The organism is Methylobacterium sp. EM32, assembly GCF_040593685.1.
Classification (GTDB): Bacteria; Pseudomonadota; Alphaproteobacteria; order Rhizobiales; family Beijerinckiaceae; genus Methylobacterium.
Map to the genome: position 1 here is coordinate 1 of NZ_JBEXZS010000008.1, position 112,479 is coordinate 112,479.

The following is a 112,479-nucleotide window of genomic DNA, read 5'->3' on the forward strand; positions in this document are numbered from 1 at the left end:
AATCTAAGGTTGAAATCAGTACCCGCAGAGGCGTGGTTTTGAGGCTTGATTTCAACCTTTGGTACGCACGAATCAAATCCGTTAAGGCCGTAGCCCCTCTGCGGGGGAGGGTGGCCCCTGCGTCAGCAGGGGTCGGGAGAGGGGACGGCGCTTCCGAAAAGGACTGAACCGTTCTGACGGGCGCCGACCTGGATCGGCGTCGCGCTGCCCCTCTCCCAGCCTGCCTTCGCAGGCCGCCCTCCCCCGCGGAGGGGGAGGGTTCAGGAGGGGTCGCGCCTCAGGCGTACATCGCCTTGAGATCCAGCGTGCTCTCGCGCCCGATCGCGTCGTAATTCTCCGCCAGCCACGCCTTAGCGGCATCCCGCCCGGCATCGCGCAGGTGAAGGAAGAACGGCCACTGCGCCCGCAGGCGCGAGGAGGCCGAGGCGTCGTCGAGGGCCGAGCCGCTGCCGTCGATGCGGTGGAGCAGGACCTGCTTGTAGGCGTTCGAGCGCCCGAGCACGCCGTCGCTGATTAGGTCGTCGACGAAGTCGATCGCCCGCAATTCGCGCAGCAGGTTGGCGTTGAAGGTGATCTCGTTCAGCCGGTCGCGGATCTCGGCCGGGCTGCGCGGCGTCTCGCGGCGCTCGACCGGGTTGATCTGGACGAGCAGGATGTCGGGCGAGCGGGCGCCGTGGTAGAGGGGATAGAGCGGCGGGTTGCCGAGATAGCCGCCGTCCCAGTGCGGCACGCCGTCGATCTCCACCGCCTGGAACACCGTCGGTAGGCAGGCCGAGGCCATCACGTGGTCGACCGTGAGGTCGGGCCGCTCGAACACCGCGAGCTTGCCGGTCCAGACGTTGGTGGCCGAGATGAACAGGTCGGCCGGCCCGTCCCGGCGCAGAGCCTCGAAATCCACCGTGTCGGAGAGCGCCCGCTTCAGCGGATTGATGTTGAGCGGATTGGTCGCGTAGGGGCTGGCGACGGCGTTCCAGAACGCCCCGACGGGGGTCTTCTTCCAGAAGCTCATCACCCCGTCGACGAAGGTCTGCTGCGCCTGCGGCAGGTCGGCATCGAGGCTGACCTCGCGCCAGAACGCCTCCAGGCGCTCGCGTGCGCCGTCGGGGCCGCCGCGCAGCCAGCCGTCGACCATCACGACGGCGTTCATGGCGCCGGCGCTCGCCCCGGTGATCGCCTCGAAGGCGAGGCGGCCGTCCTCGATCAGGGCGTCGAGCACGCCCCAGGTGAAGGCGCCGTGGGCGCCGCCGCCCTGGAGCGCGAGCGCGATCGGCTTCTCGGCCCGGGGCCCGACGAGGCCGCGCCCGAGCGGTCCGGAGGCTGCCTGACGCGAGCCGGGGGCCTCGTGGAGCGTGCCGCAGGCGGCGAGGCCGGCGATGTCGCGAGCCGCGTCGGGGACTGTCGCCCCGCGGGACTCCGCTTGCTGGGATAGGGTCGTGTCCGTCATGTCCCGGGATGTGGTGTGCTGCATTGCAAAAGCAAATGGTGCGCCGCAACGTCGCGCCGGGTGGCCCGGCGTCACGCGCTTGACGCGTGCGATCGTCATCCTCAGCTAAGACGGTGCCCCGGGTCGGGAATGCCCGGCGGGAGTTCCCGACGGCCGGCGCGGCCGGGAAGGGTTTGGCAAGGATGTCGCAGCATTCCGGGATCCGCCGGTCCGGGCCGCCGATCGCGGCCCCCGTCTCGAGCGGAACGAAGCGATTTCCACCGCGCCCGGAAATGCTCTAGACGGTTGTCACGCCGCGACTGAAGCGACCCTAAAAGACTCTAGCGAACGACCCCCGAAGGTATCCGATGGAAGCCATGGAAGCCCTCGCCGCGACCGCCCCGGCGGACGCCGCTCCCGAGATCGCCGGCCCGAGCCCCCGGCACCGCACCGTCGGCGTCCGGATCGGCGAGGGCGAGGGCGCGGTGGTGATGGGCGGCGGCGCCCCGATCGTCGTGCAGTCGATGACCAACACCGACACCGCCGACATCGACGCCACGGTGGCGCAGGTCGCGGCGCTGGCGCGCGCCGGCTCCGAGGTCGTGCGCATCACCGTCGACCGCGACGAGGCGGCGTCCGCCGTGCCGAGGATCCGCGAGCGGCTCGACCGCATCGGCGTCCACGTGCCCCTCGTCGGCGACTTCCACTATATCGGCCACAAGCTCCTCACCGACCATCCGGCCTGCGCCGAGGCGCTGGCGAAGTACCGGATCAACCCGGGCAATGTCGGCTTCAAGGAGAAGAAGGACCTTCAGTTCGGCACCATCGTCGAGCAGGCCGCCCGCTACGGCAAGGCCGTGCGCATCGGCGCCAACTGGGGCTCCCTCGACGAGGCGCTCCTCACCCACATGATGGACGAGAACGCCAACTCGGCCCGTCCGCGCGACGCCCGCGCGGTGATGCGCGAGGCAATGGTGCAATCCGCCCTCCTGTCGGCCGACCGGGCGGTGGAGATCGGCCTGCCGAAGGAGCGCATCGTGCTCTCGGCCAAGGTCTCGGCGGTGCAGGACCTGATCGCGGTCTACCGCGAGGTGGCGCGCCGCTCGGACTACGCCATCCATCTCGGCCTGACCGAGGCCGGCATGGGCACCAAGGGCATCGTGGCGGCCTCCGCGGCGATCGGCGTGCTGCTTCAGGAGGGCATCGGCGACACGATCCGCTACTCCCTCACCCCGGAGCCGGGCGGCGACCGCACCGTCGAGGTGAAGGTGGCCCAGGAGCTGCTCCAGACGATGGGCTTCCGCACCTTCGTGCCGCTCGTCGCCGCCTGCCCGGGCTGCGGCCGCACCACCTCGACGGTGTTCCAGGAGCTCGCCCGCGACATCCAGAACTGGATCACCACCTCGATGCCCGAGTGGCGCAAGACCTATCCGGGCGTGGAAGGGCTGAACGTCGCGGTGATGGGCTGCATCGTCAACGGCCCAGGCGAGTCGAAGCACGCCGATATCGGCATCTCGCTGCCCGGCACCGGCGAGACCCCGACCGCTCCAGTCTTCATCGACGGCAAAAAGGCGATGACCCTGCGCGGCCCGACGCTCGCCAAGGACTTCGAGGGCATCGTCATCGACTACATCGAGCGCCGCTTCGGTCAAGGACGTCGCACCGCCGCCGAGTGAGCGAGCCGCAAGGTCAAGACCCGGTTACCGGAGGGGCAGGCGCGCACCGCCTTGCGCCCCTCCGGGCCCGTGCTACAATCCTGCCACAATCGGGCCCGGCGGACGCGCCGGGCCGCTGACTCTGAATTGCCGCATTTTCTGCGACGAACCGATGCCCACTTCGTCGGAAGATGCCCAAGGATCAGGCCCGCCACCCGGCCCATCAGCGCGCTCGGCGGCCATCCCGGCCGCTCGCGGGCACATCCCCGAACAGACATGACACAGTCAGCCGCACCCACGGGCGGACCCGTCGCGCCGCCCGAATCCCTCACCCCGCCGAGCGGCGGCCCGCCGACCAAGGCCGGCAGCGTCGACGAGGCCGAGGGCCACGGCCACGCCCAGGCGAGCTTCTGGACCCTGTTTCTCGGCTCCGTCGGCGTCGTCTACGGCGATATCGGCACGAGCCCGCTCTACGCCTTCCGCGAGGCGCTCGGCCCCGGCCGGGCCGACGGGGTGCTGACCGGCGAGGAGGTGCTCGGCACCGTCTCGCTGCTGCTCTGGGCGCTCGTGCTGATCGTCACCATCAAGTACGTCATCCTGCTGCTGCAGATGGACAACAAGGGCGAGGGCGGCATCCTCTCGCTGATGGCGCTCGCCCGCAAGGCGCTCGGCGGCTCGCACATCGTGTTCATGCTGGGCCTGTTCGGCGCCGCCCTGTTCTACGGCGACGCGATCATCACCCCGGCGATTTCGGTCCTGTCGGCGGTGGAGGGCCTGAAGCTCGTCACCCCCGCCCTCGACCACTACGTCCTGCCAATCACCATCGCGATCATCCTGCCGCTGTTCCTGGTCCAGAGCCGGGGCACCGCCAAGATGGCGACGTTCTTCGGCCCGATCATGCTGGTGTGGTTCTCGGTGCTGATGCTGGCGGCTCTGCCGCACATCGCCCGCACGCCGCAGGTGCTGTGGGCGCTCAATCCCTGGCACGCGGTGCATTACCTGCTCGGCCACGGCACCGGGGCGCTGGTGGCCCTCGGCGCGGTGTTCCTGGCGGTGACCGGGGCCGAGGCCCTGTTCGCCGATCTCGGCCATTTCGGCCGCCGGCCGATCCAGACCGCCTGGATCGCCCTCGTCGGCCCGGCCCTCGCGGTCAACTATCTCGGCCAGGCCGCCCTGGTGCTGGCCAATCCCGAGGTCACCGACCCGTTCTACCAGCTCGTCCCCGAATGGGGCCTGCTGCCGATGGTGCTGCTCGCCACCGCGGCGACGGTCATCGCCAGCCAGGCGGTGATCACCGGTGCCTTCTCGCTCTCGCGCCAGGCGGTGCAGCTCGGCCTTCTGCCGCGGCTCGAGATCCGCCATACCTCGGAATCGCATTCGGGCCAGATCTACCTGCCGCAGATCAACACGCTCTTGATGGTCGGCGTGGTGATCCTGGTGGTGCTGTTCCGCTCCTCCTCGGCGCTGGCCTCGGCCTACGGCATCGCCGTCACCGGCACGATGCTGATCACCGCCGGCCTCGCCTTCCTGGTGCTGTGGCGGGTGTGGAAGTGGTCGCCGCTCGCCGCCGGCGCCGCGATGGTGCCGTTCATCGCCGTCGAATTGCTGTTCCTGGTCTCGAACCTGCTCAAGGTGTTCGAGGGCGGCTACATGCCCCTGCTCCTCGCCGGCGCCCTGGTGGTGCTGATGTGGACCTGGGTGCGCGGCGTCACCATCCTGTTCAACAAGACCCGCAAGACCGACGTGCCGCTGACCGAGCTCGTCGCGATGCTGGAGAAGAGCCCGCCGCACCACGTCCGCGGCACCGCGGTGTTCCTCACCAGCGACCCCGAGACCGCCCCGGCGGCGCTGCTGCACAACCTGAAGCACAACAAGGTGCTGCACGAGAAGAACGTCGTGCTCACCGTCAAGACCATCGACCTGCCGCGCCTCAACGATTCCGACCGGGTCCGGATCGAGCCGATGGGGCCGCATTTCTGGAAGGTCGTGATGAAGTTCGGCTACATGGAATCGCCGAACATCCCGAAGGGTCTGGCGCTCCTGCGCAAGCAGGGCTTCAAGTTCGACATCATGGCGACGTCGTTCTTCCTGTCGCGGCGCTCGATCCGCCCGGCGGCGCAATCCGGCATGCCGCTCTGGCAGGACCGGGTGTTCATCACGCTCGCCCGCAACGCCAACGACGCGACGGACTTCTTCCAGATCCCGACCGGGCGCGTGGTCGAGGTCGGCACCCAGGTGACGGTGTAGACGGATGGGCGCCCTCGACGGCAGACGGATCCTTCTCGTCATCGGGGGCGGCATCGCGGCCTACAAGTCGCTCGACCTGATCCGGCGCCTGCGCGAGCGCGGCGCGTCCGTCCGCTGCGTGCTGACGAAGGGCGCGCAGGAATTCGTTACCCCGCTCGCCGCGGCGTCCCTATCCGGCCAGCGCGCCCATACCGACCTGTTCGACCGGGCCGACGAGGCCGATATCGGCCATATCAAGCTCGCCCGCGACGCCGATGCCGTGGTGGTGGCACCGGCCACCGCCAACACGCTCGCCCGCATGGCCGGCGGCCACGCGCCGGACCTCGCCTCGACGGTTTTGCTCGCCACCACCCTGCCGATCCTGATCGCCCCGGCGATGAACGTGCGGATGTGGCTGCACCCGGCGACGCAACGCAACCTCGCGCTGCTGAAGGGCGACGGCGTCGCGGTGGTGGGGCCGAATGTGGGCCGGATGGCCGAGGCCGAGACCGGTCCCGGGCGGATGGCCGAGCCGGACGAGATCGCCGACGCGGTGGAGGCCCTGCTCGGCGCTCCATCAGCGAACGGGATTCAGGGATCGTTGCCCCTCTCGGGCCGTCACCTGCTGGTGACCTCGGGGCCGACCCACGAGCCGGTCGACCCGGTGCGCTACCTCGCCAACCGCTCCTCCGGCAAGCAGGGCCACGCCATCGCTGCGGCCGCTGCCGCCGCCGGCGCCCGGGTGACCCTGGTCTCGGGGCCCGTCACCCTGCCCGATCCCCCCGGCGTGACGGTGGTGCGGATCGAGACCGCCCGCGAGATGCTGGCCGCCGTCGAGGCGGCCTTGCCCGCCGACATCGCGGTCTTCGCCGCCGCCGTCGCCGACTGGCGTCCGGCCCGCCTCGGCGAGGAGAAGATCAAGAAGGGGCCGGAGGGGCCCCCTCCCCTCGCGCTCACCGAGAATCCCGACATCCTGGCGACGGTCGCCCGGCGGACAGAGGGACGTCCACCCCTGGTGGTGGGCTTTGCTGCCGAGACCACCGACGTGATCGCCCATGCCCGGGCCAAGATCGCCCGCAAGGGCTGCGACCTCATCGTCGCCAACGACGTCTCGGCGGCGACCGGCGTGATGGGGGGCGACCGCAACGCGGTCCGCCTGATCGGCCGCGACGGTAGCGTCGAGACCTGGCCGAGCCTGCCCAAGGACGAGGTGGCCCGCCGCCTCGTCGCGCGGCTCGCCACGCTGGCGCCCTCACCTGAGGCAAGATAGCGCCGCTCGCGCAGTGGGCGCCCGCCGATCCGGCCTTATCTCTCCGCCTCCCGCACCCGGGAGGTCCGCCTTGCCCACCATCCTCGTCGTCACGCTGATCTGCGCCTCCTCCCTGGCGGCCCAGGATTGCACCCGCGACACCGCCCAGGATGTCATCACCCACCCGGCCCACTCGCCGCAGGAATGCATGCTGCTCGGCCCCGCCATCGCCGCCGGCTCGGGCCGCGGCACCGAGCCGGGGACCTACGTCAAGACCCTGTGCGAGCGGCGGCGCTAGGCCGCACGGCGCCGGTTCTCCCACGCCTCTCCCTGGCACGCCCGTTGCCAATCGTGACCAGCCCGGGTCGCGGCCGGCCAGGGCTTAGCCGGCAAGGGAGAGAGCCCATGAAGCGCGAAGACCTCACGGAAAAGCTCCTCGACATCAAGCGCGAGAAGGGCTGGACTTGGAAGCATATCCAGGACGAGATCGGCGGGATCTCGCCGATCCTGATCACCGCCGCCTGCCTGGGCCAGATGAAGCTGCCGAAGGCGCAAGCCGCGAAGGCCGCCGCCCTGTTCGGCCTCTCGGCCGCCGAGGAGCGGATGCTCAACGAGGCGCCCTACCGCGGCTCGATCCCGCACATGCCGCCGACCGACCCGCTGATCTATCGCTTCTACGAGCTGGTGATGGTCTACGGCACGACCTGGAAGGAGCTGATCCAGGAAGAGTTCGGCGACGGCATCATGTCAGCCATCGACTTCAACATGACGATGGAGCGTGAGCCGAACAACAAGGGCGATCGGGTGAAGATGCAGATGTCGGGAAAATTTTTGCCGTACAAGTATTACGGCAGCGAGGAGGGCGTGCCGGAGTACGGGTTCAAGGAGCCGTGACCAAGGAGCCGTGACGCGGATCGCCGGCTCGTACATCCGCGAGCCCGCACGCGAAGCCGGATGGTCTCGGCCTGTCGAATCGGCGTCGACACGAGCCAAGCCTTGAGACGAAAGATCGGACAGCAGGCCCCATCCTATCTATAGAGATGAAACAGCGCACCGGACGGCGACCGCGCGTCTCCTGCACGCCCCGTGGCGGAGAGATCCGGTGATCCCCTTCCGACGCGAGGCTCCCGCTATGCCGGCCGCACAACCGCTGTCAATCTCCGGGTTTGCACATCGGGGATCAGCGCGCTATCGCCTCCACGGCACTGGATTTTGACGCGCACGGGCATCCGCCACGGATCGCCCGACACATTGCAGCGGAGCAACCATGGACTTCGAGTTCGCAACCCGCCGCTATTTGGCGCAGTTTATCGAACGATACAACTGGAATATTGGCGAGCATACTTATGGCAATCCGGTCGTCATGGAACCGGAATGGGGTAATCTGACGATCGGCCGTTTCTGCTCGATCGCACACAATACGACTTTTATCCTGGGAAACCACCGCATCGATCTGGCAAGCACCTACCCGTTTCGCTCGCTCTTTGGGTTGTGGCCCGGTGCAGAGCACGGCGTGCCAGACCACGTCACGCGCGGCAGCGGGGTTCGCATCGGGAACGACGTCTGGTTCGGTGCCAATTCCTGCGTACTGCCAGGCGTGACGATCGGCGATGGAGCGATAGTGGCGGCGAACGCCGTCGTCACCAAGGATGTTCCCGACTACGCGATCGTGGCCGGCAACCCGGCGCGCGTGAAGCGCTACCGCTTCGACGACGAACTCATCCGCCGAATGAAGGCGATCGCCTGGTGGGACTGGCCCAACGACAAGATCCGTCGCTTCATTCCAGCCATGACCCAGCTGGAGGCGCACGATTTCGCCAAGCACATCGAGCGCACCGCACTCCTCGAAGCTGCGAGCGGGATCGACAACCTGTCGGGCCTCTCGCGCTGCCACGTGCTCTGGGGCGAGGCCAAGATCCTGCGCGACGGGCCGCATGAGGCAGAGCACCACGACATCCTGTATCTGCCGTTCGACCCTAACGGCCGATGGGGCGTCTACGACGCGCAGGGACGTCCCATACCCGATTCCATCGATTTTCGCGGCCCTGAAAAGCATACCAACAATCAGGATGTCGCGCCGATCAACAGGAAATCGTTCGATGTCACATCGCTGCCGGATGACAACTATCTCTACGTCGGACGCATAAATCCCCATTTCGGCCATTTCATCATCAATACGCTCCCGAGATTCTGGGCAGTCCTTGACAATACCGGCATTAGGCCCAAGCTCGTCTACCACGGGCATCACGATCCGAGAGACTGGTTTCATCTCGACTTCTTCGCGACGGTGATGAAAGGCCTGGATCTGCAGGCCGGCGATTTCGTTCCCCTTCAACAGCCGACCGTCATCCCGCGGCTGACCGTTCCGCAGACCGCGCTCATGGAGCAGCAATACGCGCATCCGAAGTTTCGCGAGATGTGCTTGCACATCTCGCGCACGCTCGGCATCGGGGCCACGATCGAGGATTCGGGACCGATCTACTACTCCAAGAGCAAGCTGACCAGCGGCGTTGGACGGATCGTCAACGAGTACGAGATCGACGAGGTCATGACGCAGCACGGCGTCCGCGTCATCCATCCCGAGACCATGTCCTATGACGACCAGGTTCGTGCCCTTGCCTCATCATCGATCGTCATGGGCACGGCCGGTTCCTTCCTTCACAATATTATCTTCGTCGAAAAGCCGCAGAGGATCATTGTGCTGAACCCGGCGCGAGAGATCAACAGCAACTTCGTTCTCCTCGACAAGCTGTCGAACTCGGATGTTGACTACCTCCACCCGGACGGCATCCGCGTGATAGATTCCCCGGACAGTCGGTTTCTCACGTCCCGCGAGATCCCGAATGCCCGCGAGGCGGCGCTCTCCATGCTGGCGTTCGCCAAACTTGACAGCACCCCTAAAAAGTCCATACGGATTGAAAATCGGAGATCTGGTCAAATCATGCCCAGCAAAACTGAAATTGTTGTTGCCGCGCATAAGATTTTCCCATTTCCGGATGATGCCGGATACGTCCCTATGCACGTCGGGAAGGCTCTCTCGCGGGCAGAGCTGGGCATTGCGGGAGACGATACAGGAAACAATATCTCCAGCATGAACCCTTATTATTGCGAGCTAACAGCCTTATATTGGTTGTGGAAGAACAGCAACGCAGACATCAAGGGACTGATGCATTACCGCCGTTATCTAGCAGCAAAAAGCAAGAACGTCATGATCGGCTCGACGCCTGTCGCGGCCTCGGACGATTTCACGGAATTCGCGGACGGCTTTGATCTTATCATACCGACACCGATTAAGTTCATAAATCATAAAACCGATATGCCGATCTCCAACGAGCAGCAGTATAGCGACTGCACGGTCGGCCTTGATCTCGCCTTGACGCGCGAAGCGATCCAAGAGTGCACTCCGGAATACGTTCCCTACTGGGACTTCGTGATGCGGAGCAATGTCTGCTCGATCTGCAACATCATGATCGGCAGGTCGCATGTCATCGACGACTATTGCACGTGGCTTTTCAAGATCCTGTTCCATGTCGAGAAGTGGGTACCCTACAAGGACTACAACACTCAGGAGGCACGCGTCTTCGGCTTCCTCGCCGAGCGCCTGATGAATGTTTGGGTCGCGATGAACAGGAAGTCCGTGCGCGTCGCGATGCGCCACATCGTCATGCCGGAGTAGAACGATGAACACCAAACCCATTCTCGTAGTGGGCGCCGGCTTCGCCGGCGCCTGCTATGCCCGGACGCTCGCTGAGGCGGGCTACGCCGTCACAGTCATCGACAGCCGCTCGCATATCGGCGGCAACGCGTATGACGAGATCGACCACAACGGCAATCGCGTCCACCGTTACGGCCCGCACCTCTTCCACACCAGCAATGAGCAGGTCGTCGACTGGGTCAAGCGATTCGGCGAATGGACGCCGTACGAACATCGGGTCGACGCCCAGCTAGCCGACGGCCGGCTGGTCCCGCTGCCGGTCAACCGCACGACAATCAACACCGTGTTCGGCGCAGCCCTGTCGAACGACAGCGAGGTCGAGGCCTTTCTGCGGCGGCTCGCCGTTCCGTGCGAAAGCCCGCGCAATGCCGCGGAGCACCTGTACTCGAAAATCGGCATCGAGCTGACCGATCTCTTCTTCAGGCCGTACACCAAGAAAATGTGGCTGATGGACCTCGAAGAGGTCGACATATCCGTCGTCAGCCGGGTTTCGATCCGTCATGATACCGAGGATCGCTACTTTCCCAACGATAAATTCCAGATCATGCCAAAGCATGGTTATACAGCAATTTTCTCAAATATTTTTGACCATCCGAATATTACAGTTCGGCTGAGCGAGAATTTTAACAAAGCGATGCATGAAGATTATCTTCACTGCTTCAATTCAATGCCGATCGACGCGTATTTCGACAATGTGCTCGGCGAACTGCCGTATCGGTCGATCAAGTTCCACCACCGGACTCAGGAATCGGCGGCGGATTGGAAGTGCTCGGTCATCAATTTCACCGACGCGCGGGCATTCACCCGCGAAACCGCCTGGTACTTGCTGCCTCATCATCGCCAGCCCGACGGCACGGGTTACTCGCACACCCTGGAGGAGCCCTGCGACTACCGGGACAACGGCCTCGAACGTTACTACCCCGTCAAGACTGCCGACATGCGCTACCAGAAAATATACAAGAAGTATGCAGAACTCGCGGACGAGCTGCCGTACATCACGTTCATCGGACGATGCGGAACCTACCAGTATCTGGACATGCACCAGGTCATCAATCAGTCGTTGATGGGTGCCGAGAAGTGGCTGCAGCGGCGGTAGGATGCGCGCGCCGGGATCGGCGCCACCTTGCCATCCCACCCCCGATCGGATAAAGGCCCGCCCATCCCACACGCGGAGCCGGCCTCATGCCTGAATGAGGCGTTTCCGGTGGCCGGCCGCCTCGCGGCGATGTCTCTCGAAGGCATTCGCCTCTGGCACCGGTCGCTCCTTCGCGGCGGATGAACCGGAGAGAACAAAGACCATGGCCCTTCCCGACTTCACCATGCGCCAGCTGCTCGAGGCCGGCTCGCATTTCGGCCACCAGGCGCACCGCTGGAACCCGAAGATGCAGTCGTACATCTTCGGCACCCGCAACAACATCCACATCATCGACCTCGCCCAGACCGTTCCGGCCCTCGCCCAGGCGCTGCAGGCGGTGAGCGACACCGTCGCCAAGGGCGGCCGGGTGCTGTTCGTCGGCACCAAGCGCCAGGCGGCCGACACCATCGCGGACGCGGCCAAGCGCTCGGCCCAGTACTACGTGAACTCGCGCTGGCTCGGCGGCACGCTGACCAACTGGAAGACCATCTCGGGCTCGATCCAGCGCCTGCGCAAGGTCGACGAGACCCTCGCCGGCGGCGGCCAGGGCCTCACCAAGAAGGAGCGCCTGATGCTGTCCCGCGAGAAGGACAAGCTCGAGAAGGCGCTCGGCGGCATCAAGGACATGGGCGGCGTGCCCGACCTGCTGTTCGTGATCGACACCAACAAGGAGCAGCTGGCGATCAAGGAGGCGAACCGCCTCAAGATCCCGGTGGCGGCCATCGTCGACACCAACTGCAACCCGGACGGCATCACCTACGTGGTCCCGGCCAACGACGACGCCGGCCGCGCCATCGCGCTCTACTGCGACCTCGTCGCCCGCGCGGCGATCGACGGCATCTCGCGCGGCCAGGGTGCGCTCGGCATCGACCTCGGCGAGTCCGAGGAGCCGATGGCCGAGGAGCTGCCGGTGCTCGCCAACGAGCCCGAGGTGGTGCCGGTCGACGTCACCGAGCCGTATGTCGGCGAGCCCTTCGAGCTGCTGGCCGCCCCCCGCGGCGCGCCGGACGACCTGACCAAGCTCACGGGCGTCGGCCCGCAGCTGGTGCAGAAGCTCAACGACGCCGGCATCTACCATTACTGGCAGATCGCCGCGATGAGCCCCGAGGACGTCGCCAAGGTCGACGGCGACCTGAAGCTCAACGGCCGCTTCGAGCGCGACGGCTGGGTGAACCAGGCCCGCGGCTTCGTCGAGGCCGCCGCCGCCGCGTGATCCCGGCACGGATCGCACGCGGGGCGCGTTAGCACCCTGCGGACCTGACGTCTTTCAAAAGCCCGGCGCCGCCACGGCGCCGGGTTCCCTTTATCCGCCGACCGGCGCCGCTCCCTAAAGGTGGCACCGCCCGTCAAGGGGCGCCGGGGCGCCAATCGAGAGGATCCCACGATGGCCAACATCACGGCAGCGATGGTCAAGGAGCTGCGCGAGAAGACCGGCGCGGGCATGATGGACTGCAAGTCGGCCCTCAACGAGACCGCCGGGGACCTTGAGGCGGCCGTGGACTGGCTGCGCAAGAAGGGCCTCGCCAAGGCCGCCAAGAAGGCCGGCCGCGTCGCCGCCGAGGGCCTGGTCGCGGTCGAGTCCGCCGGCCACCACGCCGCGGTGCTCGAGGTGAATTCCGAGACCGACTTCGTCGCCCGCAACGACGGCTTCCAGGCCTTCGTCCGCGAGGCCGCCAAGCTGGCGCTCTCCGCCGGCGACAGCATCGAGACCCTCGAGGCCGCCCGCTTCCCGGGCGCCGAGACGACCGTGAAGGACAAGCTGCAGGAGCTGATCGCCACCATCGGCGAGAACATGACCCTGCGCCGCGTCGCCAGGCTCCAGGTCGAGAAGGGCGTCATCGCGTCCTACGTGCACGGGCAGGTCTCCGAGGGTCTCGGCAAGATCGGCGTGCTCGTCGCCCTCGAGTCGGCCGGCGACGTGACCGTCCTGAGCCAGCTCGGCCGCCAGATCGCCATGCACGTCGCGGCGACCAACCCGGTGGCGCTCGACGCCTCGGGCGTCGATGCCGCCACGGTCGAGCGCGAGAGCAACATCCTGCGCGAGAAGAACGCCGGCAAGCCCGACCACGTGATGGCCAAGATCGTCGAGAGCGGCCTGAAGAGCTACTACAAGGAGGTCACCCTCCTCGAGCAGCCCTTCGTGCACGACTCGTCGAAGACCGTCTCGCAGGTGCTCAAGGAGGCCGAGGGCAAGGCCGGTTCTCCGGTCAAGCTCACCGGCTTCGTCCGCTACGCGCTGGGCGACGGCATCGAGAAGGAAGAGGCCCCGGACTTCGCCGCCGAGGTCGCGGCCGCGGCCAAGGGCTGATCGGCGATCGTCCCCGCATCGCGCGAGGGTTGAGGACGGGGGCCCGCTAAGGCGGGTCCCCTTTTTCGTACCCGGATCCCGCGCGTCCGGCCGCGGATTCCGGTCCGGCGGCGCCTCGACGGGCCGGGATCGACAGGCTAGAACCCGGCCGACCCGTCACGATACTCGACGCCGACCGCCGTCGCGCCCTGCGGGCGGCCAGAGGAGCGCCCATGCCCGAACACGCCCTGCCGGAGCCAGGCTCGACCCCCTTCCGCCGCGTGCTGGTGAAGCTCTCCGGCGAGGCGCTGGCGGCGCCCGACGGCTACTGGCTGCACCCGCCGACCCTGGCGGCGCTCGCCGACGACATCGTCCGGGCGGTGGGCGCGGGCTTCCAGATCGCCCTCGTGGTCGGGGGCGGCAACGTGATCCGCGGCGCCCGCGTCTCGGCCGCCGGCTGGATCGACCGCGCCACGGGTGATTCGCTCGGCATGATGGCGACGGTGATGAACTCGCTGGCGCTCGAGACCGCGCTCAACGCCGCCGGCGTCACCGCCCGCACCATGTCGGCGGTGTCGATGCCGACGATCTGCGAGACCTACGCACGCCAGCCCGCCCTGCACCACCTCGACAAGGGCCAGGTCGTGGTGCTGGCCGGCGGCACCGGCAACCCGTACTTCACCACCGACACCGCCGCGGTGTTGCGCGCCGCCGAGCTGAAATGCGACGCGGTGCTGAAGGCCACGCAGGTCGACGGCGTCTATTCCGCCGATCCGAAGACCAATCCCGACGCGGTGCGCTACGAGCGCCTGAGCCACGACGAGGCAATCGCCCGCGACCTCAAGGTCATGGATACCGCGGCCTTCGCGCTCGCCCGCGACGGCGGCCTGCCGCTGATCGTCGGCTCGGTCCACGCGCCGAGCTCGGTGACGGCGATCCTCACCGGCGCCGCGCCCTCGACCCTGGTGGCGCCTTAAAGAGGCGCCGCACCCGGACCGCTGCCGCGCTGACGATTTGCGGCAGGTCGGGTTTTGGTTCATTGAAGCCGGATCAGGGCCGACCCGGCAAGGGCGCGCCCTCCTTCCCATTCTCCTCCAGATGCCTCGGGACGCGCAGGAATGGCCACTCCTCCCCCTTTCGATCTCAATGACATCAAGCGGCGCATGCAGGGCGCGCTGAATTCCCTGAAGCACGACCTCGGCTCGCTGCGCACCGGCCGGGCCACCCCTTCGCTCCTCGACCCGATCCAGGTCGACGCCTACGGCGCCGCGATGTCGATGGCGCAGGTCGCCACCATCAGCGTGCCAGAGCCGCGCCTGCTCAGCGTCTCGGTGTGGGATCGCGGCATGGTGGCGGCGGTCGAGAAGGCGATCCGCGAATCCGATCTCGGCCTCAACCCGATGACGGAAGGCCAGACCATCCGCCTGCGCATCCCCGAGATGAACGAGCAGCGCCGCAAGGAGATGGTGAAGGTCGCGCACAAATACGCCGAGGAGGCCCGCGTCGCGGTCCGCCACGTCCGCCGCGACGGTCTCGATCACCTGAAGAAGCTCGAGAAGGACGGCGCCATCAGCCAGGACGACGAGAAGCGCCAGGCCGACCAGGTGCAGAAGGCGACCGACCAGCACATCGCCGAGGTCGACCAAACCCTGGCGGCCAAGGAGAAGGAGATCATGCAGGTCTGACGTGGAACCGGCATGACGAAGACGAGCGCGTGGGGAGCGCGGAGCCGGGAGACGGCTCCGCCGGGGTCGGGGCCAGCATGGCAGGCGACAGCGAGACGGTGACCCTGCTGGAGGCAGGCCGGGACGAGTCCCAGGACCACGGCCGCCCGGCGGCCTGCCCCGACCCGGCGGGCGGGTCCTCCTCCGGCGGGACGATGCCGAAACACGTCGCCATCATCATGGATGGCAACGGCCGCTGGGCCGCCCGCCGCGGGCTGCCGCGGGTCGAGGGCCATCGCCGCGGCGTCGAGGCGGTGCGCCGCGCCGTGCGCTCGGCGATCGACCTGCGCATCCCCTACCTCACCATCTACAGCTTCTCGTCCGAGAACTGGCGCCGGCCCGCCGCCGAGGTGGCGGACCTGATGGGGCTGCTCAAGCTGTTCGTCCGCCGCGACCTCGCCGACCTGCACGCCAACGGCGTCCGGGTGCGGATCATCGGCGAGCGCGACGGCCTACCGGGCGACATCGCCGGCCTCCTGCGCGAGGCCGAGGAGCGCACCGCCCGTAACACGAAGCTGACCCTCGTGGTGGCGTTCAACTACGGCGGGCGCCAGGAGATCCTGCGCGCGGTCCGCACGCTCGCCGGGGCGGTCGCCGAGGGGCGCCTGGCGCCCGACGCGATCGACGCCGCGGCGCTGACGGGCGCCCTCGACACCGACGGCATCCCCGATCCCGACCTCGTCATCCGCACCTCCGGCGAGCAGCGGGTGTCGAACTTCCTGACTTGGCAGACCGCCTATTCCGAGTTCGTGTTCGTGCCGGATTTCTGGCCCGACTTCGACCACGCCACCTTCCAGGCGGCGATCGGCGAGTTCCAGAACCGCGACCGCCGCTTCGGCGGCCTCAGCGCCCGGGCGGGGTGATGGCGGGCGACGGTACGAAAATGCCCGGGACGGGCCGCCCGGCCTGGCCCGCGACGGAGCTCGGCGCCCGCACGGTCTCCGGGATCGTGCTCGGCCTGCTCGTCCTCGGCGCGACGCTGAACGGCGGCTGGATCTTCGCGGTGGTCTGGTTCCTCGCCGGCCTCGCGGTGGTCGGCGAGTGGATGGCCATCACCCGCACGAGCCCGCACCGGCCGCTGCTCGCGGTCGCGGGCCTCGTCCTCCTCGGGGTCGTGACGGGCGCGCGGCTCGCCGCGCCCCTGCCCTGGCTCATCGGCGCCGTGATCGCTGGTCTCGGGCTGCTCGCCGTCCTCGCCCGGCCGGCCTCGGGGCGGATCTGGGCGCCGGCGAGCCTCGCCTGCGCCCTCGTCGTCGCCCTGGTGCCGGTGCTCTTGCGCGACGATCCGCGCATCGGGCTCGCCGGCCCGCTCTGGCTGTTCGGGGTGGTCTGGACCACCGACATCGCCGCCTACTTCACCGGCCGCACCCTCGGCGGGCCGAAGCTGTGGCCGGCGGTGAGCCCGAAGAAGACCTGGTCGGGCTTCTGCGGCGGCCTCGTCGCCGCGACGCTCGTTGGCGGCGCGGTGGCCGCCGGCGCGCGCCATCTCGGCGCCACCGAGGCGCTGTCGATCCCCCTCGCGGCCGGCCTCTCGGCCCTTGGCTCGGTGATGAGCCAGGGCGGCGACCTCGCCGAATCGGCCCTCAAGCGCGCCTACGGCGCCAAGGATTCCGGCCGCCTGATCCCGGGCCATGGCGGCGTGATGGACCGCCTCGACGGCTTCTTCGCCGCGGCCCTCCTCGCCGGCCTCCTGCTCGCCGGCCTCACTCTCACGGGATCGTCATGACCCTCACCGTTTCCGTCCTGGGTGCGACCGGCTCGATCGGACGCTCCACCGCCGACCTGCTCGACCAGCACCGCGACCGCTTCCGGGTCGGCGCCGTGGCGGGCGGGCGCGACGCGGCGGCGCTCGCCCGCGTCGCCCGGGAGCTGAACGCCGAATTCGCGGCGATCGCCGACGCGGATGCCGGTCCGGCCCTGCGCGACGCCCTGTCGGGCTCCGGCATCGCCTGCGGCGCCGGCCCCTCGGCGGTGATCGAGGCGGCGACCCGGGAGGCCGACCTCGTGGTGGCGGCGGTGAGCGGGGCGGCGGGCCTGAGCCCCACCTGCGCGGCGATTCGCCAGGGCCGCACCGTGGCGCTCGCCAACAAGGAGAGCTTGGTCTGCGCCGGCGACGCCTTCTTGCGCGACGCGAAAAAGTACGGCGCCCGCATCCTGCCGATGGATTCCGAGCACAACGCGCTCGAGCAGTCGATCGGCACCGGCCGGGTCGACGACATCACCCGCATGACCATCACCGCCTCGGGCGGCCCGTTCCGGACCGCGACCCGCGAGCGGATCGCGGCGGCGAGCGCGGCGGACGCCGCCGCCCATCCGACCTGGTCGATGGGCATGAAGATCAACATCGATTCGGCCACCCTGATGAACAAGGGGCTGGAGCTGATCGAGGCCCACCACCTGTTCGGCATCGAGGCCGAGCGCCTCGACGCCGTGGTGCATCCGCAATCGATCGTCCACGCCCTCGTCACCTGGCGCGACGGCGCGGTGACGGCGGGGCTCTACGTCCCCGACATGCGGGTGCCGATCGCCCATTGCCTCGGCCTGGGCGACCGCCTGTCGATTGCCCGGGGCAAACCCCTCGACCTCGCGAGCGTCGGCAGCCTCACCTTCGAGCGCCCGGACGAGGAGCGCTTCCCCTGCCTGCGGATCGCCAAGGCCGCGCTCGCCGCAGGCGGCGCCCAGCCGACGGTGATGAACGCGGCGAACGAGATCGCGGTCGCGGCTTTCATCGCCGGACAAATCGGGTTCTACGACATCGCCGCCCTGGTCGAGCGGGCCTGCGAGCACTTCGCGGCGCGCTTCCCCGCCGCTCCCGCCGACGTCGAGGAGGCGCTCGCCATCGACGCCGAGGTACGCGGCTGGAGCCGGGAGGCCCTGGCCGCCCGACCGGGCGCCTAACCTTCCGTTAAGTTAACCCTCGGCTGTTTCGCGCTCTGTTCGCCGTCCCCGGGACTCTGTATGAAGGGGGATCGGCAAGGCGGCCGCGCCGGGCCAGGGAGGGCCCGCCGCGCCGCATCGAGGTGACCATGGATCTGCTCAACGTCGTTGGCGGCGCGACGACGAACCTGCTCGGCTACATCGTGCCGTTCCTGTTCGTCCTCACCGTCGTGGTGTTCATCCACGAGATGGGCCATTTCCTGGTCGGGCGGTGGTGCGGCGTCGGAGTGACGAGCTTCTCGATCGGCTTCGGGCCGGAGATCGTCGGCTTCAACGATCGCCGCGGCACGCGCTGGAAGCTTTCGGCGATCCCACTCGGCGGCTACGTCAAGTTCGTCGGCGACATGAACGGCGCCAGCGTGCCGGATTCGGACGCGATGGCGCGCATGAACCCGGCCGACCACGCGATCAGCTTCCACGCCCAGAACGTCTGGAAGCGGGTCGCCATCGTGGCGGCGGGGCCGATCGCGAACTTCCTCCTCGCGATCGCGGTCTTCGCCGGCGCCGTCTACGCCACCGGGCGCTACGAGGTGGCGCCCCGGGTCTCGGCGGTGCAGGCGGGCAGCGCGGCCGACCGGGCCGGCTTCCAGGCCGGCGACGTGGTGCTGACGATCAACGGCAGCCCGATCGCCAACTTCGCCGACATGCAGCGCACCGTCTCGGGCGCCGCCGGCGACCGGCTCGAATTCACGGTGGAGCGCGGCGGGGTCACCACCCCACTCACCGCGACGCCGGACGTCTACGAGGACAAGACCCCGTTCGGCACCCAGCGCATCGGGCGGCTAGGCATCCAGGGCCCGCGCGACGCCGCCGACGTCAAGCTGGTGCGCTACGGCGCGCTCGATTCGCTGAAGATCGGCGTCTTCGAGACCTACTTCGTCGTCGACCGCACCTTCAGCTACATCGGCAAGCTGGTCACGGGGCGCGAATCCGCCGACCAGCTCTCGGGGCCGATGGGCATCGCCCGGGTCTCGGGGCAGGCTGCCAAGGTCGGCGGCATTGGCGCGCTCGTCGGGCTGATCGCGGTCCTGTCGGTGTCGATCGGGCTCATCAACCTCTTCCCGGTGCCGATGCTCGATGGCGGCCACCTGATGTTCTACGCCGTCGAGATCGTGCGCGGCCGCCCCTTGAGCGAGCGGGCGCAGGAGATCGGCTTCCGCATCGGCCTCGCCCTGGTGCTGATGCTGATGCTGTTCGCGACCTGGAACGACATCCTGCACATCGGCGCCGCGTTCAACCGCGGCACCTGACACCCCCCTCCCCTCCGGAAGCCCGCTTCCACAGGACGAAAAGAGCCGCCCGCACCGCGCGGGCGGCTCTTTTCGTGGATGCCGACAATTTTCTTAGAATGCGTGCCATTCCGGGTCGTTGGCCCGGCTGGGCCGTTCATCGCGCGCTGACTCTGACGGGCGAAAAGCGTGGATGGCGCCCGTGACCGGAAGGCAACGTGTGGGCAAAATCCCTGTCGGCCGGGAGCGTGGCGTTTGCTTCGCCGGGGATTCCCGATAGAAGCGAGGCTAGGACCAGGGGCCTTCGCACTCGCGAGAGGGTGATCGTCTGCGGGTGTAAACCCGTGCCGCCAAAAAATGAGACGGGCCATTTGATGATGTCGATGACGGGTAAGCGCCGGCGTGCGTCGGCGAGAGGCGCCATTGTCATGGCCGCCACCATCGCCGCCAGCGGCAGCGCCTTCGCGCAGCAGATTGTCGTTCAGGGCAACACCCGGATCGACGCAGAGACGGTCCGTTCCTACGTGGTCGGCGTGTCGCCCGAGGAGGGCCGCCGCAACCTGATCGCCAGCGGGATGTTCTCCGACGTGCGCGTGGCGCACAACGGCGGTCGCATCGTCGTGTCGGTGCGCGAGAACAACACGATCAACCGCGTCTTCTTCGAAGGCAACAAGAAGGTCGAGAAGGGGACGCTCGAGAGCATCGTCGAGTCGAAGTCGCGCGGGCCCTACAGCCAGGCGACGGTCAATTCCGATCTCGAGCGCATCCGCGAGGTCTACCGCCGGGCCGGTCGCGGCCTCGCCAAGGTGTCGGTCCGCACCGTCGACCTGCCGAACGGCCGCGTCGACGTCGTCTACGCGATCGACGAGGGCGACAAGACCGGCGTCAAGGAAATCCGTTTCGTCGGCAACCAGGTCTACTCGGATGGCCGTCTGAAGGACCTGATGACGCTGTCGGAGATGAACCTCCTCAGCTTCGTCAAGACCTCGGACGTCTACGATCCCGACCGGCTCGCCAACGACCTCGACCTGATCCGGCGCTACTACCTGAAGAACGGCTACGCCGACTTCCGGGTCGCCTCGGCGGATTCGCGCTTCGACGACGCCGCCGGCGGCTGGATCATCACCATCACGGTCGAGGAAGGCCAGCAGTACCGCGTCGGCGCGGTCTCGGTCGATTCCCGCATCCCGGGCGTCGACGGCACGGTGCTGCGCGACGAGCTGCGCACCGGCGTCGGCGACGTCTACAATGCCGAGGACGTCGAGAAGACGCTCACCGGCGTCACCACCTCGGTCGCCCGCTCCGGCCACCCCTTCGCGCAGGTCCGCCCGACCGGCGAGCGCGACCGCGCCACCGGCACCGTCGCCCTCGGCTACATCGTCGAGGACGGCCCGAAGGTCTACATCGAGCGCATCAACGTGCGCGGCAACACCCGCACCCGCGACTACGTCGTGCGGCGCGAGCTCGACCTCACCGAGGGCGACGCCTACAACCGCGTGCTGGTCGACCGGGCCGAGCGCCGCCTGAACGGCCTCGGCTTCTTCAAGAAGGTGCGGTTCTCCAACGAGCCCGGCTCCGCCCCCGACCGCGTCGTCGTCAACATCGACGTCGAGGATCAACCGACCGGCTCGTTCTCGGTCGCCGGCGGCTACTCGACGGCGGACGGGATCATCGGCGAGGTCTCGGTCTCGGAGTCGAACTTCCTCGGCCGTGGCCAGTATGTCCGCCTCGCCGGCACTGCCGGCCAGTATACCCGCGGCGTCGACTTCTCGTTCACCGAGCCGTACTTCCTCGGCTACCGCCTGGCGGCCGGCTTCGACGTCTTCAACAAGTACAGCGACCAGACCCGCTACTCGCGCTACATCACCGACGTGGTCGGCGGCCAGCTCCGCCTCGGCCTGCCGATCACCGAGGAGTTCGGCATCACGCTGCGCTACTCGATCTACAACACCGACCTGAAGATCCCGAACACGCTCAAGCGGCCGTACAACGACTGCTCGTTCCCGATCCCGGGCTACACCAAGACCTGGGATCCGGGCACGATCATCAACGGCCAGAATGTCGGCGGCCTGGCGCAGTACCCGAACTGCGCCTACGACGGCGAGGCCTCGATCGCGCTGAAGGAGGCGGTCGGTTCGACGCTGACCTCGCTCGCCGGCGTGACGCTCGCCTACTCGACCCTCGACAACCTGCAGCTGCCGCGCAACGGCTTCTACGGCGAGTTGAAGCCCGAATATGCCGGCATCGGCGGCGACTCGAAGTTCTTCCGCGTCACCGGCGAGGCCCGGTACTACAAGGAGCTGTACGAGGACGTCGTCGGCTTCGTGAAGGTGCAGGGCGGCCACGTCCTGCCGACCGAGGGCAATGCCCTGCGCGTCACCGACCAGTTCTTCCTCGGCCCGTCGCTGGTGCGCGGCTTCGCGCCGAACGGCATCGGCCCGCGCGACGTCGGCTCCGCCGATGCCCGCTCGAACGCGATTGGCGGCACGACCTATGTCGGCGCCTCGGTCGAGGTGCAGTTCCCGATCTGGGGTCTGCCCCGCGATCTCGGCCTGAAGGGCGCGGTCTTCGCCGATGCCGGTACGCTGTTCGGCTACAAGGGCAGCCGCGCCTTCGACGTGAACCGCGACGGCTTCATCAACGGCACCGCCCCCGGCGGTGCCTGCAACTTCAACGCGCTCACCATCGGCGTCGAGCCGGAATGCGTGAACGTCCGCGACAAGGCCACGATCCGCTCGTCGGTCGGCGCCTCGATCCTGTGGAACTCGCCGCTGGGCCCGATCCGCTTCGACTACGCCTACGCCCTCTCGAAGGACGAGGGCCAGAAGGTGTTCGGCGCCGACGGCACCTATTACGGCAAGGTCGGCAAGGACCAGACGCAGGCCTTCCGCTTCTCGGGCGGCTCGCGCTTCTGACCCTATCCGGGGGCGCCGCCGGCGCCCCCGCTTCGATCGACGGCCGCGGAGCGCGCAGCTTCCGCGGCCGTTTTCGTTTGTGCCCTCCGTCCCGACCGGTTAGTCCGGGCGCCCTCCCCTCGACGGGAGGATGGCGGTCCGGCCCGATCCGGCCGCCGGGCCAAGGCGGATGCAGGCGATGTCGGAACCGGTCTTCTTCCCCCTCGCGGGGCCCGTCCCCTTGCGCGAGGTCGCGTCGCTCTCGGGCGCCGCCCTGCCGCCGGGCGCCGACGGCGAGGCGGTGATCCGGGCAGCCAGCCCCCTCGAGAGCGCCGGTCCCGACGACCTCGCCTACATGGACAACGCGAAATACGCCGACGCGCTCGGCGCCACGCGGGCACGGGCCTGCCTCGTCACCCCGCGCTTCGCCGCTCGGGTACCGGAGGGCACGATCGCTCTCGTGACGCCGCAGGCCTACCGGGGTTTCGCGACGGTGCTGGCCCGGCTGTTCCCGAGCGCCGCCCGCCCGGTCTCGCTGTTCGGCGCCACCGGCGTGTCCCCGGGCTCCTTCGTCCACCCGACCGCCCGGCTGGAACCCGGCGTGGTGGTCGATCCCGGCGTGGTGATCGGGCCCGAGGCCGAGATCGGCGCCGAGACGGTGCTGGCGGCGGGCTGCGTCGTCGGCCCGCGGGTGCGGATCGGCCGGGGTTGCGCCATCGGGCCCAACGCCTCGGTGCTGCACGCCTTCCTGGGCAACCGGGTGATCGTCCATGGCGGCGCCCGCATCGGCCAGGACGGGTTCGGCTTCGCCATGGGGCCGGGCGGCCACCTCAAGGTGCCGCAGGTCGGCCGGGTCATCATCCAGGATGACGTCGAGATCGGCGCCAACACCACCATCGACCGGGGTGCCAGCCGCGACACGGTGGTGGGCGAGGGCACGAAGATCGACAACTTGGTGCAGATCGCCCACAACGTCGTCATCGGCCGCCACTGCGTCATCGTCGCCCAGGTCGGCATCTCGGGCTCGACCACGCTCGAGGATTACGTCGTGCTCGGCGGCCAGGTCGGGGTGGTGGGCCATCTGCGCATCGGCATGGGCGCCCAGATCGCCGGATCGAGCAACATCAACAAGGACGTGCCGGCGGGCGCCCGCTGGGGCGGCACGCCGGCCAAGCCAGTGCGCGAGTGGTTCCGCGAGATGACGACGCTCAAGAACCTCGCGGCGCGCTCCCGCGACGAGGGCGGCGAGGGCTGAACCCGAGTTCCGCGCGGTCGAATGCGTTCGGCCTCGCGGGCCAGCCCGCAAGGCCCCCTTCTGCCGGCGCCGATGTGCCGGACGTCCCGGCCTCGAGCCGGGACGCCACGGAGGAAGCCGGCCGCCGCGCTCCCGCCGCAAATCGCTTGCATCCGCGCCGCTTCTCGCCAAAGACGGCGCACCGACGACCGGATCACGTCCGGGGCAGCCATGAGGGAGCCTGACACCATGACCGAGATGCCTGCCGAATTGGGTACGGCCGACATCCTGCGGGTGATGGAGCTGCTGCCCCACCGCTACCCGTTCCTGATGATCGACAAGATCGTGCAGATCGACCGGGACGAGAGCTGCATCGGCATCAAGAACGTCACGATCAACGAGCCGCACTTCACCGGCCACTTCCCGGCCGCCCCGGTCTTCCCCGGCGTGCTCCTGATCGAGGGCATGGCCCAGACCGCGGGCGCGATCTGCTGCGCCCACAAGCTCAAGGGCGACGCCAAGCCGAGCAAGGTCTTCTTCATGACCATCGACAAGGCGAAGTTCCGCAAGCCGGTCGTGCCCGGCGACGTGGTCGAGTACCACATGCGCAAGACCAGCAACCGCCGCTTCATGTGGTGGTTCAAGGGCGAGGCCAAGGTGAACGGCGTGCTGGTGGCCGAGGCCGAGATCGGCGCGATGCTGGTGACGGAATGAGCGACATCCTCGAGACCCGCATCCACCCGAGCGCGGTGGTGGAGGACGGTGCGGTGATCGGCGCCGGCGTCGAGATCGGGCCGTTCTGCCATGTCGGGCCGCAGGCCGTGCTCGGGGACGGGGTGCGGCTGGTGAGCCACGTCGCGGTGGCGGGCCGCACCACGGTCGGGCCGCGCACCCGGATCTACCCCTTCGCGTCGATCGGCCATCCGCCGCAGGACCTGAAGTTCCGCGGCGAGGACTCGACCCTGACGATCGGCGCCGATTGCCAGATCCGCGAGGGCGTGACGATGAACCCCGGCACCGCCGGCGGCGGGCTGACCACGGTGGTGGGCGACGGCTGCGCCTTCCTCGCCAACAGCCATGTCGGCCACGATTGCCGGGTCGGCAACCACGTCGTGTTCTCCAACAACGTCATGCTGGCCGGCCATTGCCAGGTCGGCGACTACGCGATCCTCGGCGGCGGCGCGGCGGTGATCCAGTTCGCCCGGGTCGGTGCGCACGCCTTCGTCGGCGGCCTGTCGGGGCTGGAGAACGACCTGATCCCCTACGGCATGGCGGTGGGCAACCGCGCCCACCTGTCGGGGCTCAACATCATCGGGCTGCAGCGCCGCGGCTTCTCCCGCGAGGAGATCCACGCGCTCCGCAAGGCCTACCGCCTGCTCTTCGCCCTCGAAGGCACGCTGATGGAGCGGGTCGAGGACGTGGCGACGGAGTTCGACCAGCACCCGATCGTGCAGGAGATCCTCGCCTTCATCCGCGAGGGCGGCAAGCGCTCGGTCTGCACGCCGCGCGAGGCCCCGGGCCCTGCGTGACGAGCCCCGTGTAATGGCCGCCGCGGCGGTGCGGCCTTCGACCGCGACGGGCCCGGTCGCGATCGTGGCTGGGGCCGGCCGGCTGCCGCTCCTCATCGCCGCCTCCCTCGACCGGGCCGGGCGCTCCTGCCGCGTGCTGGCGATCCGGGGCTTCGCCGATCCGGCGACGCGGCGGCGGGCCGACGCCACGGTCGACCTCCTCGACGTGCGCGGCGCCCTCGACACCTTGAGCGCCTGGGCGCCCGCCGGAGTGACGCTGGCCGGCGCCGTGGCGCGGCCGAGCCCCGCGGCTCTCCTCAACACGCTCGCCGCCTACCGCAACCGCGACACCCTGCGCTCGCTGGCGTCGGGCGGCGACGACCACCTGCTGCGCGGCGTGCTGGCGCTCCTGGAGGAGCACGGCTTGCAGGTGCTCGGCGTGCGCGATCTCGCGCCGAACCTGATGGCGCCGCAAGGCCGCCTCGGGGCCCTCGGGCCGGACGAGGCGGCGGAGGCCTCGGTCGCGGCCGGCCGGGCGCTGCTCGCCAGCCTGTCGCCGCACGATGTCGGCCAGGCCGCCGTGGTGGCGAGCCGGCGGGTGCTGGCGGTCGAGGGGCCCGAAGGCACCGACCGGATGCTGGCCCGGGCCCGGGCGCTCGCCCGCCGCCCCTTCGGCCTCGGGCGTCCGCCCGCCGGGATGGTGCTGGTCAAGCGCGCGAAGGACGGCCAGGACCTGCGCGTCGACCTGCCGGCGATCGGCCCGCGCACGGTCCAGCGCGCGGCGGAGGCGGGCTGCCTCGGCATCGCGGTCGGGGCCGGCGACACCCTGGTGCTCGACCGGGCGGAGACGGTGGCGCTCGCCGACCGGCTCGGCCTCTTCCTCCTCGGCTTGCCCCCCGACCCCTCTCCCCCCGATTCCCTGCCGCCCGATCCGGAGCCCGCCCGTTGAGCGCGCATCCCGACCTTGAGCGTCCTCTCACCGTGTGGCTGGTGGCCGGCGAGGAATCCGGCGACCAGCTCGGCGCCAAGCTGATCCGCTCGCTGCGTGCCCTCTCCGACCGGCCCCTCGTCCTCGCCGGCGTCGGCGGCGACGCGATGGCGGCGGAGGGGATGGACTCGCTGTTCCCGCTCGAGGACGTGGCGGTGATCGGCTACCTCGCAGTGGCGGCGCGGATCCGCCTCCTGATGCGCCGCATCCGCCAGACCGTGCGGGCCTGCGTGGCGGCCCGTCCCGACGTGCTCGTCATCATCGACAGCCCGGGCTTCACCCACGCGGTGGCGAGCCGGGTCCGCCGGCAGGTGCCGGACCTGCCCGTGGTCGATTACGTCAGCCCGAGCGTCTGGGCCTGGCGCCCGTGGCGGGCGAAGACCATGCGCGGCTACATCGACCACGTGCTCGCCCTGCTGCCGTTCGAGCCCGACGCCCATCGCCGCCTCGGCGGGCCCACCTGCACCTATGTCGGCCACCCGCTGATCGAGCGCTTGGGGGACTTGCGGCCGGGCCCGGCCGAGGCCGCGTCCCGCCAAGGCCCCTCCCCGGTGCTGGCGGTGCTGCCCGGCTCGCGCCGCTCCGAGATCGAGCGGCTGATGCCGATCTTCGGCGCGGCGCTGGCGCGCGTACAGGCGCAAGGCCACGCCTTCACGGTCGAGCTGCCGGCGGTGACGCGCCACCGCGCCCTGATCGAACGCCTCTCCGCCTCCTGGCCCGTGCGCCCGCGCCTGATCGACGGCGAGGCCGACAAGCTCGCGACCTTCCGGCGGGCCCGCGCGGCGCTCGCCGCCTCCGGCACGGTGACGCTCGAACTGGCGCTTTCCGGCGTGCCGATGGTGGTGGCCTACCAGGTGCCGAAGATCGAGGAGGTGATCGTGCGCCGCCTGATCCAGGTGCCGACGATCGTGCTGCCGAACCTGATCCTGGGCGAGAACGCGATCCCCGAGCTGATTCAGGCCGAGTGCACCCCGGAGCGGCTGGCGGCGGCTTTAGCCCTGCTCCTGCCCGAGGGCCCGGCCCGGGCGGCACAGGAGGCGGCGCTCGCCCGCCTCGACGCCACGATGCGGCTGCCCGACGGCGACGACCCGAGCCGCAGCGCGGCGCGAATCGTGCTGGCGGCGGCCCGTCGGCGGTCCTCTACCGGCTCTTGAGGTAATCGAGCATCGTCCCGGCATCCGAAACCGCGAGGCCGACGCCCGGCGGGTCGTCGCGAAAGCCGGGCTCAACAAACATCTTCCGGATCGTGCCGTCCTCGACATGCATGGAGTAGCGCCAGCTGCGCATCCCCATGCCCTGGCGGCCGCGCTTGACCAGCATGCCCATCTGGCGCGTGAAGTCGGCATTGCCGTCGGGCAGCATGAACACCTTCTCGATTCCCTTGGACCTGGCCCACTGGAACATCACGAAGGCGTCGTTGACCGACAGGCAGACCACCTGGTCGATGCCGAGGGTGGAAAAATCGTCGGCGTGCTGCTCGTAGCCCGGCAGGTGGTCGTCGGAGCAGGCCGGCGTGAAGGCGCCGGGGAGCGCGAACAGCACGATGTTGCGGCCGCCGAACACCTCGGCGGAGGTGAGGTCCTTCCACTCGAACGGGTTGGGGCCGCCGAGGGCCTCGTTCCTGACGCGGATGTGGAAGGTCACGTCCGGCACGGTGGCGGGCTGCATCGAAACCTCGCGGGCAAGCGAAACGGGCGCCACGAGCCTAACCCCGCGGCCGGTTCGCCGCCACGGCAAACATCGTCCGGGACGCGGAGCGGGGGCGAGGCCGGATCATCCGCCCTCCGGCTCTGTTCGATCGCCGAGAATGGGTTTGTCCGGGACTAAGCCGAAGCCTTTGTTCCAGACGAGATCGCTTCTCCCTGCCGTCACTTCTCGGATCATTTCGTTCCGGAATCAAACCGCGGCAAAGTCGCGCTGCTGAAAATCGTGCGCTATCCTTTGGGGTCGGTTGATCTTCGCGGTCGGTGCCTATCTGATCGCGGGTGACTGAGGCCGGACCGCGTGCCGCGTGGCTCAGAAACGGCATGGGGGTAACGGATGGTGGACATAGCGGAGAAGCCGGATCTCGGCGGCCTGGGGCCCGCCGTCACCGTGCGCGGCCCGCGCGCCGTTCACGACACCCATTCGGATATCTTCTTCGCCGCCGTCGAGACGACGCGGATGCCGATGATCGTGACCGATCCGCACCAGCCGGACAACCCGATCGTCTTCGCCAACCAGGCCTTCCTGCGCATGACCGGCTACCGGCCGGAGGATCTGGTCGGCAGCAATTGCCGCTTCCTGCAAGGTCCCGAGACCGACCGCGAGACGGTGGCGGAGGTCCGCCGCGCCATCGCCGAGCGGAAGGAGATCGCGACCGAGATCCTGAACTACCGCAAGGACGGCTCGACCTTCTGGAACGCGCTGTTCATCTCGCCGGTCTACGACAAGAAGGGCGAGCTGGTTTATTTCTTCGGCTCGCAGCTCGATGTGTCGCGCCGGCGCGACGCCGAGCAGGCCCTGCACCAGGCCCAGAAGATGGAGGCGCTGGGGCAGCTCACCGGCGGCATCGCGCACGACTTCAACAACCTGCTCCAGGTCATCAGCGGCTACACCGACGTGGTGCTGGCGCTCGCCGAGCATCCGCGGATCGATGCGAGCCGGCTGACGGGCGCGGGTGAAGCCATCCGCGCCGCGACCGACCGGGCGGCGCGCCTCACGCACCAGCTCCTCGCCTTCGCCCGCAAGCAGCGCCTCGACGGCCGGGCGCTCAACCTCAACACCCTCGTGCGCGGCATGAACGAGATCACCGGGCGCACGCTGGGCGACCACGTCGTGGTGAAGACCGAGCTCGCGCCGGATCTCTGGAACTGCCGCATCGACCCGACCCAGGCCGAGGTGGCGCTGCTCAACGTGCTGCTCAACGCCCGCGACGCGATGCCGGGCGGCGGCACGGTGACGATCAGGACCGAGAACCTGACCATCGACGACGAGATGGCCCTGCTGCTGCTGGTGCGGCCGGGCCCCTACGCGGTGGTGCAGATGCAGGATACCGGCCTCGGCATGCCGCCCGAGATCCTGGCACGGGTGATGGAGCCGTTCTTCACCACCAAGGAGGAGGGGCGCGGCACGGGCCTCGGCCTCGCCATGGTCTACGGCTTCGCCAAGCAGTCCGGCGGCACGGTGCGGATCACCTCCGAGATCGGCCAGGGCACGACCGTACGCCTGCTCTTCCCGGCGACCGACCAGGCCGTCGCGACCGAGCGCCGCCCGGCCTCGCGGGCGGCCGACCGCACCGGCACCGAGACAATCCTGGTGGTCGACGACCGCCCGGACGTCGCCGCGACGGCAAAGGTGATCCTGGACGATTTCGGCTACACGGTGCTCGTCGCCCACGGCGCCGAGGAGGCGCTCGACCTCCTCGACAGCAGCGGCAAGGTCGACCTGCTGTTCTCCGACCTGATCATGCCCGGCGGCATGAACGGCGTGCTGCTGGCCCGCGCCGCCCGCGAGCGCCAGCCGCGGATCAAGGTGCTGCTGACCACCGGCTACGCCGAGGCCTCGATCGAGCGCACGGATGCCGGCGGCAGCGAGTTCGAGATCATCAACAAGCCGTACCGGCGGATGGAGCTGGCGCGGCGGGTGCGGCTGACCCTGGATGGGCCGACGGGGGTGGGTTGATCGCTGCTCTGGAGCACTTCGCGATCGCGCTGCCATCGCGAAGTTCTTCAGATCTTCGAGTTTGTCCCATTTTCTCCGACGAACCGGAATCCGCTTCGTCGAAAGATGCTCTAGACCAGCGCCATCACGCGACTGGGACCGCCGGTCGCGCCCTTCACCTTGGGGCCGCCCAGGACGAGATGGGCGCCCTTCGCCGGCAGGGTGTCGAGATTGGCGAGGCATTCCACGCCCCATCGTCCGCTCGGCAGCCAGGAATAGTGTACCGGGAACGAGCCGGTCTCGATGCCGAGGTCGAGGGACAGCGTGTCGACGCCGAGCCCCTTCACCTTGCGCTCGGTCAGGAGCATGTGGGCCGTCTCGCCGTGGAAGCCAGGCGTGTGGTTCTTGCCCTGCGCATCGCGGCCGACGAAGCGCGGCGAGGCGAGGAGCCGCCCCCAGCCCGAATGCATGGCGACGCAGCACCCTTCGGGCAGCGGACCGTGCTTGGTCTCCCAGGCCTTGATGTCGTCGGGCGTGACGGCGCTGTCTGGGTTGTCCTGCGCCCTGGCGGCGATGTCGATGACCGCGAGCGGCACGACGAGGTCCGTCACCGGGAGCAGGTCGACGCTCATCCCGTCGGCGGAGAAGTGGAGCGGCGCATCCATGTGGGTCCCCGTATGCTCCATCAGGGTCCAGCGATTGATGTTCAGCTTCTCCTTGGCGTAGGTGAAGACGGGCTCCATCGTGAACCACTTGGACCCGTCGAACGTCGGAAATCCCTCATAGAGGGCGTGCGTCAGGTCGACGACGTCGGTGAAGCTACGCGTTACGGCCGGCGCGGCCGGTGCGGCTCCCGCGTCCGGCGGAAATCCGGCCGATGCGACGGCGACGGCCGCGAAGCCGGTCTTCAGCAGGCCGCGGCGGGTGGCTTTGCGGCAGATGGCGTTGAAACATCCCGTCGGGCACATGGTCGTTTCCTCGATGACCTTGTCGTTGGCGGCAGCGGGCATGACCCGCCACGGACCGCGACGGGACATCCGACCTCTGCCTCCATCAATGTACCATACGGTTCGTTCACGTCCACGTCGCGTCAGCTTCCCCGATAGTCTTGACCGGGAGATCTCGTCATGTTTCCGCAGGGTTCGCCCCGGAACAGGCCGCTCCGCCAATCCGGATCGGAGACATTTGGCCGCCTCGCCGGCACTCAGAAATTGTAGCCGACGCGCAGGCGCATCTGGTGCCGGTCGAAGCTCGACAGGTCGAGGGGGCCCGGCTCGTCCGCCGCCCGGCCGGCGACCTGGAAGCTCCAGGTGAACGAGGCCCAGGCCTGCGGCGAGAGGGTCGTGTAGAGCGTCGGCCCGAGATAGAGCGCCTCCCCGGCGAGCCGGCCGAGCGCCAGGCCCTCGTAGGTCCGGGCGTAGCGCGCCTCGGCCCCGGCGAAGAGGCCGGGCCGGATCTGGTAGGACAGGGCGGCGGCGGCCTCGATGCCCGATCCGCGGACTTGTTCGCTCGAGGCGCCGAGCCGCGTCGACGCGAAGGCGAAGCCGAGATTCACCGCCGCGACCAGCTTGCCGGGAATCAGCTCGCGGTCGGCCAAGAGACCGATATCCGTCCCGAAGCTGCGCACGGGCGCGCCCGAACCACCATCGACGGTGCCGTAGGCCGGCACGATGCTGAGCGTGAGGCCGAACGGCGCGGCGCGGCGGTCGAGCAGGCGCAGGCGGGTCTCGAGGAAGCCGCCGTTGACGCCGCCCGTGGTGCGGGCCGGGCCGCCGGCGGTGCCGATGTCGTAGGCGTTGAAGGTGACGCCCGGCGCCAGGCGAAAATCGTTCGATAGAGGCATCTTCAGGGCGAGGCCGCTGTCGACGGCGAGGAAGCGGCCCAGGCGCTTGCCGAGCCGTCCGCTCGTCTCCCATTCCAGCTCCGCCTCACCAGGCACGCCGAGGTCGCTGCCCTCGACGAAGCCGAACAGGTGCTCGCTGTCGATGTCGCCGGGGGTCAGGTTCTCGGCGGCGGTTGGAAGGGATTGGGCACCGGCGCGATGGACGCCCTGCCCGATCGCCAGACAGGCCAGGATGATGGCGGCAGCGCCGGGCGGGACAGGGGAACGGGCTTGGCGCATCGCAAGGGCTCATCATTATAGCTAATGCTATAACTGATAGAGCTGGCCATTTCGTGCGTCAACGGCGTCGATCCGACCGAGGCCGTGGGCGGATCGGTGGGCGGCCGCGAGGGCATTCGATCAGCCAAACGCGCCCGCCGGCCATGGCTCGACAGCAAGATCCGTCCAGTCCCCTGCGACACCGTACGCGCACCGGCGGAATGTCGCGCTCGTCTCTGCACAGTCGTGCGATTCGCCCAGGAACCCGCCATCCGCTCATATGTTATCGAAACACTCACGGCGGCACGCCGCAGATCACGGGAGATACGAAAATGGCGGACAAGAAGCAGCAGTCTCAGTCGCACAATACTGACGACAACACCCGCCACAACCACAAGAATCCGGATGCGCCGAACCAGGGCACCGTCCAGCACTCGGATGACGGCCGCCTGAAGGAGAACCGCGACAAGGGCATCCATCGCGGCGACAAGGAGTAAGGGTTTTCCCCGATCGGGGCTGGAGGGCCGCCGCGAGGCGGCCCTTTCGTTTTGGATTCAGGCCTTTCCCACTCACGACCTCATCCTGAGGTGCTGCTGCGCGCAGCAGCGCCTCAGGATGAGGTTGCGGGTGGGACGGAAGAGAAAGTCTCTGCTTCGAACCGCTTTCAAGCCGCCGGCCGGCCGTCGCGCCAGGGTCGCAGCGGGCCGGGAATGCGGAAGTCCCGCGGCACCGCGAAGTCGCGGGCGGCGCCGTGGGCGGCAGCGAGGCCGCGGGGGAAGCCGCTGCGGTTGTGGTACTCGTAAGCACCCCGATTCGCCGGGCGCTTGTCGGCGGCGAGACCCTGGACGCAGACGATGTCGGCGAGCGTCACGCCAGCCACCGCCGCGGTGGCGAGCGCCAGGGTGCCGGCGCGGGGGTTGTCGCCCTCGAAGCCGGTCGCCAGGGTGGCAAGGTCGAGGGCGTCGCCCGCGACCCGGCCCCAGATCCACGGGGTGGGGTCGTGGCTCATCAGGATCGCGGCGCCGGTGGCGACCTCGCGGGCGCCGTAGGCCTGGATCAGGGCTTCCCGGCCCTCCAGGCCGAGCGCCCGGCACAGGGCCCGGGGCGCCAGGATCTCGGCGACGCCGAGGCCGATCGAGAACCAGCCGAGGCCGCGGGCCAGCGCGTCATGCGCGGAGCGGGAGCGGGGATCGACGGTGCGCTTCATGGCTGAGCTCGTCATGGCTGACTCTCTCATGGCCGGATCATCACCTTGATGCAGCCGTCCTGCTTGTCCCGGAACGTCCGGTACATCTCCGGCCCCTGCTCCAGCCCCACCGTATGGGTGATGACGAAGGACGGGTCGATCTGCCCCTCCTCGATCCGCCGCAGCAGGTCGTCGGTCCAGCGGTTGACGTGGGTCTGCCCCATCCGGAAGGTCAGGCCCTTGTTCATCGCCGCGCCGAACGGCACCTTGTCGATCAGGCCGCCATAGACGCCGGGGATCGACAGCACGCCGGCCGGGCGGCAGGCCATGATCATCTGGCGCAGCACGTGCGGCCGGTCGCTCTCCAGCATCACCGCCTGCTTGGCACGGTCGTAGATCGCGTCGAGCGAGGAGGTGGCGTGCGCCTCCATCCCGACCGAATCGATGCACTTCTCCGGCCCCTTGCCGTCGGTCATGTCGTTGAGCTTGGCGACGACGTTGGATTCTTGCGTGAGGTCGATCGTCTCGGCGCCGCCGGCCCGGGCCATGGTCAGGCGCTCCGGCACCCGGTCGATGGCGATGACGCGCCTTGCGCCGAGCAGGATCGCCGAACGGATCGCCATCTGGCCGACCGGGCCGCAGCCCCAGATCGCCACGGTATCCTCCGGCTGGATGTCGCACTGCACCGCAGCCTGCCAGCCGGTCGGGAAGATGTCGGAGAGAAAGAGGAGCTTCTCGTCCGGGATGCCGTTGGGCACCTTGATGTGGGTGGCGTCGGCGAAGGGTACCCGCAGGTACTCGGCCTGGCCGCCGGCATAGCCGCCGGTGAGGTGGGTGTAGCCGAACAGGCCCGCGGTGGTGTGGCCGAAGGCGGTCTCGGCGAGCTTGGCGTTGCGGTTGGTGCGCTCGCAGACCGAGAAGTTGCCGCGCTTGCACTGCTCGCACTGGCCGCAGATGATGGTGAACGGCACCACGATCCGGTCGCCGACCTTGAGCGACCTGTTGTCCCGGCCGACCTCGACCACCTCGCCCATGGTCTCATGGCCCATGATGTCGCCCGACTTCATGCCCGGCATGAAGTGGTCGTAGAGGTGCAGGTCGGAGCCGCAGATGGCGCAGGAGGTCACCTTGATGATCGCGTCGCGCCCGTCCTCAATCGTCGGATCGGGGACCGTGTCGCAGCGGATATCCGCAGTGCCGTGCCAGACGAGGGCCTTCATCGCTGATCGGTCTCCGGGGCTCGTGCCGCGGAGACCGGGATTGGCTGTCCGCGCGCACGGACCGCTCGCCGGCCGGGATGCTCATACTCCCTACCGGTAGGCGGCGATGCCCGGACAACCGATCAGCGTTGGGCCTGTTCCTTGATGCTTGCCGTCAGCGCGGAGTCTCCCAAGAAGGGCTCGCGCCTCAGCGCGGCCGGGACGCGGCGCCGCCGCGGCGCAGCTCCAGGGTGGCCCAGCCTTCGATCACGCGGCGCCGGCGCAGGCGGAAGCCTTGCGCGGCATAGGCCGAGAGTACGCCCGGCACGTCGCGGGGGATCAGGCCGGAGAGCACTAGGGTGCCGTCGGTCGCCACCGCGCGGGCGAGGCTCGGCGCCAGCCGGGTCAGCGGCCGGGCCAGGATGTTGGCGAAGACGAGGTCGAAGGCGCGGGTGTGGCGGGCGAGCGGGTGGCGCAGGCCCGGCGCCTCGTAGAAGGCCATCAGGTTGGCGAGGCCATTGAAGGCGGCGTTGGTCCGCGCGGTCGCCACCGCCTCCGGGTCGAGGTCGCCGGCGACCACCGTCGTGTGCAGCAGGCGCGCGGCGGCGAGCCCCAGGATGCCGGTGCCGGTGCCGACGTCGAGGATGCGGTGGGGACGGCGGCGCTTCACCTCGTCGACGAGGGCCAGCAGGCAGCCGAGGGTGGTGCCGTGATGCCCGGTGCCGAAGGCGAGCGCCGCCTCAATCTCGATCGGCAGGTCGTTCGGCTGCACCCGCCCGCGGTCGTGCGAGCCGTGGACCAGGATGCGCCCGGCCCGCACCGGCTTCAGCCCTTCCAGCGAGGCGCGGACCCAGTCCTGCTGGTCGATCGCCGCGAAGGTGGCCTCGTCGGCGGCGTCGCCGAGGATCGGGCGGATCAGCTCGCGCACCGCCTCCTCGTCCGGCTCCTCGGAGAAGTAGGCCTCCAGGTGCCAGGACTTGCCGTCCTCGGCCTCGAAGGCCGCGACCGCGGTCTCGGTCGGGTCGAACACCTCGCCGATCAGGTCGGTCATGGCGCGGGCCGCGCGCTCGTTCGTGTCGAGACGCAGCACGTGGGTCGGGCGGTGGGGCGGCAGGCCTTCGAGCATGCCTGGCGCCATAGCATCCGCGCCGCCCGCCGTCACCGCCCCGTCACGCCCGCGCGGCATCTCTCTCGCCAACCGAATCGCCCTGCCGCCCTCCAGCCGACGTGGCAGCGGCGACACAGTCGGCCTGCCGCTGGGGAATCATCCTCCGCCCCTGCGGAACCGGCGCACCGGATCGGCGTTCTTAGCGGCGCCGGTCGCCAGAAACCGGCCGTTGAAGGATCGTACGATGCGTACCCGAGTTCGCGAGCAGGTTCGGCCGGATGCGTCCGCCGCCCCGGCTCAGACTCCCGTGCGGGATCTTCCCGTCCTGCGGGACACCGCCACTTCGCGCGAGGCCGCACCCTGGCGCCGCGCGGCGCCGCTCACCGCCGAGGATACGGCCCTGCCGGGCCGCATGCTCATGCTGCTCAGCCGGCTGCACCGGAACGAGATGCAGCGAATGACCGACGCGGAGGCCGCCGGCGCCGCCCCGTCGCGGGGCGCTTGAGAGCGGCCCGCATCCCATGCGACTTCGGGCGATCGCGCAGGCGGTCTCCCGAAGCCGTCGATCGGGCCTGACGCGTCTGAAAATCAGAGCCCGTTCGAGATATCGGACAATCTTCACACCATCCTCGTCATTCCGGGGCTCGCCGAAGGCGAGAGCCCGGAATCCGGAAACTCAGGTGATGCCGAACGAGGCGAATTGCGCTCCGCTTTATCCTGAACATCCTGCGGCTCTGGATTCTGGGCTCCGCTGCGCGGCCCCGGAATGACGTGCAGGGTGTCAACGCCGCGGGATCCGGGCGAACAGGCTCCGGCGCATCCGAGCCTTACGCTCCCAGGCGCGAGCCCAGGCGGGCATCCGGCACGTAGCCGCGGTTCCAGGTCGGGCTGATCACCACCTCGTTCAGGCAGACATGCTTCGGGCGCGTGGCGACGAACAGGATCAGCGCCGCCATGTCGTCGGGCTGCAGCATGCGGGCGCGGTCCTCGGGCGTCACCGGCACCGGGCGCTTGTCGAGGATCGGGGTCGCGACCTCGGCCGGGCACAGGACCGTCGAGCGGATGCCGTTGACGCATTCCTCCATGTTGATGCTGTGGCTCATCGCCACGACCGCGTGTTTGGCCGCCGTGTAGGCCGGCCCGCTCACCGGGCTGACGAAGCGCCCGGCCCAGGAGGCGGTGTGGATCAGGACGCCGTCGCCCTGGGCCCGCATCAACGGCAGCACCGCGAGGGAGGCGTAGAACGCGCTCGACAGGTTGGCCTGGATCACCTCCTGCGCGCCCTGCGGCGACAGGGCGTCCCAGCGCCGCTCGCGCACGTTGCTGCCGGCATTGCTCACCAGCACGTCGAGCCGGCCGAACCGCGACGCGATGCCCTCCACGATGGCCGTGATGCGGGCCGCATCGGTGACGTCGCCGGGCTCGACCACGGCCTCGCCCCCGGCTTCCGCGATGCGCGCGGCGAGCGCCCGCAGCGGCTCCTCCCGGCGCCCGGTCAGCACCACCCGGGCGCCCGCTCCCGCGAGGGCCAGCGCCGCCGCCTCGCCGATGCCGCTGCCCGCGCCCGTCACCCAGGCGACCTTGCCGGCAAGATTCGTCGCCGTGTCCTGCGCCATGTTCTGGGCCATGTCCCGTCTCTTCCCGTTCGGCGGCACCCTTGCGCCCGTTCAGCGGGGCGGGCCGTCCATCCGGCTTGTCTGCCAAGGTACGACGGCGTCGCGCAAGAGCGATGATCGGGCGGGCGGGCGCCGATCGTCCGGAAGGGCCGCTTTCGGGAGGGGGTTGGGGCTCGGAGCCGTTTGATGGGCCGCTACCGACTTATCACCCTCCGCGTCATTCCGGGGCCGCGTAGCGGAGCCCGGAATGATCCGAAGAGCGTCGAGACTGTCAAGACAGGCCTCAGAACCTGTTTGACTGCTGAGTAGATTTTATCCTACCTACAACCTCATCCTGAGGTGTTAGTCGATTGAAAATCGACTGACCTCGAAGGAGGCCTCCAGTTCCCGCCGAGATCTCTGGAGGCCTCCTTCGAGGCTCACTTCGTTCGCACCTCAGGATGAGGTCGTGGGTGGGAGACGAAAGTGTCTCTCGGTGCCGGAATCGCAAGCCAAACAGGCCCTCAGCCGCCCGACTTGGCGCTCGCCGTCAGGTCGACATCCACCCCGACCTGCAGGGCGACCATCGAGTCGTTGGCCCAGGAGCCCTGGCCGACGCCGTAATCGGTGCGCACGAGGTCGAGATGGCCGACCGCGTGGGCGGTGCCGCCCGAGACGGTGAGGCGGAACGGCAGGGTCACGTCCTTGCGCATCCCGCGGATCGTCAGCGTGCCGACGGCGTCGTAGGCGTCGCCGCCCTTCGCGACGAAGCGGGTCGCCTCGAAGCGGGCCTGCTTGTCCTTGGCGGCGTTGAACCAGTCGGCCTGCGGCAGGGCCTCGTCGCGCTGCTTGTCGCCGGTCTCGGCGCTGGTCAGGTCGATCAGCACCACGGCCTTGCCGGCCTCGGGCTTCTGCGGATCGAAGCTGATCTGCGCGTCGTAGCGGGTGAAGCGGCCCTTGAACGGCGCACCGACCTGGGTGCCGGAGAAGCCGATGCGGCTCTTGGCCGGATCGACGGTCCAGTCGGCGGCCTGCGCGGCGACCGGCACCGCGAGAAGGCCGAGGGCGAGGACGAGAGACTTCATCGCGAGGAACCTCAAGGCTTCGGGCTGGGCCGCGGCACCAGGGGCAGCATCCGCCACAGGGTGTCGTCGCGCAGCGCGAGGTGGTGGCGCAGGGCCGCGCCGACGTGCAGGACCAGCAGAGCCATCAGCAGCCAGGCGCCGTAGCTGTGCACGAGCTTCAGCGCGCCCTCGACCGCCGCCTTGTTCGGCAATTCGGGCAGGACCGGCAGGTGCGGCCACGGGATCGTCCCGTAGAGCACCGTCGGGATGTTGTAAGGCGAGGCCGAGACCATCGCCCAGCCGACGAGCGGCATGGCGAGAAGCAGGCCGTAGAGCGCGAGATGCGCCAGGTGCGCCGCCCGCCGTTCGGCCCGCGGCATCGCCTCGGGCAGGGGCGGCGGCCGGTGGAAGAGCCGCCAGACGACGCGGACGACCATCAGCATCAGCACCGTGAGCCCGATGGACTTGTGCCACTGGTAGAAGGCGAAGCGATCCATCGGCGGGAGTGAGCCCCGCGTCATCGCGAGGCCCAGGGCCAAGAGGGCCAGGATGCCGAGGGCGATCAGCCAGTGCAGCACGATCGCGACGAGGGTGTAGCGACGGGGCGTCGCGACCGTGCGCATGGACATTGGGACCTTGGGAGCGGGACCTTCGGCTTCCGGGAGGTTAGTCCTTGCGCTCGAAGGCGCCGTTGAGGACGAGGTGGACCTCGTCGCTGACCGCCGGCACGAAGGCCTTCACGCCGAAATCCGAGCGCTTGAGCGTGCCCTTGGCCTCGAAGCCGACGGTCTGCTTCTTGTTCATCGGGTTGGCGCCGGCGCCGACCAGCGTCACCTCGAGGGTGACGGGCTTGGTCACGCCGTGCAGGGTCAGGTCGCCGACGACCTTGGCCTTGTCCTTGCCCTCGGGCGTCACCTTGGTGGAGGTGAAGGTCATCTCCGGGAACTGGGCGACGTCGAGGAACTTGTCGCTCTTCAGCGAGTCCAGCATGTGCTGGCTCGGGGTGTAGAGCGACTTCACCGGGATGGTGACCTTCAGGCGGCTCTCGGCGGGCTTCGCCGGCTGCAGCTCCAGGGTGCCGGAGACGTCCGAGAAGAGGCCAGTATACTGCGAGAAGCCGAAATGGTTGACGGTGAACACCGCCTGGGTGTGGCCGGGATCGACCACGTAGGTGCCCGCCGGGATCTGGGCGGGGTCACGGGTCGCCGCCCCTTGAGCGCCGGCCGGAGCAGCGAGGGCGAGGCCGGCGACGAGGCCGAGGGCGAGGACGGACAGCTTCACGTGAACAACTCCGTGTCGGCGGGACGGGCGCGGCCCGGGACCCGGGCTCGCGGCACCGCGCTCCGCGGGCGGCGCTTCGATTAAGCCGGTTCCGTCGCGGGCGTAAGACAGCTAAACCGGGACGCATGGTTGCTGGATCGGAAACCTTCCGGGGTGCGCTCTCCGATGTGCGGGCGTTCTGCGCCGTCGTCGATCACGGAACTGTGACCCAGGCGGCGGAAGTTCTGGGGGAGACCAAGGGCAGCATCTCGCGCCGCGTCTCGCGGCTGGAGCAGGAACTCGGCGTCACCCTGCTCGCGCGCACGCCGCGGGCGGTCTCGCCGACGGTGGAAGGGCTGGCCTTCCACGCCAAGGCGCAGGAGAGCCTCGGCCTCCTCGACGGGGCGCTGGAGACCGCACGCAACGCCCGCACCCTGCCGCGGGGCCACCTGCGGGTCACCACCTCGATCGATTTCGGCATCGAGGTGATGCCGGACCTCGTCGCGAGCTTCCGGGGGCTCTACCCGCAGGTCACGATCGACCTCCTCATCACCGATGCACGGCTCGACCTCGCGGCCAACCGCATCGACCTGGCGCTCCGCCTCGGCAGCGGCGAGGGGCAGGATAGCGGCTACCGCGCGCCGGTCCTGGCGAGCCTGATGATCGGCCTCTACGCGGCGCCCTCCTACCTCGCCGCCCGCGGCGCACCGGGCAGCCTCGACGATCTCGGCGCCCACGACCTGATCCTGTCGCGCGAGCGCCTGGGGTCGGCGCAGGTGCGGCTCTCCGACGGCCAGGGCCGCGAGGGCCACGTCACCGCCCAGCCGGCGATCCGCGCCACCGACTACGCCACGGTGCTGCGCCTGACCCGGGCCGGCGCCGGCATCGGCCACATCCCGAGCCTGGTGGCCGCCCGGGCGCTGAAGGAGGGCGCCCTGGTGCCGGTGCTGCCCGACTGGGCGAGCCGCGGCGGCGTGCTGCGCGCCGTCAGCCTCGCCGGCCGGGAATTGCCGGCCCGGGTGCGGCTGTTTCGCGACCACGTCCGCCTCGGCCTCGCGGCGATGCGGGAGGAGGCGGGGCCGGGGTGAGCCCCCTGCCCTCCCGGGCGTCCCTACGCCGCGATCCGGATCGTCGAGGCGATCTCGTCGACCTCGCTCGACAGCCCACCATCTGCCGCCCGCACGACGAGCCCTAGTTCGGCCAGGGCGACCACGTCGGCGTGCACGCGCCGGACATCCCGCCCGAGGGCCCGGGCCAGGGGGCGGATGCCGCTCTCGGGCGAGCGCCGGAGATGCCGCAGGAGATCGAGGCGCTTCGGCGTCAGCACCGCGCACAGAGTTTCCCAGTCCCGGAACACAAGGCGGTCGTCGGCCGCGACGGGCTGACCGGCCTCCGCCGCCTTCCAGGCCGCCGCGACCTCCTTCGCCACCTCGCGCAGGCTCTGGCCGACCGTGATCTCAGTCCTTGCCATGACTCTTCCTCCAGACCTCGACGGCTTCGACGAAGTCACCAAGCAATCGATCGATGCCGACAAAATGATACGGCGTTTCCCGGTCATCGTCATGCCGGTGATCGCCTTTGCCGCGCTCATTGTCGAAGCCGATTATGCGAGCGCCATCCACTATGTAGACGAGGCGATACTTGAACCCATGCTCCGTTGGTGGGACCGGCGTCGGGACCCGCCAGACCACCAACTCGGCGAAATCATGTTCGCTGAATGCGATACGACGGCGAATGAGGAGTGTCGCCCCCATGTTGTCATAGTATGACAACATGCGTTGTCGTCAATGGACAACGCGCCGATGTGGAAAGAAGCGTAGCCACCCCGATCTCCGCCTTTGCCATGTTCGGTTCTCCAGTCCCGGACGGCTTCGACCTGCTCACTCCGCCCCAGCCAACGCCTCCGGCCCGGCGATGAACGCCCGCATCGCGCCGAACACCCGCTCCGGGTCGTCGCCGTGGATCTGGTGGCTGCATCCGTCCAACCGCCTGAACTGCTGCAGGTGCGCGGGGATCGCCGCGGCGGTCTCCTCGACGAGGGACATCGGCACGATCGGGTCGTGCTCGCCCGCCATCAGCAGCACCGGGCAGCGCAGGCGGCAGAGATCGGCACGGAAATCGAAGCGGCCGTGCTCGTTGCGCGGACCGTTGAAGTGCAGCGCCACCTCCGTGCGCATGATCACCCGCGAGAGGTCCGCCGGCGGCCGGTCCCGGCGGTGGCGGTAGAAGGGCACGCAGCGCTGGAAGTAGAGCGCCCGCCCCTCGGCGGTCGGGTTCGTCCAGTAGCTCTCGGCGATGGCGCCGACCTCCGGGCCGCCGATGCGGGCGAAGGCGGCGAAGACGGTCGAAAAATCGATCCGGGCCACCGTGCTGAGCAGGATAAGCCTGGCCGGATGGTCGGGATAGCGGGTGGCGTAGGCCTGCGCGACGAAGCCGCCGAAGGACAGGCCGCAGACGATGGGGCGCACGAAGCCGAGGGCGTCGCACAGGCCCTTCACGTCGTCGGCCCATTGCGCGAGATTCCAGGTCGCGGGGTCGTCGCCCTCGCTGCGGCCGTTGCCGCGATGGTCGTAGAACACGACCTGGGCGACGTCGGCGAGGCTCGCGAAGGACTCCTTGAGGGCGACATGGTCGAAGCCCGGCCCGCCATGCAGGACCAGGAGAACCGGCTTCTCGCGCATCCCCTCCGGACCCGGCACAAGGCCGGCATTCGCCACGTCGACGAAGAGGCGCACGCCGTTCACCAGGATATGCATGCGAGCGTCTCCCGAGCCGGGAGGCAGCGCCCGGTTCTCTCTACGGCAGGATTGCACGACCACGGTCGTCCTGCACCAATCCCTTCTCGTGCGTCGTCCGGACCGGCGCCGCGACCCGCGGGGACCATCGACGCTGCCGCAGGGGCGCATTAATCAGGGGCTCTACGCCGGGCGCCTCCGCCCGCCGCCAGTCGGAGCGACGACCATGAGCGCAGACCGCGATCCCGTGCCCCTCCGCCGCGCCACGCTGGCCGCCCTCTCGCCGAGCGTGCGGGTGCCCGCCTACGACGTGGCGCAGGTGCGCGCCGGCATCGTCCATCTCGGCCTCGGAGGGTTTCACCGGGCGCACATGGCCCGCTACACCCACGACCTAATGGAGCGGGATCCGGACGCGCTCGCCTTCGGCATCCTCGGGGTCGGGCTGATGCCGGGCGACCAGCGGATGATCGACGCGCTGGCGCCGCAGGACGCGCTCTACACCCTCGTCGAGCGTGAGGGCGCGGAGGAGACCGTGACGGTGATCGGGTCGCTCGCCGGCGTCGCCTTCGCGGGCGAGACCAGTGCGGCCGTGCTCGACGCCATCGACGACCTGGCGATCCGCATCGTCAGCCTGACGGTGACCGAGAACGGCTACTGCCTCGACCCGGCGACGAAGCGGCTCAACCTCGACCACCCGCTGATCCGCGCGGATCTCGCCGCCCCCGAGCGGCCGAAGAGCGCGATAGGCGTCATCGTCGAGGCCCTGCGGCGCCGGCGCGCCGCTGGTCGTCCTGCCTTCACCCCGCTGACCTGCGACAACATCCAGCACAACGGCGACGTCCTGCGCGACGCGGTGACGGCGCTGGCGCGCGAGCGCGACCCGTCCCTCGCCGACTGGATCACGACGGAGGTCGTCTTCCCCTCGACCATGGTCGACCGCATCACCCCGGTGACCGCCCCGGCCGACGTCGCAGGCCTCGCCGAGCGCCATGGCCTCGCCGATGCCTGGCCGGTCTTCAGCGAGACCTTCACCCAATGGGTGATCGAGGACCGCTTCCCCGCCGGGCGGCCGGCCTGGGAAAAGGTCGGCGCGCAGTTCGTGGAGGACGTCGCGCCCTACGAGTTCATGAAGCTGCGGCTCCTCAACGGCAGCCACCTCGCGGTCTCGGGGCTGGGGCGGCTCGCCGGCTACGTCACGATCGACGAATCGATGGCCGATCCGCGCATTGCGGCGGTCATGACGGCGCTGATGGACCGGGAGACCGGCCCGACCGTGCCGCCGGTGCCCGGGATCGATCTCGCCGCGTACAAGCGCACGCTGGTGGCGCGCTTCGCCAACCCGGCGATCCGCGACACGGTGGAGCGGGTCAACACCGACGCGCCGCTCAACGTGCTGGTCGATCCGATCCGCAGCCGGCTGGCGCAGGGCGGCAGCGTCGCGTTCCTCGCCCTGGCGCTCGCCGCCTGGCTGCGCCGGGTCCGCGGCGTGGACGAGCGCGGCGGCGCGATCGAGGTGCGCCACCCGATGGCGGCGCTCCTGCGCGAGAAAGCCATCGAGGGCGGCGCCGATCCGCGCCCGCTGCTCGGCATCCGCCCGCTCTTCGGCGAGCTCGGCGACGACCCGCGCCTCGTGGAGCCGGTGGCGGAGTGGCTCGGCATGCTCGACGGGAAGGGTATTCAGGCAACGCTCGACGAGGCAGCGCGGCGGGCGGCGTGAAGCGACCGGGGCGGTCCTTCAGGCCGCCCCAGTCCCGGTCGTGACGACCGGCGCGACGATCAGCTTCACCCCCCGAACCGCGTGGACGACGATGCCGCAGCGGCACCGCCCTCCGCCCTCCCCGCTTGACGCCGTCCCGCTGGACGCTCACCAATTGTGCGCAACGGCGCCCCCCACCCGGTGAGAGCGGCGCGACGGGAGGATACGACGTGAGACGGACGCACATTCTGCTGCTCGCTGGGGCCCTCCTCGCCGGCACGCCGGCCCTGGCCGAGTCGACCCTGACCATCGCCACCGTCAACAACGGCGACATGGTGGTGATGCAGAAGCTGTCCTCGGCCTTCGAGAAGGCGCATCCGGACATCAAGCTGCGCTGGGTGGTGCTGGAGGAGAACGTGCTGCGCCAGCGCGTCACCACCGACATCGCCACCAAGGCCGGCCAGTTCGACGTGCTCACCATCGGCAATTACGAGGTGCCGATCTGGGCCAAGCAAAATTGGCTCGAGCCGATGGACGGCCTGCCGGCCGATTACGACGCCAACGACCTGCTCAAGACCGTCCGCGAAGGCGTGAGCCGGGACGGCAAGCTCTACGCGCTGCCGTTCTACGCCGAGAGCGCGATGACCTATTACCGCAAGGACCTGTTCGACAAGGCCGGCCTGACCATGCCGGAGGCGCCGACCTACGACGAGATCAAGGGCTTCGCCGCCAAGCTCACCGACAAGGCCAGCCAGACCTACGGCATCTGCCTGCGCGGCAAGCCGGGCTGGGGCGAGAACATGGCCTACGTCACGACCCTCGTCGACACCTTCGGCGGCCAGTGGTTCGGCGACGGCTGGAAGACAACGATCGACACGCCGGAATGGAAGAACGCGCTGACCTACTACACCGACGTCTTGAAGAATTACGGCCCGCCCGGCGCGACCTCGAACGGCTTCAACGAGAATCTGGCGCTGTTCGCCAGCGGCCGCTGCGCGATGTGGATCGACTCGACCGTCGCGGCCGGCCTGCTCTACGACCCGAAGCAGTCGCAGGTCGCCGACAAGGTCGCCTTCGCGCCGATGCCGGTCGGCACCTTCAAGGGCGGGCCGACCTGGCTGTGGAGCTGGAACCTCGGCATCCCGGCCTCCTCCAAGCAGAAGGAGGCCGCCAAGACCTTCGTCGCCTGGGCGACCAGCAAGGCGTATGTCGAGATGGTCGCCAAGGAGAATGGGTGGGTCGCGGTGCCGCCGGGCACCCGCGAATCGACCTACACGTCGCCCGACTACCAGAAGGCCGCGCCCTTCGCGGGCTTCGTGCTGAAGGCGATCGACAGCGCCAACCCGAGCGGCCAGACCCGGAACCCGCGGCCCTATACGGGGGCGCAATTCGTGGCGATCCCGGAGTTCCAGGGCATCGGCACCCAGGTCGGCCAGACCGTGGCGGCGACGCTGACCGGCCAGCAGACGATCGACGCGGCCCTCAAGGCCGCGCAATCGGCGACCGAGCGGACGATGCGCCAGGCGGGGTATCCGAAGTAGCGCCGAGTTGCGGGGCCAACCCCGGGACAAGAAGAGGCGCACTCCCCTCTCCCGTGTGGGAGAGGGGCCGGGGGTGAGGGTGGCGACGGTTCCGAACTGATCTCCCAGCGTCGAGCTGCGCAGCTCGGCGGTTCAGGATTATGGCGGCACCCGAGCCACCCTCACCCCTACCCCTCTCCCACACGGGAGAGGGGATCCCGCGAATTCTTCTTCCCGGTACGGTCCTGTCAGGTCCGAGATCACTGCGACGACACCGGGGCCGCAAGCGGCCCCGCCCCGACCCCCGCCGCGCGAGGCGACGACCGGCATGTCCACACCGATCACGGTTCCCACCAAGGGCCGCCGCTTCAACGGCCTGCCGCTCATCGGCCCCTCGGTCACCGTGCTGCTGATCTGGATGATCGTGCCGCTGGTGATGACCGTGTGGTTCTCGTTCCAGCGCTACAACCTGCTCGACCCGACGGTGACGGGCTTCGCGGGCATCGACAATTACGAGTTCCTGGTCACCGATCCGGATTTCTGGGCCTCGCTCACCAACACGCTGCTCCTCGTCGGCTCGGTGCTGGTGATCACGGTGGTCGGCGGCACGCTGCTGGCGGTGCTGTTCGACCAGCCGTTCCCCGGCCGCGACGTCGCCCGGCTGTTCGCGATCGCGCCGTTCTTCGTCATGCCCACGGTCGCGGCGCTGATCTGGAAGAACCTGATGATGCATCCGATCTACGGCGTCTTCGGCGCCGTGGCTCGCGCCCTGGGCCTTCCCGCCATCGACTGGTTCGCCGATTATCCCCTCCTCTCCGTCATCCTGATCGTGTCATGGGAGTGGCTGCCCTTCGCGCTCCTGATCCTGCTCACCGCCGTCCAGTCCCTCGACCGCGAGCAGCTGGAGGCCGCCCGCATGGACGGCGCCGGCGCGATGGCGCAATTCTTCTACATCGTGCTGCCGCACCTCTCCCGGGCGATCAGCGTGGTGGTGATGATCGAGACGATTTTTCTGCTGACCGTCTTCGCCGAGATCTACGTCACCACCGCGGGCGGGCCCGGCAACGCCACCACCAACCTCGCCTTCCTGATCTACGCCCGGGCGCTGCTGCAATACGATGTAGGCGGCGCCTCGGCCGGCGGCGTTGTGGCGATCATCCTCGCCAACATCGTGGCGTTCTTCCTCGTGCGCACCATCGCGCGCCGGCTGGAGGTGTGAGGTGGCGAAACAATCCCCCCTGAAGCGCGCCGGCATCGCATTCCTCGGCTGGGGCGCGGCCTTCGTGCTGTTCTTCCCCCTCCTGTGGATGCTGCTCACCAGCCTGAAGAGCGAGCCGGAGGCGGTGACGCCCTCGCTCACCTTTACGCCGACGCTCCAGAGCTACGGCGACGTGCTGGCCCGGGCCGACTACCTCTCCTTCGCGCTCAACTCGGTGCTGATCTCGGTCGGCGGCACGGTGCTGGCGCTGGCGCTCGCCATCCCGGCGGCCTACGTCATGGCCTTCCACCCGACGAAGCGCACCCGCTCGACGCTGTTGTGGATGCTCTCGACCAAGATGCTGCCCTCCGTCGGCGTGCTGGTGCCGATCTACCTCCTGTTCCGCACCCTCGGCCTCCTCGACAGCCGCATCGGCCTCATCCTCGTCTACACGCTGATGAACCTGCCGATCGTGGTCTGGATGCTGTTCACCTTCTTCAAGGAGGTGCCGAACGACATCCTGGAGGCCGGGCGGATGGATGGCGCCCGCACGGGGGCGGAGGTCTGGCACCTGCTCCTGCCGCTGACCCTGCCGGGCGTCGCCTCGACGGGGCTGCTCTCGCTGATCCTGTGCTGGAACGAGGCGTTCTGGAGCCTCAACCTCACCTCGTCAGCGGCGGCACCGCTCACCGCCTTCATCGCCTCGTTCTCGAGCCCGCAAGGCCTGTTCTTCGCCAAGCTGTCCGCCGCCTCGACGGTGGCGGTGGCGCCGATCCTGGTCTTCGGCTGGCTGTCGCAGCGCCAGCTGGTGCGCGGCCTCACCTTCGGCGCCGTCAAGTAGGAGTCATCGCCATGGCTACCCTTCGCCTCCGCGGATTGCGCAAGAGCTACGGCGACGCCGAGATCATCAAGGGCGTCGACCTCGACATCGCCGACCGCGAATTCGCGGTCTTCGTCGGCCCCTCGGGTTGCGGAAAGTCGACGCTTCTCCGGATGATCGCCGGCCTGGAAGAGATCACCGGCGGCGACCTCTTCATCGACGGCAAGCGCATCAACGACGTCGGCCCGGCCGACCGCGGCCTCGCCATGGTGTTCCAGTCCTACGCGCTCTATCCGCACATGAGCGTGCGCGACAACATGGCCTTCGCCCTCAAGCTCGCCGGCGCCTCGAAGGCGGAGCGCGCCGCCAAGGTGGCGGAGGCCTCGCGCATCCTCCAGCTCGACGCCTATCTCGACCGCAAGCCGAAGGACCTGTCGGGCGGCCAGCGCCAGCGCGTCGCGATCGGGCGGGCGATCGTGCGCCACCCCAAAATCTTCCTGTTCGACGAACCGCTCTCGAACCTCGATGCGGCGCTCCGCGGCCAGATGCGGATCGAGCTGGCGCGGCTCCACCGCGACCTCAACGCCACGATGATCTACGTCACCCACGACCAGGTCGAGGCGATGACGATGGCCGACAAGATCGTGGTGCTCCAGGCCGGGCGGATCGAGCAGGTCGGCTCGCCGCTCGAACTCTACCACCACCCGGCGAACCTGTTCGTCGCCGGCTTCATCGGCAGCCCGCGGATGAACCTGCTGCCGGTACAGGTGAGCGCCGCCGATCCGGCCGGCGTGCGGGTGGCCTTGCCCGGCGGCGGCGAGGTGGTGGTGCCGGTGGAGGCCGGCCGCGCCGCGCCCGGCACGCGCGTGACCCTCGGCATCCGCCCGGAGGCGCTGAAGCCCGGCGCCGACGGGGCGCTCGCCGGCGAGGTGAGCCACGTCGAGCGGCTCGGCGGCCTGACGCTCGCCCATGTGGCGGTCGCCGACGGTGCCACGGTTGTGGCGCAGATCGAGGGCAGCGCGGCCGTGCGGACCGGCGAGGCGGTCCGCCTGACGATCGACCCCGCGGCGACGCACCTGTTCGACGGCGAGGGCCGGGCCCTGCCGCACCGGGCGCGCCATCCGCTGGCGGCGTGACCTATAAGAGGCGCACGTCATCCATTAAGACGCTGGTTTATCCTCTTCCCGCGGGCGGGGAGAGGGCTGCGTCTCCGTTCAGGAGATGCAGCAAGCCCGAAGGGCGAGGGGGTGTTGCCGGAAGAGCCACATCCGGCAACGCCCCCTCACCCTCGGGTCGATCCCTCCGGGATCGATGCGCCGCCTCGCTTTGGTGACGACTAGGTCACCAAAGCCCTCTCCCCGCCCGCGGGGAGAGGGGGGCGCACAACCGGTTGCGCGAACTCACCTGCCGCCTGGAGAACCTTCCATGATCCTGGTCTGCGGCGAAGCCCTGATCGACCTCTTCGTCGAATCCGGACGCCCGGCGCCGGAGCGCGGCGGCTTGCCGGCTTTGGCGGTGGCGGGGGGCTCGCCGTTCAACCTGGCGATCGGCATCCGCCGGCTCGGGGCCGACAGCGCCTTCCTGGCCGGACTGTCCGCCGACGCGTTCGGGCGGATGCTGGCCGACCGGCTGGCGGCGGAGGGCGTCGATCTCGCCTTCGCCAAGGAGAGCCAGCGGCCGACGCCGCTCGCCATCGTCTCGACCGGCGCCGACGGCCACCCCGCCTACACCTTCCACGCCGAAGCCTGCGCGCATGCCGATCTCGGCCCCGCCGAGCTGCCGGCGGCTCTGCCCGAGCGCGTCCGGGCGATCGCCATGGGATCGTTCTCGCTGGTGGCCGAGCCGGTCGGCACGGCCTACGCGGCCCTTGCCGCGCGCGAGGCGCGGCGGCGGGTGATCAGCCTCGATCCCAACCTGCGCCTCGGCCTGATCCCGAATCTCGACCGCTGGCATGCGCGGTTCGGCGAACTTGTGGCCAACGCCGACATCGTCAAGCTCTCCGACGAGGACCTGCGAGCGGCCTACGGGACGCGAGCCGACGAGGCATCCATCGCGCGGGGCTGGCTCGACGTAGGCGTGGCGCTCGTCGTCGTCACCGCCGGGCCGGACGGGGCGCGGGCCTACCACGCCGCCGGACGGGTCGCCGTCCCGGGCCGCCCCGTCACGGTGATCGACACGGTCGGCGCCGGCGACACCTTCCACGCCGCTCTGCTGGCCCGCCTCGACCAGGACGGGCGGCTGACCCGTGACGCGCTGCTAGGCCTCGACGCCGAGGCCCTGCAGGACATCCTGTCCGAGGCGGTGGCGGCGGCCGGCATCACCTGCACCCGGCTCGGCGCCGACCTGCCGACCCGCGGCGACCTCCTGTCGGTGCTCTCCGGAAAAGTGTCCGCCTGATGTATCTCGGTCTCGATCTCGGCACCTCCGGCCTCAAGGCCGTCCTGGTCGACGACGCGCAAGCCGTCGTCGGCAGCGCCACCGCGCCGCTGACCGTCAGCCGTCCGCATCCGGGCTGGAGCGAGCAGGATCCGGCGCAGTGGTGGAGCGCCCTGGAGCAGGTCCTCGACACCCTGAAGACGCGCCACCCGGCGGAGCTCGCGGCGGTCCGGGGTATCGGCCTGTCGGGCCAGCAGCACGGCGCGGTGCTCCTCGACGCGGACGATCGCGTGCTGCGTCCCTGCATCCTGTGGAACGACACCCGGGCCAGCGCAGAATGCGCCGCCCTGGAAGCGGCCTGGCCGGACCTGCGCCGGGTCGCCGGCAACATCGCCATGCCGGGCTTCACCGCCCCGAAGCTGCTCTGGGTGCGCCGCCACGAGCCGGAGATTTTTTCGAGAACCGCCCGAATCCTGCTGCCGAAGGCCTGGCTGCGTCTCGCGCTCACCGGTGAGGCGATCGAGGAGATGTCAGACGCCTCCGGCACCCTCTGGCTCGACGTCGCGGCCCGGACCTGGTCGGGCGAGGCGCTGGCGGCGACCGGGCTCTTGCCCGCCGCAATGCCGCGCCTCGTCGAGGGCTCGCAGGAAGCGGGTCGGCTGCGCCCGGACCTCGCCCGGCTCTGGGGCATGGCGAGCCCGCCGCTCCTCGCCGGGGGCGCGGGCGACAACGCCGCCGGCGCGGTCGGGCTCGGGGCGATCCGGCCCGGCGACGCCTTCGTGTCGCTCGGCACCTCCGGCGTGCTGTTCGCCAATACCGACGGGGCGCGGCCCTATCCGGAGGGCGCGGTCCACGCCTTCTGCCACGCCCTGCCGGGCCGCTGGCACCAGATGGGCGTGACCCTCTCGGCCGCCGCCTCGCTCGCCTGGTGGGCCGGCATCGCGGGCATGGACGAGGCGCGCCTGGTGGCGGAAATCGGCCCGGTGGAGCGCCCGAGCGAGGCCCTGTTCCTGCCCTACCTCGCCGGCGAGCGCACGCCGCACAACGACGGCGCGGTGCGCGGCGCCTTCGCGGGCCTGTCGGCGGGCACCGAGCGGGCGGCCCTGACGCAGGCGGTGATGGAGGGGGTTGCGTTCTCGCTGCGCGACAGCCTCGACGCGGTGCGGGCCTCCGGCACGCGGATCGAGGCGGCGGACGTCATCGGTGGCGGCTCGCGATCGGGCGAGTGGATCCGCATCCTGGCGAGCGTCCTCGACCTGCCCCTGCGCCCGCTCGCCGAGGGCGAGCATGGCGGCGCCTTCGGGGCGGCCCGCCTCGCCCGCCTGGCGGTGACCGGCGAAGCGCCGGAGGCGGTCTGCACGCCGCCGGAGCGCGGCGCGATGGTGCTGCCGGAGCCGGGCCTGGCCGAGGCCTATGCCGAGCGGCTCGTGCGCTATCGCGCGCTGTACCCGGCCTTGAAAGCGCTCGCCGGCTGAAGCCCGCGGACGGCCGGACCCCACGGTCCGGCCGTCCGCGTGATCGCCTCACTCCGCCGGCGCCGCCTTGCGGGCCGTCGCGTCCTCCAGGTCGCGGCTGACCTTGAGGGTCATCGCCACGAGGCCGCCCGCGAGGGTGACGGCGCCGAGCACGAGCAGGCCGGCGGTGAAGGTGCCGGTCAGGTCCTTGAGGTAGCCCATGACGTAGGGCCCCGCGAAGCCGGACAGGTTGCCGATCGAGTTGATCGCCGCGATGCCGGCCGCGGCCGAGCTGCCGGTGAGGAAGGCGCTCGGGATCGGCCAGAGCAGCGGCGGCGTCGCCGAGACGCCGATCTGGCTCAGGCAGAGCAGCCCGAGGATCAGGACCGGGCTCGAGACCAGCCCCGCCCCGGCGACGCCGACCGCCGCGACGATCATGGCGAAGCAGACGTGCTCCCGGCGCTTCAGCGTGCGGTCCGAGCTGCGACCCAGCAGCACCATCCCGACCGCCCCGAACACGAAGGGCAGCGCGGAGAGCAGGCCGGTCTGGAAGTTGCTGACCCCGAACCCCTTGACGATGGTCGGCAGGAAGAACGCCACGCCGTAGCTCGCCGCGTTCAGGCAGAAATACACGAACGAGCAGGCCAGCACCCGCGGATCCGAGAGCGCCTTGCCGATGCTCATGTGCTCGACGGCGACCTTCTGCTTGCGCTCGGTCTCGAGACGCGCCTCGAGCCAGGTCTTCTCGTCGGCCTGCAGCCAGTTCGCCTGGGCCGGGCGATCGGTGAGGTAGAGGATGACGACGACCGACATCACGATCGACGGCAGCGCCTCGAGGATGAAGAGCCACTGCCAGCCGTCGAGCCCACCCCCGGTGATGTTCAGGAGGGCGCCCGAGACCGGCGCGCCGACGATCGACGAGAACGGGATCGCCAGCATGAACATCGCCACGACGCGGGCGCGGTAGACCGACGGGAACCACAGCGTCAGGTAGAAGATGATGCCCGGGAAGAAGCCCGCCTCGGCGATGCCGAGCAGGAAGCGCAGGATGTAGAACACGTACTCGTTCGAGATCCCGGTCGCCCGCGAGATCGGCGAGATGAAGGCGAACAGGGCCGAGATGAGGCCCCAGCTGAACATGATGCGGGCGATCCAGAGCCGGGCGCCGAACTTGTCGAGCGCCAGGTTCGACGGCACTTCGAGCAGGAAGTAGGCGATGAAGAACAGCCCGGCGCCGAAGCCATAGGCGGCTTCCGACAGCCCGAGGGCCGCGTTCATCTGCAGCTTGGCGAAGCCGACATTGACCCGGTCGAGGTAGGCAACGAAGTAGCAAACGACCAGAAACGGCATCAGCCGCCACATGACCTTGCGGATCGTCCTGGTTTCGATCTCTTCCACGGTGAGTTTCCTGCCCTGAGGGTATTGTTGCCGAGCCGCGGCTCTGGACGCTCTCTAGAGCATCACCCGATCGCGTTGCAATCGGCGATGCCTTAGCTGTTTGATTGTACCGTACTTTTCGCGACGAGGCGGCCTCCGCCTCCCCGGACGGAACCCGGGCCGAGACGGGGAGCCCGACGCCGGACCGACCGGTGGAACAAGGGCGCGCCGGGCAGAACCGCGGGCGCTTCCGCGTGTTGCCCCGGCATGACCGACACCCAAGCCCCCTCCGACCCGACCATCCAGGCCCGCCGGCGCGAGATCGTCGCCGAGCACCTGCTGTTCACAACCCTCCGCTTCCTCGCCGGGCGGCACCCGGACCTGCTCGACGCCCTCGACGGCAGCATCGACCATCTCGGCGATCCGGGCGGCGGCGCGACGCAGGACGACGAGGCCGTGCGCGAGATCGCGCGCCGGTTCGTCGCCAGCCTCCGGGCCGAAGCGCGGCCGTGACGACCGTCGCGGGCTTCACGGAGACCCTCGACCGGTTCGGCGCCGGCACGCCGGTGGTTTTGTGCCACGACGATGCCGACGGCCTGTCGGCCGGCGCGATCCTCGCCCGGGCCTTCGCGGTCACGTCGCATGGCCCGGCGCGGGTGCGGGTGATCGGGCGCGGCGAGAGCGCCTGGTCCGATGCGGTCCGGGCCGAGCTCGCCGCCGGTCCGCCGGTCGCTGGCATGATTGTCACCGATCTCGGCGTGCAGGCGGAGCCGATCCTACCCGGGGTGCCGACGATCCTCGTCGATCACCACGTGCCGCGCAGCGAGCCCGGCCCGGAGGTCGCGACCGTCATCAGCGGCTACGGCGCGGAGCCGACGCCGACCTCGAGCCTCCTCGCCCAGGCCTGCGCGGCCGCGCTCATCGGCGAGGCGGAGGCCGAGGCGCTGGTCTGGCTCGCCGCCCTCGGGGCCGTGGGCGATCTCGGCGAGCGCGCGAGCGCGGCGCAGTTCCCCGCCGTGATGGCGGGTGCGCGGCGATTCGGCACCCTCAAGGCGCTGCGCGAGGCCGTGAGCCTGGTGAACGCCCCGCGCCGCTCCAGCCGCGGAGACGCCGCGCCCGCCCTGCGCCTGCTGCTGCGGGCGGACGGGCCGGACGCCGTCGTCTCCGACGCCTCGCCCGACGGCGAGGCGCTGCGGCAGGCCCGCGCCGAAGTGAAAGCGGCGCTCGACGCCGCCCGCACGGTGCCGCCGCTCTTCGCCGGCCCGGTCGCGCTGATCCGCTGCGACTCGCCCTGCCAGATTCACCCGCTCGTGGCCCAGTCCTGGACCCATCGCCTGCACCGGCAGGTGGTGATCGGCGCCAATGCGGGGTTTCGCGCGGGCTTCGTCCACTTCGCCGCCCGCAGCGCGACTGAACCCGACCTGATCACCTTCCTGCAGGAACGCGCCCCGCCGCTGGGCCCCGACGACCAGTTCGCGCAAGGCCACCGGCGCGCCACGGGCGGGCAGGTGACGCGGGAAACCTGGAACTGCTTCGTCGCCGGGCTCGGCTTCGGGCCCGACGCCGCGGCGTGAGGCGGGCGCACCCACCGCCCCTTTCCCTGTTGCGCTCCGGGCGGAGCCGGGCTACAGAGGCTTCGCGGTCAGCACCCGTAGCTCAGCTGGATAGAGCGTTGCCCTCCGAAGGCAAAGGTCACACGTTCGAATCGTGTCGGGTGCGCCATTTCCCTTGATGATTTAGCTGGTTTGCGACCCCGATTTTGATTGGGTCGTGGAAGCGCTGCGGAAGCAGCGAGCGCCACACTGCGCCTCGGTGTGGTTGGATAACGCACCTTGCCTCGCCTCTGAGGATGGGCGCCCCGCCCCAGCGGCCGGGCAGACCTTCGAGAGGACGACTCGCACGATGCCGATCAAGGCGCTCAACGACCGCAAGAAGCTCTCGTCCGACTTCAACGAGGCCAACGACGCTTTCATCGACGCGGTGCTGGGCGCGCTCCAGGCCGGCGAGATCCCGCTCGATCTGGCGCGGGCCTATCTCGCCCATCCCGTCGCGATGATGCATGCGAGCGGCGCTCAGGCAGTGGCGGATTACTTCGAGCGGATCCTGTCGCAGAAGCCCACGATCGACTGGACGCCGGGCGGCTGAGTCGACCAATCTCCAGCCCTCCTCTGCGCGCAGGGTGCGTCTGGGGAGGTGTCGGCGCAGCACCTTGAGCGAAGGGCGGCCTGTCATGAAAGTGGTGTCCTTCGCGACTTGCTTGCTGATTGCAAGCACGGGGACCGCCTTGACACAGGCTGCATCGGCCAAGCGCCCGATCCTCGACTGCGCCGACTTCTCGAAGAGGACGGACGAGGCCGCGCTCATCGAGCGCTTCGGCAAGGAGAACGTCGTCCGCGGCAAGCTCGACGGCGCCGAGGGCGAAACCGTGCCGGGCACGATCGTCTATCCGAAGGACCCGGCCCGTCGTCTCGAGATCAGCTGGTGGGATACGGGCAAGCGACGGGGCTTGACCGGCATCACCGTGAAGGACCGGTCGGCGTGGCTGGTGCGCACGCCCGGCGCGGCGCGCGCGGCGATCGGACTGGGGGCGGGCCTCGACGAGGTCGAGGCCGCCAACGAGAAGCCGTTCCAGATCAACGGCTTCGGTTGGGATTACGGCGGCTACGGAATGGGCTGGAAGGGCGGCAGGCTCGATCGCTTGGCCGGCGGGTGCAGCCTGTCCGCTCGCTTCAATCCGGATCCCAATGTGAAGGGCCGGGCAATCGACAAGGTCTCCGGCGAGAAGGAATTCGGTTCGTCCGACCCTGCGTTGCGGGCCGTCAAGCCGTCCCTGTCATCGATCACGATCGGGTGGCCGGAGAAGTAGACGCGCCGGATCGGCCGTTCCTCACCGCCGCCGGCGCTTCGTCTGCCCGGTGTCGCATTGCCGCTTGATGCACCGGTCGTAGGCCGGCTGGCGCAGGCCGGTGGCGTCGCCGCAGCGCCAGATGCAGCGTTGGGCCTCCATCGCATCGGCCGAGGCAGCTTCCGCTGCCGTGGTCGGCAGAAGAGTCAGAAACACCGGAACCAGAAGTCCCAGGATCGCGCGCCGCATCGTCCGCTCCCGCCTCGTCAGACGAGCGTAGCGCAAAGCCGGCGCCGGACCACCTTCTCCGATGGGTCGACCTCCGGGGAGGCGGCGTCGCCGAACGGGGGAGGCGCGTCACCTGCCCGGACGCGAGGACCGTCCGCGCACCACCCTCACCCGCCGCACCGCACCCCCACCACCGCTCCGGCGAAGCGTCCGGCGATCGCGCCGGCGGTGAGCGGCGGGGCGTCGCCGGCGGGGGCCGTCCGGGCGTCGGGGCCGAGGAGGGCCTTGAGCGCCGGCAGGCCGACGAGGGGATGGGTGAGCGGGGGCAGCACGCCGGCGATGAGGCGGGGCTGCGCCGGCAGGCGGGCGACGAGGCCGAGGAGGCGGCCGGCGCGGTCGAGGACCGGGGCGCCGGCGGCGCCGGGCTGGAGCGGGGCGAGGAGGCCGGCCGCCGCGACCTCGCCGGTGGTCACGGTCGGGCCGTCGGGACCGGTCGCGAGCACGAGCGCGGCCTCGCCCGGGGCGGCCGGGGCCGGTGCGAGGGCGGGCGAGGCCGTGCCTGCGGCCGGCGGGGTGGCGCCGTCGAGGAGCGCGAGACCGGTGGCGTCGTCGCGCCGCAGCACCCGGACCGGAGTGCCGGCGACGAGGGGCCCCGGGCAGGAGCCGGGCAGCACCGAGACGATCCGACGGGGCGCGACGACGAGGCCGGTGGCGGTCGCGGGTGCTGTCGCCGGAGCGACCGGCTCCGCCACCGCCGCGACCGGGCGCGGGGCCGCCGCCGGGGCCTCGCCCGGGAAGGGCACGAAGCTGTTGGCGATGGCGATCACCAGCCGGTCCATCTCCCGGGCCGAGGCCTTGTCGTAGGAGAGGGTGAAGCCGCGCAGGCCCGCCGGGCCGGCGGCGTGGCGGATGTAGAACTTGCCGCCCGCGGTCTCGCCGGTGACGACCGTGAAGTCGGGGCGCTTGAGGGTGTAGGTCACCTTGCGCTCAGGGCTGGACGCGGCGCCCTGCGCGAACAGAGCGTCGAGGTCGGTCTCGCCGGGGGCATAGGCCCGGGTGTCGAGGGTGACGCGCCCGTCCGGGCTCTGCCAGCGGGTGCCGCCGGCCACCCGGCTGCGCTTCGACATGAGCCTTTCCGGCACGCCGATCACGAGGCCGGTGGCGGGATCCGCCGCCACGGTGAAGCGGGCCGCCCGGCGCGCCGCCTCGCCGGCGGTGAGCAGCGCGGCGCGGGCGGGCTCGTCCAAAATCCCGGCAGTCCCGGTGGCGGGGGCGCCCGCCTTCGCCTGCCAGGCGCCGATCGCCTCGTAGGTGCGCCGGCCGAAGGCGCCGGTGACGACGCTGTTGTAGCTGCCGGCCCAGACCAGGGCGTCCTGCACCGCCCGGCGCTCCGCCTCGGGCCGGGCTTCGAAGGCGACGCGGGCCGCTTCGAAAGCGGGATCGGGCGTGGCCGCGGGACGCGGGGCCGGCGCCTTCGCGGCGGGCAATTGCCCGGCGGGTGCTTGCGGAGCGGGCATCTGGGCGACGGCCGCCGGGGCGAGGCCGGCGCAGGCGAGGAGCGGCACGAGGCCGGCGGCGAGCAGGCGGGCGGGGCGCGGCATCGGGCTCTCCGAAGACGAGGCGCCAGACCTTGGCAGAGACGGGGCCGGACTTCCAGCTGCCCTGAGCGTCGTTCCGGCCTCCGGGCCGGATCGTTCCACGACGGGACGAAGTGGAAGCTGCAACGACCCAAGACCGGGCGAAATCGATCGCTTCGGAGCGACATCGGATTGCACCGCGCTCGGGCGCTGCTTAGGCTCCGCCCGCGCTGGGAATCGCTTGCGAGGCCGGACATGTCGCTCATCACCCGAGTCGGTCGCGTCGCCATCGGTCTGGCCGGCCTTCTGGCAGGGCACGCGAGCGCGCAAGGCCAGCAGCCCCCGAACCCGGCGCCCCGCCGCGCCGCCCTGGTGCAGCCAGCACAGAAACCAAAGAGCTTCGTGCGCCCGTCCCTCGCCAGCGAGGCGGTGCGGCTCGAGGCGCGGGTGAAGGAGGAAGGCGGCGCGGGCGGCCGATCCGCCGCGCAGTGGCGCCGCGAGGCCGAGGCCCTCAAGGCCAAGGACGAGACCGACGGGGCGCTCGCCGCCTACCGCCGCGCCGCCGCGGCCGAACCGGCCGACTGGCGCAGCTGGTACGCCCTGGCCGAGACTGCGAACGACGCCGAGAACGACGATTACGACACCAACCGGAAGCTGAAGGCGGAGGCCCGGGCCGGCGCCTACCTCGCCTACCAGCGGGCCGGCGCCCCGGCCGAGGAAGCTCGGGCGCTCGCGCTCCTCGGCGCGGTGCTCGCCAAGCAGGAGACCTGGCGCCCGGCGCTCGAGGCCTACGCGGCGAGCCTGGCGCTCGCGGGCGATCCGGACACCGCCAAGACCTACGAGGCCTTGCGCGACGCGCACGGCTTCCGGGTGCTCGACTACAAGGTCGATTCCGACGCCGCCGCCCCGCGGGCCTGCTTCACCCTGTCGGAAGCCATCGACCCGAAGGCGGACGTGGCGCCCTACGTGGCGGTCTCCGGTGCCCCCGACACCGCCGTGACCGCGCAGGGGCAGCAGGTCTGCGTCGACGGCCTGCGCCACGGCGAGCGCTACGGCGTAGTCCTGCGCCAGGGCCTGCCTTCCAGCGTGGGCGAGGCTCTGCGCAAGGCGGCCGATTACGAGATCTACGTCCGCGACCGCAGCCCGCAGGTGCGCTTCACCGGCCGCAACTACGTGCTGCCCCGCACCGGCCAGGCCGGCGTGCCGCTGGTCTCGGTCAATGCGGCCAAGGTCGATATCGAGGTGGTGCGCATCGGCGACCGCGGATTGCTGCCGGCCCTGCGCGGCGACGAGTTCCTGTCGCAGCTCTCCGGCTCCGGCCTGCGCACCATCGCCCGCGAGCGGGGCGTGCAGGTCTGGAAGGGCACGCTCGACACCGCACCCGTCGAGATCAACCGCGAAGCTGTCACCGCCTTCCCGGTGCTCCAGGCGGTCGGCAAGGGCGAGCCCGGGCTCTACGTGATGACGGCGCGGCCGAGCGGCAGCACCTCGCTCGCCGACGAGGAGGGCGGCTACGAGAGCGAGGCGACGCAATGGTTCGTCGTCTCGGATCTCGGGCTCACCGCCTTCAAGGGCCGGGACGGGATCCAGGTTCTCGCCCGCTCCCTCGCCTCGGCCGGCGTCGTGAAGGGGGCGGAGATCCGTCTCGTCGCCCGCAACAACGAGGTGCTGGCGACCCGCAACACCGACGGCCAGGGCCTCGCCGCCTTCGATCCGGGGCTCGCCCGCGGCGAGGGCGGGGCGGCACCGAGTCTCGTCGTGGCGCGGCTCGGCGACGATTACGGCTTCCTCGACCTGAATCTGAGCGCCTTCGACCTCGCCGACCGCGGCGTGAAGGGCCGGCCGGCGCCCGGCGCGGCGGAGGCCTACCTGTTTCCCGAGCGCGGGGTCTACCGCTCGGGCGAGACGGTGCAGCTGACCGCGCTCCTGCGCGATGCCAAGGGTGCGGCGATCCCGACCCTGCCGCTCACCCTGGTGGCGAAGCGCCCGGACGGGGTCGAGTATCGCCGGGCGCAGGTGGCGGATGCGGGCCTCGGCGGGCGCGCCTTCTCGCTGCCCCTGCTGCCGGGCGCGCAGGCCGGCACCTGGCGGGTCGCCGCCTATACCGACCCGAAGGCGCCGCCGGTCGGCGAGGCGACGTTCCTCGTCGAGGATTACGTGCCCGAGCGCCTCGACGTGACCCTGACGCCGCCTGAAGCCGCCCTCAAGCCGGGCGAGCCCGCGACGGTCGCGGTCGCGGCACGCTACCTCTACGGCGCGCCGGGCGCGGGCTTGAGCGTCGGCGGCGCGGTGGCGGTGCAGCCGGCCGCCCGCAGCGGCATCAAGGGCTTCGAGGAGTTCTCCACCGGCCTCGACGACGAGCGCGTCGAGCCGGTGACGGCGGAGCTGGAGGCCCCCGTCACCACCGACGCGCAGGGGCGCGCCACAGTCCGGGCGCCGGTACCGGCGTCGAGCGGGCCGCGGCCCTTCGAGGCCAAGGTCTCGCTCCAGGTCGGCGAGCCCGGCGGCCGGGCGGTGCAGCGCAGCCTGACCCTACCGATCCTGCCCGCCGGCCCGGTGATCGGCATCAAAAAGACCTTCGGCGAGCTGCGCGAGGGCGCGACCGCGACGTTCGAGGTGGCGGCCGCGCGGCCCGACGGCACGCGGCTCTCGGCCGAGGCGACCTGGACCCTGCTGCGGGTCGACCGGCGCTACCAATGGTACCGCGCCGACGGGCGCTGGTCCTACGAGCCGGTCAAGACCACCGCCAAGGTCGCCAACGGCCGCGTCGCCCTGGCGGCCGAGGCGCCGGCGAAGCTGGCGATGCCGGCCGGGCTCGGCCAGTACCGCCTGGAGGTGCGCGGCCCCGGCCTCGAGGCGGCGAGCCTGTCGTTCAGCGTCGGCTGGAGCGGGTCCGAGACGGCGGATGCGCCCGACCTCCTCGACCTGACCCTCGACCGCGACGCCTACGCCTCGGGCGAGACGCTGAAGGCGAATGTGCGTCCGCGCTTCGCCGGCACCGCCACCGTCGCGGTGGTGAGCGACAAGGTCCACGAGATCCGCACCCTCGACCTGCCGGCGGGCGGCGCCACCGTCGAGATCCCGGTGAAGCCGGATTGGGGTGCGGGCGCCTACCTCGTCGCCACCGCCTACCGGCCCCTCGACCAGGCGGCCAAGCGCCTGCCCGGCCGGGCGATGGGGCTGGCCTGGTTCGGGATCGACCGCGATGCCCGCAGCCTCGGCGTCACGGTGGAGGCTCCGGCCAAGGTCCGGCCGCGGGGCGAGTTGCGCCTGCCGATCCGCCTCGCGGGGCTGAAACCCGGCGAGGAGGCGCGGGTGACCGTGGCGGCGGTCGATGTCGGCATCCTCAACCTCACCCGCTACGCCAACCCGGATCCGTTCGGGTTCTTCTTCGGCCAGAAGGCGCTCTCGGCCGAGATCCGCGACCTCTACGGCTACCTGATCGACGGCATGCAGGGCACGCTCGGCGCCATCCGCTCCGGCGGCGACGCCGGCGGCGCGGAGCTGGAGGGCGCGCCCCCGGCGCAAGCGCCGCTCGCGCGGTACTCGGGCGTCGTCACGGTCGGGCCGGACGGCCGGGCCGAGGTAAGTTTTTCCCTGCCCGCCTTCAACGGCACCGCCCGGGTGATGGTGACGGCCTGGAGCGCGGCGCGGGTCGGGGCGGCCTCGGCCGACGTGGTGATCCGCGATCCGGTCGTGGCGAGCGGCACCCTGCCGCGCTTCCTCGATGTCGGCGACCGCTCGCGCCTGCACGTCGCCCTCGACAACGTCGAGGGGCAGGCCGGCGACTACGCGGTCGATGTCGACCTCGCCGGGCCGGTGGTGGTCCCGGCGGGCTCCCTCAGCCGCTCGCTCCGCCTGGAGCCGGGCGGGCGCGGCTCGGTCGAGATCCCGCTCACCGCGGCGGGCCCGGGCCTCGCCCGGATCGACCTGCGGCTGATCGGCCCGGGGCTGCCCGAGCCCGCCGGCCAGAGCTTTTCCCTCGGCATCCAGCCCGGCACTGGGGCGCTGCTGCGCCGCGAGGTCCGCACCCTCGCGCCCGGCGCGAGCCTGACCGTGTCGGGCGATCTCCTCGCCGAGGTGATCCCGGGCACCGGTTCCGTCACGCTCGCGGCCTCGCCCTTCGGCGGGATCGACGTGCCGGCCCTGCTCCAGGCCCTCGACCGTTATCCCTACGGCTGCACCGAGCAGGTGGTGAGCCGGGCCCTGCCGCTCCTCTCGGTCAACCGGCTGGCGGCGCTCGCCCAGCTCGGCCTCGACGGCAGCGCCGACGAGCGGGTGCGGGGGGCCATCGACCGGGTGCTGTCGCGCCAGGATGCGAGCGGCGCCTTCGGGCTGTGGTCGGCGGGCCAGGCCGAGGATCTGTGGCTCACCGCCTACGCCACCGACTTCCTGACCCGGGCGAAGGAGCGCGGCTTCGCCGTGCCGCCGACCGCGCTCACCCTCGCCCTCGACCGGCTGCGCAACAGCGTGGCGAATGCCAACGAGGTGACGGAGGGCGGCCTCGACCTCGCCTACGCGGCCTACGTGCTCGCCCGCAACGGCCGGCCGGTGATGGGCGACCTGCGCTACCTCGCCGACACCAAGCTCGCCTCCTTCGCGACACCCCTCGCCCGCGGCCAGATCGCGGCGGCGCTCGCTCTGCTCGGCGACCGGGCGCGGGCCCGCACCGCCTTCGAGGCCGCCGTGGCGGCGCTCCGGGCCGAGCGCGACGGCGGCGCCTACCGGGCCGATTACGGCTCGCGCCTGCGCGACGGCGCCGGGCTGATCGCGCTCGCCGCCGAGACCGGCGTGGGGCGGGACGCGCTCGGTCCGCTCGGCACCGTGGTGGGCGAGGAGCGCGACTCCGGCCGCCCGACCAGCACCCAGGAACAGGCCTGGATGGTGCTGGCGGCGGCCGAGCTCGCCAAAGATTCGGCAAAGGATGCGGGGAAGGACGGGCCCTCCCTCGCCCTCGACGGCAATCCGATCTCGGGCGCGCTCTACCGCACGTTCCCCGGCGCCGCCCTGGAGGCGAAGCCGGTGACGGTGACCAATCGCGGCACCGCCCCGGTGCAGCTCGCCCTCGGCGTCTCGGGCAACCCGGCGGTGCCGGAGCCGGCGGAGGCGAAGGGCTACACGATCGAGCGCAGCTACCACCGCCTCGACGGCAGCCCGGCCGACCTCGCGGCGTTGCGCCAGAACGACCGCCTGGTGGTGGTGCTGAAGGTGACCGAGGCCAAGGCTAGCGCCGGCCGCCTGCTCCTCGTCGACCGCCTGCCGGCGGGCCTCGAGATCGACAACCCGAAGCTCCTCGACGCGGACGCGACCGCCGGCCTCGCCTGGGCGAAGTCCGACGTGAAGCCCACCCACACCGAGTTCCGCGACGACCGCTTCGTGGCGGCCTACGACCGCGACCCGAGCCAGTCCGCCTTCTTCAGCGTCGCCTACACTTTGCGGGCGGTGACGCCCGGCCGCTACGTCCACCCGGCGGCGACGATCGAGGACATGTACCGGCCCGAGCGCTACGGGCGCACGGCGTTCGGGACGCTGGAGGTGGGGGCGACGCGGTAGGCATTCGAGACAGCGGTGCCGCTGTTCGTCCCCTCTCCCCTTCCCCAAGGGCTGTCCGGGGAGAAGAGGTGGCGCGTCTCCCCTCTCCCGAGTGGGCTAGCGTATTCACACAACGCGGTTTGAGCGGCGTTTCCTCTCGAAGAAAGCGCGCCTCTCCTCCCCGGGCGATCTCGGGCTTGCCCGAGATCGCTCAAGCTTGTGGGGAGGAGTTGGAGGTGGGGGTGGTGCCGGATGAGGCTCGGTGCTCTACGCGGCACCACCCCCACCCCTAACCCCTCCCCACAAGGGGGAGGGGAAGCGCCTGTCCTCACAATGGGTTAGCTCTCAAAGGGAGAAGTGTGAATCCGCTAGCCCGAGTGGGAGAGGGGATCCCGTGCCTGATTCTAAAAGGGGTTTCCCGCGGACAACCCTACCCTTTCCGGGCCCGGTACGGGCCTGCACGACTGGAACAAAGTGGAAGGAGATCCGGGATCCAGGAGAGAAGTGCCGCGAAGTGGCTCCGAGTGCTGCAACGTTGCAGACAAGCAGACCCTTCGCGATTTTTCGTGCTGGATCCCGGATCTCCTTTCGCTGACGCTCCAGTCGTCCGGGAAAGGGGCGGAGGGAAACGTGTGCAACGGCTCGTCTCGACTCCGCCGGATCGGCAGCCCGCGCCATCCATCGGGACCCACCACAGCCATCCCAGCGGCCCGCGCCGGCCCCGTCAGCCGTTCGCCGCCAGCCGGCCCGCCGCCTCGGCGAAAACCCCCTCCCCGGCCATCACCGTCGCGAGCTGCGCGACGGGCTGCGGCTTGCCGAACAGGTAACCCTGCATCTCGGTGCAGCCCTCGCCGAGCAGGACGCGCATCTGCGCCTCGGTCTCGACGCCCTCGGCCACCACCCGGATGCCGAGGCTGGCGCCTAAGCCGAGCACGGCGCGCACGATCACGGCCGCGGCCGGGCGCCGCTCGAGCTGGCTGACGAAGGAGCGGTCGATCTTGATCGTGTCGAACGGGAAGGCCTGCAGCGTCGCCAGCGACGAGTAGCCGGTGCCGAAATCGTCCATCGCGATCCGGACCCCGAGCGACTTCAGCCGGCGCAGGACCGACAGGGCGCGGGGCATGTCGTTGATGATGACCGTCTCGGTGACCTCGATCTCGAGCCGCTCCGGCGGCAGGCCGGTCTCGGTCAGGATCGCCAGGACGCGCTCGGGCAGGTCGACCTGCTGGAACTGGCGCGGCGACAGGTTGACCGCGACCTTGAGCGGGCGGGCCCAGCCCGCCGCCTCGCGGCACGCCGCGCGCAGGACCCACTCGCCGAGGGGGACGACGAGGCCGGTCTCTTCGGCGAGGGGGATGAAGGCGCCCGGCGGCACCAGGCCGCGCGACGGGTGCTGCCAGCGCACGAGCGCCTCGAAGCCGACGAGCTGCCCCCCGAAGGCCGGACCGGGGGAGCGCCGGCCCTGGCCGGGCCGCACCTGCGGCTGGTAGTGCAGCACCAGCTCGTCCCGTGCGATCGCCCGGCGCAGGTCGGTCTCCCGCTGCCGCCGCTCGGCGAGCGCCAGATCCATCGCCGGGTCGAAGGCGCGGGCCGCGTTCCGCCCCTCCGCCTTTGCCTTGTAGAGGGCGAGGTCGGCGCGCCGCATGAGGGTCTCCTCGTCGGTCCCGTCCGCCGGCGAGGCGGCGATGCCGATGCTGGCGCCGATCTCGACCGACTGGTCGCCGAGCCGGACCGGCCGGCCGATCGCCCGCACGAGGGCTTGCGCCCGAGCCATCGCGTCGCCCGGGCCGTCGATGGCGGCGAGCAGCACCGCGAACTCGTCGCCGCCGAGCCGCGCCGCGATGTCCTGGCCCGAGAGGCCTGCCCGCAGGCGGTGCGCGACCTCGCGCAAGAGCGCGTCGCCGGCGAGGTGGCCGAGGGCGTCGTTGACCTCCTTGAACCGGTCGAGATCGACGCACAGGACCGCGCAGGCACCCTCGCCGCGCCCGGTCTCCGAGAGCCGCCGCCGCAGCCGCTCGCGGAACAGGGTGCGGTTGGGCAGGTCGGTGAGGGCGTCGTGGGCCGCCATGTGGGCGATCCGGCTCTCCGCCTCCTTGCGCACGCCGATATCGACGTGGGTGCCCACGACCCGGCCCGCCCGCCCGTCGGCCCCGCGCGCGACGACCTTCGAGCGCGTGAGGAACCAGCCCCAGGTGCCGTCCTTGCGCCGCAGCCGGTGCTCGCACTCGAAGACCGGCGTCGCCCCCGCGAGATGCGCCGCGAGCCTGGCGAGGGCCTCGGCCCGGTCGTCGGGGTGGAGGAGCGCGCGCCAGGTGCTGCTGTGGGACGCCAGCTCGCCCGGGGCGTAGCCGAGCATGTGCCACCAGCGGTCCGAGGTCCAGGCCGCGCCGGTGGCGAGGTCGCAATCCCACAGGCCGTCGCTGCTCGCGTCGAGCGCCAGCGCCAGGCGCTCCTCGCTCGCCTGCAGCGCCTCGCGGGCCCGGACCATGTCGTCGATGTCGAGCGCCGTGCCGATCCACTCGACGACGCCCCCCTGCTGCAGGGCCGGGGCGATGACGACCTTGTGCCAGCGATACGCGCCCGAGGGATCGCGCCAGCGCAGCTCCGTCGCGAAGGCCCGCCGCTCCGCCCGCGCCCGCAGCCACGTGGCCGCGGCCTCGTCGCGGTCGTCGGGGTGCTGGAGCTCGATGCGCAGCGCGTAGGCCGCGGCACGCGCGCCGAAGAACGCCCGGAACGGCCGGTTGGAGTAGAGGGTCGTGCCGTCGTCCCTGATGACCCAGACCATCTGCGGAAGCGCGTCGGTGAGCGCCCGCATGCGCTCCTCGCTGGCGAGCAGGGCCGCCTTCTGCCCGCTCAGCACGCCGTTCATCCGCCGCAGGCGGTCGGCGACCAGCGCCAGGGCCGAGCAGGCGAGTACCGCGAGGGTGACCGCGGCGATGCCGGCGGCGAGCACGGCCCGCGGCAGGCTGTCGGCCCCGTCTCCGGCCCGGGGATCGGGCACGACCTCCGCCGCCGCCATGGCGAGGAGGTGCAGCAGCACGATCCCGCCGGCCAGCAGGGTCGCCGCGGGGATCAGGCTGCGGCGCTCGCCCCGGCGCCGGAACATCAGGAACGCGGCGCAGGACAGGGCGGCCCCCACGACGAGGGCCGCGACGGCCAGGCCCGGATGCCAGACGAAGGTGCCCGGCACGTGCACGCCCTGCATGCCGGTGGCGTGCATGGCGGCGACGCCGAGGCTCAGGAGGAGGCCGGCGGCGAGGCGGCCGGGCGTGCCGCGGGCCCGGCGCAACAGGCCCAGGGCCGCGAGCGCGCCGGCCACGCCGACGAGGAGCGAGGCGAGGGTCGCCGCCGGATCGTAGCCGACGCCCACCCCCGGATCGTAGCCCAGCATGGCGATGAAGTGGGTGCTCCAGGTTCCGGCCCCGGCCGAGAAGGCTGCCCCGAGGAGCCAGCCGACGGAGCGCCCGCCGCGCGCGGCGCGCGCCTGCCCGAAGAGCTGCAGGGCTGTATGGCAGGAGAACCACGCGACCAAGGCCGCCAGCGGAAGGGCCCAGACCGTATGCTCGGCAGTCAGGCAGACGAACGCACGATACATGGCATCCCGTGACGGCTGCGGCGCGGATTTACAGTGTGCGGCAGAGAGATTGAACAATCATTACAGAATCCGCGACACGGCGATGCAGATCCTCAGCTCGAACACACGAAGAACTATATCTTTTAAGATGAAATCGAGATATTCAGTAAATTTGTAAGATCCTGATCAACTCGCCCCGGCGATTCCGGCGCCCCGGCAGCCTTGTTCCGGGCCGCGCGACGGCTCACCCGTGGAGCGCCGCGCCCGCGCCGCGTAGAACGGATCCGTGCCAGCCGCCGGGTCCGCGATGCTCCCCCTCCTCCGCCGCACCCCGCCCGAGCCCCCGGCCCCGCCCGCCGCGCCGGAGGCGCGCCTCGCCGCCCTCGACCGGCTGCGGGGCGCCCTCGTCGGGCTCGTCGTCCTGCACCACGCCGTCCTCGCCTACTGCACCTTCGGGCATGTCGACCGCGCCCACTACGCCCTGTCGACGGCACCGATCGTCGATCCGGAGCGCTGGCGCGGCTTCGACAGCCTCGTGCTGCTCGACGACGCCTTCTTCATGCCGCTGCTGTTCGGGCTGTCGGGCCTGTTCGTCCGGGATGGGCTCGCGCGGAAGGGGGCCGACGCCTACCTGCGCGGCCGGGCGCGGCGCCTCGGCCTGCCCTTCGCCGTCGCCGTGACGACCCTGATGCCGCTCGCCTACTACCCCTCGTACCTGCAGGCCGAGGGCCGGGCCGGCTTCGCGGCGTTCTGGGTCCGGACGGTGACGACCGGGCCCTGGCCAAGCGGACCGCCCTGGTTCATCGGCGTCCTCCTGGCGTTCGACGCGGCCGCCGCCCTGCTGTTCGTCCGGAAGGCCTGCGACCGGCCGGGGCGGGCCTTCGCACCGGGCCGGGGCTTCCTGCTGCTCGCCGGTCTCTCCGGCCTTGCCTACCTGCCCCTCCTCCTCGCCGTCGGCCCGGCGCGCTGGGTCGGGATCGGGCCGCTGGCGATCCAGGCCAGCCGCGTCGGGCTCTACGCGGCCTATTTCGCCGCCGGCGTCACGCTCGGACGGGGCGGGAGGCCGGCGCTCCTGGAATTCGGCCGGGCGCTCGCCCCGCGCTGGCGGCCGTGGGGCCTGTTGGCCCTCGCCGCGGGCGCCGCCCTCGTCACCGCGGCGGCGATCGGGGGCCGGCTGCCGGCGCGGGAGGCGCTCGCCCTGGAGGGCGCGGCGCGGACCCTGTTCTGCGCCGCCGCCGCCCTCGCGCTCCCGGCCCTCTTCCTCCGCTTCGGCGGAGGCCGCTCCGACGCCTGGGACAGCCTGTCGGCGAACGCCTTCGCCATCTACCTGCTGCACTACCCGGCCGTGACCTGGACCCAGGCCGCGCTCCTGGGCCTGCCGCTCGGTGCTCCGCTCAAGGGCGCAATCGTGTTCGCCGTCGCGTTGGCGGCGAGCTGGGCCGGCGCCTGGGCGCTGCGCCGTCTTCCTCTCGTCCGAAAGATGCTCTGAGCAACGACGCTCGCGCGGCCCGGGCCCGCCTGCCGGCGCGCTACCCGGCCGCGCTCTCGATGCCCGCCATCCCGCCCGGGGCGTAGCGCGCGCCGGCCGCCGCGCCCGGGGCGAACAGCGCGTCGAGGGCGGCGATGTCCGAGGCCGAGAGGGCGAGGTCGGCGGCGGCCGCGTTCTCGGCCAGACGCTCGGGCCGGCGGGTGCCGGGGATCGGGATCACGTCGGGGCTGCGGGCCATCAGCCAGGCCAGGGCTACCTGGCCGGGGGTGGCGCCGCGCTCGCGGGCGAAGGCGCCCAGGGCCTCCGTGAGCCGGCGGTTCTGCGCCAGCGCCTCGCCCTGGAAGCGCGGGTTGCCGCGGCGAAAGTCGTCCGGGGCGAGGGTATCGACATCGAGGGCCCCGGTGAGGAAGCCGCGGCCGAGGGGCGAATAGGCGACGAGGGCGACACCGAGCTCGCGGCAAGCCGCCAGAAGGCCCTGCTCCGGCTCCCGGCTCCACAGGGAATACTCGGTCTGCACCGCGGCGATTGGGTGGATTGCGTGGGCGGCCCGCAGGGTCTCGGGCGAGACCTCCGACAGGCCGAGCGCCCGCACCTTGCCGGCCTCGACGAGGCGCGCCATGGCGCCGACCATGTCGGGGATCGGTACCGACGGGTCGCGGCGGTGGCAGTAGTAGAGATCGATGGTCTCGACGCCGAGGCGGCGCAGGGAAGCCTCGCAGGCGGCGGCGAGATAGGCCGGGCTGTTGTCGATCCGCCGCTCGCTCGACCCCTCCCGGCGCACGATGCCGAACTTCGTCGCCAGCACGACCTGGTCGCGCCGGCCCTTCAGCACGCGGCCGAGCAATTCCTCGTTGCGGCCGTGGCCGTACTGGTCGGCGGTGTCGAGGAAGTCGTAGCCCAGCGCCAGGGCGGCCTCGAGGGCGGCGGGTGCCGCCGCCGCGTCGGTCGGGCCGTAGAATTCCGAGAACCCCATGCAGCCGAGGCCGGGGGCGGAGACGGTGAGGCCGGAGCGGCCGAGGGAACGTCGCTGCATCGAAGCACTCCTTGTTCGCGGACGGTCCGGATCTGGCGTTCCGGCCCTCGCCGGATAAGCTGCGCCGCTCCGCATGAACCGATGAACCAGGCTCACCAATGGTCCGCGACGACCTTCCCGACCTCGCGGCCTTCGCGGCGGTGGCCCACCACCGCAGCTTCCGGCGCGCCGCGGCCGCGCTCGGCCTGTCGCCCTCGGCGCTCAGCCACGCCCTGCGCGGGCTGGAGGAGCGCATGGGCGTGCGGCTCCTCAACCGCACCACCCGCAGCGTCGCCCCGACCGAGGCCGGCGCCGCCCTGCTGGCGCGGCTCGCCCCCGCCCTCGACGACATCGCCGGCGCGATGGCGGCGGCCTCCGCCACGGCCGCGCGGCCCGCCGGCACCCTGCGGCTCAACGCGCCGCGCAGCGCCTGCCGGCTGGTGCTGATGCCGCTCATCGCCCGCTTCCTCACCCTCCATCCGGACGTGCGGATCGAGGTGGCGAGCGACGACGCGCTCACCGACATCGTCGGCGAGGGCTACGACGCCGGGGTGCGCTTCGGCGAGCGCCTCGCCCTCGACATGGTGGCCTTGCCCTTGAGCGGGCCGCAGCGCTTCGCCGTCGTCGCGGCGCCCGCCTACCTGGCGCGACGGGGCGCACCGGACGAGCCGGGCGACCTCGCCGGCCACGCCTGCCTGCGCCAGCGCTTTCCCGGCGGGAGCCTGTTTCACTGGGAGCTGGAGCGCGACGGGATCCCGGCGCCGGTCGCGGTCGATGGCCCGCTGATCCTCGGCGACCAGGACCTGATCCGGCTCGCCGCCCTCGACGGGCTCGGGATCGCCCTTCTCTTCGAGGGCTACGTCGCCGGCGACCTCGCCGACGGCCGGCTGGTGCGGCTGCTCGCGCCGTGGTGCCCGGCCTTCCCGGGCTTCCACCTCTACTATCCGGGCCGCCGGCAGGTGCCGGCGCCGCTCCGGGCCTTCCTCGACGTGGTGCGGGAGGCGGGACGGCGCGCGCCGCCCGCATGTCCGTGATCGACCCGGCCCGTCGGGATCACCCCTTCACGAAGGCGAGGAGGTCGGCGTTGAGCGTCTCGGCATCGGTCGTCAGCATGCCGTGCGGCAGGCCCGGATAGGTCTTGAGCGTGCCGTTGCGCAGGAGCGTCACCGACTTGCGGCCGGCCGCGTCGATCGGGACGATCTGGTCGTCCTCGCCGTGGAGCACCAGGGTCGGAACCGAGATCGCCCGGAGGTCCCCGGTCTGGTCGGTCTCGGAGAAGGCCTTGATGCCGTGGTAATGCGCGAGGGCCGAGCCCATCATGCCCTGGCGCCACCAGTTGCGGATCGTGCCCTCGGACACGGGGGCGCCCGGCCGGTTGAAGCCGTAGAACGGCCCGCTCGGCACGTCGAGGAAGAACTGCGCCCGGTTGGCGGCGAGGGCGGCGCGGAACCCGTCGAAGACCGCGATCGGCAGGCCGCCGGGATTGGCCTCGGTCTGGAGCATCAGGGGCGGCACCGCGCTGACGAGGACCGCCTTGGCGACCCGCCCCTGCGGTTCGCCGTGGCGCGCGACGTAGCGGGCGACCTCGCCACCGCCGGTCGAATGCCCGACATGGATCACGTTCATGAGGCCGAGCTGGTGCACGACCGCCGCCGCATCCGCGGCGTAATGGTCCATGTCGTGCCCGTCCGGAACCTGCGACGAGCGGCCGTGGCCGCGCCGGTCATGCGCCACGACCCGGTAGCCCCGGGCCGCGAAGAACAGCATCTGCGCGTCCCAGTCGTCCGCGGAGAGCGGCCAGCCGTGATGGAACATGATGGCCTGGGCCTGCCGCGGGCCCCAATCCTTGTAGAAGATCTGAACGCCGTCGCCGGTGGTCACGAAGCTCATCGGAACGTCTCCTGCCGCGGGGCCGGCGCGCGTCGGGCCGGCCGGCAGGACCTAACATACGGGAGCTTCGGTGCGACGCGGAAGCGGGCCGGCGCGTTCAGTCCGTCTCCGTCTCCTCGCCCGGGGTCTCCTCGGAAGGGGTCTCCTCGGCCGGGCCGTCATCCGGCGACGGCGCGGGCTGCGTGTAGGCGGGCTTTGCGGGCTTGTTCTTCCGGGCCGTCGCGGGGGAGGCCGTGTGGGTCGGCATCTCCGCCAGCCGCGCGACGCGCGCCTTGAACTCCTCGTTCGACGGGCTGCGGGCCGAGCCGGTGATGAACATCTTGGCCATGGCCGATCCTCTCGTGCGGGATGGCGGACCCGCCGGAGGCGCATCTGCCCGCGATCGGTGCCGCTGGACAGATTTCGCGATCACATCGGACGGACGCGCCGGAGCCGGAGCGATTGCGCTCCGAGATCCGGGACGGCCGTCAATGATCGACCGTTCGACGATGAACGGTTTCGTCGTCGCCTACAAGGCGAATTCTCTCGCGCGACCGGTCGTCGTCGCGGCACCGGCCGGCCGAAGGGCGGGTCGTCGCCCTCCGCCGGGCCGGATGCCGGCAACGCAAATCCGGCGAGCCCGGTCAGCGCCGACGCGGATCGGCCGGGCGGAAGGCGCGCTCCACGGCGGCGGTGGCGCTGGCATAGGCCCGCTCCTCGCTGTCGTGCGGCCGGTCCGACCGCTCGAGCAGCTTGCCGTGCTTGCGGATCGCCCAGCCGAATTTTCCTTTCGGGCTGCTCAGCGGGGCTACCTCGATGGTGAAGGGGTAGAATTCGTTCTCGCTCATCCGCGGAACTATGGCACGGAACCCCCGCGGAGGACAAACATCCCGCCGCCCCGATCCCCGGTCCGATCCCACATCGATGTCGACCTCGATGCCGGCCTCGACGCGCCGCCCCCGCGCGTGCGATAGCCGGCACCATTCCGGCCTCCCGTCGGCGCGCCGTCGCGGCCGCGGGCCGGCCTCCGGCGGCTTGCGTCGCGTAAAGCCGCCCCGCCCGCGTTGCGTCCCGATCATCCTGCCCGATCCCGCGGCCGCTCCGCCGGCACGGCTTTAAGTCCGATGGAGTGCAATTCTTGATTCCCTGGGTTCACCTCGACACCAGCGCCATCCCCGGCGAGACCGCGTCCCTGCGCCTGATGCGCCGGGGCGACGAGTTCGCGATCGTGGTCGACTCGATCGAGCTGATGAACAGCCGCCGCAGCGGCTCGGAACGGGCGCTCGCCAGCCTCGCCTGCGCGCGCCTGAGCCGGCTCCCGGCGCCGCGGGTGCTGATCGGCGGGCTCGGCATGGGCTTCACCCTGCGGGCGGCCCTGAGCGAGCTCGGGCCGCGCGCCGAGGTCGTGGTCGCCGAGCTGATCCCCGCGGTCGCCGCCTGGGCGCGTGGACCGCTCGCCCACATCTTCGCCGGCAGCCTCGACGATCCCCGGGTGAGCCTGCACGAGACCGACGTCCACCACCTCGTTGCGGACAGCCCCGGCGGCTACGACGCCATCCTGCTCGACGTCGACAACGGGCCGGAGGGCTTGGTCCAGCGCAGCAACGACCGGCTCTACGACGTCGCGGGCCTCGGCCGCGCCCGGCGGGCGCTGCGGCCGGGCGGCGTCCTCGGCGTGTGGTCGGAGAGCCCCGACCGCAAGTTCAAGTCGCGCCTGCAGCGCGGCGGCTTCGCGGTCGAGGAGCACAAGGTCCGCTCGGCCGGGAGCGGCGGGCGGCACGTGGTGTGGATCGGCGAGCGGGTGGACGGAGCGGGCCCGCGCTAGAGCATTTTCCGACCAAGTGGACACCGGTTCGTCGAAGACAATGCGGCACAATCATAGACCTGGAGAGCTTCGCGATGGCAACGCGATCGTGAAGCGCTCTAGCGGCCATCCGCACCGGATTGCGGCGGAACGCGCGATGACTCGCGACAAATCGATTTGCACAACCGTGACCGTCATGCGACTCTGATGCAACCTGGGGCGGCGCGCCGCACTCGCTTCGATCCCGATGTGATCCCCTGACATGACCCTTCGCGGCCCCAACCTCCGTCTGGAAGGAACGACCTTCGGGCCGCGGACGATTCCGGCCTGGCGCGAGGCCGTGGCGCCGTTCTGGGACGTCGAGATCCGCAAGGAGGACACCCCGGATTTCCGCGGCCGGTCGGAGGTCTACCACCTCGGCAACGCGATCATCGGCCTGACCGCGGCCTCCGGCCTGCGCAACGAGCGCTCGCGCGGCCTCGTCGCCCGCATGGGTGTCGACCACGTGGCGGCGCAGCTGCGGATGGAGGGGCGGGCGACGATCCGGGCCGCCGGGGAGGAGGCACCGATCGGTCCCGGCGACGTCGCCCTGCTCGACCTCGCGCAGGCCCTCTCCCTGGATTCGACCGATTACCGCGCCATCACCGTCATCATCCCGCGCGGCCTGTTCCCGGAGGGCGGGGCCGGGCTCGGCGAGGCGCACGGGACGGTCCTGCGCGCCAGCGACCCGTTCGGGGCGCTGGTCGGCGACCACCTGCGCTCGCTCGGCCGGAACGTGCCGCACTTCACCCCCGCGGAGGCGCGCGTCGCCGCCCAGGCCACGGCGTGCCTGCTGTCCGCCGCGGCGGGCAAGGCCACCGAGGCCGGCACGACCGGACGCGTCTTCGAGCGCGCGCCGGTCCTCCTCGCCATCCGCGGCCACATCGACGCCGAGATCGGCTCCGCCGAGCTGAGCGTGGAGCAGATTTGCCGCCGCTTCGGCGTCTCGCGCAGCGCGCTCTACCGCCTGTTCGCGCCCTTGGGCGGCGTGGTCGAGTATATCCGCCGCCGCCGGCTCGCCCGCGCCTACCGCGACCTCGCCGACGGGAGCGGTCAGGCGGCGCGGGTCTCCGAGATCGCCTATCGCTACGGCTACGGCAGCCCGGCGAGCTTCACCGCCGCCTTCCGCGCCGAGTTCGACGTGAGCCCCGCCGACGTGAGGGCCGCGGCGCGGGGCGCGTCGCCGGAGCGGCGCAGCCCCCCGGACGGGACGGAAGAGGGCTGGGACGGCTTCTACGACTGGGTCATGACGCTCGACGCCTGAACTGGCCGATTGAGACGCCGGATGAAGGAATTGGGACGAATCGCGGTCGTCCCGGCGCCGTCCGCGCCCGACATGCTGCCCCATCTTCGGAGGGTGGGAGGCGGCAGGTGCGACGAGGGAACGGGCGACGACGGAAACCCGTCGGCCTACCGCACGACGGCGAGCCTCTGGTGCGGCGCTGGATCGGCGCCGGGCGTCGCCGCGCGGCCCGGAAGAACCGGGCCGCCGCCGGCGCGGGCGCCGAGATCATCACGCTGACCTGGGCCCAGACCTTCGGCCGCGGCGCGGCGGACCCGAGACTCGACGGGGCGAGGGATCGGGACGCCGGCGGACCGGGCGGGATCGTCGAACTCGGCGAGGGGCGGCCGGGCTCCTGAGCCGCCCCCGCGATCCGGCGTCAGCCCTTCCAATTCTTCAGCGCCGCGAACGGGCTGTCGGCGGCGGCGCCCTTTTGCGGGCTCAGCACCGGCTCGACCTGCGCCACGGCGTCGGCGAGCGAGAAGGCGGTGCCGCTCGGGAGCTTGCCGCCGGCGGCGTCCTGGTGGCCGCCGCCGCGGAACAGGCGGGCGCCGTCGAGGGCGGTGCCGTCGATCGAGCGGAACGACAGGGTGCCGGCGCGCTGCACGTTGACGAGGCGCTTGGCGCGCCCGCTCGCCATCACCAGGTCCGAGACCCGCTGGAAGGTGCCGGCATCGAGGGCGAAGGAGAGCAGCGTGCCGTCCGGGAGCGCGTGGAACAGCGCGTCGGAGCGGGCGAGCGCCCGGGCCATCCGCTGGCGGGTGGTGAGGCTCGCATCGTCGTCGGGCGCCTCGCGCATCAGGTCGTCGACGATCGCCCCGCGGATCTCCGGCACGGCGCGCTCCAGCTCGGCCGGGGTGGCGCCGGCACGCAGGCGCGCGGTCGCCTCCAGCAGCAGGCGGGCCACGAAGGGATCGTGCGCCGGATGCCCGACCGGCACCAGGGTGCCGACATTGTCCCAAAAAATCTCGTCGAGGGCGAAGCCGCCGGGGAAGCGGGGATCGTCCTTGCGCCAGAGGTCGAGGGCGTCGACCGAGGCGACCAAGAGCGCTAGGTCCTCGGCGCGGGCGGGGTCGGCGTCCCGCGTGGCGAACAGGGCGCGGTGGGTCGCGACCATCTTGGTCGCGCTCGAGCCCTCGTCGACCAGCACGGTGACCGACGGATCGCCGAGATCGAACCGCGACAGGCGCGGATTCTCGGAATCGGCCTTCGGCTCCAGCCCCTGGCGGCGCATCTGGTCGATCGAGGAGGTGTGGTGGTCGAGCACCACCAGCTGGTGCGGCGCCTCCGGATCGCGCTTGCGGTTCATGGCGGCGAAGCGGCGCAGGAAGGCGATCGTCGGCTCCTCGATGCCGAGATCGGTGATCAGCACCATCTCCGCCGCCTTGGTTTTCCCCAAGCGCTTCAATTCGTCGTCGACGACCGGGCCGACATCGCCGTAGCGCGGCACGTGCACGATCCGGGCCGGCTCGGCATAGGCCGCGACGAGGGTCGCGGCGCCGTAGCCGTCGAGGTCGTGGTGGGTGATCTGGGTCAGGCGCACGGGAAAAGGTCCAGGGTCGATGCGGGTGGGGTTGGAATCCCGCCAGCATAGCGGCTCGCGCGCCGTACCGGCAGGGCCTGGATGTCAGGAAACGTCCGGCGCCTCGTCGGATCCGGGAAGAGGCCGGCCTTCGCCGGACTCGGGAAGAAGCCGGCCCTCGCCGGCCAAGCGCCGTAGCAGGTCGCGCAGCCAGCGATGGGCCGGATCGTCGTCGTAGGAGGCGTGCCAGAGCATGCCGATCGCCACGTCTTCGAGGGGGATCGGGGCGGGGCTCACCGTCAGCCCGAGGGTCTCGGCGAAGAGCGTGGCGAGGCGCGCATGCATGGTGGTGAGCACCGGCGCGCTGCGCACCAGGAACGGCACCGCGATGAAGCGCGGCGAGGTGACCGCGAGGGTGCGGCTGCGGCCGATCTTGGCCAATGCGTCGTCCACCACCCCGTGGGCGGTCTCGCGCAGGCTGGTCAGCACGTGGGGAAAGCGCAGGTAGTCGTCGAGCGAGATCGGCGGCGTCAGCCCGACCAGGGCGGCGTTGAACAGGCAGACGTAGCTGTCGCGGTAGAGCAGGCGCTGCTTGTGGTGCATCTGGCCGCGGAACGACAGGTCGATGGCGAGGTCGAGCCGGTCGTCGTCGATCTCCTGCAGGACGTGCGCCCGGTCGACGGAGCGGAGCAGCAGGCTGATCCCCGGCGCCTCCTGCCGCAGATACGCGAGCAGGCGCGTGCCGAGCAGCACCTCGGTGCTGTCGGGCAGGCTGATCGTGAAGGTGCGCTCGACCGTGCGCGGATCGAAGGCCTCGTCCCGGCGCACCAGGACCTGGACCTGGCGCAGCAGGATCCGCAGCGGCTCGGCCAGCGCCAGCGCCCGCGGCGTCGGCCGCATCCCCTCGGGGGCACGGGTCAGAAGCTCGTCGCCGAACAGGACCCGCAGGCGCGCGAGCGCGCTGCTCATCGCCGACTGGCCGATGCCGATGCGGGACGCCGCCCGGGTCACGCTGCGCTCGGCGAGCAGGGCGTCGAGGGCGACCAGGAGGTTGAGGTCGATCCGAGCGAGATCGATATGATCAATAGTCATTATCGATACGATCTGTTTGATCCATGCTGCACCGCAGCGCATATCACGTCCATGGGTGCGGGGCGCTCGCCGCTCCCCGCCACGGACAGGACGACGATCATGACCCGGACGACCCTTCGTAAAGCCCTTCTCGCCGCCGCGACGATGCTCGCTGCCGGCGCGGCATCCGCCAGCGAGCTGCGCCCGGCCGGGGCGGCCAGCCTCGACCTCGGCCCGCTCGCCGGGGTGGCCTACTACACGCCCGAGCCCGCGGGCTACCGCGTGGTGGTGACGCTGGCCCCGCGCGCCGCCGCCCCCGCCTCCCGGTTCGAGGCGGTGCTGGCCTCCGGGCAAAGCGTCACCGTCTCGACGCCGCGCCAGGCCGGCACCACCGCCAGGACGGTCACCATCGCCCGCACAGGCGACGCCGTCACGGTGACGCCGGCGCGGGCGCGGGAGACCGTCGAGGCGACCGCCTCGATCGAGTAAGGAGCTGCGGGCGGCGTGATGCCGCCCGGGACAGGTCCCCGTCGAGCCCGGCGATCACCTGCTCCAGGGCCGCGAAGCAGGCCAGGCCGGCGGCTCAGCTGCCCCCGGCGGCGACCGCCTCGATCAGGCGCAGATGCGCCGGCAGGCAGACCCGCGTGAGGTCGTAGGCGAGCGCCGTCTGCCGCGCCGCCTTCCGTAACGGAGACGCGGAACCGGGATCGGCCAGGACCGAGACCACCGCCTCGGCGATCGCGTCCTTGGCGAAGAAATCGACCAGGATCCCGTTCTCGCGGTGGCGGATCACCTCCTCGACCGGCGGGGTCGCCGAGCCGACGACGCAGGCGCCGAGCGCCATCGCCTCCAGCATCGACCAGGACAGCACGAACGGATAGGTCAGGTAGACGTGGACGCCTGAGACCCGCAGCAGGTCGACGTAGTCGCGATAGGGAATCTTTCCGACGAAATGGACACGCGACAGGTCGAGCTCCCCCCGGACCTCGTCGAGGAAAATCTCACGCCAAGTCCTGCCAGCGGGGGGCTTCGCGCCGTAGCTGGTGTCGCTGCCGCCGACGATCACCGCCCGGGCCCTCGGCCGACGGCGCAGGATCTCGGGCAGCGCCCGCATGAAGCTGTGGTAGCCGCGATAGGGTTCGAGGTTGCGGTTGACGAAGGTGACGACCTCGTCCGCGGCGCCGAGCGACAGCCGGTCGCGGCCGAGCGTGATGCGCGCCCCCGGATCGGGCTTCAGAAGGTCGGTGTCGATGCCGTCGTGGATGACGCTGAGCCGGTCGCGGAAGACGGCCGGGATGCGGCTCGCCTGCCAGGCGGTGGGGCTGACGAGCCGGTCGGAGGCCTCGAAGGCGAGGAGCTGCCCGGCATTGCGGGCCCGCGTGCGCAGGGCGTCGCCCTCCCCAGCTGGGAATTCCGGATCGAAGCCGGAATCGGCGCCGGTCGCGCCGTAGTAGAACTCCGCGAAGGTCAGGAGCCGGGCCCGCGGCCAGACGTCCTTGAGGAACAGGGTCTCGCCCCAGCCCGAATGGCCGCAGATCACGTCCGGATGGAAGCCCTCGTCCCTGAGCGCCCGCGCGGCCCGCGCCGCCGCCTCGCCCCGCAGGGTCGCGGTCTCGAAACTCGCCGCCAGCGGATGGATGCCGGGGGTGGAGCGGCCGGCCACCGCGTAGCGGATATGGCGCACCCCCGGCAGGGCGGGGGCGGGGTTGATGCCGAGCGCCACGACCTCGGTGCCGGGCCGGGCCGCGAGGGCGGGCGCGACGTGGCGGTACTGGCCGGGGAAGTTCTGGTGGACGAAGAGGACGCGCATCGTGGGTCGGGATCGGTCCCCGGGCGGACCATGCGGCTCACCCTGTAGCACCGAGCCGGGCCGCGGCGGAACGCGCCCAGGCCGGGATTTGCCTTGACCCCGCCTCTCCGCTCATCTGGAGCGAGCTTGCGCCCCACGAAGGACACCGGATGCTGACCCTGCGCCAGATCGAGGTCGCCCGCGCCGTGATGGTGACCGGGACCATCGCGGGCGCGGCCCGGCTGCTCAACGTCTCGGCGCCGGGCATCAGCCGGCTGATGAAGTACACCGAGACCTCCCTCGGCATCCGCCTGTTCGACCGGCGGGCCGGGCGCCTGGTGCCCTCCGAGCAGGCGCGCCACGTCTTCGAGCAGATCAACGCGGTGTTCGACAAGGTCGAGGATCTGCGCTTCGTCCTGGAGCGCACCCAGGGCGGCGGGGGCCAGGAACTGCTGATCGGCTCGGTGCCGTCGATCTCGCACGTGATGGTGCCCCGCGCGATCGAGCGGGTGCGCGCGGCCTATCCGCACCTCGTCATCGACATCAACATCCTCAAGCTCGAGGAGGCGATCGACTACCTGCTGCTCGGCAAGGGCGAGGTGGTGGCGATGAGCTACCGACTCGACCACCCGGCGCTCACCTTCGAGCCGCTCGCCCGCGGCGGCCTGTTCTGCATCGTGCCGCTCGACCATCCGCTCGCCGCCCGGACCTCGATCTCGGCCGAGGAGATCGTCCGCCACCCGCTCATCGGCATCGACCCGAACGACCCCTACGGCCGGATCATGTCCGACATCTTTCGCGAGCGCGGCCTGTCCTACGGCATCACGATCCGGGCCCGGTTCGGCTCGACGGTGTGCTCGCTGGTGCGTGCGGGCCTCGGCATCGCGGTGATCGACCAGTTCACCATCGCGTACGACGCCTTCCCGGGCATCCGCGTGCTGCCGATCGAGGAGGCGCCGGTCTTCGAGACCTGGATCGCCATGAAGGCCGGCACCGCGCTCAGCATGTTCGCCGGCAGTTTCGTGCGTTTCCTGCGCCAGGAAATGGCGCGGCCGGGGCAGATCGCCTCTCAGCCGTAACATGATGTTACGATCGGCGCGCAACTTGGTATTCGGGAGGCGGGCGGGGTGGAGATATCGTGCAGCCCAAGGGAGAGCTCGCCGCGGGCGGGCACGGAAACGAAGGGCCTCGCACCATGGCTCACGGGCATGCCAGACCCGTCCTGCTCGGGCTGATCGGATCGCCGATCGCCCATTCCGCCTCGCCGGCGATGCACGAGGCCGCCGCCGAGGCGGTCGGCCTGCGGGCCCATTACCAGCTCATCGACGTGCCGAACTTCGATGCCGCGCAGCTGCGGACCCTGCTGTCGTCGCTCGCCCCGATCGGCTTCTCGGGCGTCAACGTGACTTATCCCTACAAGGAGAGGGTGCTGCCGCTCCTCGACGCGCTGTCGCCGGGCGCCCGCGCCGTCGGCGCCGTCAACACGATCGTGGTCCGCGACGGACGGCTCACCGGCCACAACACCGACATGACGGGCTTCGCCCGCGCCCTGCGGCAGGCCTTCGGGCCGAGCCCGGAGGGCCCGGTGGCGCTGATCGGCGCCGGCGGCGTCGGCAAGGCGGTGGCGGTGGCGCTCGCGGGCTTTCCCGGCCTCGAGATCCGCCTCGTCGATGCCGATCCGGCCAAGGCCGCTTCGGTGGCGGCCGCGCTCGAAGGCCATGCGCGGGTGCGGGTCTGCCGCAGCGTCGAGGAGGCGGTCGAGGGCGCGCGCGGCCTCGTCAACGGCACGCCGGTCGGCATGCTGCCGGATCGCGGCACGCCGGTCCCCTTGCGCCTGCTCCGGCCGGAGATGTGGGTGACGGATGCGGTCTATTCCCCGCTCTGGACGCCGCTCCTGACCGAGGCCGCCCGGATCGGCGCCCGCACCATGACCGGGCGCGAACTCGCCATCCACCAGGCCCTCGACGCCTTCGCGCTGTTCACCGGGCGCGAGGCGCCGGCCTCCGCGATGGAGCGGGCCTTCGACCGCGCGGTGGCGCCGCTCGCCGCCTGACGCGCGACGTCCCACGCGCAAGCTCGGCCGTGCCCTTGCTTTTCGGGGACGGATATGGAATTGCGCGCAATCGGTTTTGATTGATCTTTACTTTACGCCATTCGTCTCGCTACCCTCGAACAAAAACCAAGCTGACCCAAGGGGATAAAAGCCCCAAAGGCGGCACAGATCCTGTGTGACAGCGGAGGAACACCCGATGAGTGCGGTACCAGGCGATCACGTCCACGACCGTCAGCAATCCAAGAAGGCCGCCGCGAGCGCCTGGATCGGCTCGGCGCTGGAATACTACGACTTCTTCATCTACGCGACGGCGGCCTCGCTGATCTTCCCGCAGCTGTTCTTCCCGTCGAACAACCCGACCGTCGCGATCGTGGCCTCGCTCGCCACCTACGGCGTCGGCTACGTCAGCCGGCCGATCGGCGCCTTCGTGCTCGGCCACTGGGGCGACACCCACGGCCGCAAGCAGGTGCTCGTTCTCTGCATGTTCCTGATGGGCTTCTCGACCATCGCGGTCGGCCTCCTGCCCACCTACAGCCAGGTCGGCATCCTCGCCCCGATCCTCCTCGTCATCCTGCGCCTGATCCAGGGCTTCGCCGTCGCCGGCGAGATCTCGGGCGCCAGCTCGATGACCATGGAGCACGCCCCGTTCGGCCGCCGCGGCTTCTTCGCCAGCTTCACCCTGCAGGGCGTCCAGGCCGGCCAGATCCTCGCCGCCGCCGTCTTCCTGCCCCTCGCCGCCTACATGCCGACCGAGGCCTTCAACACCTGGGGCTGGCGCATCCCGTTCATCCTGAGCTTCGTCGTCATCATCGTCGGCTACATCATCCGCCGCGAGGTCGACGAGACCCCAGCCTTCGCCGCGGAGGAGAAGCAGGGCGAGGTCGCCCGCGCGCCGATCGTCGAGGCCTTCGCCACCTCCTGGCCCGACATGCTGCGGGTGGTGTGCATGGCGCTGATGAACGTGATCCCGGTCGTCACCACCATCTTCGGTGCCGCCTACGCGGTGCAGGCGGCCTACGGCGTCGGCTTCCACAAGGACGTCTATCTCTGGATCCCGGTGCTGGGGAACATCCTGGCGGTGGTGGTGATCCCGATGGTCGGCAACCTGTCCGACAGGATCGGCCGGCGCCCGCCGATCATCGTCGGGGCGCTGGGCTCGGGCCTGCTGTCCTTCGGCTACCTGTATGCCATCAGCATCGCCAACGTGCCGCTGGCGATCGTGATGTCGCTGCTGATGTGGGGCGTGGTCTACCAGGGCTACAACGCGGTCTTCCCGAGCTTCTTCCCCGAGCTGTTCCCGACCCGCACCCGCGTCTCCGCGATGGCGATCTCGCAGAACGTCGGCACCGCCATCACGGCGATGCTGCCGGCCCTGTTCGCCACCGTGGCGCCTCCCGGCTCGACCAACATCCCGCTCACCATCGGGTCGATCGCCCTGGCGATCACCGCGGTGGCGGCGGTGGCGGCCTTCAGCGCCCGGGAGACCTACCGGATCCCGATGAAGGACCTCGGCCAGCCCCGCGCGGTGCCGCTGCCGCAGGCCGAGTACGACCGGCTGCGCAACCAGGCGATGGCCTGACGGACGATCCGGCCCGGGACGCGATCCCGGGCCGGCCACGACACGGGTTGCGGGCCGGGCGCGGAAGGGCGCCCGGCCCGTTTCCGTTCCGGCCGGCGGCGCGCGGGTCCTGTGCGCGGACCCGCGATGCTGGATTTCGCCGGCCAGATAGGGCATCGGGCAGTGCATCCCCTTCGACACACGGGCGCCCATGACCGAGACCTCCCCGATCCCGCAGGCCGCGCGCCCGAAGCTCGTCCTCGCCTCGGCCTCGCCCCGGCGCCTCGCGCTCCTGCAGCAGGCGGGGCTGGAGCCGGACGCCCTGCTGCCGGCCGACCTCGACGAGGCGCCGCTGAAATCCGAGAAGCCGCGCGACCTGGTGCGCCGGCTCGCCCGGGCCAAGCTCGACGTGGCGGTAGCGGCGGCGCGCGGCACCGAGGATCTGCGCGACGGCTACGTGGTGGCGGCCGACACGGTGGTGGCGGTGGGCCGGCGCATCCTGCCGAAGGCCGAGGTGACCGACGAGGCGGCGGCCTGCCTGCGGCTGCTCTCCGGCCGGGCCCACCGGGTCTACACGGCGGTCTGCGTCGTCGGCCCGAAGGAGCGGCCGCGCGAGCGCCTGGTCGAGAGCCGGGTGCGGTTCAAGCGCCTCTCGGCGCGTGAGATCGACAGCTACCTCGCCAGCGGCGAGTGGCGCGGCAAGGCCGGGGGCTACGCGATCCAGGGGCTCGCCGGCTCCTTCGTGGTCAAGCTCGTCGGCTCCTACAGCGCCGTGGTCGGCCTGCCGCTCTACGAGACGGTCGGGCTGCTCGAGGGCGAGGGCTTCCCGGTCCGCGGCGCCTGGCGCGACGCGGCCTGACACGGACGAAGAGGCGCGCATGACGACGACCGAGGACGCCAAGGCGCCGGCCTGCCCGATCTGCGGCAAGCCGGCGGTGCCGGAGTTCAAGCCGTTCTGCTCCAAGCGCTGCGCCGACGTGGACCTGCAGCGCTGGCTCAGCGGGCGCTACGCCATCCCCGGCCGGGAGGACGATGCGCTCGGCCAAGGTAGCCTGGGCGAGGACGACGGCTCGCGGGAGGACTGAGCGACGAGGCGTGAGGGGATACTGAGGGAGAGCAGGGAACGGCCGGGGGCCTTCCCGGTTGACGGCGGCCCGACCTCCCGACCGCCGGAGACACCTCCCCCATGTCGTCAGACTTCCCCAACCCCCTCACCAAGCATCCCCGTCCGCCCTTCGAGGGCCAGCCGCAGAGCTTCCCGGGCCTCACGGGCCGGATGAAGCCGGAGCCCGACCACGGCGAGGCGAGCTACAAGGGCTCGGGCAAGCTCACCGGCCGGGCGGCGCTGATCACCGGGGGCGATTCCGGCATCGGCCGCGCGGTCGCGATCGCCTATGCCCGCGAGGGCGCCGACGTGGCGATCTCCTACCTGCCCTCCGAGCAGGGCGACGCGGAGGCCGTCGCGGGCTGGGTCGAGAAGGCCGGGCGCCGCGCCCTGCTGCTGCCCGGCGACCTCAAGGAGCGGGCTTACGGCCGCGAGATCGTCGCCCGCACCGCCGAGACCTTCGGCCGCCTCGACGTGGTGGTGAACAACGGCGCCTTCCAGCAGCCGAACCAGGACATCGCCTCGCTCGACGAGGACGTCTTCGAGGAGCATTTCCGCACGAACGTGTTCGGGTCGTTCACTGTCACCAAGGCGGCGATGGCGCACCTGAAGCCTGGCGCCTCGGTGATCTTCACCTCGTCGGTGAACTCCAAGCACCCGATGCCGTCGCTGCTCGCCTACAGCGCCACCAAGGGCGCTCTGAGCAACCTAGTGCTGAGCCTGGCGCAGCTGCTCGCCGAGAAGGGCGTGCGGGTCAACGGCGTGCTGCCGGGCCCGATCTGGACCCCGTTCATCCCGTCCGGGATGGAGGAGGACTCCGTCAAATCCTTCGGCAGCCAGGTCCCGTTCGGCCGCCCGGGCCAGCCGGCGGAGCTCGCCTCGGCCTACGTCATGCTGGCCTCGGACGAGAGCAGCTACACGTCGGGGGCGCTGGTGACGGTGGCGGGGGCGATGCCGGTGCTGTGAGGCGCCGGACTGCGCAAATCGGCAGGTTGAGCCGACGCTATCCAACGCACAGGGTCATCCCGGGGCCGCGAAAGCGGAGCCCGGGATGACCCGGAGGGTATCGGATTCGTAGAGAGAGCGTTTACCGCCCGCAGGCTGGCGCCGCATAACCCGCATAGACCACCCGCACCGACCGGCAGACGGGGGCCGGCGCCTCGGCGGCGACGGGCCGGGCGACCTCGGCGATGGCGGGCGCCGGCTCGGCCTTCGGTCCGTCCGAGCCCGCCCGCACCACCAGCGGGGTCGCGACCAGGGACAGGAGCGCGGCGGCGGCGACCAAGGTCAGGCGGTGGGTCACGGACAGTCTCCCTGAAGTCTTAGCGCCCCGGCGGGCGTCGTGTGCTCCGATCTGTACTGTCAACGAGCTTGACCGTTTTTCGGTTCCGGCCGAGCTTCGCGATCGTGCGGGGGCGCACCCGCGCTTGACTCGGGCGCCGCCGGTTCCCAAGGGTCGCGGCGAGATCCGCCCGAGCCGCAAGCGTTACGACCATGACCGACGCCGACCTTCAGCCGACCCGCTCGTTCCAGGGGCTGATCCTGACGCTCCAGCGGTTCTGGGCCGCGCAGGGCTGCGTGATCCTGCAGCCCTATGACATGGAGGTGGGCGCGGGCACGTTCCACCCGGCCACCACCCTGCGGGCGCTCGGCCCGAAGCCCTGGAAGGCGGCCTACGTCCAGCCCTCGCGCCGGCCGAAGGACGGGCGCTACGGCGAGAACCCGAACCGGCTCCAGCACTACTACCAGTTCCAGGTCATCCTGAAGCCGAACCCGCCGAACCTCCAGGAGCTGTACCTTGCTTCGCTGAAGGCGATCGGGGTCGATCTCAGGCTTCACGACATCCGCTTCGTCGAGGACGACTGGGAGAGCCCGACGCTCGGCGCCTGGGGGTTGGGCTGGGAATGCTGGTGCGACGGGATGGAGGTGAGCCAGTTCACCTACTTCCAGCAGGTCGCCGGCTTCGAATGCGCACCCGTGGCGGGCGAACTGACGTACGGCCTCGAGCGTCTGGCGATGTACGTCCAGGGCGTCGAGAACGTCTACGACCTCAACTTCAACGGCCGCGAGGGCGACGAGAAAGTCACCTACGGCGACGTGTTCCTGCAGGCCGAGCAGGAATACTCGCGCCACAATTTCGAGGCCACCGACACCGAGATGCTCTTCCGGCAGTTCCGCGACGCCGAGGCCGCCTGCCGCGCCTACCTCAAGGCCGGCGAACCGGGGCCGGGAGGCAACGACGCCCGCCACCGCATGGCGCAGCCGGCCTACGACCAGTGCATCAAGGCGAGCCACGTCTTCAACCTGCTCGACGCGCGCGGGGTGATCTCGGTGACCGAGCGCCAGAGCTACATCCTGCGAGTGCGCGAGCTGGCGAAAGCCTGCGGCGAGGCCTGGCGGCGCACCGAGGCCGGCGGCCTCGCCGAGGCGCCGGTCGCCTGACGCCTCCGCCGCAACCCGCCCTCGATTATCCCCTCCTCATTCCTGGCCCTCCCGACGGAGGGCCTTGAGGCCGCCCGATGCCCGACCTGCTGCTCGAACTCTTCTCCGAGGAAATCCCCGCCCGCATGCAGCGGCGCGCGGCCGAGGACCTGCGCAAGCTCGTCACCGACGCGCTGGTCGAGCGCGGCTTCCTCTACGAAGGCGCCAAGGCCTTCGCGACGCCCCGCCGCCTCGCCCTCCACGTCGCCGGCCTGCCGCCCCGCGGCCAGGACGTGCGCGAGGAGCGCAAAGGACCCCGCGTCGGCGCCCCCGAGGGCGCGGTCCAGGGCTTCCTGAAGAGCGCCGGCCTCACGAGCCTCGATCAGGCGAAAATCGTCTCCGACCCGAAGAAGGGCGAGTTCTACGTCGCGGTGATCGAGCGGCCCGGCCGCGAGACGATCGAAGTCCTGGCCGAGATCCTGCCGGCCATCGTCAAGAGCTTCCCCTGGCCGAAATCGATGCGCTGGGGCGCGGCCTCCCGCGAGCCGGGCTCCTTGCGCTGGGTGCGCCCGCTGCACTCGATCGTGGCGAGCTTCGGCCCCGAGACCGAGACGCCCGAGGTGGTGCCCTTCGCCATCGAGGGGGTCGAGGTGGGGTTCACCACCCACGGCCACCGCTTCCTGGCGCCGCAACCGATCGAGGTGCGCCGCTTCGCCGATTACCTGCCGGCCCTGGAGCGGGCCTTCGTGGTGCTCGACGCGGACCGGCGCAAGGACATCATCCTGCACGACGCCCGCGACCTCGCCTTCGCCCGCGGCCTCGACCTCGTCGAGGACGAGGGCCTGCTGGAGGAGGTGGCGGGCCTCGTCGAGTGGCCGGTGACCCTGATGGGCGCCTTCGACGAGCGATTCCTGACGATTCCCCCGGAGGTGATCCGCGCCACGATCCGGGCGAACCAGAAGTGCTTCGTGCTCCGCGGGGCTCCCGGCCCGGACGGGCGCGAGCGCCTGGCCAACGCCTTCATCCTGGTCTCGAACCTCGTCGCCTCCGACGGCGGCGCGGCGATCGTCGCGGGCAACGAGCGGGTGGTGCGCGCGCGCCTCTCCGACGCGGCGTTCTTCTGGGAGACCGACCGCAAGGTGCGGCTGGAAGACCGGCTCCAGAGGCTCGAGAGCATAGTGTTCCACGAGAAGCTCGGCACGCAGGCCAGCCGCGTGGAGCGCATCGCGGCCCTCGCCCGGGCCTTGGCGCCGGTCGTCGGGGCCGATGCAGCGCTGGCGGAGCGCGCCGCCCGCCTCGCCAAGGCCGACCTCGTCACCGAGATGGTCGGCGAGTTCCCCGAGCTGCAGGGCCTGATGGGCCGCTACTACGCGGCCGAGCAGGGCGAGCCCCCGGCGGTCGCCGCGGCGATCGAGGAGCATTACAAGCCGCTCGGGCCCAGCGACCGGGTGCCCTCCGAGCCGGTCTCGGTGGCGGTGGCGCTCGCCGACAAGCTCGACACGCTGGTCGGCTTCTGGGCCATCGACGAGAAGCCGACGGGCAGCAAGGATCCCTACGCCCTGCGGCGGGCGGCGCTCGGCGTGATCCGGCTGATCCTCGCCAGCGAGGCGCGGCTGCCCCTGCGGGCGCAGATCGCCGCCGCGGCGGCCGGCCACGGCCACGATTCGAACGCCTTCGCGGACGATCTCCTGGCCTTCTTCGCCGACCGGCTGAAGGTCTACCTGCGCGACCAGGGCGCGCGCCACGACCTCATCGACGCCGTCTTCGCGCTCCCGGGTCAGGACGACCTGCTGATGGTGGTGCGCCGGGTCGAGGCACTCGGCCGCTTCCTCGACACCGAGGACGGCCGGAACCTGCTCGCCGGCTATCGCCGCGCCGCCAACATCCTGCGCATCGAGGAGAAGAAGGACGGCCGCGCCTACGACGCGGCGCCCGACCGGGCCCTCCTGAGCCTGCCCGAGGAAGCCGCGCTCGCCGACGCCCTGCAGACGGCCGGGGCCGAGGCGGCCCGAGCGGTCTCTGCGGAGGATTTCGAGGGGGCAATGCGGGCGCTCTCGACCCTGCGCGCGCCGGTCGACGCCTTCTTCGACACGGTGACGGTGAATGCCGAGGACGCGGGTCTGCGCGCCAACCGCCTCGCCCTGCTCAATGCCCTGCGGGCGGCGACCCGTGAGGTGGCGGACTTCTCCCGCATCGGCGGCGAGGGCCGCTGAGGCTTATTAACATAGGATGCGTTGCAGAAGAGCCTCAGCACTTCGCCAGGGAACGCTTTTACGACTTTTTCATTGTTTGTCGGCGCCGAGAGCCGGTACAAACTGAACAGGTTCGATTCTCATCAACAGGAAAGTTCGGCGCACGGCGTCGGCGGGGGAGATCACCTGTGCCGCCACGCACCGCGAGGTGCTGCGGACGGTCGTTCACTCCCGCGCGGGCGCCCGGCCGCCGGACCGGGGACGCAAGGCAGGAGACAGCCACGATGGCGCTCGGCGGTAAGGCTCGACCCACGGAGCAGGCGGCTCCCCCGACGCCGGACACATCCGCGCCGCATGGGGACGGCCGGAACGACGCGCGCGTGCCGGGCGATGCCGGAGGCGAGGCCGCGACGGGCGCGCAGATTCGCGCGCACGTGCGGCAGGTCCTGAAGCAGGCGGGATCCGGCGCCTCAACCGAGGGGAATTGAGCGCACCAGCCGGCCGACGCCGTCGCGGATCTCGAGCTGCCAGTCGTCTCCGAGGAGCGGCAGCTCGCCGCTCGCTCGCATCTCGGCGACGACCGCCCGCGCTTCGGCCTCAGCCTGGTCCGGCGTGGCGGCCTCGACGCCCGTCGGGTCCTCGATCGCACGCGCCGGGCCGACCAGGTTGAAGAAGTAGCGCTGCGTCATGAGGCTGACCACGGTCCGAGGGACGGGGCGGGTGCGGCTCGGCCGTCACCGGTCGGCCCGCGCCCGGTCGGTTGCGAGGGCGATTTCTGAACGTTACCAGCCCGGTTCCGGGCTGGCATGTCAGGGAAAAGGCGAGTTGCGCCACCAAGCGTGAGCGATTCCGCGCCTGCCGCGTTCCTCCGAAGGGAGAGGGCAGCCGCCCCCCTGCTCCCGCCGCCCCAGGCGGCCGAGGCCCCACGGCGCGGCGAAGGCAGGCCGACGATGCAGCATGATTCCGCCCGCGCGCACCCCGAGAGACGGGGCCATCCGGAGAAGCCCGGGGCCTCGGCCCGCAGCATCGGGCTGACCCTTCTCGGCATCGTGATCGGCGGCGCCGGCTACTACGCCTCCTGGCGGTACCAGACCCCGATCGGCACCCTCGGCGGCATCGCGGGCCTGGCGCTCTGCGTGATCGGCACCAGCCACGGGCACGAGAGCCCCGGGCATTAGTCCCGTCGCCTTTCGGCTGAAGCCCGTTCCTGCGGCAATACGCGGCCGGGGCGCGGTCGATCCCGCGGGGCCCGAGGGGTGTTGGCCCGGGACACAACCGATGAGGAGACGCCCATGTCCGCCAATGCCCCCGAGCACCGCACCGGCCACGACATCGATTCCGTCGATCAGGTCAGCAGTGTCACGCTACTCGGCTTCGCCGTCGTCGGCGCGGCCCTGACGGTGGCGCTCAACGCGATGCTGATCTGACGCGGGTGGCGGCGGGGTGATCCTGGCGATGCTCCGCTGCCTCTGTCCTGCCGTCAGATCGTCTCGACGGCTCCGATGAGCTTTCTCGTGCGGAGCGCGATGCCGCGCCCCGATTCGGTGATCAAGCACTTCGGCGAACGGCTGATTTTGCACCGGACCGCGCATTCGCCGCGTTCCGCAGCACGTCTTCGGTCCATTGGGCCAAGCTTTTGCCGGCAAGTTCGGCCTCCCGTGCAGCCCGGGCGTGGACCTCCGGATCGATGCGCACCATGAGCTTGCCAGAGAACGCTTTCTCGGGTGCCTTGCCAATCTGGGCACAGGTCTCAATGTAGTCATCCACCGCCTCGTGGAAGGCGCTGGTCAGATCCGGCACGCTCTCGGCGTGGAAACCGATGATGTCGTTGATCCCGGCGATACGGCCGACGAAAGCGCTGTCCTCGGCGCTGAACTCGACCCGGGCGACGAAACCCTTGTAGGTCAGCGTATTGTTCATGGCATCACTCCGATTTTCACGAGAAATTCGCGAGCGTCCCGCACTTGGTAAGGCTTGGCCTCTTTGGCAGGGTGCGGGCGATGGAAAGCGGCGACAAGCGTTCCCTTCCTAAATTTCACCCGTGAACCGGAGCCCTCGACGAGGACTGCCCCTGCCGCCAGCAGCAGCCCTTCGAGATCGGACCACGCGATGGTTCTCGATATCGGGTCGGCGAAGACGGCTTCGAGAGTGCGGATCTGCCTACCGTTCATGCGGCGATCACCACCGTTCGAGTCGCGCACGGACCCGTGATACCGTCTCCAGCAGGAGCCAATTGCGGGCATCACGCGGCAGACATATGAGTGCCGTAGAGCCCGGTCTGCAAGCACTTTCTGCAAGCATATTCCTTACGCAGCCCGCGACGCCGCGATTCGGACGAGATGGAGAACGTGCGCTCCGGCTGGCGCGCCCTTTCCGGCGCCTGTAGCCCGGCAGGATCGTCACGCGCGCCGAAGACATTGATGATGACGCCTCGGAGGCCCCTCCTCCTGCTGACCGCCATGGCCTGGAGCGGCACCGCCCTCGCCGCCGAGGTGATGCTGCCCGGCAAGGCGGTAATCGGCCCCGAGAGCCGGACGGTCGCGATGGCGTTCGGCTGCACCACGACGCGGTCGCGTAACCAGACCGGCGCCCTGTCGATCGGCTTCGGCATCCCCGACTTCGAGTCCCTGGAGAAACGCTTCGATTTCGGCGCCTTCGAAGGCCCGACGGGCACCCGCACGCCGTTGACCGAGATCACGGTCGCGCAAGCCGTGCGCCTGCCGGCCAGCGGCGCCGTCGCCGTGGACGGCACGACCTTCTCCCTCGGCGTCGCCGTGTCGCTGCGCGGCGAGGCGGCCGGGCTCCGGCCGATCAGGGCGGTCGCGGGGGCCGCCAGCGCCGGGCCGGGAGAGCTGCGCTGGCGCCAGGACAGCCCGCGCAAGGGCGACGCCCCGATCCTCGTCACGGTGCCGATCTCGGCCGCCGATGCCGGCCGGCTCAAAGCGGCGCTCGCTCCCTGCCTCAAGGCCAGATAGCCCCAGCCAACACGTAGCCCGGGCAAGGAGCCCCGACAGGTCGCCCCGGACCGGTTCAGCGCCGCCAGATCCCGATCCGGTTCGAGCGGGCCTGCTCCTCGGCGGCGAGCAGGTCCGGCGTGGCGTCGGCGCTGGTGCGGCCACCGCCGTTGAACAGGATCAGCTCGGACAGGTCCTGCCCGTCGAGGGAGCAGCGATAGGCGCCCCCCTCCCCCGCCGGCGCGCAGGCGACGTCGCGCCGGCGCAGGTAGCGGCCGAGCTCGCGGGCGTTGCGGCCCGACAGCCCATCGACCCCGGCCAGCCGCACCGTGCGGCCGTCGAAATCGAGGGTGCCGGTATCGACCACCGCCGGGCTGCCGCGCAGCACGGCGCGGCCGGCCGGATCGCGCGTGCGCGGATCGGCCTCCGGTTCGGCGATGCTCGCCGTCTGCGGCAGCGGGGAGGGTCCGGGCCCCTGGCGGGCCGTCTCGGGCCTGGCCGCGTCACCTTTACCCGCCTCGCTCTTGGCCGCCTTGGCCCGGGCCGCCAGCGCCTGGGCGACGAAGTCGTGCCAGATCTGGGCCGGCATGTCGCCGCCGGTGACGCCGGCCATCGGTGAGTTGTCGTCGTTGCCGAGCCAAACCCCAACCACGAGGTCGCCGGCAAAGCCGATGAACCAGGCGTCGCGGCTGTCCTGGGTGGTGCCGGTCTTGCCCCCGGCCGGCACCGAGACCCGGGCGTTCTTGCCGGTGCCCTCCCGGACCACGGCGCTGAGCAGGTCGAGCATCGCGGTGCGCGCCTGCTGGTCGCGGGCGGGAGGTGGCGCGGTCTGCGGCCGGGTGTAGAGCGCCTGGTCGCGGGCGAGGATCTGGCGCACGCTGTAGGGCTCGATGATCTCGGCGCCCGCCGCCACTGCCGCGTAGGCGCGGGTCATCTCGAGGAGCGTGGTCTCGGCCGAGCCGAGGGCGAGGCTCGGCAGGTTCGGCAGGTCGGAGGTGACGCCGAGGCCGCGGGCGGTCTCGATCACCGCCGGCATCCCCACCGCCTCGGCGAGTTGCACCGCCACGGTGTTGATCGAATGGGCGAAGGCCGTGCGCAAGGTGACCGCGCCGCGGTAGCGCCCGCCGTAATTCTCGGGCTCCCACTCGCCCACTTGCGTCGGGCGGTCCATCATCGTCGAATCGGGACGATACCCCTCGCGCAGCGCCGTCAGGTACACGAACAGCTTGAACAGCGAGCCCGGCTGGCGCTTGGCCTGGGTGACCCGGTTGAACTGGCTGTCGGCGTAGTCGCGCCCGCCGACCATGGCGAGGATCGCCCCGTCCGGCGCCATCGCCACCAGCGCGCCCTGCGAGACCTTGCGCCGCTCGCCGTCCTGGTCGAGGCGGCGGGCAAGCACGCTCTCGGCGATGTTCTGGAGCGTCAGGTCGAGAGTCGTGCGCACGGTGGCGTCCGCCGGCCCGGCGCCGATCAGGGTGCGGACCGAATCGGCGACGTTGTCGACGAAGTAGTTGGTGCCGACCGGCGTCTCCGTCGGCACCCGGACGGTGGCGGGCGCGCGCTTGGCCGCGTCGGCCTCCGCCTTCGTGACCGCGCCGGTCTCCACCATCGCGTCGAGCACCTGAGCGGCGCGGCCCCGCGCGCCGTCGAGGTTGCGGTGGGGGGCGAGCTGCGAGGGCGCACGGACGAGGCCCGCCAGCATGGCGGCCTCGCTCAGGCTCAGGTCCTTGGCCGGCTTGCCGAAATAGCGCTGCGACGCCGCGTCGGCGCCGTAGACGCCGGCGCCGAAATAGGCCGCGTTGAGGTAGCGGGTGAGGATCTCGTCCTTCGGCAGCTGTGATTCGAGCCACAGGGAGAGCACCGCCTCCTGCACCTTCCGCTTCAGGGTGCGGTCCTGCGACAGGTAGCTCATCCGCACGAGCTGCTGGGTCAGGGTCGAGCCGCCCTCGCGCGTGCCGCCCGCGGCGGCGTTGCGGAACGCCGCGCGCAACAGCCCGCGCAGGTCGACTCCGTGATGCTCGTAGAAGCGGCGATCCTCGATCGCCACGATCGCCTTGGCGAGGACCGGCGGCACCTCCTTGGGCGCCAGCTTCGCGCCCTTGATGACGCCGCGTGTGGCGAAGGCCTGCCCGTCGGCGGCGCGCACCACCAGGGCGGAGGCGGTGGGCTCGACCGTGAGCCCGCCATTCACCGGCAGGGTCGCGAGGGCATAGACCGAGTAGGCCAGGACGAAGCCGGCCGCGAGGGCGGCGGCCGCCCCCGTCACCCGCAGCCACGGCACAAGCCGGGCGCGCGCGGCGACGGGACGCCAGGCCGCCGCCGTCGCGGTGGCGGCGCGCCGGGCCGCGGGATGGTCGGCGAGGCGGGCGGCGCCCGCCCGCACCCGCGAGACGCCGGATCGGGCGGCCGGGCCGAGCCGCGCCCCGAACCTGGCGGCGGCGCGGGAGACCCCCGCGAACCGCCCCTCCGGCGGCGCTCCCTTCGATGAAGGTTCCTCCGGCGCGGCCGGCCGGCCCGCCCCGCCGAGGTCGAGCCAGTCGCGGGGGCGCCCGTCGGGCTTAGGTTCGGTCGGCCGCTCGCTCAAGGCTCAGCGTCCGGCCTGACGCGGCTCGATCCAGCGCACCGGCCGGGCGGCCGGGCGGCTGAAATGCAGCCGGCGGATGCCGTGGCGGTGCCGGCGATAATGATGTCGCCCGTAATGGCGGCGATGGTGCCAGTGCCGCCGGTGGTGCCAGTGGCGACGGTAGTGGCGGCGGTGGTGCCAGTGGCGGCGATGCCAGTGCCGCCGGTGCCAGTGGCGGTGGCGGCGCCAGCGCACGGTCTCGACCGTGGAGGGCTGGTCGAGGGCGGTGGTGACCGCGGCGCTCGGCATCAGCGGCGAGGCGCCGGCGAGACCGCCGAGGCCGGTGAGCAGGAACAGGGCCAGCAGCAGGGAACGAATGCGCATCGGGGCTCCGGGCGGGGATCCAGACGAGGATGAAATCAGGTCGGGGTCGGCGTGGCCCGGCACCTTGGTGCCGTCGCCACGCGCGGGAACGGAACTCAACGCCAAGCTCTGCCGTTCCGTTCCAGGTCGGGAGCCTCGCGACCGGCCGAAGCCTGGCCGTTCCGCACCGGTGCGTTAGGTTGTCAGTGTCACGAGGTCCTTCGCGGTGAAGAGAGGCGAACAGCCATGCGGCCGGGCATGAAGCGGCTCTATCGGTGGTCGGCGGCGGCGGCTCTGCTCGCCGGCGGCATCAGCGCGGCGGAGGCCGGCTGCGTCCGGCGCGTCATCAATCGCTCGCCCTACTTCGCGGTGGCGAGCCGCAACGGCGGCCCGAGCGTCGGCATCCCGCCCCATTCCTCGCGTTCGATCCGCATGCTCGCCCCGGGCCGGGTCGACATCGCGGCCCATTGCGCGGCGCGGGGGCCGCGCGGGCGCCTCGTCCCGGCGGGACCGCCGGTGGCGCAGGACAGCTACACGTTCACGGCCGTCCTCGACCGCTGTTACTACGACCTCGGCCTGATGGGGTTCGGCTTCGGCGGCACCGAGCCGTTCGTGCTCAACAACCCCCGCGACGGCGACCTCGTGGTCGGCCCGTTCGGCGCGGCCTGCCCGCCGCGCTGACCCCGTCACATCGGGGTTGCGCCGATCGAGTGAACTGGCTAATAAGCCCTCGTCGGCGCCGAACAGGGCCGGCAGCGTTCCCCGATAGCTCAGTTGGTAGAGCAGGCGACTGTTAATCGCCTTGTCGTAGGTTCGAGTCCTACTCGGGGAGCCACTTTCCTTCTCCTGACAATTGATCCGGACTCCGCGGTTGCGCACTGATCGCCCGCGATGCTGCCCTGCCGTCAGGCCTCCTCGCCGCGATGCGCACGACGGAACGCCGCCGGACTGAGCGTCGCACGGGCGGCGAAGAACCGCGAAAAATACGCCGGATCGTTGAAGCCGAGATCGAAGGCGATCTTCGAGACCGGCAGCGTGGTGTAGATCAGGCTGCGCTTGGCCTCCAGCATCAGCCGGTCGTGCAGGATGCCTTGCGGCGAGCGCCGCACCGCCTCGGTGCAGGCGGCGTGCAACCGGTCGGGGCTGACGCCGAGCGCCGCGGCGAAGCGCGCCACCGGCCAGCCCTCGCGCAGGTGCGCTTCGACGAGGCGGCGGAAGCGGCGGTGCAGGTCGGCGCGGGCGAGCGCCGCCGGCTCGGTGATGGCGCGGGCGGCGCGGGTGCGCAGCAGGCCGATGACCAGGAGCTTCGCCAGGGCTGCCACCGCGCTCGCCGCTCCCGGAAGGGCGCCGGCGGCCTCCCGTCCGAGCGTCTCGACGAGACCCGCGAGGTCGAGGTCGATCTCCTCCGGCGAGCCCGGCCGCCCGCTGAACGCCGCCTCGGCGGTGGCGCGCAAGGGTGCCGCCTCCGGATCGGGATCGAGGACGGAGGCCAAAAAGTCGTCGGCGAGCGACAGGACCACGCCGTCGGTGCCGGGCCGGAACGAGAAGGCGTGCACCACGCCGGACGGCACCCAGATCAGCCACGGGGCGGAGAAGTCCTCGCGCCGCGCATCCAGCGACAGGGCGCCGTGGCCGCGCGTGACGACGAGCCCCTGCGTCAGCGCGCCGTGGCGGTGGGGCGCGATCTCCCAATCGTGCAGGGCCGCGCTGGTGCCGATCCGCTCGGCATGGACGAAGCTCGGCACCGTGGTCTCGGCGGTCTCGCCGTAGAGGCGAAACACCGGAATCGGCCGCTCCCGCCGCGTCTGCATCGTTCGCTCCTCCCGGTCCGAGGGTAGGGCGCGGCGCCGGATCCGTCCAAGAAATTCCGGGGAGCGTCCATGGTCCGGGCGGGCCGTGGCCGGTAGCGTCGGAGCATCGAACCGGACCAGTTCCAAGCTGCTGATCCGGCTGGCGAAACTCTTGTGCGGCGCAACATGCCCGCCCGGCCCGCGGGTCTTCGGCGACGACCGGAGCCGGCGACCGGATACGGCCAAGTTTTTCGCACCTACGACGGACCTCCGCGCGGCGACAAGACCCGCGAGGTCCCGACACCGGAGGAAACGATGAGCGACAAGGGCTTTCCCCTGAACGCCTGGTACGCCGCGGCCTGGGACCACGAGATCGGCCGGGCGCTGACGCCGCGGCGGATCTGCGACAAGGACGTGGTGCTCTACCGCCGCACCGACGGCGCCGTCGCGGCCCTGGAGGATGCCTGCTGGCACCGGCTGATGCCGCTGTCCCTCGGCCACCTCAAGGGCGACCAGGTGATGTGCGGCTATCACGGCCTCGTCTTCGACGCGGCGGGCCGCTGCACCTTCATGCCGGCGCAGGAGACCATCAACCCCTCGGCCTGCGTGCGCGCCTTCCCGGCGGTGGAGCGCTACCGCCTGATCTGGCTCTGGATGGGCGACCCGGCGCTCGCCGATCCCGACCTCGTGCCGGACTTCCACTGGAACAGCGACGCGCCGTGGGTCGGCGAGGGCGGCACCTTCTACAGCCTGAAATGCGACTACCGGCTGGTCATCGACAACCTGATGGACCTGACCCACGAGACCTACGTCCATGCCGGGAGCATCGGCGACGAGGCGATCACCCGCAGCCCGTTCGAGGTGACCCACACCGATCGGCACGTGACCGTGGAGCGCTGGATGGAGAACATCGAGCCGCCGCCGTTCTGGGCCCGGAACCTGGGCAAGCCCGGCCACCACGTCGACCGCTGGCAGATCATCCGGTTCGAGGCACCGACGGTGGTGGCGGGCGATGTCGGGGTGGCGGTCACCGGCACGGGCGCCCGCCAGGGCGACCGGAGCCAGGGCGTCAACGGCTTCTTCCTCGCGGCGATCACGCCGGAGACCGCCACGAGCTGCCACTATTTCTGGAACTTCGTGCGTAGCTGGCGCACCGACGACGAGGAGCTGACGAAGAGCCTCAACCGGGCCCACGTCAACGACGGCAAGGGCGTCTACGATCAGGACCACGACGTGCTGGAGGCCCAGCAGCGGGCGATCGACCGCCAGCCGCGCCAGCCGTTCTACAACCTCAACATCGATGCCGGCTCCCTGTGGGCCCACCGCCTGATCGACGGGATGATCGCCAAGGAGGCGCCCAAGGAAGCCCCATCCGACACGAAGCCCGTCGGCGTGGCGGCGGAGTAGCGTGCCATGGCCCCGACCGACTGGCTCCCCGCGCGGCTGCGCACCACCCGGGCGCTGACGCCCGACATCCGCCTCCTGGAGATCGAACCGTCGACACGCGCCGCGCCGGCGGCGCCCGGCAGCCATCTCGGGGTGGCGGTGATGATCGGCGAGCGGCCGGACGCCCGCTCCTACTCGCTCATCGATTCCGGGGCGGACGGGGTCTACCGCATCGCCGTGAAGCGGCTGCCCGACAGCCGCGGCGGCTCGGCCTACATGCACGGGCTGGAGCCCGGGGCGCGGCTCCGCATCTCGGGTCCCCGCAACCATTTCGGCCTCACCCTGGGCAAGCCCGGCTATCTCCTGGTGGCCGGCGGCATCGGCATCACCCCGCTCCACGCCATGGCGCTGGCGCTCCACCAGGCCGGCGCGCCCTTCCGCCTGCTCTACGCCGCCCGGACCCGGCGGGACCTGGCGCTGGCGGACAGCCTGCAGGCGCGGATCGGCGACCGGCTGGAGGTCTTCCTCGACGAGGAGAGCCGGCGGATCGACCTGGCCGGCGCGATCGCGGATCTGGCTCCTGGCGCCGAGGCGTATGTCTGCGGGCCGTTCGGCATGATGGAGGCCGCTCGCCGGGCCTGGGCGGAGGCCGGCCGCCCGGCGCAAGAGCTGCGGTTCGAGACGTTCGGCACCGGCGGCCGCCACGCCACCGAGCCGTTCACGGTCCGCATCCCGCGCCTGTCGAAGGAGATCGTGGTTCCGCGCAACCAGACCATGCTGGAGGCCCTGGAGGCGGCGGGCGTCGGCATGATCCACGATTGCCGGCGCGGCGAGTGCGGGTTGTGCACGGTGAAGATCCTGGACACGGACGGCACGGTGGATCACCGCGATGTCTTTTTCAGCGAGGCGCAGAAGGTGACGAACGCCCAGCTCTGCACCTGCGTGTCGCGGGTGGTGGGCGGCGGGATCACCATCGATACGGCCGATCGGGCGGGGTGAGGCAGGTCGAGCCGACGCCTGCGACACCCTCCGTGTCATCCCGGGGCTCGCCGAAGGCGAGAACCCGGGATCCATAACCGCCGAGGATCGAAGAGAGGGCGTATTGCGCTCCGCTTCATCTTGCGACGTCAGCGGTTATGGATCCCGGGCTCCGCTTTCGCGGCCCCGAGATGACGCGGAGGATGTCGATAATCCTCGGCCCCATCGAAGAACGACAATCAAAACATCTCGCAAAACATCTCGGAGGAACGCCATGTCCACCACCCCCGACCCCACCGACCCTCGCGCCGCGATCCGCCAGGGCGCCATGACCCCGTTCCAGGTCGCCGCCGTCGCGGTCTGCGTGCTGATCTGCGCCCTCGATGGGTTCGACGTCCTGGTGGTCGCCTTCACGGCCGCCTCGATCGCCAAGGACTTCGCCCTGAAGCCCACCGATCTCGGCCTCCTGTTCAGCGCCGGCCTCGCCGGGATGGGGCTCGGCGCCCTCTTGATCGCCCCCCTGAGCGACCGGCTCGGCCGGCGCACCACCGTGCTCGTCTGCCTCGCCATCCTGTGCGTCGGCATGCTGGCCGCCGCCGCGACCCGCACCCTGACCGAGCTCGCCCTGGTGCGGCTGTTCACCGGGCTCGGCATCGGCGGCGGGCTCGCCACCGTCAACATCGTGGTCGCCGAATACGCCACCGACCGCTGGCGCAACCTGTCGATCTCGCTGATGTCGCTCGGCTATCCGATCGGCGCGACCCTCGGCGGGGCGTTCTCGGTCTACCTCATCGCCGCTTACGGCTGGCGCTCGGTCTACGTCTTCGGCGGGATCATCGCGCTGGCGCTGGTGCCGGCTGTGCTGGCCTTCCTGCCGGAATCCCTCGATTACCTCATCGCCCGCCGCCCGGCCGGCGCGCTGCCGAAGGTCAACCGGGTGCTGGCGCGCCTCGGGCGCCCGGCGCTCGCCGTCCTCCCGCCACCGTCGCGGGCGGAGGCCGAGACCGGCGCCAGCCTCGCGGCGATCGCGCGCCCGCCCTATCGCAGCCGGACGCTCGCGGCCTGCGCGGCGTATTTCTGCGTGATGACGACCTGCTACTTCTTCCTGAGCTGGACCCCGAAGGTGCTGACCGAGCTGGGCCTCAGCGTCAGCGGTGGCATCTCGGGGGCGATGCTGATGAATCTCGGCGGTGCCGCCGGCTGCCTGCTGTTCGGGTTCCTCGCCCGCCGGGCCGGGACGCGCAGGCTCGCCGCCGCCTTCATGGCCGGGCTCTTTCTCGCCGCCACGGCCTTCGGCCACGTGCCGGCGACGCCGGCGGCTCTGCTCGCCGCCACCCTCGCCATCGGCTTCTGCCTCTACGGCTCGATCAACGCGATGTACGCGGTGGTGCCGCCGATCTTTCCGGCCCCGGTGCGCACCACCGGCACCGGGCTCGCCATGAGCGTCGGCCGCCTCGGCGCCGTCACCGGCCCGGGCCTCGCCGGGATGCTGATGGCGGCGGGCTGGGAGCGGCCGGATTACTGCGTGGCGCTCGCCCTGCCGATGCTCGTCGCCGCGCTCGCCTTGCGCTGGGTCACGGCGCGGGAGCCGGCGGAACCGGCACGCGCCGTGCCGGGCGCCGTGTCGGCGGTGCGGGGATGACCCCTACCGCAACCCCGCCGGCCGCTCCCCCACCGCCCAATCCAGGGCCTGCTCCAGACGGTCGTTGCCCCAGAACAATTCGCCGTCCTCGGTGAGGAAGCTCGGGGCGCCGAACAGGCCGCGGGATTTCGCCTCCTCGCCGATCGAGCGCAGGCGGCTCTTCACCGGCTCCTGGGTCGAGGCGCGGATCAGCGCCGGGCCGTCGAGGCCGAGGCCGTTGAGCAGGGCGGAGATCGCCGCGGGCTCGGCGATCGACTGGCCCTGCGCGAACTCCGCCGCGTAGACCGCCCGGACATAGTCGCCGATCCACGGCTCCTCGGCGCCGTGGACCGCGACCCGGGTCGCCGAGAGGCTGTTCTGCGGAAAGCTCTCCGGCCGCACCAGCGGCGGCAGGCCGAGGCGGGCGGCCTCGCGGGCGAGGTCGCGCCACATGTGGCGGCCCTTGGCCGGGTAGAGGTTGAACGGCGAGGAGGTCCACCCCTGTGCGGCGAAGACCGGTCCAAGCAGGAACGGGCGCCAGCGCACGGCGACGCCGGCCGTCTCGGCCAGCGCCTCGATCCGCATCGCGGCGAGGTAGGAATAGGTGGATGCGAACTCGAACCAGAATTCGAGCGTGGGCCGGCGCGGCATCGCACCCCTCTTCACCGTCGGACTGATCCGGCACCTTCGCGTCAGCCGGGCCGGCCCACAAGCGCCGCCCCGGGCGTCGCATCGCCACGGGCGGGGATGGGAACTTTGGCAGCGCGGTTGCACGGGGCCGGGCCGGGCTGGTAAGCCCCCGCGCATCCGTTCAGTTCCCACTCCACCGAGGCCCGCCCCGCATGTCCGACCAGCCCCAGAAGCGCGTGAAGAAGGTCGTGCTCGCCTACTCGGGCGGCCTCGACACCTCGATCATCCTCAAGTGGCTCCAGACCACCTACGGCTGCGAGGTGGTGACGTTCACCGCCGATCTCGGCCAGGGCGAGGAGCTGGAGCCGGCCCGCCGCAAGGCCGAGCTGCTCGGCATCAAGCCCGAGAACATCTACATCGAGGACCTGCGCGAGGAATTCGTCCGCGACTACGTCTTCCCGATGTTCCGGGCCAACGCCCAGTACGAGGGCGTCTATCTCCTGGGCACCTCGATCGCCCGGCCCCTGATCGCCAAGAAGCAGATCGAGATCGCCGAGAAGGTCGGGGCGGATGCCGTGTCCCACGGCGCCACCGGCAAGGGCAACGACCAGGTCCGGTTCGAGCTCGGCTACTACGCGCTGAAGCCCGACGTGACGGTGATCGCCCCCTGGCGCGAGTGGGACTTCCGCTCCCGCGAGTCGCTTCTCGCTTTTGCCGAGCAGCATCAGATCCCGATCGCGAAGGACAAGCGCGGCGAGGCGCCGTTCTCGGTCGACGCCAACCTCCTGCACGCCTCCTCCGAGGGCAAGGTGCTGGAGGATCCCGCGCAGGACGTGCCGGACTACGTCTATTCGCGCACCCTCTCCCCCGAGGAGGCGCCCGACACCCCGACCGTGATCACCATCGGCTTCGAGCGCGGCGACGCGGTCTCGATCGACGGCGAGGCGATGTCGCCGGCGACGCTGCTCGCCAAGCTCAACGAGCTGGGACGGGCCAACGGCATCGGCCGCCTCGACCTCGTCGAGAACCGCTTCGTCGGCATGAAGAGCCGCGGCATGTACGAGACCCCCGGCGGCACGATCCTGCTGCCGGCCCACCGGGCGATCGAGTCGATCACCCTCGACCGCGGCGCGGCGCATCTCAAGGACGAGCTGATGCCGCGCTACGCCGAGCTGATCTACAACGGCTTCTGGTTCTCGCCGGAGCGCGAGATGCTCCAGGCCCTGATCGACAAGAGCCAGGAGATGGTCACCGGCACGGTGCGGCTGAAGCTCTACAAGGGCGGCGTCCACGTCATCGGCCGCGAGAGCCCGAACTCGCTCTACGACCAGGACCTCGTCACCTTCGAGGAGGGCGCCGTGGCCTACGACCATCGCGACGCGGCGGGCTTCATCAAGCTCAACGCGCTGCGCCTGCGGACCCTCGGCCAGCGCAAGCGCAAGCTCGGCGCCTGACGACAAAAAGGCCCGCTCCGGCGATGGAGCGGGCTCGCACGCGAGACGATGCGGCTGGCACGAGGCCGGCCGCGAGGCTTACAGCCTTACTCCTCGTCCTCGTCGTCGATATCGACCAGGAACAGGATGTCGACGTCGTCCTCCTCGTCCTCGTCGTCGGTCTCGCCCTGGCTGTCATTGGCGGCCTTGGGCTCGTCCTCGTCCTCGAAATCCTCCTCGTCCATCGAGTCCTCGAAGGTCTCGACCTCGTCCTCGGTGGCGGGACGCAGCTTCAGCGACTCGGCCTTGCCCGACCACAGCGGCCGGCCGTCGCTCTTCATGGTGCGCAGGTCGTCCTGAAAGCCCTCGACCTCGAGAAGCTCCCGGGCCCGTTCCTCGTTCGACCGGATGATGGCGACGGGCGTGCCGTCGATCTCGAGAGTGAACATCGTGCTTCCCTTGTAAGGGCCGCGCCGCAAAGGGCGGGCGGGGCCGGTGTTACGGGGGGAAAGGCCGCCGCGCCAGTCCCGTTCCGGGCGGCCCTCACGGAAAGTCGCGTCGGACCGGGACGGTTCGCCGGCTCGACGCGACCCGGGGCCCGCTACCGGATCCCGAGCAGCGCGTCGTCGTTGGCGACGATCAGGATGCGCAGGTCGGCGTCGGGCACGTAGTCCTTGGCCTCCCACACGAAGGTGGTGGGCCCGGTCTTGCGCACGCCCTTGCGGCAGAAGCTCACCAAAGCCGTCGGGCTGCCCTTGTCCACCGTGAGGGTGAAGCGGCCGATGCGCCCGGCCCAGTTGCGCGCGGTCGTGACGATGTAGGGCACCTCGACCGCACGGGTCAGGCCCTGATCCTTCATCGGCGAGGCGGCGATCAGGCGCCGCACCCCGGCGAGACCGTCATCGTCGAGGCAGTAGCGGGCCCGGTAGGCGGGCGTTTTCGCCTCGTCGGCCGCGAGCAGGTGGTTACCCTTCACAGGCACGTAGGTGTGCGAGACGCGAAGCTCGCGGCCGGGCGGAAAGTTCTGCTCCCAGTGGAACTTGGCCTCGCTGCGCCACAGGAATTCCGGCATCTCCGCGGGATCGGACATCAGGCCGGCCTTCACCAGCTCTTGCTGTGCCGCCGGCTTGAGGCGCTTCACCGCCGCCTCGAGGTCGTTGCGCCGCAGCGGGTTGAGCGGCAGGCCGTGGCGTTTGAGCAGGTCGGTCACCTCGCGCTGGCCGAGATAGGCCCGCTCCTCCAGCTGCGGCGTCACCGGCACGCCGTCCACCGTCACCGTGAAGCCGACGAAGTTCGCCCGGTCCTCGAAGGGCAGGCTGAGGGCGCTCGTCGAGAGCTGCGCCCCGTCGATCGCCGGCAGCGGGAAGGCGATCCGCAGGGTCTTCGCCGTCGCCGCGCCGTTGCGGAAGACGTAGTCGACCGCGATGCGGTCGAGACCGATGCGCAGGTCCTCGCTGGCGAGCGTGATGTCGGGATCGCGCACCAGCACCAGGCCGCCGGCATCGAGGGCGGCGGCGCTGTCGTTGGCGCGAGCTGGCGACAGCGCCAGGGCGCAGGCGACGGCGCAGGCGGCCAAAATCGATCGAATTGCGCCGCTCGTCATCACCGTCTCCCGTGCTTCGCACGGCCCCGCTTACGGCAGATCGAGCCGCATCGGCAACCGGAAGACGAAGTTTTTTAAGGCTCTCACGCCGCCAGCGGAAAGTCGCGGGATCCCCTCTCCCGTGTGGGAGAGGGGTAGGGGTGAGGGTGCTACGTTTCTGACTCAAGCTGAAACCGTGGTGCTGGTAGCGGGACGATCAGAGCCCGTCTCGGAACCGGAGCACCCTCACCCCCAAACCCCTCTCCCACACGGGAGAAGGGAGGCGTGCTCTATTGTGAAATGCTTGACCAGAACTGCCTCACGGCCGCACGCACTGGCTCAACCCCCCGATTCCCGCCGTCCGCCCCTGGATCCGCCCGGCGAGCGCCCGCAAGGCCCGGGTCGGCCGGCGCGGGTTGCGCAGGATCGGGTTAGGCAGGGACGCCACCAGCAGAGCCGCCTCTCCTTTCGTGAGGTCGCGCGCCGGCTTGCCGAACCAGTGCCGGGCGGCGGCCTCGGCTCCAAAAATCCCCTCCCCCCACTCGGCGACGTTGAGGTAGATCTCCATCGTCCGGCGCTTGCCCCAGACCACGTCGACCATCAGCGCCAGCGGGATCTCGAGCGCTTTTCGCAGGTAGGAGCGGCCCGGCCACAGGAAGACGTTCTTCACCGTCTGCATCGTCACCGTCGAGGCGCCGCGGCTCGGGCCGTCCTCGTCGTCGACCACGCTCCACAGGGCGTCCCAGTCGACGCCGTTGTGCAGGCACAGGCGCTGATCCTCGGAGGCCACGACACCCTGGACCAGGGCCGGGGATATCGCCTCCAGCGGCACGACCTCGCGGGTCACCGGCTGGAGCGTGGCCCAGCGGCCGAGCATCAGGGTTGAGGGCGGGGTCAGCGCGCGATAGACGAGCGCCAGGACCAGGACGAGGGCGACCGCCATGACGGGCACCAGGAGCACGGCGCGCAAGGCACGCCGCCCGCGGGCCCGGACCGGCGGCGCGCTCGCCGGGACCAAGCCCCGCAGCGGCTGCGGCACGCCTTCCCGGCGGTCCGCGGTGACGCGCGGCTCCTGAATTCGCTCCTCCTCTCGGCGTGCCCGTCGGCGAGGCCACCATGACGTCAACGCGGGCCCCGCAGGTTACGACGCCGGGCCGTCCCCAGGAAAATACGATGGCCGGCACCACAGGATACCCGCAGGCAGGCGATTTCACGGCGCGGCTCTCGGCCGTGGCCAAGACCGTCGAAGGCTTCCTCGCCGAGCGCCTCGGCGACGCGGTGCAGGCCGGCGAGATCGCCCGGCCTCCCCGCCTGATGGAGGCGATGCGCCACGCCGTGCTCAACGGCGGCAAGCGCCTGCGCCCGTTCCTGGCCATCGAGACCGCCCGCATGCTCGGCGGCCCGTTCGAGGGTGCGATGGCCGCCGGGGCCGGCGTCGAGCTGGTGCATTGCTACTCGCTCGTCCACGACGACCTGCCGGCGATGGACGACGACGACCTGCGCCGCGGCCAGCCGACCGTGCACAAGAAGTACGACGAGGCGACCGCGATCCTGGTCGGCGACGCCCTCCAGACCCTCGCCTTCGAGATCGTCGCCGATCCGGCTTGGCAGGCCGACCCGCTGATCCGCTCCGAGCTGGTGCTCGGCCTCGCCCGCGCCTCGGGCCTCGGCGGCATGGTCGGCGGCCAGCTCCTCGACCTCGGGGCGGAGGGGCGCTTCGGCCCGGCCAATCTCGACGTCGACGCGACGCTCCAGCTCCAGGCGATGAAGACCGGGGCGATCCTGGCCTACTCGGTCGATGCCGGGGCGCTCGTCGGCGGCGCCTCGCCCGAAGAGCGCCGCGCGCTCCTCGCCTACGGCCGCGCGCTCGGCCAGGCGTTCCAGGTTGCCGACGACATCCTCGACCGCGAGGCCTCGTCCGAGGCGATGGGCAAGCGCACCGGCAAGGACAAGGATGCCGGCAAGGCGACCCTCGTCGACCGCCTCGGCCTCGACGGGGCGCGCGCCGAGTGCGAGCGCCTGGTCGCCGAGTGCGAGACCGCGCTGAAGCCCTGGGGCGAGGCCGCCGCGACGCTCTGCGAGGCCGCCCGCTTCACCGTCGCCCGCAAATCGTAAGTTTCTCGGATCCCGGCGGGGGATTGCCTCCTTCCGCCCATCCCTCTTCGAAAGAAGGTCACGCCATGGCCACGTACAAGATCCTGCTCCTGCCCGGCGACGGCATCGGCCCCGAGGTGGCGCGGGAAGTCTCCAAGGTGCTGGGCTGGTTCACCCGGGCCGGCATCGCGCAGTTCGAGACCGAGACCGACCTCGTCGGCGGCGCGGCGATCGACGCCCACGGCGTGCCGCTCTCGGAAGCCGCGATGGACCGCGCCAAGGCCGCCGACGCGGTCCTGTTCGGCGCCGTCGGCGGGCCGAAATGGGCCGGCGTGTCGTACGCCAAGCGCCCCGAGGCGGGTCTCCTGCGCCTGCGCAAGGACCTCGGCCTGTTCGCCAACCTCCGCCCGGCGATCTGCTACCCGGCGCTCGCCGAGGCCTCCGCGCTCAAGCGGGAGCTGGTCGAGGGCCTCGACATCGTCATTGTGCGCGAGCTCACCGGCGGCGTCTATTTCGGCGAGCCGAAGGAGATCGTGACCCTCGAGGACGGCCAGAAGCGCGCCATCGACACCCAGATCTACACCACCGGCGAGATCGAGCGCATCGCGGCGGTCGCCTTCGACCTCGCCCGCAAGCGCCGCAACAAGGTCGCCTCGGCCGAGAAGCACAACGTCATGAAGACCGGCGTGCTGTGGAAGGAGACGGTGACCAAGCTCCATGCCGAGCAGTATGCCGATGTCGGCCTGGAGCACGTGCTCGCCGACAACTGCGCCATGCAGCTGGTGCGCAACCCCAAGCAGTACGACGTGCTCGTCACCGACAACCTGTTCGGCGACATTCTGTCGGACGTGGCGGCGATGCTGACCGGCTCGCTCGGCATGCTGCCCTCGGCCTCGCTGGGCGCGGTCGAGAACGGCACCCGGCGCGCCCTCTACGAGCCGGTCCACGGCTCGGCCCCCGACATCGCCGGCCAGAACCTCGCCAACCCGATCGCCATGATCGGCTCGCTGGCGATGGCGCTCCGCTACTCCTTCGGCCTGCTCGAGGCGGCCGACCAGCTCGAGAGCGCCATCACCCGCACCCTCGCCGGCGGCACCCGCACCCGCGACATCGCCGCTCCAGGCACCAACGCGGTCGGCACCACCGAGATGGGTGATGCCATCGTGCGCGAGTTGCAGGCGCTGGCGGGCTGAGGCCCGCCGACAGCTTTGAAGGGTTGATCCCACCCTCAAACCTCATCCTGAGGTGCCGGAGCGAAGCGGAGGCCTCGAAGGAGGCCTCCAGATAGCCCTGAGACCTCTGGAAGCCTCCTTCGAGGCACGCTTTCGCGTGCACCTCAGAATGAGGTCGTGGGCGGGATGACGATCAATCCGAGTCCGCCCTTCGACTCGGCTCTTCGACGACGGACAGGGAGAACCACCATGCGCCTGTGCGTGTTCTGCGGCTCCAGCGACGGGGCCCGTCCGCTCTACCGCGAGGCGGCGACCGCGCTCGGGCGTCACTTCGCCGAGGCCGGGATCGAGCTGGTCTATGGCGGCGGCAAGGTCGGGCTGATGGGGGCGGTCGCCGATGGCGCGCTCGCCGCCGGCGGCCGGGTGACCGGGATCATCCCGAAATCCCTCGTCGAGAAGGAGACCGCGCATCTCGGGCTGACCGAGCAGCACGTCGTCGCCTCGATGCACGAGCGCAAGGCCATGATGGCCGACCTCGCCGACGGCTTCGTGGCGCTGCCCGGGGGCTTGGGCACCTTCGAGGAGATGTTCGAGGTCTGGACCTGGGGGCAGCTCGGCTATCACGGAAAGCCGCTCGCGGTGTTCAATGCCGGCGGCTTCTACGATGGCTTGCTCGGCTTCCTCGATTCCGTGGTGGCCGAGGGCTTCGTGCGCGCGCCGCACCGGGCGATGCTGATCGTAGGCACCGAACCGGCGGACCTCGTGGCGCGGATCCGGGCCTACGAGCCGCCGAAGGTGATCAAGTGGGTGAAGGCGGAGGAGCGGTAGGGGCCAAGGAGAGGCCAATCAGAGCGGGCTTTGTCCGACAGACGGTGCCAAATGCCCTGCGGCGAATCGAATGATCGCCCGCTTCGACACCCCTCCACGTCACCCCCGGGGCTCGACGAAGTCGAGAACCCGGGATCCATAACCGCCAACGTCGGAGAATAGAGCGCGCCGCGTTCCGCACGATCCTAGATCGGTCAGCGGTTATGGATCCCGGGTTCCGCTGCGCGGCCCCGGGATGACCCGGAGGGTGAGACCAGCGAGAGAATCCCCCCGAACGGAAACGGGCCCCTTCCGGGGCCCGTCGCACATCCGGCCGATGCGTGTCGGCTCAGTACCCGTAGCGCGCCCGCGACAGCGGCGAGGTCGGGTCGAGGTAGTCGATCGCCGACAGGTCCACCGTGACCGCGCTGCGCCGGGCGCCGATGAACGGGCCGTTGGTGATCGGATCGGGCAGGATGCCGGCGCCGCCGAAGCGCTCGCGGTTGGCGATGTAGGGCGGCGAGTTCAGGTAGGACGCGGTGATGAAGTGCGGGTTGGTGGCCGGGTTGCCGGTCGCGCCCGAATTGGCCTCGACCACGTTGCCGGCGTCGAGCCAGCTGCGCGGGCGCACGCGGATCGCGAGGCCCTGGCCGTCCCGGGTGCTGCGGATGACGTAGCTGTCCTGCGCCTGCGAGGCAGCGGTGCCGGCGCCCAGGGCCGCGAGGGAGAGGAGCCCAGTCAGGGCGAGAGTCTGGAAGCGCATGCCGCACCTTTGATGAACGTCGCCAGGGTAGCGCCGCACTCGTTAAGAAACGACGCCGTTGTGGAAAGAGACGTGCGAGCGCGGCCGAGGTTCCCGCTCACGGCGAAGCTGGTCGCGAATGCCGCACTCTCGCCGCATTCGTTCGAACCGCCCTGCGGGACGCCGGCACCGCCGCCGTGGTGGCCGGATCCTCCGGCGGGCAGGACGCCATCCGGGCCTGCGCCAGCATCGCGGCGACCGGCGGGGCGAGTTGAGCCCCCGGCAGGGCGCCGAGCCGGTCGACCGTGCAGGCGACCGCCTGCGGCTCGGGGAGCTGCCCGAGCGGCGCGCAGAGCCAGCCCTCGAGCCGCAGGGCGGCGTTGAGGCGGAACGCCGTGCAGGCGCGCCGGCCCTCCGCATCGAGCAGGGTCGCGTCGACGGTGTCGAGGGCGCCGAACCGCGTCGCGAGCTGACCGCGCTCGCCGGTGCGCGCCACCGAGAGGCCGCCCGCCTCCGCGGCCCGGCGGGCCAGGGTGACGAACAGGCTCCCCTCCCCGTCCGGCTCCGCCGTCTCGATCGCGACGAGGCGCAGGAACGGCGTCTCCTGCACCGCGAAGGCGCCGGTGGTCAGCGTGTCCTCCCGCAGGCCGGCCATCGTCCGGGCGCGGCCGGTCGCCTCGCCGAGGCGGTAGCGGTCGGCCGCCACCTCGCTCCAGACCGGCGGAGCCACCGCAGGGGCGGCGTAGCGCGGCACGAAGGCGGCCTGATCACGCAGCGGCGGGTCGGCGAGACGCCGCTCGCTCGCGAGCACGCTCAGGAGCGCGATCACCGCCGCGGCGCCGAAAGTCCGCCCGGCGACGCGCCGGTACCAGGACCGGCGCGGGGTCGCGCGGGCCAGGGGGCGCGGCACCAGTGGCTCGACCGGGCCGATATCCTGCCTGAGGGCGTGAGCCGCCCGCGCCAGGGCAGCGTCGTCGAAGTCCGGCCTGTGCCGCACGGGGTCGCTCCTCCGGTCGCGCGTGGACGTCGTCCCCGGAGTCGCATCGCATTTTAGCGATTTCGTTGATCCGCCCTGACTTGTCCCCGGGCGGGTCGGGTCAGGGTGAACGAGGCGCTAACGAGTGACGGGACGCGGAATCTGTCGCCGACACCCGGATCCGACCCTTGACAGGGCGGCACGTTCGGGCTGTTGCTTCCCGCGCTCGCGCACCCCATCTCGGGTGTCGCCATTTCCGAGGACTGACCGCGCCATGCGGCCTGTGTCGACCACGACGAAACGCAAAGCCACGACGGCGATTACCGCCGCCGGCTGAAGCCTCGCGTCGTCCTCGGATCCCTCCCCGTCCGTGGCGGGCGGAGGCCGGGCTCCTTGAGCCCGCCTGAGATCGTCCGGGGAGGGTCAAGTCCGAACTGGAGCGATTGAGATGGGTTACAAGGTTGCCGTCGTCGGAGCCACCGGCAATGTGGGCCGCGAGATGCTCGACATCCTGGCCGAGCGCGCCTTCCCGGCCGACACCGTGGTGGCGCTCGCCTCCCGCCGCAGCCTCGGCCAGGAGGTGTCCTTCGGCGACAAGACCCTGAAGGTCCAGGCCCTCGACCAGTACGACTTCTCGGACACCGACATCTGCCTGATGTCGGCCGGCGGCGAGACCTCGAAGGAGTGGTCGCCCCGCATCGGCCAGCAGGGCTGCGTCGTCATCGATAATTCGTCGGCCTTCCGCTACGATTCCGACGTGCCGCTGATCGTGCCCGAGGTGAATGCCGACGCCGTCGCGGGCTTCACCAAGAAGAACATCATCGCCAACCCGAACTGCTCGACCGCGCAGCTCGTCGTGGCGCTGAAGCCCCTGCACGAGGCCGCCACCATCAAGCGCGTCGTCGTCGCGACCTACCAGTCGGTCTCCGGCGCCGGCAAGGACGCGATGGACGAGCTGTTTAACCAGACCCGCGCGGTGTTCACCGCCGGCGAGGTCAAGGTGCAGAAGTTCACGAAGCGCATCGCCTTCAACGTCATCCCGCACATCGACGTCTTCATGGAGGACGGCTCCACCAAGGAGGAGTGGAAGATGGTGGCCGAGACGAAGAAGATGCTCGACCCCAAGATCAAGCTGACTGCGACCTGCGTGCGCGTGCCGGTGTTCATCGGCCACTCGGAGGCGGTGAACGTCGAGTTCGAGCGCCCGCTCTCGGCCGAGGAAGCGACCCAGATCCTGCGCTCGGCGCCCGGCATCCTGGTCGACGACAAGCGCGAGCCCGGCGGCTACATCACCCCCCACGAGGCGGCGGGCGAGGACGCGACCTACATCTCGCGCATCCGCGAGGACATCACGGTCGAGAACGGCCTGTCGTTCTGGTGCGTGTCGGACAACCTGCGCAAGGGCGCGGCGCTCAACACGGTCCAGATCGCCGAGGTGCTGGTCAACCGCAAGCTGATCTCGCCGAAGCAGAAGGCGGCGTAAGGGCCTGAACCCTCCCTTGAGGGAGGGCCGCACTCCACTTGTGGAGAGCCGTGCTCGTCGAGCCGGAGCCTTCGTCCGGCGCGAAGCCCGCCTGCCGAAACCGCGTCTTTTCTCGAACGCGTCCAATCTGGAAATCTTCCCCTGCGATAGGAAGGGGAGGATCCACAATGACCATGACGTTGGCGGGCGGCCTCGCGCTGCCCGCCCTGCTGGCGGCCGCGACGATCGGGCTCTGGGCCTTCGCCCTCCTGCCCGAATTCCTTACCGCCCTGCTGTTCTTCGCCGCCGCCACGACGTTGCGGCTCGCGCCGCCCGAGGTGGTGTTCTCCGGCTTCGCCTCCTCGGCCTTCTGGCTGGTGCTCAGCGGATTCGTCATCGGGACGGCGATCCGCAAGGTCGGCCTCGCCGACCGGGTCGCCGGCCTCGTCGCGCCGCACCTCGCCGGCTCCTGGCCGGCGCTCGTCGGCGGCACGGTCGGGCTCACCTACGCGCTGGCCTTCGTCATGCCCTCCAACATGGGCCGCATCGCCGTGCTGATGCCGGTGGTGATGGCGCTGGCCGACCGGGCCGGGCTGCCGGTGCAAGGGGACGGTAAGGAGGGGCGCGGCCGGGCCGGCCTCGCCCTGGCGGTGGGCTTCGGCACGTTCCAGCTCTCGGCCAGCATCCTGCCGGCCAACGTACCGAACCTCGTCATGGCCGGCGCCGCCGAGAGCGCCTACGGGATCCATCTCGCCTACCTGCCCTACCTCGCCCTGCACGCGCCGGTGCTGGGGCTGCTGAAGGGCGCGGTGCTCGCCGGCTGCATCATCCGGCTCTTCGCCCCCGGCCCCCTCGTGCCCGCCACGGCCGGCCCGGCGCCCGGCCCGATGAGCGCGGCGGAGACCCGGCTGGCGATCCTCCTCGTCGCCACCCTGGCCCTGTGGATGACCGATTCCGTGCACGGCGTCCCGGCGGCCTGGATCGGCCTCGCCTCGGCCTGCCTGTGCCTCCTGCCGCGGGTCGGCTTCCTGACCGGCGACGAGTTCGCCACCGGGGTCAACATCCGCACCTGCCTGTACATCGCGGGCATCCTGGGATTCGCCGCCTTCGTCACCCGCACCGGCCTCGGCGACCGGGTCGGCGAGGCGGTGCTCCCCTGGCTGCCCCTCGATCCGGCGCGGCCGGCCGCGAGCTTCGCGGGGCTCGTCGGCCTGACCACCCTGCTCAACTTCGTCGTGACGGCGAACGGGATCCCGGCCCTGTTCACGCCCCTCGCCCGCCTGCTGGCCGAGGGCAGCGACCTGTCCCTCGCCACGGTGCTGATGGTGCAGGCGATCGGCTACGCGACCCCGCTCCTGCCCTACCAGGCCTCGCCGATCGTCGTGGCGATGGGGATGGGCCGCGTACCGGCCCGGGACGGCGCCCTCCTCTGCCTCGCCGTCGCCGCCGTCACCTTCGTCGTGCTGGTGCCCCTCGATTACCTCTGGTTCCGCGCCCTCGGCCGGCTGTGAGCGCGGCTTGCCCTGAGGGCGGCGCTGTCGCAGTGTCCGCGCGATTTTCAGATCCGCCGGAGCACGCCCGCATGGCCCCCACCATCCTGTCCGTCCGCGACGACACCCTGGCGGTGCTGGAGCGCCTCGGCGTCCCGGCCGCGGCCTTCGCGGAGGACGGGCTCCCGGCGCGCTCGCCGATCGACGGCGGCGTGGTGGCGACCTTGCGCCAGACCACGGCCGGGGAGGCCGAGGCGGCGCTGGCGGGCGCGGCCCAGGCCTTCCTCGCCTGGCGCCGGGTGCCGGGCCCGCGCCGGGGCGAGCTGGTGCGGCTGCTGGCTGAGGAGCTGCGCGCCCACAAGGACGATCTCGGCCGTCTGGTGACGCTCGAGGCGGGAAAAATCCTCTCGGAGGGCCTCGGCGAGGTCCAGGAGATGATCGACATCTGCGACTTCGCCGTCGGCCTGTCGCGGCAATTGCACGGGCTCACCATCGCCACCGAGCGGCCGGACCACCGGATGATGGAGGTCTGGCATCCGCTCGGGGTGTGCGGCGTCATCACGGCGTTCAACTTCCCCGTCGCGGTGTGGTCGTGGAACGCGGCTTTGGCACTGGTCTGCGGCGATCCCGTCATCTGGAAGCCCTCCGAGAAGACGCCGCTCACCGCGCTCGCCGTCCACGCGCTCGCCAGGAAGGCGGTGACGCGCTTCGGTTCGGACGCGCCGGAGGGCCTGCTCGGGCTCCTGATCGGCGGCCGGGAGCTCGGCGAGCGCTTGGTCGAGGATGAGCGGGTGGCGCTCGTCTCCGCCACCGGCTCGACCGCGATGGGCCGGCAGGTGGCCCCGAAGCTCGCCGCCCGCTTCGCCCGGGCGATCTTGGAGCTCGGCGGCAACAACGCCGCCATCGTGGCGCCCTCCGCCGATCTCGACCTGAGCTTAC

The 112,479-nt window shown here is 70.9% G+C and carries 103 protein-coding genes and 2 tRNA genes (1 of these 105 only partly in view); 67 read left to right on the plus strand and 38 right to left on the minus strand.

All coding sequences use genetic code 11. The annotated features are described in order from the left end of the window. Window positions 1-277: 277 nt before the first annotated feature. On the minus strand, window positions 278-1,444 hold the full coding sequence (locus ABZT49_RS01480; protein WP_355282080.1) for a patatin-like phospholipase family protein: 1,167 nt from the start codon (window positions 1,442-1,444) through the stop codon (window positions 278-280). A 347-nt stretch (window positions 1,445-1,791) separates the two neighbouring features. Between ABZT49_RS01480 and ispG the strand changes: the two genes are divergently transcribed. From ispG to lpxB, 21 genes are all read left to right on the plus strand, one after another. Beyond that, entirely contained in the window at window positions 1,792-3,099 is a 1,308-nt protein-coding gene (ispG, locus tag ABZT49_RS01485) for a flavodoxin-dependent (E)-4-hydroxy-3-methylbut-2-enyl-diphosphate synthase (protein ID WP_355282082.1), read from the plus strand. 255 nt (window positions 3,100-3,354) lie between these two features. Then, window positions 3,355-5,325, plus strand: a complete 1,971-nt coding sequence (locus ABZT49_RS01490) for a potassium transporter Kup (RefSeq protein WP_355282085.1) — start codon at window positions 3,355-3,357, stop codon at window positions 5,323-5,325. Window positions 5,326-5,329: 4 nt separating this feature from the next. Next, window positions 5,330-6,574: a bifunctional phosphopantothenoylcysteine decarboxylase/phosphopantothenate--cysteine ligase CoaBC gene (gene coaBC / locus ABZT49_RS01495; RefSeq protein ID WP_355282088.1), complete on the plus strand. Its 1,245-nt coding sequence runs from the start codon at window positions 5,330-5,332 to the stop codon at window positions 6,572-6,574. Between the two features lie 70 nt (window positions 6,575-6,644). Beyond that, window positions 6,645-6,851 carry a hypothetical protein gene (locus ABZT49_RS01500; protein WP_093567812.1) on the plus strand — a complete coding sequence of 69 codons (207 nt, stop codon included), beginning with the start codon at window positions 6,645-6,647 and terminating at the stop codon, window positions 6,849-6,851. A gap of 107 nt (window positions 6,852-6,958) precedes the next feature. Next, window positions 6,959-7,447, plus strand: coding sequence for a cyanase (gene cynS, locus ABZT49_RS01505; RefSeq protein ID WP_355282091.1), 489 nt, complete (start codon window positions 6,959-6,961; stop codon window positions 7,445-7,447). Window positions 7,448-7,820: 373 nt separating this feature from the next. Further along, window positions 7,821-10,229, plus strand: a complete 2,409-nt coding sequence (locus ABZT49_RS01510; protein WP_355282094.1) for a DUF4422 domain-containing protein — start codon at window positions 7,821-7,823, stop codon at window positions 10,227-10,229. A gap of 4 nt (window positions 10,230-10,233) precedes the next feature. Further along, complete coding sequence (locus ABZT49_RS01515) at window positions 10,234-11,364, plus strand: FAD-dependent oxidoreductase (RefSeq protein ID WP_355282096.1); 1,131 nt, start codon at window positions 10,234-10,236, stop codon at window positions 11,362-11,364. 202 nt (window positions 11,365-11,566) lie between these two features. Continuing rightward, a complete protein-coding gene (locus ABZT49_RS01520) occupies window positions 11,567-12,616 on the plus strand; it encodes a 30S ribosomal protein S2 (RefSeq protein ID WP_355282099.1) in 1,050 nt (349 codons plus the stop codon). A gap of 171 nt (window positions 12,617-12,787) precedes the next feature. Next, on the plus strand, window positions 12,788-13,711 hold the full coding sequence (tsf, locus tag ABZT49_RS01525; RefSeq protein ID WP_355282101.1) for a translation elongation factor Ts: 924 nt from the start codon (window positions 12,788-12,790) through the stop codon (window positions 13,709-13,711). A gap of 212 nt (window positions 13,712-13,923) precedes the next feature. Then, complete coding sequence (gene pyrH, locus ABZT49_RS01530) at window positions 13,924-14,667, plus strand: UMP kinase (RefSeq protein ID WP_355282103.1); 744 nt, start codon at window positions 13,924-13,926, stop codon at window positions 14,665-14,667. Window positions 14,668-14,808: 141 nt separating this feature from the next. After that, window positions 14,809-15,375 carry a ribosome recycling factor gene (gene frr / locus ABZT49_RS01535; RefSeq protein ID WP_109970645.1) on the plus strand — a complete coding sequence of 189 codons (567 nt, stop codon included), beginning with the start codon at window positions 14,809-14,811 and terminating at the stop codon, window positions 15,373-15,375. A gap of 194 nt (window positions 15,376-15,569) precedes the next feature. Then, entirely contained in the window at window positions 15,570-16,277 is a 708-nt protein-coding gene (locus ABZT49_RS01540; protein ID WP_355282392.1) for an isoprenyl transferase, read from the plus strand. After that, on the plus strand, window positions 16,277-17,140 hold the full coding sequence (locus ABZT49_RS01545) for a phosphatidate cytidylyltransferase (protein ID WP_407943423.1): 864 nt from the start codon (window positions 16,277-16,279) through the stop codon (window positions 17,138-17,140). Before ABZT49_RS01540 ends, ABZT49_RS01545 begins: the two co-directional genes overlap by 1 nt. Further along, the gene (gene dxr, locus ABZT49_RS01550; protein ID WP_355282108.1) at window positions 17,137-18,312 is read left to right on the plus strand and encodes a 1-deoxy-D-xylulose-5-phosphate reductoisomerase; all 1,176 of its coding nucleotides are present in this window, start codon (window positions 17,137-17,139) and stop codon (window positions 18,310-18,312) included. Before ABZT49_RS01545 ends, dxr begins: the two co-directional genes overlap by 4 nt. A gap of 128 nt (window positions 18,313-18,440) precedes the next feature. Then, a complete protein-coding gene (rseP, locus tag ABZT49_RS01555) occupies window positions 18,441-19,601 on the plus strand; it encodes an RIP metalloprotease RseP (protein WP_355282111.1) in 1,161 nt (386 codons plus the stop codon). 353 nt (window positions 19,602-19,954) lie between these two features. After that, a complete protein-coding gene (bamA, locus tag ABZT49_RS01560; protein WP_355282113.1) occupies window positions 19,955-22,495 on the plus strand; it encodes an outer membrane protein assembly factor BamA in 2,541 nt (846 codons plus the stop codon). Window positions 22,496-22,673: 178 nt separating this feature from the next. Then, complete coding sequence (gene lpxD / locus ABZT49_RS01565; protein WP_355282116.1) at window positions 22,674-23,729, plus strand: UDP-3-O-(3-hydroxymyristoyl)glucosamine N-acyltransferase; 1,056 nt, start codon at window positions 22,674-22,676, stop codon at window positions 23,727-23,729. Between the two features lie 237 nt (window positions 23,730-23,966). Further along, window positions 23,967-24,422, plus strand: coding sequence for a 3-hydroxyacyl-ACP dehydratase FabZ (gene fabZ / locus ABZT49_RS01570; RefSeq protein ID WP_395413591.1), 456 nt, complete (start codon window positions 23,967-23,969; stop codon window positions 24,420-24,422). Further along, entirely contained in the window at window positions 24,419-25,237 is an 819-nt protein-coding gene (gene lpxA, locus ABZT49_RS01575; RefSeq protein ID WP_355282121.1) for an acyl-ACP--UDP-N-acetylglucosamine O-acyltransferase, read from the plus strand. The genes fabZ and lpxA overlap by 4 nt, the downstream gene beginning before the upstream one ends. Window positions 25,238-25,250: 13 nt before the next feature. Further along, window positions 25,251-26,165 (plus strand): UDP-2,3-diacylglucosamine diphosphatase LpxI domain-containing protein, encoded by a 915-nt coding sequence (locus ABZT49_RS01580; protein ID WP_355282124.1) that lies wholly within the window; start codon window positions 25,251-25,253, stop codon window positions 26,163-26,165. Further along, a complete protein-coding gene (gene lpxB / locus ABZT49_RS01585; protein WP_355282126.1) occupies window positions 26,162-27,358 on the plus strand; it encodes a lipid-A-disaccharide synthase in 1,197 nt (398 codons plus the stop codon). The genes ABZT49_RS01580 and lpxB overlap by 4 nt, the downstream gene beginning before the upstream one ends. Here the strand turns inward: lpxB and ABZT49_RS01590 are convergent. Further along, window positions 27,345-27,872: a peroxiredoxin gene (locus ABZT49_RS01590; protein ID WP_355282129.1), complete on the minus strand. Its 528-nt coding sequence runs from the start codon at window positions 27,870-27,872 to the stop codon at window positions 27,345-27,347. The genes lpxB and ABZT49_RS01590 overlap by 14 nt on opposite strands. A gap of 372 nt (window positions 27,873-28,244) precedes the next feature. On the opposite strand from ABZT49_RS01590, the gene ABZT49_RS01595 reads away from it, so the two are divergent. Further along, on the plus strand, window positions 28,245-29,867 hold the full coding sequence (locus ABZT49_RS01595; protein ID WP_355282130.1) for a hybrid sensor histidine kinase/response regulator: 1,623 nt from the start codon (window positions 28,245-28,247) through the stop codon (window positions 29,865-29,867). Between the two features lie 110 nt (window positions 29,868-29,977). Here ABZT49_RS01595 and ABZT49_RS01600 read toward each other — a convergent pair whose 3' ends face one another. Further along, window positions 29,978-30,814 (minus strand): cyclase family protein, encoded by an 837-nt coding sequence (locus tag ABZT49_RS01600; protein ID WP_407943431.1) that lies wholly within the window; start codon window positions 30,812-30,814, stop codon window positions 29,978-29,980. Between the two features lie 236 nt (window positions 30,815-31,050). Further along, the gene (locus ABZT49_RS01605; protein ID WP_355282136.1) at window positions 31,051-31,968 is read right to left on the minus strand and encodes a hypothetical protein; all 918 of its coding nucleotides are present in this window, start codon (window positions 31,966-31,968) and stop codon (window positions 31,051-31,053) included. A 311-nt stretch (window positions 31,969-32,279) separates the two neighbouring features. Here ABZT49_RS01605 and ABZT49_RS01610 point away from each other — a divergent pair, with 311 nt between their 5' ends. Next, window positions 32,280-32,444, plus strand: coding sequence for a hypothetical protein (locus ABZT49_RS01610; RefSeq protein ID WP_162596075.1), 165 nt, complete (start codon window positions 32,280-32,282; stop codon window positions 32,442-32,444). A 167-nt stretch (window positions 32,445-32,611) separates the two neighbouring features. On the opposite strand, the gene ABZT49_RS01615 is transcribed toward ABZT49_RS01610, so the two are convergent. The 3 genes from ABZT49_RS01615 to ABZT49_RS01625 form a co-directional block, all read right to left on the minus strand. Then, a complete protein-coding gene (locus ABZT49_RS01615) occupies window positions 32,612-33,169 on the minus strand; it encodes a cyclase dehydrase (protein WP_355282139.1) in 558 nt (185 codons plus the stop codon). An 11-nt stretch (window positions 33,170-33,180) separates the two neighbouring features. Next, on the minus strand, window positions 33,181-34,353 hold the full coding sequence (locus ABZT49_RS01620) for a zinc-dependent alcohol dehydrogenase (RefSeq protein WP_355282142.1): 1,173 nt from the start codon (window positions 34,351-34,353) through the stop codon (window positions 33,181-33,183). A gap of 187 nt (window positions 34,354-34,540) precedes the next feature. Further along, window positions 34,541-35,458, minus strand: coding sequence for a 50S ribosomal protein L11 methyltransferase (locus tag ABZT49_RS01625; protein ID WP_355282395.1), 918 nt, complete (start codon window positions 35,456-35,458; stop codon window positions 34,541-34,543). A gap of 226 nt (window positions 35,459-35,684) precedes the next feature. Here ABZT49_RS01625 and ABZT49_RS01630 point away from each other — a divergent pair, with 226 nt between their 5' ends. Further along, complete coding sequence (locus ABZT49_RS01630; protein ID WP_355282144.1) at window positions 35,685-35,945, plus strand: hypothetical protein; 261 nt, start codon at window positions 35,685-35,687, stop codon at window positions 35,943-35,945. Window positions 35,946-36,267: 322 nt separating this feature from the next. Here the strand turns inward: ABZT49_RS01630 and ABZT49_RS01635 are convergent, their stop codons facing one another. The 4 genes from ABZT49_RS01635 to ABZT49_RS01650 all read right to left on the minus strand — a co-directional run bounded on the left by ABZT49_RS01635 (window position 36,268) and on the right by ABZT49_RS01650 (window position 39,380). After that, window positions 36,268-37,068, minus strand: coding sequence for an SDR family oxidoreductase (locus ABZT49_RS01635; protein WP_355282147.1), 801 nt, complete (start codon window positions 37,066-37,068; stop codon window positions 36,268-36,270). Window positions 37,069-37,559: 491 nt separating this feature from the next. Next, the gene (locus ABZT49_RS01640; protein WP_355282150.1) at window positions 37,560-38,120 is read right to left on the minus strand and encodes a YceI family protein; all 561 of its coding nucleotides are present in this window, start codon (window positions 38,118-38,120) and stop codon (window positions 37,560-37,562) included. An 11-nt stretch (window positions 38,121-38,131) separates the two neighbouring features. Beyond that, window positions 38,132-38,728: a cytochrome b gene (locus tag ABZT49_RS01645; protein WP_355282152.1), complete on the minus strand. Its 597-nt coding sequence runs from the start codon at window positions 38,726-38,728 to the stop codon at window positions 38,132-38,134. A gap of 37 nt (window positions 38,729-38,765) precedes the next feature. Next, window positions 38,766-39,380 carry a YceI family protein gene (locus tag ABZT49_RS01650; RefSeq protein WP_355282154.1) on the minus strand — a complete coding sequence of 205 codons (615 nt, stop codon included), beginning with the start codon at window positions 39,378-39,380 and terminating at the stop codon, window positions 38,766-38,768. Between the two features lie 125 nt (window positions 39,381-39,505). On the opposite strand from ABZT49_RS01650, the gene ABZT49_RS01655 reads away from it, so the two are divergent. Further along, window positions 39,506-40,447 carry a LysR family transcriptional regulator gene (locus tag ABZT49_RS01655; RefSeq protein ID WP_355282157.1) on the plus strand — a complete coding sequence of 314 codons (942 nt, stop codon included), beginning with the start codon at window positions 39,506-39,508 and terminating at the stop codon, window positions 40,445-40,447. A gap of 23 nt (window positions 40,448-40,470) precedes the next feature. On the opposite strand, the gene ABZT49_RS01660 is transcribed toward ABZT49_RS01655, so the two are convergent. The 3 genes from ABZT49_RS01660 to ABZT49_RS01670 all read right to left on the minus strand — a co-directional run bounded on the left by ABZT49_RS01660 (window position 40,471) and on the right by ABZT49_RS01670 (window position 42,115). Continuing rightward, window positions 40,471-40,830, minus strand: a complete 360-nt coding sequence (locus tag ABZT49_RS01660; RefSeq protein WP_355282160.1) for a hypothetical protein — start codon at window positions 40,828-40,830, stop codon at window positions 40,471-40,473. Continuing rightward, window positions 40,817-41,134, minus strand: coding sequence for a DUF6516 family protein (locus ABZT49_RS01665; protein ID WP_407943424.1), 318 nt, complete (start codon window positions 41,132-41,134; stop codon window positions 40,817-40,819). Before ABZT49_RS01665 ends, ABZT49_RS01660 begins: the two co-directional genes overlap by 14 nt. Window positions 41,135-41,239: 105 nt before the next feature. Beyond that, a complete protein-coding gene (locus ABZT49_RS01670) occupies window positions 41,240-42,115 on the minus strand; it encodes an alpha/beta hydrolase (protein WP_355282163.1) in 876 nt (291 codons plus the stop codon). Between the two features lie 205 nt (window positions 42,116-42,320). Here ABZT49_RS01670 and ABZT49_RS01675 point away from each other — a divergent pair, with 205 nt between their 5' ends. From ABZT49_RS01675 to xylB, 7 genes are all read left to right on the plus strand, one after another. Continuing rightward, window positions 42,321-43,811 carry a mannitol dehydrogenase family protein gene (locus ABZT49_RS01675; protein ID WP_355282165.1) on the plus strand — a complete coding sequence of 497 codons (1,491 nt, stop codon included), beginning with the start codon at window positions 42,321-42,323 and terminating at the stop codon, window positions 43,809-43,811. Between the two features lie 209 nt (window positions 43,812-44,020). After that, window positions 44,021-45,331, plus strand: coding sequence for an ABC transporter substrate-binding protein (locus tag ABZT49_RS01680; protein ID WP_407943425.1), 1,311 nt, complete (start codon window positions 44,021-44,023; stop codon window positions 45,329-45,331). Between the two features lie 307 nt (window positions 45,332-45,638). Continuing rightward, window positions 45,639-46,529: a sugar ABC transporter permease gene (locus ABZT49_RS01685; protein WP_355282168.1), complete on the plus strand. Its 891-nt coding sequence runs from the start codon at window positions 45,639-45,641 to the stop codon at window positions 46,527-46,529. A gap of 1 nt (window position 46,530) precedes the next feature. Continuing rightward, window positions 46,531-47,349, plus strand: coding sequence for a carbohydrate ABC transporter permease (locus ABZT49_RS01690; RefSeq protein WP_355282171.1), 819 nt, complete (start codon window positions 46,531-46,533; stop codon window positions 47,347-47,349). A gap of 11 nt (window positions 47,350-47,360) precedes the next feature. Continuing rightward, a complete protein-coding gene (locus ABZT49_RS01695; protein WP_355282174.1) occupies window positions 47,361-48,464 on the plus strand; it encodes a sn-glycerol-3-phosphate ABC transporter ATP-binding protein UgpC in 1,104 nt (367 codons plus the stop codon). A 289-nt stretch (window positions 48,465-48,753) separates the two neighbouring features. Then, window positions 48,754-49,725, plus strand: coding sequence for a carbohydrate kinase (locus ABZT49_RS01700; RefSeq protein ID WP_355282177.1), 972 nt, complete (start codon window positions 48,754-48,756; stop codon window positions 49,723-49,725). Further along, entirely contained in the window at window positions 49,725-51,179 is a 1,455-nt protein-coding gene (xylB, locus tag ABZT49_RS01705) for a xylulokinase (RefSeq protein WP_355282179.1), read from the plus strand. Before ABZT49_RS01700 ends, xylB begins: the two co-directional genes overlap by 1 nt. 48 nt (window positions 51,180-51,227) lie before the next feature. Here xylB and ABZT49_RS01710 read toward each other — a convergent pair whose 3' ends face one another. Continuing rightward, window positions 51,228-52,556: an MFS transporter gene (locus ABZT49_RS01710; RefSeq protein ID WP_355282181.1), complete on the minus strand. Its 1,329-nt coding sequence runs from the start codon at window positions 52,554-52,556 to the stop codon at window positions 51,228-51,230. 246 nt (window positions 52,557-52,802) lie between these two features. Between ABZT49_RS01710 and ABZT49_RS01715 the strand changes: the two genes are divergently transcribed. From ABZT49_RS01715 to ABZT49_RS01735, 5 genes are all read left to right on the plus strand, one after another. Beyond that, entirely contained in the window at window positions 52,803-53,048 is a 246-nt protein-coding gene (locus ABZT49_RS01715) for a hypothetical protein (RefSeq protein ID WP_355282183.1), read from the plus strand. Continuing rightward, a complete protein-coding gene (locus ABZT49_RS01720; RefSeq protein ID WP_355282186.1) occupies window positions 53,045-54,109 on the plus strand; it encodes a phosphoesterase in 1,065 nt (354 codons plus the stop codon). Before ABZT49_RS01715 ends, ABZT49_RS01720 begins: the two co-directional genes overlap by 4 nt. A gap of 71 nt (window positions 54,110-54,180) precedes the next feature. After that, window positions 54,181-54,257 (plus strand) — tRNA-Arg (locus ABZT49_RS01725). Window positions 54,258-54,437: 180 nt separating this feature from the next. Continuing rightward, the gene (locus ABZT49_RS01730; protein WP_355282188.1) at window positions 54,438-54,680 is read left to right on the plus strand and encodes a hypothetical protein; all 243 of its coding nucleotides are present in this window, start codon (window positions 54,438-54,440) and stop codon (window positions 54,678-54,680) included. An 85-nt stretch (window positions 54,681-54,765) separates the two neighbouring features. Beyond that, window positions 54,766-55,401 (plus strand): hypothetical protein, encoded by a 636-nt coding sequence (locus ABZT49_RS01735; RefSeq protein WP_355282190.1) that lies wholly within the window; start codon window positions 54,766-54,768, stop codon window positions 55,399-55,401. Window positions 55,402-55,422: 21 nt separating this feature from the next. On the opposite strand, the gene ABZT49_RS01740 is transcribed toward ABZT49_RS01735, so the two are convergent. Both ABZT49_RS01740 and ABZT49_RS01745 read right to left on the minus strand, forming a co-directional pair. Continuing rightward, entirely contained in the window at window positions 55,423-55,629 is a 207-nt protein-coding gene (locus ABZT49_RS01740) for a hypothetical protein (RefSeq protein WP_355282193.1), read from the minus strand. 146 nt (window positions 55,630-55,775) lie between these two features. Continuing rightward, complete coding sequence (locus ABZT49_RS01745) at window positions 55,776-57,209, minus strand: peptidoglycan-binding protein (protein WP_355282196.1); 1,434 nt, start codon at window positions 57,207-57,209, stop codon at window positions 55,776-55,778. A gap of 231 nt (window positions 57,210-57,440) precedes the next feature. Here ABZT49_RS01745 and ABZT49_RS01750 point away from each other — a divergent pair, with 231 nt between their 5' ends. Continuing rightward, on the plus strand, window positions 57,441-62,738 hold the full coding sequence (locus ABZT49_RS01750) for an alpha-2-macroglobulin (RefSeq protein ID WP_355282199.1): 5,298 nt from the start codon (window positions 57,441-57,443) through the stop codon (window positions 62,736-62,738). A 703-nt stretch (window positions 62,739-63,441) separates the two neighbouring features. Here ABZT49_RS01750 and ABZT49_RS01755 read toward each other — a convergent pair. Continuing rightward, window positions 63,442-66,312, minus strand: coding sequence for an EAL domain-containing protein (locus ABZT49_RS01755; RefSeq protein ID WP_355282201.1), 2,871 nt, complete (start codon window positions 66,310-66,312; stop codon window positions 63,442-63,444). Window positions 66,313-66,598: 286 nt separating this feature from the next. On the opposite strand from ABZT49_RS01755, the gene ABZT49_RS01760 reads away from it, so the two are divergent. Next, a complete protein-coding gene (locus ABZT49_RS01760) occupies window positions 66,599-67,780 on the plus strand; it encodes an acyltransferase family protein (RefSeq protein WP_355282204.1) in 1,182 nt (393 codons plus the stop codon). 40 nt (window positions 67,781-67,820) lie between these two features. Here the strand turns inward: ABZT49_RS01760 and ABZT49_RS01765 are convergent, their stop codons facing one another. After that, entirely contained in the window at window positions 67,821-68,813 is a 993-nt protein-coding gene (locus ABZT49_RS01765) for an aldo/keto reductase (protein ID WP_355282207.1), read from the minus strand. A gap of 98 nt (window positions 68,814-68,911) precedes the next feature. On the opposite strand from ABZT49_RS01765, the gene ABZT49_RS01770 reads away from it, so the two are divergent. Then, window positions 68,912-69,826 carry a LysR family transcriptional regulator gene (locus ABZT49_RS01770; RefSeq protein ID WP_355282210.1) on the plus strand — a complete coding sequence of 305 codons (915 nt, stop codon included), beginning with the start codon at window positions 68,912-68,914 and terminating at the stop codon, window positions 69,824-69,826. A 19-nt stretch (window positions 69,827-69,845) separates the two neighbouring features. Here the strand turns inward: ABZT49_RS01770 and ABZT49_RS01775 are convergent, their stop codons facing one another. The 3 genes from ABZT49_RS01775 to ABZT49_RS01785 form a co-directional block, all read right to left on the minus strand. Next, window positions 69,846-70,682, minus strand: a complete 837-nt coding sequence (locus ABZT49_RS01775; protein WP_355282212.1) for an alpha/beta hydrolase — start codon at window positions 70,680-70,682, stop codon at window positions 69,846-69,848. A gap of 97 nt (window positions 70,683-70,779) precedes the next feature. Beyond that, entirely contained in the window at window positions 70,780-71,010 is a 231-nt protein-coding gene (locus tag ABZT49_RS01780; RefSeq protein WP_355282214.1) for a hypothetical protein, read from the minus strand. A 295-nt stretch (window positions 71,011-71,305) separates the two neighbouring features. Continuing rightward, window positions 71,306-71,509 carry a hypothetical protein gene (locus ABZT49_RS01785; RefSeq protein ID WP_093567762.1) on the minus strand — a complete coding sequence of 68 codons (204 nt, stop codon included), beginning with the start codon at window positions 71,507-71,509 and terminating at the stop codon, window positions 71,306-71,308. A 290-nt stretch (window positions 71,510-71,799) separates the two neighbouring features. Here ABZT49_RS01785 and ABZT49_RS01790 point away from each other — a divergent pair, with 290 nt between their 5' ends. From ABZT49_RS01790 to ABZT49_RS01800, 3 genes are all read left to right on the plus strand, one after another. Then, entirely contained in the window at window positions 71,800-72,486 is a 687-nt protein-coding gene (locus tag ABZT49_RS01790) for a hypothetical protein (RefSeq protein ID WP_355282217.1), read from the plus strand. A gap of 241 nt (window positions 72,487-72,727) precedes the next feature. Next, on the plus strand, window positions 72,728-73,768 hold the full coding sequence (locus ABZT49_RS01795; RefSeq protein ID WP_355282220.1) for a helix-turn-helix domain-containing protein: 1,041 nt from the start codon (window positions 72,728-72,730) through the stop codon (window positions 73,766-73,768). Between the two features lie 170 nt (window positions 73,769-73,938). After that, a complete protein-coding gene (locus tag ABZT49_RS01800) occupies window positions 73,939-74,145 on the plus strand; it encodes a hypothetical protein (RefSeq protein ID WP_355282223.1) in 207 nt (68 codons plus the stop codon). 20 nt (window positions 74,146-74,165) lie between these two features. Here the strand turns inward: ABZT49_RS01800 and ABZT49_RS01805 are convergent, their stop codons facing one another. Beyond that, window positions 74,166-75,329 carry a dimethylmenaquinone methyltransferase gene (locus tag ABZT49_RS01805; RefSeq protein ID WP_355282225.1) on the minus strand — a complete coding sequence of 388 codons (1,164 nt, stop codon included), beginning with the start codon at window positions 75,327-75,329 and terminating at the stop codon, window positions 74,166-74,168. 84 nt (window positions 75,330-75,413) lie between these two features. Continuing rightward, entirely contained in the window at window positions 75,414-76,400 is a 987-nt protein-coding gene (locus tag ABZT49_RS01810) for a LysR family transcriptional regulator (protein WP_355282228.1), read from the minus strand. 99 nt (window positions 76,401-76,499) lie between these two features. Here ABZT49_RS01810 and ABZT49_RS01815 point away from each other — a divergent pair, with 99 nt between their 5' ends. Further along, a complete protein-coding gene (locus tag ABZT49_RS01815) occupies window positions 76,500-76,868 on the plus strand; it encodes a hypothetical protein (protein ID WP_355282231.1) in 369 nt (122 codons plus the stop codon). A 94-nt stretch (window positions 76,869-76,962) separates the two neighbouring features. On the opposite strand, the gene ABZT49_RS01820 is transcribed toward ABZT49_RS01815, so the two are convergent. After that, window positions 76,963-78,189 carry a glycosyltransferase family 4 protein gene (locus ABZT49_RS01820; RefSeq protein ID WP_355282233.1) on the minus strand — a complete coding sequence of 409 codons (1,227 nt, stop codon included), beginning with the start codon at window positions 78,187-78,189 and terminating at the stop codon, window positions 76,963-76,965. Window positions 78,190-78,338: 149 nt separating this feature from the next. Here ABZT49_RS01820 and ABZT49_RS01825 point away from each other — a divergent pair, with 149 nt between their 5' ends. The 6 genes from ABZT49_RS01825 to ABZT49_RS01850 all read left to right on the plus strand — a co-directional run bounded on the left by ABZT49_RS01825 (window position 78,339) and on the right by ABZT49_RS01850 (window position 83,850). Next, window positions 78,339-79,247, plus strand: coding sequence for a LysR family transcriptional regulator (locus tag ABZT49_RS01825; RefSeq protein ID WP_355282235.1), 909 nt, complete (start codon window positions 78,339-78,341; stop codon window positions 79,245-79,247). 116 nt (window positions 79,248-79,363) lie between these two features. Next, window positions 79,364-80,221: a shikimate dehydrogenase gene (locus ABZT49_RS01830; RefSeq protein WP_355282238.1), complete on the plus strand. Its 858-nt coding sequence runs from the start codon at window positions 79,364-79,366 to the stop codon at window positions 80,219-80,221. A gap of 196 nt (window positions 80,222-80,417) precedes the next feature. After that, the gene (locus tag ABZT49_RS01835) at window positions 80,418-81,800 is read left to right on the plus strand and encodes an MFS transporter (protein WP_355282241.1); all 1,383 of its coding nucleotides are present in this window, start codon (window positions 80,418-80,420) and stop codon (window positions 81,798-81,800) included. Between the two features lie 190 nt (window positions 81,801-81,990). Next, window positions 81,991-82,638 carry a Maf-like protein gene (locus ABZT49_RS01840; RefSeq protein ID WP_093567752.1) on the plus strand — a complete coding sequence of 216 codons (648 nt, stop codon included), beginning with the start codon at window positions 81,991-81,993 and terminating at the stop codon, window positions 82,636-82,638. 19 nt (window positions 82,639-82,657) lie between these two features. Continuing rightward, complete coding sequence (gene yacG, locus ABZT49_RS01845; RefSeq protein WP_355282244.1) at window positions 82,658-82,864, plus strand: DNA gyrase inhibitor YacG; 207 nt, start codon at window positions 82,658-82,660, stop codon at window positions 82,862-82,864. 101 nt (window positions 82,865-82,965) lie between these two features. Then, window positions 82,966-83,850: an SDR family oxidoreductase gene (locus tag ABZT49_RS01850; protein WP_355282246.1), complete on the plus strand. Its 885-nt coding sequence runs from the start codon at window positions 82,966-82,968 to the stop codon at window positions 83,848-83,850. A gap of 121 nt (window positions 83,851-83,971) precedes the next feature. On the opposite strand, the gene ABZT49_RS01855 is transcribed toward ABZT49_RS01850, so the two are convergent. Then, the gene (locus tag ABZT49_RS01855; protein ID WP_355282249.1) at window positions 83,972-84,187 is read right to left on the minus strand and encodes a hypothetical protein; all 216 of its coding nucleotides are present in this window, start codon (window positions 84,185-84,187) and stop codon (window positions 83,972-83,974) included. 191 nt (window positions 84,188-84,378) lie between these two features. On the opposite strand from ABZT49_RS01855, the gene ABZT49_RS01860 reads away from it, so the two are divergent. Next, window positions 84,379-85,326, plus strand: coding sequence for a glycine--tRNA ligase subunit alpha (locus tag ABZT49_RS01860; RefSeq protein WP_355282252.1), 948 nt, complete (start codon window positions 84,379-84,381; stop codon window positions 85,324-85,326). A gap of 77 nt (window positions 85,327-85,403) precedes the next feature. Then, window positions 85,404-87,518, plus strand: a complete 2,115-nt coding sequence (gene glyS, locus ABZT49_RS01865) for a glycine--tRNA ligase subunit beta (protein WP_355282255.1) — start codon at window positions 85,404-85,406, stop codon at window positions 87,516-87,518. A gap of 449 nt (window positions 87,519-87,967) precedes the next feature. Here glyS and ABZT49_RS01870 read toward each other — a convergent pair whose 3' ends face one another. Beyond that, window positions 87,968-88,186 carry a DUF6894 family protein gene (locus tag ABZT49_RS01870; RefSeq protein ID WP_355282257.1) on the minus strand — a complete coding sequence of 73 codons (219 nt, stop codon included), beginning with the start codon at window positions 88,184-88,186 and terminating at the stop codon, window positions 87,968-87,970. 261 nt (window positions 88,187-88,447) lie between these two features. Between ABZT49_RS01870 and ABZT49_RS01875 the strand changes: the two genes are divergently transcribed. Further along, window positions 88,448-88,675, plus strand: coding sequence for a hypothetical protein (locus ABZT49_RS01875; protein ID WP_355282260.1), 228 nt, complete (start codon window positions 88,448-88,450; stop codon window positions 88,673-88,675). A 114-nt stretch (window positions 88,676-88,789) separates the two neighbouring features. Beyond that, window positions 88,790-88,924, plus strand: coding sequence for a hypothetical protein (locus ABZT49_RS01880; RefSeq protein WP_280142275.1), 135 nt, complete (start codon window positions 88,790-88,792; stop codon window positions 88,922-88,924). 121 nt (window positions 88,925-89,045) lie between these two features. Here ABZT49_RS01880 and ABZT49_RS01885 read toward each other — a convergent pair whose 3' ends face one another. Then, window positions 89,046-89,417 (minus strand): type II toxin-antitoxin system HicB family antitoxin, encoded by a 372-nt coding sequence (locus tag ABZT49_RS01885; RefSeq protein ID WP_355282263.1) that lies wholly within the window; start codon window positions 89,415-89,417, stop codon window positions 89,046-89,048. Beyond that, window positions 89,414-89,698 carry a type II toxin-antitoxin system HicA family toxin gene (locus tag ABZT49_RS01890; protein ID WP_355282266.1) on the minus strand — a complete coding sequence of 95 codons (285 nt, stop codon included), beginning with the start codon at window positions 89,696-89,698 and terminating at the stop codon, window positions 89,414-89,416. The genes ABZT49_RS01885 and ABZT49_RS01890 overlap by 4 nt, the downstream gene beginning before the upstream one ends. Window positions 89,699-89,917: 219 nt before the next feature. Here ABZT49_RS01890 and ABZT49_RS01895 point away from each other — a divergent pair, with 219 nt between their 5' ends. Continuing rightward, entirely contained in the window at window positions 89,918-90,472 is a 555-nt protein-coding gene (locus ABZT49_RS01895; protein WP_355282269.1) for a hypothetical protein, read from the plus strand. Between the two features lie 55 nt (window positions 90,473-90,527). Here ABZT49_RS01895 and ABZT49_RS01900 read toward each other — a convergent pair whose 3' ends face one another. After that, entirely contained in the window at window positions 90,528-93,035 is a 2,508-nt protein-coding gene (locus ABZT49_RS01900; RefSeq protein ID WP_355282271.1) for a PBP1A family penicillin-binding protein, read from the minus strand. 3 nt (window positions 93,036-93,038) lie between these two features. Next, window positions 93,039-93,398 carry a hypothetical protein gene (locus ABZT49_RS01905; protein ID WP_355282274.1) on the minus strand — a complete coding sequence of 120 codons (360 nt, stop codon included), beginning with the start codon at window positions 93,396-93,398 and terminating at the stop codon, window positions 93,039-93,041. 225 nt (window positions 93,399-93,623) lie between these two features. Here ABZT49_RS01905 and ABZT49_RS01910 point away from each other — a divergent pair, with 225 nt between their 5' ends. Both ABZT49_RS01910 and ABZT49_RS01915 read left to right on the plus strand, forming a co-directional pair. After that, a complete protein-coding gene (locus ABZT49_RS01910) occupies window positions 93,624-94,058 on the plus strand; it encodes a hypothetical protein (protein ID WP_355282277.1) in 435 nt (144 codons plus the stop codon). A gap of 78 nt (window positions 94,059-94,136) precedes the next feature. Beyond that, a tRNA-Asn gene (locus tag ABZT49_RS01915) sits at window positions 94,137-94,212 on the plus strand. A 70-nt stretch (window positions 94,213-94,282) separates the two neighbouring features. Here the strand turns inward: ABZT49_RS01915 and ABZT49_RS01920 are convergent. Beyond that, window positions 94,283-95,188, minus strand: coding sequence for a helix-turn-helix domain-containing protein (locus tag ABZT49_RS01920; protein WP_355282279.1), 906 nt, complete (start codon window positions 95,186-95,188; stop codon window positions 94,283-94,285). Between the two features lie 294 nt (window positions 95,189-95,482). On the opposite strand from ABZT49_RS01920, the gene ABZT49_RS01925 reads away from it, so the two are divergent. From ABZT49_RS01925 to ABZT49_RS01935, 3 genes are all read left to right on the plus strand, one after another. After that, window positions 95,483-96,574: an aromatic ring-hydroxylating dioxygenase subunit alpha gene (locus ABZT49_RS01925; RefSeq protein ID WP_355282282.1), complete on the plus strand. Its 1,092-nt coding sequence runs from the start codon at window positions 95,483-95,485 to the stop codon at window positions 96,572-96,574. A gap of 6 nt (window positions 96,575-96,580) precedes the next feature. Further along, window positions 96,581-97,552, plus strand: a complete 972-nt coding sequence (locus ABZT49_RS01930) for a PDR/VanB family oxidoreductase (RefSeq protein WP_355282284.1) — start codon at window positions 96,581-96,583, stop codon at window positions 97,550-97,552. Between the two features lie 253 nt (window positions 97,553-97,805). Continuing rightward, window positions 97,806-99,173, plus strand: a complete 1,368-nt coding sequence (locus ABZT49_RS01935) for an MFS transporter (protein ID WP_355282287.1) — start codon at window positions 97,806-97,808, stop codon at window positions 99,171-99,173. A 3-nt stretch (window positions 99,174-99,176) separates the two neighbouring features. On the opposite strand, the gene ABZT49_RS01940 is transcribed toward ABZT49_RS01935, so the two are convergent. Beyond that, on the minus strand, window positions 99,177-99,803 hold the full coding sequence (locus ABZT49_RS01940; protein ID WP_355282289.1) for a 2-hydroxychromene-2-carboxylate isomerase: 627 nt from the start codon (window positions 99,801-99,803) through the stop codon (window positions 99,177-99,179). A gap of 191 nt (window positions 99,804-99,994) precedes the next feature. Here ABZT49_RS01940 and ABZT49_RS01945 point away from each other — a divergent pair, with 191 nt between their 5' ends. After that, window positions 99,995-101,236 carry an argininosuccinate synthase gene (locus ABZT49_RS01945; protein ID WP_109970573.1) on the plus strand — a complete coding sequence of 414 codons (1,242 nt, stop codon included), beginning with the start codon at window positions 99,995-99,997 and terminating at the stop codon, window positions 101,234-101,236. An 86-nt stretch (window positions 101,237-101,322) separates the two neighbouring features. On the opposite strand, the gene ABZT49_RS01950 is transcribed toward ABZT49_RS01945, so the two are convergent. The 3 genes from ABZT49_RS01950 to mtgA form a co-directional block, all read right to left on the minus strand. Beyond that, window positions 101,323-101,664 (minus strand): hypothetical protein, encoded by a 342-nt coding sequence (locus tag ABZT49_RS01950; protein WP_048450482.1) that lies wholly within the window; start codon window positions 101,662-101,664, stop codon window positions 101,323-101,325. A gap of 152 nt (window positions 101,665-101,816) precedes the next feature. After that, window positions 101,817-102,818, minus strand: coding sequence for a DUF4424 domain-containing protein (locus tag ABZT49_RS01955; RefSeq protein WP_355282293.1), 1,002 nt, complete (start codon window positions 102,816-102,818; stop codon window positions 101,817-101,819). Between the two features lie 298 nt (window positions 102,819-103,116). Beyond that, the gene (gene mtgA / locus ABZT49_RS01960; protein ID WP_407943426.1) at window positions 103,117-103,836 is read right to left on the minus strand and encodes a monofunctional biosynthetic peptidoglycan transglycosylase; all 720 of its coding nucleotides are present in this window, start codon (window positions 103,834-103,836) and stop codon (window positions 103,117-103,119) included. A 134-nt stretch (window positions 103,837-103,970) separates the two neighbouring features. On the opposite strand from mtgA, the gene ABZT49_RS01965 reads away from it, so the two are divergent. The 3 genes from ABZT49_RS01965 to ABZT49_RS01975 all read left to right on the plus strand — a co-directional run bounded on the left by ABZT49_RS01965 (window position 103,971) and on the right by ABZT49_RS01975 (window position 106,891). Beyond that, complete coding sequence (locus tag ABZT49_RS01965; RefSeq protein WP_355282296.1) at window positions 103,971-104,912, plus strand: polyprenyl synthetase family protein; 942 nt, start codon at window positions 103,971-103,973, stop codon at window positions 104,910-104,912. A 65-nt stretch (window positions 104,913-104,977) separates the two neighbouring features. Then, window positions 104,978-106,084 carry a 3-isopropylmalate dehydrogenase gene (gene leuB, locus ABZT49_RS01970; RefSeq protein ID WP_355282299.1) on the plus strand — a complete coding sequence of 369 codons (1,107 nt, stop codon included), beginning with the start codon at window positions 104,978-104,980 and terminating at the stop codon, window positions 106,082-106,084. 228 nt (window positions 106,085-106,312) lie between these two features. Next, complete coding sequence (locus ABZT49_RS01975) at window positions 106,313-106,891, plus strand: TIGR00730 family Rossman fold protein (protein ID WP_355282302.1); 579 nt, start codon at window positions 106,313-106,315, stop codon at window positions 106,889-106,891. A 328-nt stretch (window positions 106,892-107,219) separates the two neighbouring features. On the opposite strand, the gene ABZT49_RS01980 is transcribed toward ABZT49_RS01975, so the two are convergent. Together ABZT49_RS01980 and ABZT49_RS01985 are read right to left on the minus strand one after the other, a co-directional pair. Next, a complete protein-coding gene (locus ABZT49_RS01980; protein WP_355282305.1) occupies window positions 107,220-107,633 on the minus strand; it encodes a hypothetical protein in 414 nt (137 codons plus the stop codon). A 97-nt stretch (window positions 107,634-107,730) separates the two neighbouring features. Beyond that, complete coding sequence (locus ABZT49_RS01985; RefSeq protein WP_355282308.1) at window positions 107,731-108,609, minus strand: hypothetical protein; 879 nt, start codon at window positions 108,607-108,609, stop codon at window positions 107,731-107,733. Between the two features lie 427 nt (window positions 108,610-109,036). Between ABZT49_RS01985 and ABZT49_RS01990 the strand changes: the two genes are divergently transcribed. From ABZT49_RS01990 to ABZT49_RS02000, 3 genes are all read left to right on the plus strand, one after another. Further along, window positions 109,037-110,071, plus strand: a complete 1,035-nt coding sequence (locus ABZT49_RS01990) for an aspartate-semialdehyde dehydrogenase (RefSeq protein WP_109970568.1) — start codon at window positions 109,037-109,039, stop codon at window positions 110,069-110,071. 167 nt (window positions 110,072-110,238) lie between these two features. Continuing rightward, complete coding sequence (locus ABZT49_RS01995; protein WP_355282311.1) at window positions 110,239-111,561, plus strand: SLC13 family permease; 1,323 nt, start codon at window positions 110,239-110,241, stop codon at window positions 111,559-111,561. A gap of 71 nt (window positions 111,562-111,632) precedes the next feature. Beyond that, window positions 111,633-112,479 carry the 5' portion of an aldehyde dehydrogenase family protein gene (locus ABZT49_RS02000; RefSeq protein WP_355282314.1) on the plus strand. It continues 683 nt past the right edge of the window, so the window shows 847 of its 1,530 coding nt (coding positions 1-847); it begins with the start codon at window positions 111,633-111,635; the stop codon falls past the right edge of the window.

Bases quoted from the DNA above. Each gene is read 5' to 3' on its own strand.
- ABZT49_RS01480 (WP_355282080.1), bottom strand. From the start codon at position 1,444: ATGACGGACACGACCCTATCCCAGCAAGCGGAGTCCCGCGGGGCGACA.
- ispG (WP_355282082.1), top strand. From the start codon at position 1,792: ATGGAAGCCATGGAAGCCCTCGCCGCGACCGCCCCGGCGGACGCCGCT.
- ABZT49_RS01490 (WP_355282085.1), top strand. From the start codon at position 3,355: ATGACACAGTCAGCCGCACCCACGGGCGGACCCGTCGCGCCGCCCGAA.
- coaBC (WP_355282088.1), top strand. From the start codon at position 5,330: ATGGGCGCCCTCGACGGCAGACGGATCCTTCTCGTCATCGGGGGCGGC.
- cynS (WP_355282091.1), top strand. From the start codon at position 6,959: ATGAAGCGCGAAGACCTCACGGAAAAGCTCCTCGACATCAAGCGCGAG.
- ABZT49_RS01510 (WP_355282094.1), top strand. From the start codon at position 7,821: ATGGACTTCGAGTTCGCAACCCGCCGCTATTTGGCGCAGTTTATCGAA.
- ABZT49_RS01515 (WP_355282096.1), top strand. From the start codon at position 10,234: ATGAACACCAAACCCATTCTCGTAGTGGGCGCCGGCTTCGCCGGCGCC.
- ABZT49_RS01520 (WP_355282099.1), top strand. From the start codon at position 11,567: ATGGCCCTTCCCGACTTCACCATGCGCCAGCTGCTCGAGGCCGGCTCG.
- tsf (WP_355282101.1), top strand. From the start codon at position 12,788: ATGGCCAACATCACGGCAGCGATGGTCAAGGAGCTGCGCGAGAAGACC.
- pyrH (WP_355282103.1), top strand. From the start codon at position 13,924: ATGCCCGAACACGCCCTGCCGGAGCCAGGCTCGACCCCCTTCCGCCGC.
- frr (WP_109970645.1), top strand. From the start codon at position 14,809: ATGGCCACTCCTCCCCCTTTCGATCTCAATGACATCAAGCGGCGCATG.
- ABZT49_RS01540 (WP_355282392.1), top strand. From the start codon at position 15,570: ATGCCGAAACACGTCGCCATCATCATGGATGGCAACGGCCGCTGGGCC.
- ABZT49_RS01545 (WP_407943423.1), top strand. From the start codon at position 16,277: ATGGCGGGCGACGGTACGAAAATGCCCGGGACGGGCCGCCCGGCCTGG.
- dxr (WP_355282108.1), top strand. From the start codon at position 17,137: ATGACCCTCACCGTTTCCGTCCTGGGTGCGACCGGCTCGATCGGACGC.
- rseP (WP_355282111.1), top strand. From the start codon at position 18,441: ATGGATCTGCTCAACGTCGTTGGCGGCGCGACGACGAACCTGCTCGGC.
- bamA (WP_355282113.1), top strand. From the start codon at position 19,955: ATGATGTCGATGACGGGTAAGCGCCGGCGTGCGTCGGCGAGAGGCGCC.
- lpxD (WP_355282116.1), top strand. From the start codon at position 22,674: ATGTCGGAACCGGTCTTCTTCCCCCTCGCGGGGCCCGTCCCCTTGCGC.
- fabZ (WP_395413591.1), top strand. From the start codon at position 23,967: ATGCCTGCCGAATTGGGTACGGCCGACATCCTGCGGGTGATGGAGCTG.
- lpxA (WP_355282121.1), top strand. From the start codon at position 24,419: ATGAGCGACATCCTCGAGACCCGCATCCACCCGAGCGCGGTGGTGGAG.
- ABZT49_RS01580 (WP_355282124.1), top strand. From the start codon at position 25,251: ATGGCCGCCGCGGCGGTGCGGCCTTCGACCGCGACGGGCCCGGTCGCG.
- ABZT49_RS01590 (WP_355282129.1), bottom strand. From the start codon at position 27,872: ATGCAGCCCGCCACCGTGCCGGACGTGACCTTCCACATCCGCGTCAGG.
- ABZT49_RS01595 (WP_355282130.1), top strand. From the start codon at position 28,245: ATGGTGGACATAGCGGAGAAGCCGGATCTCGGCGGCCTGGGGCCCGCC.
- ABZT49_RS01600 (WP_407943431.1), bottom strand. From the start codon at position 30,814: ATGTGCCCGACGGGATGTTTCAACGCCATCTGCCGCAAAGCCACCCGC.
- ABZT49_RS01605 (WP_355282136.1), bottom strand. From the start codon at position 31,968: ATGCGCCAAGCCCGTTCCCCTGTCCCGCCCGGCGCTGCCGCCATCATC.
- ABZT49_RS01610 (WP_162596075.1), top strand. From the start codon at position 32,280: ATGGCGGACAAGAAGCAGCAGTCTCAGTCGCACAATACTGACGACAAC.
- ABZT49_RS01615 (WP_355282139.1), bottom strand. From the start codon at position 33,169: ATGACGAGCTCAGCCATGAAGCGCACCGTCGATCCCCGCTCCCGCTCC.
- ABZT49_RS01620 (WP_355282142.1), bottom strand. From the start codon at position 34,353: ATGAAGGCCCTCGTCTGGCACGGCACTGCGGATATCCGCTGCGACACG.
- ABZT49_RS01625 (WP_355282395.1), bottom strand. From the start codon at position 35,458: ATGCTCGAAGGCCTGCCGCCCCACCGCCCGACCCACGTGCTGCGTCTC.
- ABZT49_RS01630 (WP_355282144.1), top strand. From the start codon at position 35,685: ATGCGTACCCGAGTTCGCGAGCAGGTTCGGCCGGATGCGTCCGCCGCC.
- ABZT49_RS01635 (WP_355282147.1), bottom strand. From the start codon at position 37,068: ATGGCCCAGAACATGGCGCAGGACACGGCGACGAATCTTGCCGGCAAG.
- ABZT49_RS01640 (WP_355282150.1), bottom strand. From the start codon at position 38,120: ATGAAGTCTCTCGTCCTCGCCCTCGGCCTTCTCGCGGTGCCGGTCGCC.
- ABZT49_RS01645 (WP_355282152.1), bottom strand. From the start codon at position 38,728: ATGTCCATGCGCACGGTCGCGACGCCCCGTCGCTACACCCTCGTCGCG.
- ABZT49_RS01655 (WP_355282157.1), top strand. From the start codon at position 39,506: ATGGTTGCTGGATCGGAAACCTTCCGGGGTGCGCTCTCCGATGTGCGG.
- ABZT49_RS01660 (WP_355282160.1), bottom strand. From the start codon at position 40,830: ATGGCAAGGACTGAGATCACGGTCGGCCAGAGCCTGCGCGAGGTGGCG.
- ABZT49_RS01665 (WP_407943424.1), bottom strand. From the start codon at position 41,134: ATGTTGTCATACTATGACAACATGGGGGCGACACTCCTCATTCGCCGT.
- ABZT49_RS01670 (WP_355282163.1), bottom strand. From the start codon at position 42,115: ATGCATATCCTGGTGAACGGCGTGCGCCTCTTCGTCGACGTGGCGAAT.
- ABZT49_RS01675 (WP_355282165.1), top strand. From the start codon at position 42,321: ATGAGCGCAGACCGCGATCCCGTGCCCCTCCGCCGCGCCACGCTGGCC.
- ABZT49_RS01685 (WP_355282168.1), top strand. From the start codon at position 45,639: ATGTCCACACCGATCACGGTTCCCACCAAGGGCCGCCGCTTCAACGGC.
- ABZT49_RS01695 (WP_355282174.1), top strand. From the start codon at position 47,361: ATGGCTACCCTTCGCCTCCGCGGATTGCGCAAGAGCTACGGCGACGCC.
- ABZT49_RS01700 (WP_355282177.1), top strand. From the start codon at position 48,754: ATGATCCTGGTCTGCGGCGAAGCCCTGATCGACCTCTTCGTCGAATCC.
- xylB (WP_355282179.1), top strand. From the start codon at position 49,725: ATGTATCTCGGTCTCGATCTCGGCACCTCCGGCCTCAAGGCCGTCCTG.
- ABZT49_RS01715 (WP_355282183.1), top strand. From the start codon at position 52,803: ATGACCGACACCCAAGCCCCCTCCGACCCGACCATCCAGGCCCGCCGG.
- ABZT49_RS01730 (WP_355282188.1), top strand. From the start codon at position 54,438: ATGCCGATCAAGGCGCTCAACGACCGCAAGAAGCTCTCGTCCGACTTC.
- ABZT49_RS01735 (WP_355282190.1), top strand. From the start codon at position 54,766: ATGAAAGTGGTGTCCTTCGCGACTTGCTTGCTGATTGCAAGCACGGGG.
- ABZT49_RS01740 (WP_355282193.1), bottom strand. From the start codon at position 55,629: ATGCGGCGCGCGATCCTGGGACTTCTGGTTCCGGTGTTTCTGACTCTT.
- ABZT49_RS01745 (WP_355282196.1), bottom strand. From the start codon at position 57,209: ATGCCGCGCCCCGCCCGCCTGCTCGCCGCCGGCCTCGTGCCGCTCCTC.
- ABZT49_RS01750 (WP_355282199.1), top strand. From the start codon at position 57,441: ATGTCGCTCATCACCCGAGTCGGTCGCGTCGCCATCGGTCTGGCCGGC.
- ABZT49_RS01755 (WP_355282201.1), bottom strand. From the start codon at position 66,312: ATGTATCGTGCGTTCGTCTGCCTGACTGCCGAGCATACGGTCTGGGCC.
- ABZT49_RS01760 (WP_355282204.1), top strand. From the start codon at position 66,599: ATGCTCCCCCTCCTCCGCCGCACCCCGCCCGAGCCCCCGGCCCCGCCC.
- ABZT49_RS01765 (WP_355282207.1), bottom strand. From the start codon at position 68,813: ATGCAGCGACGTTCCCTCGGCCGCTCCGGCCTCACCGTCTCCGCCCCC.
- ABZT49_RS01770 (WP_355282210.1), top strand. From the start codon at position 68,912: ATGGTCCGCGACGACCTTCCCGACCTCGCGGCCTTCGCGGCGGTGGCC.
- ABZT49_RS01775 (WP_355282212.1), bottom strand. From the start codon at position 70,682: ATGAGCTTCGTGACCACCGGCGACGGCGTTCAGATCTTCTACAAGGAT.
- ABZT49_RS01780 (WP_355282214.1), bottom strand. From the start codon at position 71,010: ATGGCCAAGATGTTCATCACCGGCTCGGCCCGCAGCCCGTCGAACGAG.
- ABZT49_RS01785 (WP_093567762.1), bottom strand. From the start codon at position 71,509: ATGAGCGAGAACGAATTCTACCCCTTCACCATCGAGGTAGCCCCGCTG.
- ABZT49_RS01795 (WP_355282220.1), top strand. From the start codon at position 72,728: ATGACCCTTCGCGGCCCCAACCTCCGTCTGGAAGGAACGACCTTCGGG.
- ABZT49_RS01810 (WP_355282228.1), bottom strand. From the start codon at position 76,400: ATGACTATTGATCATATCGATCTCGCTCGGATCGACCTCAACCTCCTG.
- ABZT49_RS01815 (WP_355282231.1), top strand. From the start codon at position 76,500: ATGACCCGGACGACCCTTCGTAAAGCCCTTCTCGCCGCCGCGACGATG.
- ABZT49_RS01820 (WP_355282233.1), bottom strand. From the start codon at position 78,189: ATGCGCGTCCTCTTCGTCCACCAGAACTTCCCCGGCCAGTACCGCCAC.
- ABZT49_RS01825 (WP_355282235.1), top strand. From the start codon at position 78,339: ATGCTGACCCTGCGCCAGATCGAGGTCGCCCGCGCCGTGATGGTGACC.
- ABZT49_RS01830 (WP_355282238.1), top strand. From the start codon at position 79,364: ATGGCTCACGGGCATGCCAGACCCGTCCTGCTCGGGCTGATCGGATCG.
- ABZT49_RS01835 (WP_355282241.1), top strand. From the start codon at position 80,418: ATGAGTGCGGTACCAGGCGATCACGTCCACGACCGTCAGCAATCCAAG.
- ABZT49_RS01840 (WP_093567752.1), top strand. From the start codon at position 81,991: ATGACCGAGACCTCCCCGATCCCGCAGGCCGCGCGCCCGAAGCTCGTC.
- yacG (WP_355282244.1), top strand. From the start codon at position 82,658: ATGACGACGACCGAGGACGCCAAGGCGCCGGCCTGCCCGATCTGCGGC.
- ABZT49_RS01850 (WP_355282246.1), top strand. From the start codon at position 82,966: ATGTCGTCAGACTTCCCCAACCCCCTCACCAAGCATCCCCGTCCGCCC.
- ABZT49_RS01860 (WP_355282252.1), top strand. From the start codon at position 84,379: ATGACCGACGCCGACCTTCAGCCGACCCGCTCGTTCCAGGGGCTGATC.
- glyS (WP_355282255.1), top strand. From the start codon at position 85,404: ATGCCCGACCTGCTGCTCGAACTCTTCTCCGAGGAAATCCCCGCCCGC.
- ABZT49_RS01870 (WP_355282257.1), bottom strand. From the start codon at position 88,186: ATGACGCAGCGCTACTTCTTCAACCTGGTCGGCCCGGCGCGTGCGATC.
- ABZT49_RS01875 (WP_355282260.1), top strand. From the start codon at position 88,448: ATGCAGCATGATTCCGCCCGCGCGCACCCCGAGAGACGGGGCCATCCG.
- ABZT49_RS01880 (WP_280142275.1), top strand. From the start codon at position 88,790: ATGTCCGCCAATGCCCCCGAGCACCGCACCGGCCACGACATCGATTCC.
- ABZT49_RS01885 (WP_355282263.1), bottom strand. From the start codon at position 89,417: ATGAACAATACGCTGACCTACAAGGGTTTCGTCGCCCGGGTCGAGTTC.
- ABZT49_RS01895 (WP_355282269.1), top strand. From the start codon at position 89,918: ATGATGACGCCTCGGAGGCCCCTCCTCCTGCTGACCGCCATGGCCTGG.
- ABZT49_RS01905 (WP_355282274.1), bottom strand. From the start codon at position 93,398: ATGCGCATTCGTTCCCTGCTGCTGGCCCTGTTCCTGCTCACCGGCCTC.
- ABZT49_RS01910 (WP_355282277.1), top strand. From the start codon at position 93,624: ATGCGGCCGGGCATGAAGCGGCTCTATCGGTGGTCGGCGGCGGCGGCT.
- ABZT49_RS01920 (WP_355282279.1), bottom strand. From the start codon at position 95,188: ATGCAGACGCGGCGGGAGCGGCCGATTCCGGTGTTTCGCCTCTACGGC.
- ABZT49_RS01925 (WP_355282282.1), top strand. From the start codon at position 95,483: ATGAGCGACAAGGGCTTTCCCCTGAACGCCTGGTACGCCGCGGCCTGG.
- ABZT49_RS01930 (WP_355282284.1), top strand. From the start codon at position 96,581: ATGGCCCCGACCGACTGGCTCCCCGCGCGGCTGCGCACCACCCGGGCG.
- ABZT49_RS01935 (WP_355282287.1), top strand. From the start codon at position 97,806: ATGTCCACCACCCCCGACCCCACCGACCCTCGCGCCGCGATCCGCCAG.
- ABZT49_RS01940 (WP_355282289.1), bottom strand. From the start codon at position 99,803: ATGCCGCGCCGGCCCACGCTCGAATTCTGGTTCGAGTTCGCATCCACC.
- ABZT49_RS01945 (WP_109970573.1), top strand. From the start codon at position 99,995: ATGTCCGACCAGCCCCAGAAGCGCGTGAAGAAGGTCGTGCTCGCCTAC.
- ABZT49_RS01950 (WP_048450482.1), bottom strand. From the start codon at position 101,664: ATGTTCACTCTCGAGATCGACGGCACGCCCGTCGCCATCATCCGGTCG.
- ABZT49_RS01955 (WP_355282293.1), bottom strand. From the start codon at position 102,818: ATGACGAGCGGCGCAATTCGATCGATTTTGGCCGCCTGCGCCGTCGCC.
- ABZT49_RS01965 (WP_355282296.1), top strand. From the start codon at position 103,971: ATGGCCGGCACCACAGGATACCCGCAGGCAGGCGATTTCACGGCGCGG.
- leuB (WP_355282299.1), top strand. From the start codon at position 104,978: ATGGCCACGTACAAGATCCTGCTCCTGCCCGGCGACGGCATCGGCCCC.
- ABZT49_RS01975 (WP_355282302.1), top strand. From the start codon at position 106,313: ATGCGCCTGTGCGTGTTCTGCGGCTCCAGCGACGGGGCCCGTCCGCTC.
- ABZT49_RS01980 (WP_355282305.1), bottom strand. From the start codon at position 107,633: ATGCGCTTCCAGACTCTCGCCCTGACTGGGCTCCTCTCCCTCGCGGCC.
- ABZT49_RS01990 (WP_109970568.1), top strand. From the start codon at position 109,037: ATGGGTTACAAGGTTGCCGTCGTCGGAGCCACCGGCAATGTGGGCCGC.
- ABZT49_RS01995 (WP_355282311.1), top strand. From the start codon at position 110,239: ATGACCATGACGTTGGCGGGCGGCCTCGCGCTGCCCGCCCTGCTGGCG.